At 35.5% G+C, this 101,874-nt stretch carries 90 protein-coding genes, 3 pseudogenes and 1 other annotated feature; of the genes and pseudogenes, 9 read left to right on the top strand and 84 right to left on the bottom strand.

From position 1 onward, the window contains the following. The 11 genes and pseudogenes from HMPREF1135_RS02185 to HMPREF1135_RS02140 all read right to left on the bottom strand — a co-directional run. Positions 1–1,027, bottom strand: a 1,027-nt coding sequence (locus HMPREF1135_RS02185; protein WP_007591483.1) for an ISNCY family transposase, incomplete at its 3' end; no start/stop codon positions are given. 522 nt (positions 1,028–1,549) lie between these two features. After that, a complete protein-coding gene (locus HMPREF1135_RS02180) occupies positions 1,550–2,053 on the bottom strand; it encodes a hypothetical protein (RefSeq protein WP_007591482.1) in 504 nt (167 codons plus the stop codon). Between the two features lie 18 nt (positions 2,054–2,071). Then, a complete protein-coding gene (locus HMPREF1135_RS02175; RefSeq protein WP_007591481.1) occupies positions 2,072–2,407 on the bottom strand; it encodes a hypothetical protein in 336 nt (111 codons plus the stop codon). A gap of 15 nt (positions 2,408–2,422) precedes the next feature. Then, positions 2,423–3,139, bottom strand: a complete 717-nt coding sequence (locus HMPREF1135_RS02170) for a DUF6339 family protein (protein WP_007591480.1) — start codon at positions 3,137–3,139, stop codon at positions 2,423–2,425. Beyond that, entirely contained in the window at positions 3,140–4,024 is an 885-nt protein-coding gene (locus tag HMPREF1135_RS02165; protein WP_007591479.1) for a hypothetical protein, read from the bottom strand. Next, positions 4,011–5,924 carry a hypothetical protein gene (locus tag HMPREF1135_RS02160; protein WP_007591478.1) on the bottom strand — a complete coding sequence of 638 codons (1,914 nt, stop codon included), beginning with the start codon at positions 5,922–5,924 and terminating at the stop codon, positions 4,011–4,013. Before HMPREF1135_RS02160 ends, HMPREF1135_RS02165 begins: the two co-directional genes overlap by 14 nt. 5 nt (positions 5,925–5,929) lie before the next feature. Further along, positions 5,930–6,154 carry a hypothetical protein gene (locus HMPREF1135_RS02155; RefSeq protein WP_007591476.1) on the bottom strand — a complete coding sequence of 75 codons (225 nt, stop codon included), beginning with the start codon at positions 6,152–6,154 and terminating at the stop codon, positions 5,930–5,932. A 157-nt stretch (positions 6,155–6,311) separates the two neighbouring features. Further along, positions 6,312–6,494, bottom strand: coding sequence for a hypothetical protein (locus tag HMPREF1135_RS13515; RefSeq protein ID WP_051007194.1), 183 nt, complete (start codon positions 6,492–6,494; stop codon positions 6,312–6,314). Between the two features lie 3 nt (positions 6,495–6,497). Continuing rightward, the gene (locus tag HMPREF1135_RS13510; RefSeq protein ID WP_255347315.1) at positions 6,498–6,887 is read right to left on the bottom strand and encodes a recombinase zinc beta ribbon domain-containing protein; all 390 of its coding nucleotides are present in this window, start codon (positions 6,885–6,887) and stop codon (positions 6,498–6,500) included. Positions 6,888–6,971: 84 nt separating this feature from the next. Continuing rightward, complete coding sequence (locus HMPREF1135_RS02145; RefSeq protein WP_007591474.1) at positions 6,972–7,658, bottom strand: alpha/beta hydrolase; 687 nt, start codon at positions 7,656–7,658, stop codon at positions 6,972–6,974. 32 nt (positions 7,659–7,690) lie between these two features. Next, positions 7,691–8,227 (bottom strand): annotated as a pseudogene (locus HMPREF1135_RS02140) (DUF3841 domain-containing protein). Positions 8,228–8,441: 214 nt separating this feature from the next. Here HMPREF1135_RS02140 and HMPREF1135_RS02135 point away from each other — a divergent pair. Continuing rightward, a complete protein-coding gene (locus tag HMPREF1135_RS02135; RefSeq protein ID WP_007591468.1) occupies positions 8,442–9,158 on the top strand; it encodes an alpha/beta fold hydrolase in 717 nt (238 codons plus the stop codon). A gap of 25 nt (positions 9,159–9,183) precedes the next feature. After that, entirely contained in the window at positions 9,184–11,769 is a 2,586-nt protein-coding gene (mprF, locus tag HMPREF1135_RS02130; protein WP_007591467.1) for a bifunctional lysylphosphatidylglycerol flippase/synthetase MprF, read from the top strand. Positions 11,770–11,800: 31 nt separating this feature from the next. Here mprF and HMPREF1135_RS02125 read toward each other — a convergent pair whose 3' ends face one another. The 24 genes from HMPREF1135_RS02125 to HMPREF1135_RS02010 all read right to left on the bottom strand — a co-directional run bounded on the left by HMPREF1135_RS02125 (position 11,801) and on the right by HMPREF1135_RS02010 (position 40,880). Then, positions 11,801–12,712 carry a carbohydrate ABC transporter permease gene (locus tag HMPREF1135_RS02125; protein ID WP_007591466.1) on the bottom strand — a complete coding sequence of 304 codons (912 nt, stop codon included), beginning with the start codon at positions 12,710–12,712 and terminating at the stop codon, positions 11,801–11,803. 9 nt (positions 12,713–12,721) lie between these two features. Continuing rightward, positions 12,722–13,636 (bottom strand): ABC transporter permease, encoded by a 915-nt coding sequence (locus HMPREF1135_RS02120; RefSeq protein ID WP_007591465.1) that lies wholly within the window; start codon positions 13,634–13,636, stop codon positions 12,722–12,724. 19 nt (positions 13,637–13,655) lie between these two features. Next, positions 13,656–15,407, bottom strand: coding sequence for a hypothetical protein (locus HMPREF1135_RS02115; RefSeq protein ID WP_007591464.1), 1,752 nt, complete (start codon positions 15,405–15,407; stop codon positions 13,656–13,658). A 331-nt stretch (positions 15,408–15,738) separates the two neighbouring features. After that, positions 15,739–17,496 (bottom strand): sensor histidine kinase, encoded by a 1,758-nt coding sequence (locus tag HMPREF1135_RS02110; RefSeq protein WP_007591462.1) that lies wholly within the window; start codon positions 17,494–17,496, stop codon positions 15,739–15,741. Beyond that, a complete protein-coding gene (locus HMPREF1135_RS02105) occupies positions 17,475–18,611 on the bottom strand; it encodes a response regulator transcription factor (protein ID WP_007591455.1) in 1,137 nt (378 codons plus the stop codon). Before HMPREF1135_RS02105 ends, HMPREF1135_RS02110 begins: the two co-directional genes overlap by 22 nt. Before the next feature lie 40 nt (positions 18,612–18,651). Next, positions 18,652–20,538 (bottom strand): beta-N-acetylhexosaminidase, encoded by a 1,887-nt coding sequence (locus tag HMPREF1135_RS02100; RefSeq protein WP_007591454.1) that lies wholly within the window; start codon positions 20,536–20,538, stop codon positions 18,652–18,654. Positions 20,539–20,562: 24 nt separating this feature from the next. Next, complete coding sequence (locus HMPREF1135_RS02095) at positions 20,563–21,999, bottom strand: alpha-L-fucosidase (protein WP_007591453.1); 1,437 nt, start codon at positions 21,997–21,999, stop codon at positions 20,563–20,565. Between the two features lie 215 nt (positions 22,000–22,214). After that, positions 22,215–23,711 carry a carboxypeptidase M32 gene (locus HMPREF1135_RS02090; RefSeq protein ID WP_007591452.1) on the bottom strand — a complete coding sequence of 499 codons (1,497 nt, stop codon included), beginning with the start codon at positions 23,709–23,711 and terminating at the stop codon, positions 22,215–22,217. Positions 23,712–23,935: 224 nt separating this feature from the next. Further along, positions 23,936–24,235, bottom strand: a complete 300-nt coding sequence (locus HMPREF1135_RS02085) for a DUF3800 domain-containing protein (RefSeq protein WP_242824834.1) — start codon at positions 24,233–24,235, stop codon at positions 23,936–23,938. Between the two features lie 78 nt (positions 24,236–24,313). Next, complete coding sequence (locus tag HMPREF1135_RS02080) at positions 24,314–25,591, bottom strand: O-acetylhomoserine aminocarboxypropyltransferase/cysteine synthase family protein (RefSeq protein ID WP_007591450.1); 1,278 nt, start codon at positions 25,589–25,591, stop codon at positions 24,314–24,316. Positions 25,592–25,771: 180 nt separating this feature from the next. Then, complete coding sequence (locus HMPREF1135_RS02075; protein WP_007591449.1) at positions 25,772–26,881, bottom strand: Mbeg1-like protein; 1,110 nt, start codon at positions 26,879–26,881, stop codon at positions 25,772–25,774. Positions 26,882–27,021: 140 nt separating this feature from the next. Beyond that, positions 27,022–27,810 carry a hypothetical protein gene (locus HMPREF1135_RS02070; RefSeq protein WP_007591448.1) on the bottom strand — a complete coding sequence of 263 codons (789 nt, stop codon included), beginning with the start codon at positions 27,808–27,810 and terminating at the stop codon, positions 27,022–27,024. 34 nt (positions 27,811–27,844) lie between these two features. Continuing rightward, complete coding sequence (locus HMPREF1135_RS02065; protein ID WP_007591447.1) at positions 27,845–29,050, bottom strand: glycoside hydrolase family 88 protein; 1,206 nt, start codon at positions 29,048–29,050, stop codon at positions 27,845–27,847. A gap of 21 nt (positions 29,051–29,071) precedes the next feature. Continuing rightward, complete coding sequence (locus HMPREF1135_RS02060; RefSeq protein WP_007591445.1) at positions 29,072–31,078, bottom strand: heparinase II/III family protein; 2,007 nt, start codon at positions 31,076–31,078, stop codon at positions 29,072–29,074. Continuing rightward, positions 31,075–32,478, bottom strand: a complete 1,404-nt coding sequence (locus HMPREF1135_RS02055; protein ID WP_007591443.1) for a sulfatase family protein — start codon at positions 32,476–32,478, stop codon at positions 31,075–31,077. The genes HMPREF1135_RS02060 and HMPREF1135_RS02055 overlap by 4 nt, the downstream gene beginning before the upstream one ends. A 13-nt stretch (positions 32,479–32,491) precedes the next feature. Next, positions 32,492–33,376, bottom strand: coding sequence for a carbohydrate ABC transporter permease (locus tag HMPREF1135_RS02050; protein ID WP_007591442.1), 885 nt, complete (start codon positions 33,374–33,376; stop codon positions 32,492–32,494). A 13-nt stretch (positions 33,377–33,389) separates the two neighbouring features. Beyond that, entirely contained in the window at positions 33,390–34,298 is a 909-nt protein-coding gene (locus tag HMPREF1135_RS02045) for a carbohydrate ABC transporter permease (RefSeq protein WP_007591440.1), read from the bottom strand. Positions 34,299–34,428: 130 nt separating this feature from the next. Further along, positions 34,429–35,757: an ABC transporter substrate-binding protein gene (locus tag HMPREF1135_RS02040; protein ID WP_007591439.1), complete on the bottom strand. Its 1,329-nt coding sequence runs from the start codon at positions 35,755–35,757 to the stop codon at positions 34,429–34,431. 84 nt (positions 35,758–35,841) lie between these two features. Next, positions 35,842–36,915 carry a LacI family DNA-binding transcriptional regulator gene (locus HMPREF1135_RS02035; protein ID WP_007591438.1) on the bottom strand — a complete coding sequence of 358 codons (1,074 nt, stop codon included), beginning with the start codon at positions 36,913–36,915 and terminating at the stop codon, positions 35,842–35,844. 186 nt (positions 36,916–37,101) lie between these two features. Beyond that, the gene (locus tag HMPREF1135_RS02030; RefSeq protein WP_007591436.1) at positions 37,102–38,214 is read right to left on the bottom strand and encodes an anaerobic sulfatase maturase; all 1,113 of its coding nucleotides are present in this window, start codon (positions 38,212–38,214) and stop codon (positions 37,102–37,104) included. Further along, on the bottom strand, positions 38,189–38,392 hold the full coding sequence (locus HMPREF1135_RS02025) for a hypothetical protein (protein WP_007591434.1): 204 nt from the start codon (positions 38,390–38,392) through the stop codon (positions 38,189–38,191). The genes HMPREF1135_RS02030 and HMPREF1135_RS02025 overlap by 26 nt, the downstream gene beginning before the upstream one ends. Before the next feature lie 38 nt (positions 38,393–38,430). Further along, positions 38,431–38,967, bottom strand: a complete 537-nt coding sequence (locus HMPREF1135_RS02020) for a hypothetical protein (RefSeq protein ID WP_007591433.1) — start codon at positions 38,965–38,967, stop codon at positions 38,431–38,433. Positions 38,968–39,333: 366 nt separating this feature from the next. Further along, complete coding sequence (locus tag HMPREF1135_RS14105; RefSeq protein WP_007591432.1) at positions 39,334–40,200, bottom strand: hypothetical protein; 867 nt, start codon at positions 40,198–40,200, stop codon at positions 39,334–39,336. A gap of 80 nt (positions 40,201–40,280) precedes the next feature. Next, entirely contained in the window at positions 40,281–40,880 is a 600-nt protein-coding gene (locus HMPREF1135_RS02010) for a type IV toxin-antitoxin system AbiEi family antitoxin domain-containing protein (protein ID WP_007591430.1), read from the bottom strand. A 209-nt stretch (positions 40,881–41,089) separates the two neighbouring features. Between HMPREF1135_RS02010 and HMPREF1135_RS02005 the strand changes: the two genes are divergently transcribed. Next, positions 41,090–41,362, top strand: a complete 273-nt coding sequence (locus tag HMPREF1135_RS02005) for a type II toxin-antitoxin system Phd/YefM family antitoxin (protein ID WP_007591429.1) — start codon at positions 41,090–41,092, stop codon at positions 41,360–41,362. Then, the gene (locus HMPREF1135_RS02000; RefSeq protein ID WP_007591427.1) at positions 41,343–41,660 is read left to right on the top strand and encodes a type II toxin-antitoxin system RelE/ParE family toxin; all 318 of its coding nucleotides are present in this window, start codon (positions 41,343–41,345) and stop codon (positions 41,658–41,660) included. Before HMPREF1135_RS02005 ends, HMPREF1135_RS02000 begins: the two co-directional genes overlap by 20 nt. A gap of 210 nt (positions 41,661–41,870) precedes the next feature. Here the strand turns inward: HMPREF1135_RS02000 and HMPREF1135_RS13895 are convergent, their stop codons facing one another. From HMPREF1135_RS13895 to ileS, 16 genes and pseudogenes are all read right to left on the bottom strand, one after another. Then, entirely contained in the window at positions 41,871–42,029 is a 159-nt protein-coding gene (locus HMPREF1135_RS13895; RefSeq protein WP_156804095.1) for a hypothetical protein, read from the bottom strand. Further along, positions 42,020–42,238 (bottom strand): hypothetical protein, encoded by a 219-nt coding sequence (locus HMPREF1135_RS01995; protein WP_007591422.1) that lies wholly within the window; start codon positions 42,236–42,238, stop codon positions 42,020–42,022. Before HMPREF1135_RS01995 ends, HMPREF1135_RS13895 begins: the two co-directional genes overlap by 10 nt. Positions 42,239–42,481: 243 nt before the next feature. Then, on the bottom strand, positions 42,482–42,616 hold the full coding sequence (locus HMPREF1135_RS14240) for a hypothetical protein (RefSeq protein WP_255347310.1): 135 nt from the start codon (positions 42,614–42,616) through the stop codon (positions 42,482–42,484). Between the two features lie 443 nt (positions 42,617–43,059). Then, entirely contained in the window at positions 43,060–43,644 is a 585-nt protein-coding gene (locus HMPREF1135_RS01990) for an MptD family putative ECF transporter S component (protein WP_007591417.1), read from the bottom strand. A 69-nt stretch (positions 43,645–43,713) separates the two neighbouring features. Further along, positions 43,714–44,418 carry an energy-coupling factor transporter transmembrane component T gene (locus tag HMPREF1135_RS01985; protein WP_007591414.1) on the bottom strand — a complete coding sequence of 235 codons (705 nt, stop codon included), beginning with the start codon at positions 44,416–44,418 and terminating at the stop codon, positions 43,714–43,716. Then, positions 44,408–45,925 (bottom strand): ABC transporter ATP-binding protein, encoded by a 1,518-nt coding sequence (locus HMPREF1135_RS01980; protein ID WP_007591412.1) that lies wholly within the window; start codon positions 45,923–45,925, stop codon positions 44,408–44,410. Before HMPREF1135_RS01980 ends, HMPREF1135_RS01985 begins: the two co-directional genes overlap by 11 nt. A gap of 2 nt (positions 45,926–45,927) precedes the next feature. After that, positions 45,928–47,637, bottom strand: a complete 1,710-nt coding sequence (locus HMPREF1135_RS01975; RefSeq protein WP_007591411.1) for an ABC transporter ATP-binding protein — start codon at positions 47,635–47,637, stop codon at positions 45,928–45,930. Next, positions 47,630–49,417 carry an ABC transporter ATP-binding protein gene (locus HMPREF1135_RS01970; protein WP_007591402.1) on the bottom strand — a complete coding sequence of 596 codons (1,788 nt, stop codon included), beginning with the start codon at positions 49,415–49,417 and terminating at the stop codon, positions 47,630–47,632. The genes HMPREF1135_RS01975 and HMPREF1135_RS01970 overlap by 8 nt, the downstream gene beginning before the upstream one ends. Before the next feature lie 103 nt (positions 49,418–49,520). Then, complete coding sequence (locus HMPREF1135_RS01965; protein WP_007591401.1) at positions 49,521–50,093, bottom strand: TetR/AcrR family transcriptional regulator; 573 nt, start codon at positions 50,091–50,093, stop codon at positions 49,521–49,523. 264 nt (positions 50,094–50,357) lie between these two features. After that, positions 50,358–50,894 (bottom strand): annotated as a pseudogene (locus tag HMPREF1135_RS01960) (ATP-binding protein); the annotation flags it as partial. 141 nt (positions 50,895–51,035) lie between these two features. Next, positions 51,036–51,479 carry an SMI1/KNR4 family protein gene (locus HMPREF1135_RS01955; protein WP_007591398.1) on the bottom strand — a complete coding sequence of 148 codons (444 nt, stop codon included), beginning with the start codon at positions 51,477–51,479 and terminating at the stop codon, positions 51,036–51,038. 112 nt (positions 51,480–51,591) lie between these two features. Beyond that, positions 51,592–52,770 (bottom strand): 23S rRNA (uracil(1939)-C(5))-methyltransferase RlmD, encoded by a 1,179-nt coding sequence (gene rlmD, locus HMPREF1135_RS01950; protein ID WP_007591396.1) that lies wholly within the window; start codon positions 52,768–52,770, stop codon positions 51,592–51,594. Next, positions 52,740–54,518 carry an aminopeptidase P family protein gene (locus HMPREF1135_RS01945; RefSeq protein ID WP_007591394.1) on the bottom strand — a complete coding sequence of 593 codons (1,779 nt, stop codon included), beginning with the start codon at positions 54,516–54,518 and terminating at the stop codon, positions 52,740–52,742. Before HMPREF1135_RS01945 ends, rlmD begins: the two co-directional genes overlap by 31 nt. Positions 54,519–54,532: 14 nt before the next feature. Next, entirely contained in the window at positions 54,533–55,327 is a 795-nt protein-coding gene (locus HMPREF1135_RS01940) for an HAD family hydrolase (RefSeq protein ID WP_007591392.1), read from the bottom strand. Beyond that, positions 55,317–57,773, bottom strand: a complete 2,457-nt coding sequence (locus tag HMPREF1135_RS01935) for a glycogen/starch/alpha-glucan phosphorylase (protein ID WP_007591391.1) — start codon at positions 57,771–57,773, stop codon at positions 55,317–55,319. The genes HMPREF1135_RS01940 and HMPREF1135_RS01935 overlap by 11 nt, the downstream gene beginning before the upstream one ends. An 11-nt stretch (positions 57,774–57,784) precedes the next feature. Further along, positions 57,785–60,898, bottom strand: a complete 3,114-nt coding sequence (gene ileS, locus HMPREF1135_RS01930; protein ID WP_007591390.1) for an isoleucine--tRNA ligase — start codon at positions 60,896–60,898, stop codon at positions 57,785–57,787. A gap of 445 nt (positions 60,899–61,343) precedes the next feature. On the opposite strand from ileS, the gene HMPREF1135_RS01925 reads away from it, so the two are divergent. Further along, complete coding sequence (locus tag HMPREF1135_RS01925) at positions 61,344–62,732, top strand: ISNCY family transposase (protein WP_007591389.1); 1,389 nt, start codon at positions 61,344–61,346, stop codon at positions 62,730–62,732. 615 nt (positions 62,733–63,347) lie between these two features. On the opposite strand, the gene HMPREF1135_RS01920 is transcribed toward HMPREF1135_RS01925, so the two are convergent. The 23 genes and pseudogenes from HMPREF1135_RS01920 to HMPREF1135_RS01810 form a co-directional block, all read right to left on the bottom strand. Beyond that, the gene (locus HMPREF1135_RS01920) at positions 63,348–64,163 is read right to left on the bottom strand and encodes an RnfABCDGE type electron transport complex subunit B (RefSeq protein ID WP_007591388.1); all 816 of its coding nucleotides are present in this window, start codon (positions 64,161–64,163) and stop codon (positions 63,348–63,350) included. 11 nt (positions 64,164–64,174) lie between these two features. Continuing rightward, a complete protein-coding gene (rsxA, locus tag HMPREF1135_RS01915) occupies positions 64,175–64,750 on the bottom strand; it encodes an electron transport complex subunit RsxA (protein ID WP_007591387.1) in 576 nt (191 codons plus the stop codon). Beyond that, a complete protein-coding gene (rsxE, locus tag HMPREF1135_RS01910) occupies positions 64,750–65,565 on the bottom strand; it encodes an electron transport complex subunit RsxE (RefSeq protein ID WP_007591386.1) in 816 nt (271 codons plus the stop codon). Before rsxE ends, rsxA begins: the two co-directional genes overlap by 1 nt. A 9-nt stretch (positions 65,566–65,574) precedes the next feature. After that, positions 65,575–66,186: an RnfABCDGE type electron transport complex subunit G gene (locus HMPREF1135_RS01905; protein WP_007591385.1), complete on the bottom strand. Its 612-nt coding sequence runs from the start codon at positions 66,184–66,186 to the stop codon at positions 65,575–65,577. Further along, entirely contained in the window at positions 66,183–67,142 is a 960-nt protein-coding gene (locus HMPREF1135_RS01900) for an RnfABCDGE type electron transport complex subunit D (protein ID WP_007591384.1), read from the bottom strand. Before HMPREF1135_RS01900 ends, HMPREF1135_RS01905 begins: the two co-directional genes overlap by 4 nt. Further along, positions 67,142–68,488 carry an electron transport complex subunit RsxC gene (gene rsxC / locus HMPREF1135_RS01895; RefSeq protein WP_007591382.1) on the bottom strand — a complete coding sequence of 449 codons (1,347 nt, stop codon included), beginning with the start codon at positions 68,486–68,488 and terminating at the stop codon, positions 67,142–67,144. The genes HMPREF1135_RS01900 and rsxC overlap by 1 nt, the downstream gene beginning before the upstream one ends. Positions 68,489–68,958: 470 nt before the next feature. After that, positions 68,959–70,728, bottom strand: coding sequence for an arginine--tRNA ligase (argS, locus tag HMPREF1135_RS01890; RefSeq protein ID WP_007591381.1), 1,770 nt, complete (start codon positions 70,726–70,728; stop codon positions 68,959–68,961). Positions 70,729–70,822: 94 nt separating this feature from the next. Continuing rightward, the gene (gene efp / locus HMPREF1135_RS01885) at positions 70,823–71,383 is read right to left on the bottom strand and encodes an elongation factor P (protein ID WP_007591379.1); all 561 of its coding nucleotides are present in this window, start codon (positions 71,381–71,383) and stop codon (positions 70,823–70,825) included. Between the two features lie 65 nt (positions 71,384–71,448). After that, positions 71,449–71,886 (bottom strand): type II 3-dehydroquinate dehydratase, encoded by a 438-nt coding sequence (gene aroQ, locus HMPREF1135_RS01880; RefSeq protein ID WP_007591376.1) that lies wholly within the window; start codon positions 71,884–71,886, stop codon positions 71,449–71,451. Further along, the gene (gene aroE, locus HMPREF1135_RS01875; RefSeq protein WP_007591375.1) at positions 71,883–72,752 is read right to left on the bottom strand and encodes a shikimate dehydrogenase; all 870 of its coding nucleotides are present in this window, start codon (positions 72,750–72,752) and stop codon (positions 71,883–71,885) included. The genes aroQ and aroE overlap by 4 nt, the downstream gene beginning before the upstream one ends. Next, complete coding sequence (locus tag HMPREF1135_RS01870; protein ID WP_007591374.1) at positions 72,745–73,266, bottom strand: YqeG family HAD IIIA-type phosphatase; 522 nt, start codon at positions 73,264–73,266, stop codon at positions 72,745–72,747. Before HMPREF1135_RS01870 ends, aroE begins: the two co-directional genes overlap by 8 nt. Continuing rightward, positions 73,263–73,715: a transcriptional regulator NrdR gene (nrdR, locus tag HMPREF1135_RS01865; protein ID WP_007591373.1), complete on the bottom strand. Its 453-nt coding sequence runs from the start codon at positions 73,713–73,715 to the stop codon at positions 73,263–73,265. The genes HMPREF1135_RS01870 and nrdR overlap by 4 nt, the downstream gene beginning before the upstream one ends. A 21-nt stretch (positions 73,716–73,736) precedes the next feature. Then, on the bottom strand, positions 73,737–74,132 hold the full coding sequence (locus HMPREF1135_RS01860; RefSeq protein ID WP_007591372.1) for a hypothetical protein: 396 nt from the start codon (positions 74,130–74,132) through the stop codon (positions 73,737–73,739). Between the two features lie 10 nt (positions 74,133–74,142). Then, a complete protein-coding gene (locus tag HMPREF1135_RS01855) occupies positions 74,143–75,429 on the bottom strand; it encodes a galactokinase (RefSeq protein ID WP_007591370.1) in 1,287 nt (428 codons plus the stop codon). 129 nt (positions 75,430–75,558) lie between these two features. Then, positions 75,559–76,401: a DegV family protein gene (locus tag HMPREF1135_RS01850; protein WP_007591368.1), complete on the bottom strand. Its 843-nt coding sequence runs from the start codon at positions 76,399–76,401 to the stop codon at positions 75,559–75,561. A gap of 115 nt (positions 76,402–76,516) precedes the next feature. Then, positions 76,517–77,041: a hypothetical protein gene (locus HMPREF1135_RS01845; protein ID WP_034243291.1), complete on the bottom strand. Its 525-nt coding sequence runs from the start codon at positions 77,039–77,041 to the stop codon at positions 76,517–76,519. 161 nt (positions 77,042–77,202) lie between these two features. Next, on the bottom strand, positions 77,203–77,865 hold the full coding sequence (locus tag HMPREF1135_RS01840; protein ID WP_007591363.1) for a hypothetical protein: 663 nt from the start codon (positions 77,863–77,865) through the stop codon (positions 77,203–77,205). A 52-nt stretch (positions 77,866–77,917) separates the two neighbouring features. Beyond that, positions 77,918–78,589 (bottom strand): hypothetical protein, encoded by a 672-nt coding sequence (locus HMPREF1135_RS01835; protein ID WP_007591361.1) that lies wholly within the window; start codon positions 78,587–78,589, stop codon positions 77,918–77,920. Positions 78,590–78,780: 191 nt separating this feature from the next. Then, positions 78,781–79,461: a hypothetical protein gene (locus HMPREF1135_RS01830; RefSeq protein WP_007591357.1), complete on the bottom strand. Its 681-nt coding sequence runs from the start codon at positions 79,459–79,461 to the stop codon at positions 78,781–78,783. A gap of 71 nt (positions 79,462–79,532) precedes the next feature. Beyond that, positions 79,533–80,387, bottom strand: coding sequence for a hypothetical protein (locus HMPREF1135_RS01825; protein WP_007591355.1), 855 nt, complete (start codon positions 80,385–80,387; stop codon positions 79,533–79,535). A 251-nt stretch (positions 80,388–80,638) separates the two neighbouring features. Further along, positions 80,639–81,307 carry a hypothetical protein gene (locus HMPREF1135_RS01820; RefSeq protein WP_007591351.1) on the bottom strand — a complete coding sequence of 223 codons (669 nt, stop codon included), beginning with the start codon at positions 81,305–81,307 and terminating at the stop codon, positions 80,639–80,641. 10 nt (positions 81,308–81,317) lie between these two features. Further along, positions 81,318–81,512: pseudogene (locus HMPREF1135_RS01815) on the bottom strand (hypothetical protein); the annotation flags it as partial. Positions 81,513–81,601: 89 nt separating this feature from the next. Then, on the bottom strand, positions 81,602–83,167 hold the full coding sequence (locus HMPREF1135_RS01810; protein WP_007591347.1) for a leucine-rich repeat domain-containing protein: 1,566 nt from the start codon (positions 83,165–83,167) through the stop codon (positions 81,602–81,604). A 344-nt stretch (positions 83,168–83,511) separates the two neighbouring features. Here HMPREF1135_RS01810 and HMPREF1135_RS01805 point away from each other — a divergent pair, with 344 nt between their 5' ends. Beyond that, positions 83,512–83,925, top strand: a complete 414-nt coding sequence (locus tag HMPREF1135_RS01805; RefSeq protein WP_007591344.1) for a TOBE domain-containing protein — start codon at positions 83,512–83,514, stop codon at positions 83,923–83,925. A 68-nt stretch (positions 83,926–83,993) separates the two neighbouring features. Here HMPREF1135_RS01805 and htpG read toward each other — a convergent pair whose 3' ends face one another. From htpG to HMPREF1135_RS01785, 4 genes are all read right to left on the bottom strand, one after another. Further along, positions 83,994–86,042 carry a molecular chaperone HtpG gene (gene htpG / locus HMPREF1135_RS01800; protein ID WP_007591342.1) on the bottom strand — a complete coding sequence of 683 codons (2,049 nt, stop codon included), beginning with the start codon at positions 86,040–86,042 and terminating at the stop codon, positions 83,994–83,996. A 133-nt stretch (positions 86,043–86,175) separates the two neighbouring features. Beyond that, positions 86,176–87,699: a 4Fe-4S dicluster domain-containing protein gene (locus tag HMPREF1135_RS01795; RefSeq protein WP_007591340.1), complete on the bottom strand. Its 1,524-nt coding sequence runs from the start codon at positions 87,697–87,699 to the stop codon at positions 86,176–86,178. Positions 87,700–87,941: 242 nt separating this feature from the next. Then, a complete protein-coding gene (locus HMPREF1135_RS01790; protein WP_007591338.1) occupies positions 87,942–88,553 on the bottom strand; it encodes a sortase B protein-sorting domain-containing protein in 612 nt (203 codons plus the stop codon). A 144-nt stretch (positions 88,554–88,697) separates the two neighbouring features. After that, a complete protein-coding gene (locus HMPREF1135_RS01785; RefSeq protein ID WP_007591336.1) occupies positions 88,698–90,800 on the bottom strand; it encodes an elongation factor G in 2,103 nt (700 codons plus the stop codon). A gap of 304 nt (positions 90,801–91,104) precedes the next feature. On the opposite strand from HMPREF1135_RS01785, the gene HMPREF1135_RS01780 reads away from it, so the two are divergent. Together HMPREF1135_RS01780 and aroA are read left to right on the top strand one after the other, a co-directional pair. Then, the gene (locus tag HMPREF1135_RS01780) at positions 91,105–92,196 is read left to right on the top strand and encodes a prephenate dehydrogenase (protein ID WP_007591335.1); all 1,092 of its coding nucleotides are present in this window, start codon (positions 91,105–91,107) and stop codon (positions 92,194–92,196) included. Between the two features lie 10 nt (positions 92,197–92,206). Continuing rightward, positions 92,207–93,457 carry a 3-phosphoshikimate 1-carboxyvinyltransferase gene (gene aroA, locus HMPREF1135_RS01775; protein WP_007591334.1) on the top strand — a complete coding sequence of 417 codons (1,251 nt, stop codon included), beginning with the start codon at positions 92,207–92,209 and terminating at the stop codon, positions 93,455–93,457. A gap of 53 nt (positions 93,458–93,510) precedes the next feature. Here aroA and HMPREF1135_RS01770 read toward each other — a convergent pair whose 3' ends face one another. Then, entirely contained in the window at positions 93,511–94,317 is an 807-nt protein-coding gene (locus HMPREF1135_RS01770; protein WP_007591333.1) for a CAP domain-containing protein, read from the bottom strand. A gap of 221 nt (positions 94,318–94,538) precedes the next feature. Here HMPREF1135_RS01770 and HMPREF1135_RS01765 point away from each other — a divergent pair, with 221 nt between their 5' ends. Further along, the gene (locus HMPREF1135_RS01765; protein ID WP_007591332.1) at positions 94,539–95,021 is read left to right on the top strand and encodes an RNHCP domain-containing protein; all 483 of its coding nucleotides are present in this window, start codon (positions 94,539–94,541) and stop codon (positions 95,019–95,021) included. 51 nt (positions 95,022–95,072) lie between these two features. On the opposite strand, the gene thrS is transcribed toward HMPREF1135_RS01765, so the two are convergent. From thrS to HMPREF1135_RS01740, 5 genes are all read right to left on the bottom strand, one after another. Then, positions 95,073–97,028, bottom strand: coding sequence for a threonine--tRNA ligase (thrS, locus tag HMPREF1135_RS01760; RefSeq protein ID WP_007591330.1), 1,956 nt, complete (start codon positions 97,026–97,028; stop codon positions 95,073–95,075). 42 nt (positions 97,029–97,070) lie between these two features. Beyond that, positions 97,071–97,263, bottom strand: a binding site (T-box leader). 52 nt (positions 97,264–97,315) lie between these two features. Next, positions 97,316–98,533 carry an FAD-dependent oxidoreductase gene (locus HMPREF1135_RS01755; RefSeq protein ID WP_007591327.1) on the bottom strand — a complete coding sequence of 406 codons (1,218 nt, stop codon included), beginning with the start codon at positions 98,531–98,533 and terminating at the stop codon, positions 97,316–97,318. A gap of 156 nt (positions 98,534–98,689) precedes the next feature. Next, entirely contained in the window at positions 98,690–99,055 is a 366-nt protein-coding gene (locus HMPREF1135_RS01750; RefSeq protein WP_007591325.1) for a metal-dependent transcriptional regulator, read from the bottom strand. Between the two features lie 152 nt (positions 99,056–99,207). Next, entirely contained in the window at positions 99,208–101,244 is a 2,037-nt protein-coding gene (locus HMPREF1135_RS01745) for a heavy metal translocating P-type ATPase (protein WP_051007193.1), read from the bottom strand. A gap of 134 nt (positions 101,245–101,378) precedes the next feature. Beyond that, positions 101,379–101,645, bottom strand: coding sequence for a DUF6110 family protein (locus HMPREF1135_RS01740; protein WP_007591321.1), 267 nt, complete (start codon positions 101,643–101,645; stop codon positions 101,379–101,381). Positions 101,646–101,874: the final 229 nt, after the last annotated feature.

Genomic DNA, 101,874 nt, shown 5'->3' with positions numbered 1-101,874 from the left:
TAAGATTTATTTTTTCTTTAGACGGTTGCGTTTCAAAGACAGATTTGATACCATGAAGTGGAAGTGAGAACTTCTCATTGAATTCCTTTATGTAGGAGTGAAGGAATTCATTGGCATTATTGATGTCGGTTACGCCTGCGAGTCTAAACTCAATAGGCAGGCGTGACTGTAAGGTTTGATTCAATCGTTCTATGCGTCCTTTAGCCTGTGGTACGCTGCTTGATTCAAGTTGTGTACCAAGTTGCTTGCAGGCGTAAGCGAACTGTGTATAGGTGTCATTGTCGTCAGATAAGGCACCTTTTTTCTTGTAAGTAAATACAGTACGTTTATCGGTAAGAAACTTATAGGGGATACCATAATCGGTAAGAATCTGTTCAAACACATGGTAGTAGCCGTTAAGGGTCTCCTGAGTATCAAACCATGCACCGGTAACAGCACCTGAGGCATCATCAATGGCTAAATGTAGATGCCATATCTGTCCCGGTACCCATTCATAAGGGGTTGCATCCATCTGAAGCAATTCACCGAAATAAGCACATCTTGGACGACGACTGTGAGCATCTTCAACTGCTACTAAGTTAGCCTGTATCTGTGATAATTCCTTTTTTGACGTTGCAGCTTCCTTCTTGGCTCTTAGTGTTTGCCTAATGCGTCTACGTTTGGCTTTTGTAGCCTTTGGAGATAGAATGTACTCAGACTCCAAAATACTCATTACAGAGGAAGAAGAGATGCTTATGCCCTCATGCTTTTTTAGAAGCTCTGTATAGTGTTCAAAGTTAGCCTCGTAGTATTTAGTTCTGTATAGATCAAGAACCTGACTTCTGATATCAGGGTGGATGGTGGTAGCCGGCTTCTTACCTCTGTTACCATGAATAAAGAATGCTTTACCATCTTTAATATAGCCTTGTATCATACGGTTTATATGCCTCTTGGTGCATCCTAGGATAAGAGCAGCTCTATCCTTATTAGCTGTATCTGGGTGATCTACCAGACCTTTAATAACCTCGTACTTTCTTTGTTCATCCATTGATAAAATAACCTTTCTGATAAGTCAGTCCCTCCTAGTGTTAGAATATACAAAATAGTATTCTACCATAAGTGGGACATTTTTATTTGTGGTATAATGGGACTTTATCATATATGGCTTATAAATTATTAAAATACTGTTTTTTAATTGTTGACAAAATTCTATTGCCACATATTCTAAGAATGCCCCAAAATAATAGTAATATTATTTTGTCAAGTAAAAAAGTAGTTCTACCTCCACAACCACCAATTTCCAGTAGTCAATACCATTATCAATCGCTCTAAAATAATAGAGTAAACCAATTTTACAAACTTCTGTATTTTTTATCTAAGCCCTTTACTCTCAAGACTTTTCTACGCTTTTTCTTATTACTTTCTTGTCATCAATCCCCCTCCAAATGAAAGTACAGCTCCCTATAAATTTCAGATTTTACCTTAGTATTTAAGGACATATTCATGAACCCTTTTAAGATTGGCCTAAGCTATCATTAAAAAGTGTAAACGTTAGGTTGTTTTTATTTTCTTATTTTTTAAGTTTAGGCAGATTAATACCCTTTACATTTACTCCTAGTATTACTGCTCCCAATAAAAGTGCACCTGCAGTTAACTGAGTTCCGTATTTGACAAGATTATCTATAAACTGTTTATTTTCAGTATCTTTTGCAGATATTCTATCTGCTACCTCAAGCATTTGCTCAGTTATACGACTTCTTTCCAAAGGCGTAACTTCCTCTTTCTTTAAAACTTCGCCCAAGTCATCAAGGATTTTTTTGTATGCCATGATTGCATCCTTCTGACTATCTTTATTATTTTCCAGAGCCTTATCACATACATTCTTAAACTGTTCCAACAATTTTCTGCTAGACTCGGCATATGCCGGAAACTGATTGATGATACTTATTGCAACATCTTTATCCATATTAGGTATTAAAGAAGCAAACTCAATGATTTTTTCTTTTGATAAATTTCTAAATGAATCAATTTGCAGAGCATCTTTTACTTGTTGCTCAGTTAGCATTTTAGACATTTTGTATTCTTACCCCCTTTACTTTTGAATCGTTTCGATAACATAAGTCTTTCCCTGGAAGGAAACCTCATCGCCAATTCGGCAACCTAAAAGACTTTTTGCCAATTGAGGAATCTTTGTGGAGTTCTGAAGATAATTTACCAGTATCTTTTTTGGTTCATCAGTTTCCTTAATACGAACATTCACTTTTTGACCAATAACTATATACTCATCTTCAGCGCTGTCTTCCGTACTTTCATCTTCTGGCACTTCATTGCCATCAAGATCCATATCTTTGTACTCTTCTGGTTCATCCTCGATCTCTACCACTTGCTCATCACCTTGTAAGATGCCATAAATATTATCAATGAGCATGTCTGCAATCTCGCCCTAATCGAGACAATCGAGAACTACTCCTCCACCTACTGCGTTCAAAAATTGCAATGATGATCTTATATGCTCCTTGAGTGAAAGCTGTGTATTTTCCTCTTTAAAGTTCTTGAACGCCTTAACAATGCCATTCAAAATAATCGGATTCGCAGAAAAATTATTACTGTAAAAAATGTCCGAAATCTTACTACTAATATCGTTGCTGCCTATAATATCCAGTTTTTCAAATGGATTTGTTACATTACTTGGATCATAAGTATTTCTTCCAACCCACCAACACTTGGCTACTGAATTTCTAAATAATCCGGCTCTTGTACCACCTGAAAAGAAGAATCTCGATTTTATATTTGATACAGCCTCTTTCTGCGTTTTAGGTGATTTTTCATTATAATCCCATCTTTTTCTAAGGTAACCATAATAAACCGAATGACATAGTCCCGCCCACAACCTTTCGTCACAAGCCTGCGACTCTGTCAAAAATGACAAGTGCTGATAAATAATCTTGCAATTTGCGAACTCAACTTCACCTTTTGACAAGTCAGAATCAATTGGAGCCAACTGGAAATCTTGTATCTCCTTAAATTCGATAAACGGATCTCCTCCACAGACTTTCCAAAGCCATTTATTATCCTTTTCCGTGAAATACATGTTGTAAACAATATCAAGGTTGGATTTAAGGATGTCCAATGCTTCTTTTTTCATAAAATATAATTTCATTTAAGCATCCTCCTCTTCCTCACCAGCTTCGAACAGATCTGCGAATTTTCTCAATGCAACATTCAACGGTAATTCCATTGCTTCTTGTGCTAACTGCACAGAAGTCTTATCAGAATATAACAGTTCATTTTCCAAGTCTACTCCACGTTTCTCATAGGCCTTTGATAAAGAAATATACCAATTTCTACCTGCGTAGTTATCAATTCCATTCTCTTGTTTTAACTCTTCAAAAACGTATACCAATGCAGGGAATACCATCATAGAGTTCAATATCGGTTGGAATTCTTCTTTAGCACAGAAACGAGAATAAATCTCATATTCTTCCAATCCCAAGCCGATACCAATTTGCGGAGTCGAAAGTTCCACTTCCATTGGCTTTGGTTCAGTTGTTAATCTCTTATACACCTTAAAAATAGAACTTGTGTTGTTAAATTCCTCGTAATTCTTTACAATCTCAATTGCTGGTATATTTTTATACGCAAGAATACTTCCTTTCGACAGTTCAAATGACAGCCCCTGGTAATCATCGTTCCAATTAGAATTCACAAAATGATTAACATGTTTTTTTATCACTATTAAAACGATAATTTCTATTCTTCCATTGATTCTTTCAATCGGAATTTCTTTGCTTACGTGATTGAAAATACCATGAATCGTAGTTCTATATGATGTGTTTGCACATTCAATATGAATCACATATTCAGCTTTACCTTCCAGAATCATTTTATGAAGTTCTTTGTTATCCATTTCTATATCGAAATCAAACAACAGATTATTAACACCATTCATTTTATACTGCACATCTGCATCAAAGACAGAATCCATGTAATCATCTCTTTCTTCACTTAGAACCGGATATGTATATAATCTTTTAGTTATGTTCATATACATTTACCTCCATCGCATAATCCCGGTTATCCAACAAAGCAATTTCAAACTGGACTTTTTCATTTCCCTTCATACTGGAAAAACTTACGCCTTCGGAACTCTTTTTTATTCCTGTGCATCCCATCAACTCAGATGCAGAATCGATTGCAAGTCGATTTGATTTATCATTTTCACCGACTGTAACAATCTCAACATGTCCTGTACGAATATCGCGTGGCAAAATAAAGGAAACTCTATAGGTATTTCTCGATGTCTTAATAACTCTGACATTTTTAAGTTCCTGATTTATATCTCCACCATACCTTTTATGTACGGTATCATGTCCACCTGCAGTAACTCTGCCTTTATGAGTATCCTTTTTGCTTCGATGCCTAGTACCGCCTAAATTACGTGTTGTTGGATCACCACCATCGACTCCAATGGTTCCTTCTGTATCCATCTTCTTCGACTTTCCATTCCCTTCACTTCCGTAAAACAACCCTTTTAGCTTCGTTTTTGATGTTCGAGATTGAATTGTAATGGATCCAATTGTATCCTGGAGACTTTCCTTATTGCTGTCATCTCCTCGCTGATCAGTCTTATCTGATTCCTTCTGAAGAACACCTGCCAAACCTGCGACTTCAATTTCATCATCACTAGAATGCTCACCCAACGTTTGAACACATTCTCTTATCCAATCTTTTAATTCATTGTTATATTCTTTTGCTAGGGGCACGTTAGTTGAGTGTCTGCTTGGCAACCATTTATCATGTGCCGGAGTTTCCATTTCTCTAAAGAACTCATTAAGCTCTTTACCTTCCATTTCAAGCACACCGGAAAATGAAATAATTCTCAACATATTACCTAATGCAAATAATTTCATCCCCGAAGATCTCGTAATCAGAATTTTTCTATTCAACTTCTCCGAAGGATCGACTAAAACGCTAAGTTTTAGAGTCCCCATCCCATAAAAGTCTCTTTTGAATACTTTTGTTTCAGGTCGAACAAGCACTTGGTAGTACCAATATGCATTTTTTATTTTTACATTATATGTACTGAGATAACTTGCAAGTGTAGAACTATTGATTGCTTTATTGGCAACCGTTACGCTTAATAAATTTTTGTGAATAGACATTAAGAAGTTTTCCAGAACCTCGTTAATTACATCGATATTCCATTCATATCCCGCATTAAATCCATACACAAAAACATCTGTACCAATCTCAGATCTCTGATATAGTTTTTCCAACTCACTGATAGAATCAACAGGTAAGTTGCCTTCTGGATTTCCATAGTAACCAATTCCGGTTGTCATTGTATTCATACTATTGCTTAAATCCTCCGGAAAAGATATAAAGCGTGACATTCCCTGTGCAGCAGTCTCTTGATCTTCATTCAGAGTTCTATAAAAGACCAGTCTATAATCCGAATTTGTAAATGGTGCATTCTTTCCTATCCCAAAGGCTCCAGCTTTATCACCAGTTTTTGTCGCACCACCATCAAGTTTTGTCAATGCATTCCAGCCTTCGTCACTATCCTCATATGGATGACTAAGTCCAGTTGTGTTAAAATCGCTAATTCGCAAAACAACTGTAGTAGGCATCTTAATTGCATTTAATGCCTTTTTCAGTACCTTAATAGTCTTTTCGCTATTCTTTTTCGACCAATAATTATAAGCTTTCTGAATTTTAGAAACATACTGCTCATATCCAGGAATATCAGAAGAGGGAATTCTATACTGTTCAAAATCAACTTTAATGGTTGCATTACTGCCTTCCACCGTTGCATCTAATGAGTTCTGACAAATTTCTCTTGCCAATGACTGAATCTCTGTTCCTGTAAATGTTTCAATACCTGCATCCGACACTCCACGCACTTGTCCAAACCCATTATGCGGAAACTTCCACTCTATAGTCATCTAAATCACCTCAAAGTAAATTTATTTTCCTTATTGCTAATATCTTGATACTTACTTTTGCAAGCTTTTAATTCTGATTCTAATGCAGAGAAAATCTTTTTTACGTCTTCATCTGTGTATTCGTATGTTGCTGTATTAGAGCAGTTACTTAAAAGTCGAATCATATCGATGATTTTATTTGTTCTAGACTCAGCAACTCTAATAAATTTATCATGTTTTGATTCAGTCATATTTTTCTCCTCATCTTATATTTTTATTTTATTTTATATATTTTTACTTTATGTGTCAATACATTGTATTTATTTCGATATTATTTTTTATATATTATAATTATTTGCAAATTAATACGCCCAGACTTTCCTCTGGACGCTACTGATTCTTTGAATTTTACCTTAAAACATTGGTTTCAATCTTTGCTTTAAAACAGACCATAAACTTATCATAATAGATCTGTATCTGCTCGATATATTTTCTAACTAGCTTATCATCATACTCTATTATCTGAGTATCATTCATTTTAACATAGGCTGCAAGTTCATTGATTCGTTGTCTAGTGCCTTCTCTGAGCATGCTTTACCAAAAGTAACTGCTTGTGCTGTCTAAGATCTCCCCTTTCATCAGACCATTTAGAATAGTCTTTTTGCCGTATGCCAAATCCAAGAGTTTCTTCTGTTTTTCTGCAATAGTATTATTAATTTCCTCTATTTCAACAGAATTATCTTGTCTGATAACTTCCAGAATATTCTCTTCCAGGATATCTATCATATCTTGGGAGTTTTCCAAAACAGCATTCATGGCATCGATAACTGCATGTTTAAGTTCTTCCTCCTGCACTATCGGTGCAAAACAATATGATGCTCCCCTTTTCTCCCTTGTGCAGCATCTCCACACAATTGATTTCTTTCCTTGATTATTCCAAGCTATTCGTATGTAAATATTCCCACATTTCATGCAGGTACAAATACTTGAGCGTAAATACTAATATGCAATAATATTAGTATAATTTAATACAACTCTTGAATAATTTTTTTGTTCTTTTAATAAAAACTATAAAATTGCCTTTATTCCCTTTGCAATGCGAAGAATTGTATCTGTGAAATGATTACCCGGATTCAATTCAAATATCACCTCGCTCCCAAGTTTCTTAAAATACTCTGAAAGCTCTCTTGTATTATCTTCCACAATTTTTAATACAGGATTGCGTGTATTTGCCTCTTTATCCCCCAGAGAAAAATATATTTTATCAGGTAACTTCCTACAATCATTTCTTTTGCAGTATTCAATAAAGTCATGAAACCAAAGTGAGCCTGACATACTTGCCACTCTGTCAAATGCATCGGTTTTATACATAGCATAAACAGCAAAAAGACCTGCAAGTGAATATCCTGTTATTCCTGTAAATCCGGGTTCGCCATCTATCATCTCCTTTGCCTTTGGCAAAATGTCATCTATAAGCAATCTAAGATACTCATCTGCACCGCCGCTAAAAGATTTTTCTTTAGAATAGATTGAAGGCATATACCATGGTGACATATCATGATTCCAATCAATATTTCCAATCACAAGTAAATTTATGGAAGTGCAGCCCATATTCTGCAATGCTTGATATAAATCTTCGCCATCACCTTCAAAAATATTAAAAACAATCAAAGGAGCATTTGTATCAGGTGACTTGAATAGAGTGATTACTTTATCTTTTATATTAAACTTTACTTTATTATTATCTGTTATCACCTATACCTCCTACCACAGGCCTTAAATTATATTTATCTGGCTAAAACAAAATGCTCCGCCTTCAAAACCCATTCCTTTTTTAACTCCCAAAATGTTGCTTGAGTAGATTTCGGTACATACCAACAGTCGGTTACTTCATCTATACAAAAAACATTTTCCCAGCTTTTCAATTTTTCATCTTCACTTGGATCTTCAATATCATCTTTATCATATAGTGGTAAATATCCGTCATTCAATACAACATGCCACATATCAAAGTCTGACAGTAAAACCATATTGTCAGGTATATCTATAGTTAGCAAAACTACAGGTGTTCCCTTCTTACCTCCATATCTATGAATCCTCATATCAGGACGTTTTCTTACACCTTCCCATTGATACTACGCCCATACAGGGTATTTTACATCATTTGGTGGCCTTCCAATACGTTTTTTCATCTGTTCGGCAATCCATTCATAATAACAACGTAATCCACCATCAAACAATAAATATTTTTCATTTGCTATAAGTCTACCTGTCTCAAGAAAAATATCATAGGCAGCCTTATGTTGAATAGTCCATAAAAGCATTCTAAACTCCATAAAATCAATTAATAATATTACTAATTATACATTATCTATTTTACAATTTATACTTTCACCTCTCTGTCTATAATAATAGCATTTTCTCACATATAATTAAATCTCAATTTGAAATTCCCATACTTCATCCAAACTTAATTTGACATTCCACTTTCATTGTGCTAGAACATGATACGAAATAAAGCATAGAAAGTGTGATGAAATGGAATTTTATCGTAGTAACGGAGAAAGAATCCATTATGAAATCATAGGAAAAGGCTTTCCGATTGTATTCTTGCACGGAAACAATTTGGAAAGCAGTTATTTTAAAAAGCAAATGGTTTTGGGCAGATACTATAAGCTTATTTTTGTAGACAGCTTGGGACATGGTAAATCGGGAGATATTTTGGGGAAAATAAGCTTTTCTTATCTGGCTGACAGTCTTGATGAGCTGCTTTCATATCTAAATATAGAAAAATGTCTTCTGGTAGGACATAGCGACGGTGCAAATCTTGCCATAAAGTATGCTGCACTTCACCAAGAGAGAGTCGCAGGTATCTTGGCAAACAGCGGCAATATCAGTTTTAAGGGTCTGAAATTTCTCCCCGGATACGCTTGTTATCTTGAAGAAGTCTTATATAAAACTCTGGGTATAATCTTCCCCTGTTTTAAAAGAAGATCAAAGGTCTCTCCACTCTTACGTGAAGATCTGAATATTCCCCAAAAAACTTTCTCCAAATCAAACTATCCTGTCATAGTTTTGGTTGGAGACCATGATATGATCAAAAGGGAGCACAGCATATCTATTGCAGAACTTTTCCCTAGGGGTAAGTTTATAAAGAGGAAAAACCAAGGACACAATATCCCCAAAAAGGACAGTAACTACTTTAACCGGACTGTTTCCAAAATGGTAAGCTATATACAAAGTTGTACTCAGTGATTTTTAATTCTTTACGGAGGTAAACATGCAAAAGATCATCTCTTTTTTTAAAAAATATAAAAATGTTTTAAAAGGCATTTTGTTTGTAAGTATACTTATCTTGGTTCTGATAGAATTTTCTCATATGAGAAAGACTGTTTCTTTCAGTGCCGTAAAGGATATACTTCGTCATTTGTCTGTATTACAGATTTTTAGCCTTTTTATTTTCGGTATTCTTGCAGTTTCTCCTATGATGCTGTATGACTATATACTGACAAAAGAACTTGGCAAGAAAATATCTATATTTAAGCTTATTGAAAACAGCTGGACTATAAACAGCTTAAATAATCTTATAGGCTTTGCGGGACTTGTGGATGTCGGACTTAGATACAGCTATTTTTCCGATGAAGAACAGGAAGGTAAAACAATGAAAGGCATATCAAAGGTAATGCCGTATTTTATGTCGGGACTTTCTTTATTGTCGTTTATATCATTGTTATTGCTGTTTTCTCATGATAAGAATAGTACTTTAAAGACATATAGTTTTGTACTTGTACTTGCCTCTCTTATACTTCCGGCACTACTTTTCCTATCTACAAGAAAAAGGCTTGACTACTTCGGAAATTTGAGCAAGAAGAAAATACTTGCTCTCATATGCACCTCACTTTTGGATTGGCTGTTTGTATCCGGATTTTTCTTCTATGTAGGAAGAGTACTTGGTTACAATATTTCATTTGTAAATATACTTCCTTTATATTGTATTTCCATTTGTATAGGTATTGTTTCAATGATACCGGGAAGTCTTGGAAGTTTTGATCTGATAATGATAGGAGGCCTGCTCCATCTTTCATTAAACCATAATGAAGCTGCAAGTTGGCTTTTGCTTTTCCGTATTTTTTATTATTTTATTCCGTTCTTTATAGGACTGATTTTATTTATAAAAAGTATGGCAGGCCAAATAAATGACAAGTTTCTTGGTTTACCCGGGAAACTCTCAAACATAGTACGCCGTGGAATACTTCATTTCATGGCAAATTTCTTCGGCTTTTTCCTTATGGCAAGTGCAATACTTCCCGATGAAATTCATAACATACCTTTTATAGGGAAAATGGATCCAATCCGAGGTCAACTGCTCTTTCAATTTCCAAGTTTTCTTCTTGGAAGCCTTTTCTTCCTGCTTGGAAGATTGATAAAAAGACATTCTGCATTTGCAAAACCTTTTTGTGTTGTACTATGCCTCATAAGCCTTATTTATATCAATCTGGGCGGTTACTCTGTTTTTGGCAGTCTTTATATACTTGTATTTTTAATGCTTTTATATACTGAGAGAAACAGCTTAAACAGAAAGTCATTTTTCTATCCTTTAGAGGACAGAATAAAAGATATAGGATATATAGTTTCCAGCTTTGTAATCACTGTATTTCTTTTGTATGTATCAAGGGGAAATACAGGTGGAAACAGTTTGGGCTTTCTTCTCTTCCACCATAACGGTTTCCTCTCAAAGACTTCTATGGGAACACATTTTTTTAACGGATTTTTCATTCACTTTTTACATCTTTTTGCATACTTACTGATTATTGCATTCTTTTATATTGCAGTGGAATCTATGGCAAAGGATAAACATTTTTCCTTTGGAGAAAAATTTGAAAAATCTCGTTATAAAGAGTTTTTAGAAAGTTTTGATAATACCGACTTAAATGCTTCTCTTGCATTTTTGGGAGATAAACTTATCTATTATTACACTGAAGATGAAAAAGATCTCGTAGCTTTTCAATTTGCCTTAGAAGACGGTAAGGCTGTTGTTATGGGGGATCCTATAGGTAGAAGTGAATATTTTAATAAAGCTGTATCTTCATTTATAAAAGATGCTGAAGACAAAAATCTTATACCTCTTTTTTATGAAATAAGTCAGGATACCACTTTACTCCTGCACAATTTCGGCTATGATTTTATGAAATTTGGTGAAACTGCAAAAGTTAATCTGGATGAATTCGATCTGACCGGAAAAGCCGGAAGAAAGTTTCGTGCTATTACAAATCGTGGAGAAAACAGCGGATATTCCTTTAAAGTAGAGTTTCCGCCTTTTTCAAATGATTTTTTGGATGAATTAAAAAATATTTCAGATGACTGGCTTTCTGGCAGGCAGGAAAAGGGCTTTTCTTTAGGGTATTTTGACAGAGATTATCTTTCACTTGCACCCATAGCCTGTGTGCTTGATGGTTCCGGAAATATTCAGGCATTTGCAAACTTTTTGGTATGTAATGATGATAATGAGTCAAGTATAGACCTTATGCGCTACGATCCTAAAACGGAAAGAAACGGTATTATGGACTATCTCTTTGTACGAATTTTTCTTTATATGAAGGAAAATAATGTAAGATACTTTGACCTTGGAATGGCTCCTCTTTCAAATGTCGGTCAGTATGATCACAGCTTTTTAAATGAGAAACTTGCATTTTTAGTTTACAGTTTCACAAGTCGTTTCTATTCCTTCGGCGGCCTGAGAAAGTATAAGGAAAAGTTCGGTCCTGCTTGGGAGGCAAGATATTTATCCTACCCGAAAGACAGTAATCTGCTCTTTGATTTACTTACTATATATAAGATCGATAACAGGCAGGTAAAAAAGGTATAAAAAACGGGTTGAAAAATCAACCCGCCTTTCTTTATCCTTTAACCGCTCCTACCATTATTCCTTTTGAAAAGTATTTTTGCATAAACGGATATAGTGCAAAAATCGGTAGTGATGCCAATACTGTAATTGTCATTCTGATTCCCTTTGGTGAGATACTTGCCATTGCCTTTGTCATATCAGCTCCACTTGAAGCTGTTTTTAATTGCTCTGCAAGTCTCTGTGCCTCGTTCAGATAATTATATAATAAATACTGTAATGTTGTCAGGGATTCATTTGCTCTTGTATAGATATGATTATCAAACCATGAATTCCACTGTCCAACTGCTACAAACACTACAACAGTCGCTATTATAGGTTTGCAAAGCGGAAATATTATCTTGAAAAAACATGTAATATACCCTGCTCCGTCCAAACTTGCAGATTCTTCAAGTTCAGGCGGCAGCTGCTCTATATATGTTTTTATCAAAATCATATTGTAGGCGGAAATCATTGAAGGTAATATATATACCCAAAATGAGTTCAATAATCCATATGACTTCATTACAATATATGTGGCAATCATACCGCCACTGATATACATGGTAAACACTACAAAGCGATACAGTATCTTTCTCCCCGGCATCTTGTCCTTAGTAAAAAGGTATGCCAGAAAAGAGCAACAAAATACAGATGTTATAGTTCCGACCACAGTTCTTAACAAAGACATTAAAAGTGCCGGAAAGAATCCTTTTAAGGTTAGAATTTCTTTGTAGTTACTAAGTGTAAAACCACTTGGTAAAAATACCGGTGTATTCACCGATGCTGCCGTTGTATCGCTTAATGAGTAACAAAGTACATACCAGAACGGATAAATACATATAAGTGCAAGCAGTATCATCAGACAATAGTCAAACACTAAAAATACTTTTCTTGATGTTGAAACTTTCATTTTATTCTTATTCATAATGCCCCCTTAGATAACTGCCTTACCTCTTATTTTCTTTGCAACCATATTTGCCGCTAAAACCAATGTTATACTTACAATTGATTTCACAACACTGATTGCAACACCATAGGAGTAGTCCATATTTTGAAGACCGATTCTATATGTATATAAATCAAGTACTTCAATATTAGGTGCTGTTAATGAGTTCTTAAATAGAAGGTATTGCTCATAACCGGTATTTAGAAAATTACCGATATTTAATATAAACAACACAACAAAAGTCTCCATCATCGCAGGCAATGTAACATGAATTGCACATTTAAAATGTCCTGCACCGTCAACTCTCGCCGCTTCATATTGCTCCTGGTCAATTCCGGCAATAGCCGCCATATAAATGATTGAATTCCATCCCAAAGTCTTCCACTGTACAAGGAATGACTGAAACCAATATACTGCTTCGTTTGATCCCAGTAATGAATTTGAAGCATCTCCAAGTCCAAGTTTTACTGCAAGCATAGTTATAATTCCGTCTGATGCAAAAAGTGCCGTTGCAAGAGAGAAAATAATTACCCAGCTTATAAAGTTTGGAAGTGTTGTAAATGTCTGTACAAATTTCTTTACAGGACCGTTTCTGAGCTCATTTAATAAAATCGCCAGGAGCATAGGTAGCGGTGTTAAACATATATTTATAATTGCAAAAACAAATGTGTTCTTTAAAGCTCTTAAAACATTGTTATCTTTTAAAATCAGTTTGAAGTACTCAAGTCCTACAAAGTCACAATCAAAAATACTGACTCCGGGTACATAATCAAAGAATGAATATATCCAGCCAAATATCGGAACATAACTAAACAAAAAGACTATTGTGATAAAAGGTATTGCCATCCAAAGCAATTTATAATCTTTTGATCCGCTTTTCACAAATCCCCTTTTTCTGTTCATACACATGCTCCTTTCGTATTTATTTGCTCTCTAAACTCTCTATTGCACTCTTGGAATCCTCCCATGCCTTCTGCCACCAATCAATAGACTCTTTTACGCTTGCATCGGAAAGCTGCTGTAATAATGCTTCCTTAGCTGCGGCAAATGCCTCATCTGAATCCGCCTGTATAAGTCCTGGAAGTGCATTCTTTGTGATTTCAATACAGTTGCTGTCAATACGTACTATATTCTTTGGAATTGTTTCAAGGCACATACGAATTGTTGAATCCGATTTGCTAAGATCCATGTTGTCACCCTTTTCAACTCCGTTCTTTAAAAGATCGCTTGGTAATGAAATACCGAAATGTTCACAAAGTTCCAGCTCAGCTGTTGTAAGGCTGTCTTTCATTACATCTTCATCGTTCCAAAGACTAACTCTTCCACCGTCCGCTAAAACATTGTTGTAATCCCATCCGATAAGATTATCTACTCTTGAGTCGCTGATTCCGCTCATCTTCCACTCTTCGGCACGACTTCCGTCAACCTTCATATTGATGGTATCTTCAGTTAAATGTGGCTTTCCGTCTGAGCCCTTCTCCCAACGTCCTTCAACACCTGAATCTGAGCTTCTTGCAAATTCTCCACTCTGTAAATAATCAAGCACCATAACAGCACGCTCAACATTTGGTGAATGAGAAGATACAAATAAGTACTTTCCTGTCCATCCTGCTCTGTTTTGCTCATTTACCCATCCTAATTTTGAAGGTAAAACAACATACTCTTTATCAGTTCCCTTATTGTTGCTGTTATATGTTCCGAAGTACCAGTTTACAGTACCGCCGATGTACTGTCCTTTTGTATACTTTTCTGTAAGATCCTCACCCTTTGTAATAAAGTTATCAGGATCTAATAATCCGGCTTTGTAAAGCTTGTTATAGAATTCTACACCCGACCAGAAAGGTGTTTTAACATTCTCATCCTTATCATACACATCAACTACAAGTGCATTTGTCTGTGCATCCTGAACATAAAGTCCGTCTTCAAGGTTTAAATATCCCTCCCCAAGACATCCTTTAAAGAAATAAGTATGAAGGTCCGCATCATTATATGCACTCATTGCATATGTTTCTGCACCGTCTTCTGTCTTAGGATAAATCTCCTTCATTTTTTTCAATGCTTCGATATATTCATCATCATTAGTGATTGTCGGTGCTCCAATCTGCTTGTATAAATCCCATCGTACAACATAACCGTACTGAACTACAGAACCGTAGCTTTTTGCATAATCTTTAGAAACAACTCTAGGTGTAACAAAGTACTGTGCCTCACCATTGTCACCTTTAAATTTCTGCATGATTTTATTTCTGTAATCCATTCCGTCGGAGAATATATTTGGTGCGATATTCTTATAATCCACAAGGTTTACCGCATGTTTTCCTTTTAACACACCTTCGATATTTCCATCCGATATCTGCACTATATCACAAGTATTTCCACCTGATAAATCAAGGTTTAAGCTTTCCTGATCATAGGCCTTTGTTGTAATTGTACAGTTAAACTTTTCCTCAACCGCCTTGATTACTTCTGTAGGCCAAGCTCCTGTAGAAGAATCCGATAAAGATAATCCACCTATAGTAATATCCACATGATCTGCTGTGCTTACTTCCTCAGGACTGCTTGCTGCAGTTTTACTTCCCGATGCGGAATCGGCTTTTCCTCCGCCACATCCTGCCAAACATGACGCTGTTAATGCAACAGCACCTAAAATTGCTGTCAATTTCCTTGTTTTCATGTACTTTTCCCTCCTTGTAGCTTCTATGAAGCATTCAATGTTGAATCTACATCAATTCACGTTCAATTTGTTCGTTTTGATTTCGATTATTATTTTGTACCGGCCGTTAAAAATATTTCTTATTGAGCAAAATATTTTCTCTATCTAAGATAGAATTATATTATCATTTTAGACAGTTTCTTAAAATGTTTTATATTATTTGTCGATTGACTATTTTATCGTTTTTTTATTCTAAAAAACAAAACTTGACATATTTTATGATTATTGCACTTTATACCATAAAATATGTCAAGTCTTAGACTTCATTATTATTTTTAATAATTTTATATGACTAAACTCTTTCTTTATTTGTCATTTCGACATATTGATTAAATCGTATATGTACGATCAAGCCTAATTTAGGATCTGTTTCAACAGACATGTTACCCTTATCTCCATACAGCAACCCTAAGCGTTTTGATACATTTGCAAGTCCTATATGCTCTGATGTTTTTAGAGGTGATTTTATCTTGTTTCTTATTTGACTAAGCTCTTCTTCATTTAAGAATATCCCGCTGTTTATCACCTTTACATCCATATAATCATTACATTCTATCACAACTTCTATTGTACGTATCTCTTCCTGACTGCTTCCGTGTACAAAGCAATTTTCAATCAAGGGTTGTAATATGAATCTTGGGAATTCCAACTCATATAATTCTTTTTTACAACTCATTTTATATTCCATATCATGCCCATATCTAAGTTGCATCATAGCTGCATAATTCTCCAAGAATTCCACTTCATTTTTAACTTTCCATGTTAGGCTTGGATTCCTTAGTACAGGTGTAATTATTTTTCCAAGCCTTACCAAAGTATCCGCAACTATTGTATTATTGGTCATCATTGCCATCCAACGTATAGAGTTAAGAGAATTTAATAGAAAGTGAGGGTTCATCTGATATTGAAGAGCCATAAGCTCTTCTCTTCTTTTTTCATCTTCTACCTGTTTTAATCTTTCAATATACGCTTTTATACTTTGTGCTGTGGAATATAATTCCTCATTTAACCTATCCAGCTCTTCCCAGCCAAGTTTTTTCGGTTTATCAATATTAAACTCCTGATTTTTAATACGATGCATATTTTTCATAAGCAGTTCTATCGGCTGAGTATATTTTCTGCTCCAAATTACAGCGACAGTGACTGTCGCTACTATAGCCAGTATAATTACAATAATACCGAAATCTCTGATTTCATTGGCATCTTTTAAATATTCTTCTTTGGGAATCATATCACATAATTTCCATCCGTAAAAATCAAGCGGATATTCAATATTTTGTGTATCCGTACTTGTATAATATTCCTTGCCCAGCATACTCTTATCGACATCTGAAATTATTTGACCTTTTTTATCTACCAATATAGCCCTGCTGTCATTAAAGGCAACCGCCCTATATGTACTTTGAATATCTATTTCATTTATTGCAACAAAAATAAAGCTCTCTTCTTCAAGATTTATATTTACGCCTACCGCCTTTATACCTACCAAAGAAGGTGTCTGTGACATTATTTTAAAAGGGCTTGTGTCATTTATATCCAGCTCCCAGCTTGGTACCCAAGTAGTATAGGGATAATTTTCTTTTACCTTTTGTAAAACATTTAAAATTTCTCCGGATATTTCAGTATCACCGGTACGGTTTTTACCAAGTGCGGAAGAAACAATTCCAACTCCGTCTCCTTTTAATATTCCCAAAGCTGAAATTTCTCTGTTTACAAGCATTTCGTAGTGAAAACTCTCGGAAATCTTCATTTTCAATCTGCTTTCGTCTATATTGCTGTTTGGATATTCATATCCGAACTCCCAGACAAGATCCGATATTACATATTTATTCAAACACAGTTCCGCATTTTTTAAAATATTTTCCAGATCCTTTTCAGCCTGTTCAAAGTTTAATAAAACAAGCCTTTCATTTCCGGCTTCCACCTTTTCCACAAAGTAGTGGTATGTGATGTAGAACATAAAGCTGATTATAATTATAAAGCTTCCGAGAATAGACAATAAAACCTTTTGTCTCCAATTCATACGATTTAACGGTTTAATTTTCTCCATCTTGCCGGTGACTCTCCTGTCTGTTTTTTAAAGTATCTTGAGAAATACTCCAAGTTCTGAAATCCGTTCTTTTGTGCAACCACAACTACCTTCTCATCAGTATTCATCAAGTCTTTCATGGTTGCAAGTAGCCTTATTTCATTTAGATACTCAATATAATTTTTTCCGGTTTCCTGTTTAAACAGATACGAAAAATAGCTTACAGAAAGTCCTATAGTACGTGAAATATCTGTTAAGGTCAAACTTTCTCTGAAATGTTCCTGCATATACTCGATTGACTTTTGAATCAATGCCTTACCGCTGTTTTCATCAATATTTATCTCATACTGCTGTACATAGGCTCTATCAAACCAGTCTTTTAAATTCTCAGCTTTTCTACGACTGCTGTGTGTGATTTTAAAACGAACTCCCAAAAAATCACCTATGGAATTATTGATTCTCTTTATTCTCTCATCCATCTTTTTTTCTGTACTTCTATAAAAAACACAGAATTCCTTGTCCTTTAGAGGAACCAACATTTCTCCCGGTATCTGACGGTTAACCAGTTCATATATAAAATCCATTGCAAGCTTATTTATCTTATCTTTATTTTCCTCCTCCAGACTAAACATCAATAAATGTTCGAATATTTCAAAATCATCCTCTAAACTGATTACGGCATCTCCCAAAAGATATTTTGATATAATATCCTCAGGTTTTTCTAAATCAGGTATCACCTTTTTAGCTGTCCTTCCGATACTTATAAGATATTCTTTTGTCTGTTCCAGTACATTACATACTTCATCTATACTTATACTTGCCTTCAGTACATATGCATTGATATTATATGGTATCAATTTCCTTAGGGTTTCAAAATCATTCAGGCAGGAAATTACTACGATCGCACATTCCTTATCTATTTCTCTGACTCTTTTAACAAGTTCAAGACCGTCCATTCCTTCCATTCTAAGGTCCGTTATCAATATGTCAGGATGTATCTCTTCAAAGAGCCTGTATGCTTCCATACCGTTGTCTGCCAATGCTGCAACTTCCATTTCATATTTACTCCATGGAATTGAATTTTGTAAACCCAATCTTACTAATAATTCATCCTCAGCAAATAAAACCTTATACATTTCTACCCCCTTTATTTGCTCTCTAACTTGTTATCGTATTTTATATTGTATCCACTAAATCCGATCCGCTGATTATTTGGCTCCAGCGATTTTCTCGTTTATCTGCTTTATCCCCAAAATACGGTAATCTTTTCTCTTCAAGTTCTTCAAGGCAAGGTATTTTCCCATCCAAATAATTTAAAACTCTTCTTTTTGTACTTTCTAATCTTGTGATGACTCCGCCAAGCTTTACATCCATAAGCTCATATCCCCATGGCTTTGCATCGCTCATCCATAAATCTTCTCTGAGAGTTTTCATAACTTTAAGATTTTCTATTGCATCAGGAATTTCTTTTTCACAGATAGTTTTTAATGTATACAAATCACTTGCTTCATATGAAGTTTTTATGCGTACCCCTAAATCCGCTTTTATGCTCAAAACCTCTGCCAGTTTTTCATAATATGAAAACAGTTCCAAGTATTTTTTAGAGTACTTTTCACTTTCCATAACATTTAATCTTAAGCTGTCATAATAAGCCTTGGTATCTACAGCGGATTCCTTTACATGATAATCAAATATCCCTGTCAGAGGATCTTGATAAAGTAGATACTTAGAAGGATTTTCTGCAGCTTGATTTGACTCTTCTTTTTGGAAAAGCGAATCAAATCTGTCAAGTACCATAAAGTCATCTAAATATCCGCTACAACAATTTTTGAATTCTTCTTTAAACTCATTACTGTCATAGTTTTTATGAAAGCCCAAATATCCAAATAAAGCAACTCCCGGCAAAACCGCATCTATAGGTGTCTCTGCACCGTTATCAAGCCAGGCAGTACATAGTACTTCATCCAGTTTAAACTCCTTACATGTTTGGAGTGCCGATATTGTACATTCAAAAGTTTTTGAGTAGTTTGGAGCTATTCCGTTCCATACCCATGACCCTCCCGCAAAAATTACATTATTTGATATTTGCATATGAACTTTCAACATCTTTTCATATATCTTTTCGTCATTGTGATAATAGTCCCAATATACAAGTCCAACTTCTTTTTCAGGCTTTTCCCAAAGGCTACAATCAACATTGTCATCAATGTCATAATATCCCTTACCTGTGTTTGCTGTTATATACATATCGCTCCACATCATAGGGTTTAAGTCCAACTTTTTGCATATATCAAGGACCTTTTTACAATGTCTCTTTATTAATATGGAACTCTTTTCATATCCGTTATTTTTAAGATAATTTCCAAGACCCAGAGAAACAGCCTCATCCATTCCAAGATGTACACGCTTTGTAGAAAAACTCTCCTTTACAGAACGAAGCAATTTTTCAATAAAAATATATGTTTCTTCTTTTCCTACTTCCAGGATATCCACTGAATCCTTGATGTTCTCTTTCCCCGGCCATTTTAGGGCATTATGTAAATGTGCCAATGTCTGAATACATGGCACAAGTTCAATCCCGAATACAGAAGCATATGAATCTATCTCTTTAATTTCCTCTTTTGTGTATCTTCCTCGATATATTCCAAAATAAGGCTCATCAGCTACCTCATATGTGTCCTCAGTATAGAGCATAAGCACATTCATTCCAAGTTTTGCCAGAACTCGAATAATGCTTTTCACTTTTTCTACTCTAAATACAGCATTTCTTGAACAGTCAAGCATAACACCGTTTTTTTCAAAATATGCCTTCTCCGTATTTTCATATGTGTTTTTATCTAAATTACAAAGTATCTTTGTCAGCCCTCTGTAATAATGAGACAGTTCTTTACATATAATACTTATATCATTTCCTTCTTTTTTTACCGAAAGTTCATCGCTTTCACAAAATTCTACATTAATATCCAACTGCTCGGTACTTTGTTTATATTCATCTATAAGTATTCTTGTACCGGTCTTTAATTTTTCTTCTAAAAGTCCGGAATTTTTACATATGATTTTCATTACTCATACTCCTCGTTTATTTTATCAGTATACTCCAACAAAAGACATTACCGGTGCCACCCTGGAATCTTCAATTTCTATAGTAAGATTATCAGTCTTAGTACCTTTTAAATCAATAATTCTCTTATATCCTATAGTTGTTCCTTCGAAAATTTTTATTTTTTTTCCTGACTCATCGTTAAAATACACATTGAATTTTTCAACTCTTTGACTGAAGGTTATTGCTTCTTTTAAAACTAAATAATTCAGTTTCTTACACTCATCAAATTTTATTTCAATCAGTAATTTATTATCACCTTCTTTATTCATAAAATATGTATTATAATCATCTGTTCGCATCATGTCAGGCGAATTACCTCTGCAATCATGCTCAGGAACAGTCTTAATCAATGCATTTTTTAAAAGGTTATTTTTAAATGTATCATTTATAAACTCACCCAATCTCTTTAAGATGGCCATATCTTTTTCATGAATTTTTCCGTTCTTCATAGGTGGAATATTCAATAAAAGAGCTGTATTTCCACCAACTGATTTTAAATATATGTCTTTCAGATTCTCAAATGAACGAACTTTATTATCCTCTTCTTCATGATAAAACCAGCCCGGACGAATGGATACATCTGTTTCTGCCGGATACCACACCAGTTCTTTTTCATTTTTGAGACGCTCTCTGCTTCCAAGATCTGACTGAGTCTCATCCAAAGGTCTGTCTCTAAATTCTTCATTATCTTCATGCTGGCTTAATTCGGCTGTAATTGACGGATCTGTCATATCTTTTGCAACAACACTCCATTCACTTTCTCTGACTTCACCTGCCTCATTTCCACACCATCTTACATCAGGTCCGGAAATAGAAATAACTGCATTAGGCTGTAGTTCACGCATTACTTTGTAATATCTGTTCCAATCATACTTTTGAATCTTACCGTTAGCCCCTTCACCACAAGCACCGTCCAGCCAGATAGTGTAGAGTTCACCATACTCTGTCAAGAGTTCTGTAAGCTGATTTACATAGTAATCATCATACTCCTTTCCTTTTCCATAGCTACTGTTATTTCTATCCCATGGTGAAAGATAAATACCGAATTTTAGTCCAAACTCTTTACATGCTTCCGACACTTCTCTAACTATATCACCTTTTCCGTTTTTGTATGGTGAATTCTTTACGCTATGTTCCGTATATTTTGACGGCCAAAGGCAGAAACCGTCATGATGTTTGCAGGTAAGAATCAATCCCTTCATACCGGCATCTTTAGCAGTCTTTACCCATAGCCTTGCATCAAGTTCTGTAGGATTAAAAATGGATACGTCTTCTTTACCGTCACCCCATTCACTTCCTGTAAAAGTATTTACTGTAAAATGAATAAAACAAAAAAACTCCATTTTTTCATATGTAAGCTGTCTCTCACTTGGAACTGCCTTGATCAGTCTTATATCTTCTTCTATTCCGATATAGCTCATTATCTCTCTCCTTGTACTTTATATAAATTTTTCTTTATTAAAGCTATCTGTCTATAAATTTTATCATATTATAGACGATAATATCATTTTTAAACATTAATTTAAATCATTTTTTATTTATATTTTTATAAAAGCTTTATCTTTTGTGAGATTATTTTATATGAGCCCACTAAAAAAGACATACCCGTTTATACTGATATGTCTTTAATACTTTTCTATAAATTATATAACTTTGTATACTTCTCTTCTATATAATCAAGGAAATAATTTACATTAAATTCTTCACCGGTTACCATCTTCATAAGCTCAGGCGCCTCATAACGGAAACCGTATGTATGAATATTTTCCTTTAACCAATTCATTACTACATCAAATTTATTATTTTCCAGTAAATTGTCTACATCCAGATCTTTTTTCATTGCATGTACATACTGTGCCGCAAATGCTGTTCCAAGTGCATAGGTTGGGAAATAACCGAAACTTCCGTCTGACCAGTGTACATCCTGTAAGATACCGAGCTTGTCATTTGGTACATCTACTCCAAGATACTCTTTATACTTTGCATTCCATGTCTTATCAAGTCCTTCTGTAGAAATAGTACCGTTAAATAATCCCTTTTCTATCTCATAACGAATCAAAACATGCAAAGGATATGTAAGTTCATCCGCTTCCGTACGAACAAATGACGGTTTTGAAACATTGATTGCCTTATAAAAATCTTCAAGTCTTACATCTCCAAGTTGCTTAGGGAAATATGCCTGTAACTTAGGATAATTATATTTCCAAAAAGCCATAGTACGTCCAAGGTAGTTCTCACATAGACGTGACTGTGACTCATGCATTCCTGATGATACACCCTCTGACAAAATCATTCCGTCATACTTCGGGTCTATATTGTGCTCGTAGTATGCATGTCCGACCTCGTGTACCGTTGAAAGTATTGCGGAAGCTACATTATTTTCTATATATTTTGTAGTTGTACGGCAATCATTCTCACAAGTCCAGGAAGTAAACGGGTGCTCAGATTCATTTTGATAACCCCAAGAAGGATCAAAATGTACATACTTCAGTAAATCATCCATAAACTTTTTCTGATCTTCAATAGGAAAGCTTTGATGTAGAAAATCCTCGTTAATCTGCTTTGCCTTTGTTACCTTACCGATAAGCGGAACTAATCTCTCTTTTAAAGCATTAAAGAACGCATCATATTTTTCTTCGTCCATACCCGGCTCATAATCATCAAGCATCTGATTATAAATGCTCTTATCGCTGCTTCTGTAACCGTATAACTTTTTTTGGCTCTCTATTACTTTCTTCAAATAAGGCTCGAATATAGAATAGTCGGCCTTTGATTTTGCAAGTATCCACGCATCAAATGACTCGTCACAAAGCTTTTTAAAAGCCACAAACTCTTCCTTAGGTATGCAAACTGTATCCAATGCCTTCTTATAATAGAGCTTTATAGCACGTCTGTCTTCATCACTTACCTCAGGATCATCTTTTAAGTCCTTTAATATATCTATGATCTGAGGATCTGTTTCCAAGCTGAAGAGTTCTCCTGCCAAATAAGCAGATCTCTCATCTCTATAAGCAGCTCCTGCACTTGGTGCAACTGTCTGCTTATCAATTCCTATAATATTTAATGCCATTTGGTATGCAGAACATTTAAATAACCAGTCCTGATATTTTTTTAATTTTTCTTTTGTAGTCATAGTTTCCTTTCTTTAAAAACATTTACAAATTTTACAATTGCTACACTATTTATAAAATAAAAAGACCAGCCTCTTTAGCTGATCTTAAGTCTTAAAAATAATCAATAGCCTAATAGTGACGCCAACACATGACGTTTACCTAGAAAACGGCACTCAAAGAGGACTTACTGTTGATGTTACTATGTTAGCATAAGCAATCAACCATGTCAATATAATACCTTTATTTATACCGGAAATTTAAATAAACACTTTAATATTTTTGCATCTTTTAATTTTTGAATATCCTCTTTATAACCACCTGTTTTCATATGAGAATAATATAAATTCGCAAAAACATCTGCTATTTGAATTATATTATTATTTGCAGAATCAAAATATTGGACAGCAAACTTTCCACTTGTTGTACCGTTCATTGACAATTCTGTGTTTAAGTAATTTTCTAAAAAATACTTAGATTCTGTTTTTTCATTTCTCTCATCCAGTTGAAGAATACAATCTTCACTCTGTAAATATCCAAACAGCATTCCTCCTTTCACAGTATTCATATATGAAATATTATATCAAAATTTTTATACAACATTTTGGAGATTAATCTCTTAAATTTATTTCTCCAAAGCCTGCTCTATATCAGCTATTAAGTCTCTGACATCTTCTATACCAACAGACATTCTGATAAGGTCAGGTGATACTCCTGCCGCTTTCAGTTCATCATCATTCATCTGTCTATGTGTTGTAGATGCAGGATGAAGTACACAGGTTCTTGCATCCGCCACATGAGTAACGATTGCAATAAGCTCCAAAGAGTCCATAAACTTAACTGCCGCTTCTCTGCCTCCTGCTATTCCGAATGATATAACTCCACATGAGCCGTTTGGAAGATATTTTTTAGCCAACTCATGCTGACTGTCATTTTCAAGTCCTGAGAATGATACCCATGATATCTTAGGATGTTTTTCAAGGTGCTTTGCAATAGCAAGTGCATTCTCAAAATGTCTCGGCATTCTTAAATGCAATGTTTCAAGTCCAACTCCAAGATAGAATGAGTTTTGAGGTGAAGGAATCGCTCCGAGGTCACGCATAAGATTTGTTGTCATCTTTGTAATGTATGCCCCCTTACCGAAACTTTCTGTATACACTATTCCATGATAAGTTTCATCAGGAGTTGTAAGACCTTTATATTTATCTTTATACTTAGTCCAATCAAAGTTTCCGGAGTCTACCACAACACCGCCGAGTGCATTGGCAGTACCGTTCATATACTTTGATGTTGAATGTGTTACGATATCAACGCCCCATTCAAAAGGTCTGCAAAATATCGGTGTAGGGAATGTATTGTCAACTATAAGCGGTACACCATGCTCATGTGCAGCTTTTGCAAACTTTTCAATATCCAAAATTCTAAGTGCCGGATTTGCTATGGTCTCGCCAAATACAAGCTTTGTATTCGGTTTAAATTTAGTAGCAAGTTCCTCCGCTGAAATATCAGGATCCACGAATGTAGACTCGATACCCATATTTTTCATTGTGTTGGCTATAAGATTATATGTTCCTCCGTATATTGCTGAAGAAGCTATAACATGATCCCCCGCACCTGCTATATTAAGTATGGCATAAAAGTTTGCCGCCTGACCTGATGATGTAAGTATGGCCGCTACACCGCCCTCAAGTTGACAAATCTTTCTTGCCACGGCATCATTTGTAGGATTTGCAAGTCTTGAATAAAAATATCCTGTATCCTTTAAGTCAAACAAATCTCCCATCTGCTGTGAAGACTCATATTTAAAGGTTGTAGATTGAACTATCGGAACCACTCTGGGTTCTCCATTTTTAGGCTCATAACCGCCCTGTACACAGATTGTATTTATATTGTATTTTGACATTAGTTTATTCTCCTTTATATACACATATTTCGTAGTATTTTATGCAGGTACGCATCCCTTACTCCGTACAAAAATGAGTATACTTTATTATCGTGATAATATCAAATATAATGTTTCTATCTGTGTACAATATTCAATATTTTAATGCAAGTAAGAGAGCTCAAATTTATAATACTTGTTTTATTCTTTGTTTTTACTTATAGATATATTATCAATAACCGTTTCCCCACCTGCCTGCAATGCACTGCTAAATGCACTTATCAATTCATCCCTCTTTTCCTTTGGAAGTTTTGCCAGACTCTTTATAATTATCCCTGCATTCTTAAATAAGTTTACTCCAAATTCTTTAAACGTATTCGCTTCCGTCTCTTCAATAAGGGCAAACACTGTAGTAACCAAAGACTCTCTTGTTTCATCATCTGTTTTTTCAAGCCATGATCCCAATGCTATTTTTACAAAATTACTTAGGCTATCAAGTTTTGATTCAACAAACTCATCTCTCATTACCTCCCATGTCATAGCATCATGCTGGAAAATACCGTTTGCACTGCTTTTTACAACTCTTTGCTTACTGTTGTTTGAAAGTAATTGTCCTATTATGGAGGTTTGCGGAACTATACTGTATATTTTATTAACAATCTGCTTATATTCCTCCGTATTAATGATCTCCTCCCTAAATCCCGGGCCGTCATTATTATATATTTTAGTAATGCACTTCTTTACTTCATCATTACAAAAAGCTGCCGCATACATTGCAAAATTTCCACCTTTTGAATGTCCGCCAAGCATAAAATCACCTTTAATCAGCTTTGATATATCATTTAAATAATCAAGTGCTTCCTTTGCTCCCTCCGTTTCAGACATACAACTCATCATAAAATCTTCTTTCCAGCCTGTTATTGTACTGTCGGTTCCACGAAAGGCTATATAATTTGTTCCGTTAGGCAGAAAGAATGTAACTGCTGAAAATTGCTTGACCTTTTCTTTATCAAAAATATCTCTGTGATATCCGATCCTTGTTTCTCTAAATCGCTCCCCCGCTACCATCTGTTCAAGTAAAAGAGGCGCTCTCTCTGTAAATTGTCCTTTATCTCTTATTTCATCCAAAGAATATTTCTCACAAAATATCTTCAGTACTTCTTCAATACCGTATATACCTTCAGTATCAGAAAACAACTCATCAAAATTCATATAAGATATATATGACAGTATTACATTATCTATATCATTAAAAGGTGATACCGATAAGCTTATATCATTTCTCCATTTTAAATAGTCCAATAATTCCATATTTATATTATCCTCTTTGATTATATGATTAAACTTTTATTTTATATAATACAATGATACAACTTATTGTTATTATTTACAAATAAGAGTGGGTTAAAATCAACCCACTCTTACATTTAAAAAGTTTTAAATTTCTACAATCAAGCCTCAACTCCCCGGACTTCAATTTGCGTAAGTGCCGGGAACGGAGATTCTCCCTCCGCCTTTATAAGCTTTTCAAGCACAAGGCTTTTTATTTTTCTTTCCTTTATCAAAAAACACTGTGGCTTTTCAGATTTCTCAAGTTTTAGAGTTTCACTGCTGCCGTCATCAAAATTAATATCTGCACTTACCCAGTAATTATCATGGGGATAATCGGCTCTCAGTGTAAGTCTTATTTCATTTACAAGTACTTCTCTTCCAAAATCTAAGGTAAGAGCCGCTTTAGGATCTCTGTTAATACCCCAACTCTGATAAGGATATTTACCGTGAGAGGAGTTTGCATACATTCCGTCTATCGCATTTCTTGCCGCAAATACCGCCTCACCTCTGGTTTCCACATTAGCTGATGCATGAGGATAAAATGTATTATTCTCGTGTTGGTCATAAACATTTAACGCAAGGTTTTTTACTTTACTTATCTCCTCATCGGTAGCATATCTTGCCTCAATATAATGGATCATTCCTGTAAAGCTCTTCGGTGAATAATTCGGTCTGTTATTTGCAGGAGGAATAAAAAATTCAATGCTCCTGCCCGGAATATAGATAAATGCCTCTCTCATACTGTCCTCAAAACGTACGACACAATACCTCCCGGCTTTATCCGTATCAAGTACTATTCTGTCTCCATCCATGTATTCACTGCAATACACAAGCTCCGCTTTATTATCTCCCTCAAAGCCGCAGGCTCTTTCTATCTCTCCCCTACCTACTATTTTCAGTTTAATCATATCTACTCCTATTAAAGTACAAAAGTTGCTGCTACTACCAATACATTTTCCAATCAGGTCTTGAAAGTCTTGTAAGAGCCTCCATAAAGAAATAATCTCCCCAAATTACACACTCGTCTACTCCGCTGTTTTTACAGGTATTATAAGGTGTTTTCTTTGCATATGTTCCATGTAAAAGCTGACCGTTTGATATACTCTTATCTTTAACCTGATAGTTCTTTATAAGAGAATACATAATTTTCTTTGCAACTGAAGTATAGTAAGCTTTGCTTTCTTCATCCAGATATTTACTCATTTCCAAAAATCCGCATACAGCTATTGCAGCTGATGATGAGTCTCTTGGCTGTTCATTTTCATCTCCGTCACCGAAACTTAGATCCCAATATGGACAAAGATCTTTCGGCAGATGTTTTAAAAAATACTTTGATACTCTCTCAAAATATTTTATATATTCCTTATCTCCCGTATTCTTATATGCAATGGCGGTTCCATAAATTCCCCATGCCTGTCCTCTGGCCCATGCGCTGGCATCCTTATACCCCTGACAGGTAGCACCATGAGAAAATTCTCCGGTATCCGGATCAAAGAATATCGTATGCCAGGTAGAATCATCATCTCTTATTATATGCTTCATCGTAGTAAGGATATGGTTTTTAGCTATCTTCGCATAATGCTCATCCTTTGTCACTTCACTAGCCCAATAGAGTAGCGGCACATTCAGCATACAGTCTATTATAAGTCTGGCATTATCTCTTGCCCACATTTCTCCCCACGCCTGTATATACTTACCTTCAGGACGATATCTGCTGCAAAGCTGATCTGCCGCCTTTATTGCCGCCTCCTTTGCATTTTCATAGGAAATCAGGCTGTAAGCTGCCACACAGGACGGTATATAAAGAAATCCCATATCGTGATGGTCTATATAATGTCTTATATTTATTCTCTCCAAAAAAGAATCTACCTGTTTTTTCCCTGCTGTTTCAAAAATTTTTTTGTCCTTCTCAGTTTTGGCATTTTCATATGAAAGCCATACTTCACCTGTCCAAAATCCGCTTGTCCAGTCGGTATTAATACCCGGTGTATAAAAATTTCCCTCACTGTTTGCCGCCGGAAAATGCTCTTCAAATGCAGGTAAATTATTCTTCACCTGTTCCATACACATATCCAGAGCCTCATTAATCATACTGTCGGTGGCTTCCGGGTATTTATCCAATAAATTAATATCAATCCATTTATCCACTTAATTAATCTCCTTTTAATACTACCATTTGAGTACTGTCATATATCCGGGATTTTTATGTAATTCGGCAACCATAGTTTGTCCGAGTCCATATACTCCTCTTATACCGTTTAAGTCACTATGATTCCCGACATCATTTTTAATAAGAACTACCCCGTATTTTTCTTCATTTCTTGTAATCACATATCCTTGAGCTGTATCATTTGAAAGCATAAGTTCATAGGCAAAATTGTATACATCTTCTTTTACGATCTCTATTTTCCGGTTTTCCACGCTTTTTACAATCACTGTAGTTAAAAAGTAAGAGCCTTTTGTATTTACTTTAAGAGCAGCGGTTTCTTCTATTTGATTATAATGTCTTGAAAGTGGCGAAGTAGTAATTTCAGGTAATACCTCACCTCTTTCATCAAAGCTAATTATACTGAATTCACACTTTTCTCCTTGCCCTATTATCACATTATTTTCTGCTTTTAAACTAATATTATTTCCGAATGCAAAATGCTGTAATAAGTCATTTTCTTTATTTCCTATAATTTCATCACTTATGATAATGATATCTGATGTCGGTGCTACAATACGCCTTCTAAGAAGCACATTCAAATCCATATATCCGCAGTGAAAGCCTTCAAATAACAGATGGTTTTCCTTAAAAACAAAAGTATTTCCCATGGAAGGAGGTAAACTTTTATAAATCCATGAATCCTTGCACTCTGCATATTCACTGTTATTTATAATGGGTACATTGTGAACCTTACTCCCCTTAAGTCTGTATCTTTCCTCTACATCTTTGTATGTAAAACGTCCGCTGTCCCTAAGTATTGCCTTACCGTCAAACCAAAGTTCCATATGAAGTTTATCCTGATGTCCGTGCCCTCCACCAAGGCTTGTGTTTCTAAAATAAATAAAGTCTGAACTCTCATTGTAAGAGTCTCTCCATATCGCTTCACCGCTTTCATGGCATGCTACAAGGCCTCCGGAAAGTCTTTTTCTTTCTAATTTTCCATAGAATACTATTCCCTCAGTTCCAAAAAGCCATGCACTTTCAAAGTCAAGCTCCTTATATCCTGCAAATTTAAGCGAACTGTCTTTAAACAATAATGCCGCCCTGCTTAACAGATCTCTTACATCGGTATCGTCCGAATCTCCTGTCAAGATTTGATGACGATTTGGATAAGTATGATATAAAGTAGCAAAGGCCATATTTTTTATAATATTTTTTTCATCTTCCGAAAAAACTTCGTCATTATAAAGCTTAGCAACTCTTAAAACCTCAAAATATGCATCCAAGACTTCATTATGATACATTGGAGATGCTTCCCATTGCATTCCGTCATCATGTATCTGTGTATGAAGCGCCATCTTCAGAAAATAAATAGCTTTCTTTTTATAATCATCGTTTTTGAGCACCTGTGAAAGTACATATAAACCTGCATACTCCATTACTCCCCAGTTGCTTTTTATTGAAAATCCCTCTTTAGGATTTGTGGCCAAATGATTTGCATGTACAGATAATGCCATGAAAAACTTTTCTTTTATTTCATCCGTAATAAGAGGATGAGATGTGAAAAAGGACATTGCCCTTACCCAGTAGTCTGTACGAAGACCTGTCTCAAGTGTCCTCCAAACTTTTGAGTCGGCATTTTCAATATCGATATTTTCATTTATCCAATTAAGCAGCTGATTTAGAAAGGTTTTTACATATATATCATTTTGTTTGATCCAAAACGCCTGCCCCAGACATATCCAATACCTGTGTCTGTTTAATTGAAAAATAAATTCTTCATCTTCATTAAAGGAGTAATTCCACTTTATTTTTTCACCAAAATTTACCGGTTCATTTGTAGCTTCCATATCCCAGGGTAATCTGAAAAGAAATGTATTCTCTGTAAGTTCATCTGCGGTTTGAAGAACAATATCTCTCATATCTTTGCAGTTACTGTTACAAAAATCCGCAATTTTTTTATACTCATCTTTTTTGAATGCAAAATGTTCTTTAAAATCATCCCACAACAAATCTATATTATTCATAGTTCACTGTTCCAGTTTTTACAAAAACCGTCATTTTGACGCTTCAGCCATTTAATAACTTCTTCTTCAAGGTTCACTGCAAGCTGTTTATTTTCTTCGAGTTCTAAATCAATAGTTGTTTTCTGCAACGGATCATTTTGTATATCATAAAGATATCTTTTTGGATTAGAGATAACATCATAACCCAGCTCCATAACATAGGTATATTTTCTTGTTCTAACACCACGCCATCCATACTCGGCAGGATTCTTACCCGCTTTTTTAAATTTTTCTACAAAATCCGCTCTGCCGGGGCATGCCATAATAAAGCTTACCCTATCCTCATTCTCATCACCTTTAATAAATTTGGCACAGTCCTCGCCTTCAACTGTTTCCGGTATATCACAACCTAAAAGTCCCAAAACCGTAGGCATCATATCCTGACTTCCCATACATGTAGAACATCTCTTATTATTGTTTCCCGGTACATGTACTACAAAAGGAATTTTTATTGATTCCTCGTACCAGACATGCTTGCCCATCAGTCCATGTGAGCCCATCATATCCCCATGATCCGCCGACAAGATTACAAGAGTATCTTCATACAGATTATTTTCTTTCAGATAGTCAATCAATCTTCCAAACTGCTTGTCAAGACCGCTTATAGCAGCATAATACTGCTTTGTAGTGAGCCTTAATTCTTCTTCACTCATTGCGGCATTTTCACCGGTATGATGATGAATATTTTCAAAGATAACATTTCCCTTTAACTCCACATCATTGTACAGTTTTAAGTATTCATCCGGAACTTCACTGTATACACTATGTGGAGGATTCCAAGATATATACATGGCAAAAGGCTTTGATTTGTCTCTTATTTTTGACAGATATTCTATCGCCTTATCAGTTTCGTGCTCAGGTGACCATTTGTTTACCTTAATCATCTCATCACTGTCATGCCAATAATGTGGAGATAAATGCATATCATAAGTACCGTATGAGTACCAATAGTCAAACCCATGCCTTCTTACTCCCGGAGGAGTATATGCGTCCCAATCTCTTGCACCTGACTTTGGAAATTCACAGATATTTTGCTCAGGTTCATCTAAATGCCATTTCCCTATATATGCGGTTTCATAACCCGATTTTTTCAGTACCTGACCTACACAAATCTCTTCATCTTTTAATCTTAAAGATAATCCCTTCTTACAGTTTGTAAAAAATCCCGATGACAGCGGATATTTTCCGGTCATAAGACCGGCTCTATGAGGAGAGCAAACCGGAAAAGTGCTGAAAGTATGGTCGCAATAGGTTGACTCTTTGCAAAAATTATCCATATTCGGAGTTTTAACCGGATCTTCCTTTGCATATCCCATCGCTCCGGCTCTCCATTGATCTGCAAAAACAAACAATAAATTCATATTGCTATCCTTCCTATCCCTTCACTCCTCCGGTTATTCCACCGATAATCTTCTTTGAAAGTCCGATGTAGAGTATAAATGTAGGAATAAATACAATTATTACTGAAGCAAATAAACCTGACCAGTCACCGCTGTATTTCATTCCGTTTATCATTGAGAATAATCCAAGGGCTACAGGTCTTAGTTTCTCTGAATTTACAAATAAAAGTGAAAGGAAATATTCATTCCATATTGCTATGAAATTAAAAATTGTTACCGTTACAACTCCACCCTGAGCCAGTGGGAACACAATCATCCAAAAAGCTTTTATCGGATGACATCCGTCTATAGCCGCCGCCTCTTCATAGGCACTTGAAATATTGGCAAAGTATGCCATAAGAAATGTAGTTGTATAAGGTACCTTTATAGCTACAAACAAAACTATAAGTACAATCCTGTTTGAAAAAGCATTACCAAGTAAACCTGCTCCTGCCACCAATGTATACAAAGGTATTATTACCATTATAAGAGGAACACCCATAGTTCCTGCCAATGCGGAGGTAAGAAATTTTCTTCCCTTAAATTCAAATCTTTGCAAAACATAGGCATATGGAGCACATACAAGAATAATAAATACACAGGATAAAACCGCATAAATGAGTGAGTTTACAAAAAATACGGAAACATTTGATGATACCCATGCTTTAACATAGTTCTCAAAATGAAGTCCTGTTTTAAATCCTAAAATATCTCCTGAAAATATATCTGCAGTAGTAGACAAACTTGCAGCCACTACCCAACCTAAAAGCACCGCAGTAAAAGCAACCCAAAGTATCAGTATTATATATCCGGGTAACAGTTTAATCTCTTTTGACAAGTTAAAAGGTGCGGATTTTTCTTTGTTTTTCAGCATTTTCATAATCTAACCTTTCTTAAAATTCCAAATCATCATCTTTAAGAACTCTATTGGCAACTCTAAATATAATTATTACCAAAGCGCAAAGAATTATACCTATTGCCGCACCTGCACCGGCATCACGAGAAATCATATCGGCAGTTTCAGCTCCAAATACTTTGGTATACATATAAACCATAGGAACCACTGTTGATGTATCTGCGGTTAAAGGTGAGAAAAGCTGTGACCATATAAAGAATCCTGCAATACTTATTGACCACATAATAATATTTGTTCTTAAAATTCCTCTTAAAAGAGGCAGTGTTATATGAAAAAACTGTTGGACCTTATTTGCACCGTCTATGCCTGATGCTTCATAGTATTCCTTACTTATTCTTTCAATTCCGCTAATCCATATAAGCATATGATGTCCTATCATTCCGAAGCAGTAAGAAAATAAAAGTGCATAGAATTTATGCTCAGCATCCAGCCACTGTATTTTTGCCAGACTCTCCAAACCGATCATTTTAAAAAATGTTGTAAAAAATCCATAGGAGGAATTAAAGGCATATTGAATCCACATTGTAGCCATAGCTACCGCACTGATTACATTCGGCAAATATATTGCCGCCTGAAAAAATCCCTTTCCCCTTATTCCGCTTGTCAAAATGATAGCTATCAATAAAGAGATTGAAAGTGTAACTATACCTCCAATCGTCCATATCTTCGCTATATTGATAAGCGACTGTATAAACAATGGGGCATTAAACAAATCTACGTAATTTCCTAAGCCTCTAAATTCCCATTTGTTTATCGGATCCGTAATTTCCACTATCGTAAAAAAGCTCATAATTACGGTTCTTATTATCGGGTAAATAAATACTCCAAGAAACAATATTGTTCCGGGAATAGTAAATGCCCAAATCATACTTTTATTGCGTTTCATAAATATTTTCCCTTCTGAAACAGGCAAGAGCCCGGCTTTTAGCTTATTATCTTAAATTCAGTAATTATTTAAAAAGGCAGGTCAAATAACGACCTCGTTACCCACCTGCCCTCTTTCATTCATTTAGAATTTATTTTCCTGCCGCCTTTTTCATATTTTCAACAAATTCAGCACCTGTAATCTTACCTGAGTAAAGCTTAATTAAGTTCTCCTTTAATGCCGGTGTGATCTCCGGATTGCTTTCCGCACCACCCATGATCTCTGTGCAGTTCTCAAAGTATGGCTTTACATCAGCCAACTGCTCAGGCCATGAAGGATTCTGTGAATCCGCGGGAAGACTTATACTTTCCTTAGCAAGCTTCTCGTCATATTCGCCTCTTGTCATCTTCTCAATAAATCCGAATGCAGCTTCTTTATTCTTACATACTGAAGTAATAGCAAAGCTCTGTCCACCGATCATCATAGCTTCTGTGCCGTTAATTCCGTTATTAACTTCAGGATATCCGAAAAATCCCCATTCAAAATCAGGTCCTGTAATATTTTTAACTTCGTTAACAACATATGTTCCTACAGCATACATTGCAACCTTACCTGTAGCAAATTCTGTATTCTGTCCTGTAGGGAATACATTTGAAGCCACAAGTTCTGAGAAATAACCCTTTGAGGCAAGCTCTGCCAAGTCATTAGCTGTTTGTAAAACTTCAGGTCTGTCCCACTCATTGTTGTTAATTGTTTCCTTTAAACCTTGACTTCCTACAAGTCTTCCAAGATGCATACCGAAAGCCTGTGGTACATATGCATCATCAGTTGTAATCGGAGTTATTCCGGCATCTTTAAGCTTTTGACATACTGCAAGGAACTCATCCCAGTTTGTAGGTACCTTCTCAATACCTGCCTCTTTGAACAGCTTTTTATTGTAAAAATAAGCGTTTGCCTTGAACTGATATGGAATCTCTTTAAGCACACCTTCATTATAGCTTCTGAAAAGCTTCATCATTGTAGGGTTTGAACGAGACTCATAATCACTTTCTTTAACCAGATCCTCAAGACTTATAATACGATCACCGTAATTGCTCTTATTTCCCTGTCCGTCAAAGAAGTCAACCTGCTGTTTTGCATCAAGTGCCGGAATCAAACCTTCTTTAATTCCCTTACGTCCTTTAAACTCTACCTCAATTTCTACACCGGTTTCTTTTTCATAAGCTTTTATAGCCTCGGCGATAACAATTCCCTGCGGCTCTGTAGCTTCCCAGTTTGACCAGTATACGAGCTTAACTCCGCTGTAATCAGGTCCTTTAGCTTCACCATCCTTTGACTCACCGCTTGTGCCCTCGCTTGATGCTTGAGCTGCTGTAGTACTTTCCTTGGCTGAATTGTTACCACAACCTGCCAGTACCGACATAATCATTGCGCCGGAAATTACTGCAACTCCAACCTTTTGTAAAAACTTTCTCTTCATATAATCCTCCTTGAATATGTATATTCACATATTTTATTAAACTGTATTCCCCTTTGGAAAACAGCAAATATAGTTCTAAAAAATTCAATCCGCACAGAGATCCGCATTATTTTCAAGAGCGATATCAATTCTGCATGGTATAACATCAGGTACAGACATGTTTTTTATTAAGCAATCCACCATAATCTTAAAAGCCATATATCCTTTATCATAAGGATTTTGGTCTATAACCGCCGACATCCTCTTCTCTTTTAAAAATTCCAAGGTTTCTTCATTTAAGTCGGTACCGATTATAGGTACTTTTTTATTCTTACCATGTTTTTCAAGTGCTTCAACAAATGCCCTGTTATCATGAGAGGTAAGTGCATATATAAGACATATATCACTGTACTTATCAAGCGCCTCACAGGCATTTTTATAAAGTTCGCCTCTATGATCCATATTTCTTGTATATCCTGTTACAAGTTCTATTATCAATTCCGGTTTGTTTTCTTTTATATAATTACAAAAGCTTTCCAAACGTCCCTCATGTATCTTTGAATCTTTACGTCCACAAGAAACAAGTATTCTTCCGTTACCTTGAGTAATAAGCCCTGCAAGCTCGGCTGCCACTTTACCCACCTGTATTTCTCTTGGCGGAATGCTGATGAGACCTTCAGGAATTTCGATATGATCGTCTATAACAAGCACTCTCATATCCTTTGCCAACATCCTTTGAAACTGCATGAGTACCTCAGATGCTCTTGTGAAAGAAATTGTAATAACGCCGCCATATTCATTTGGTCCCTTATCGGCAATCTCTTTTAACTGCGCAAGTTGCTCTTCTTCGTTATCACATACAAAAGGACTTATTTCTATATTCAGTCCTTTAAGCTCCTGTGCACCTTTGTTAATGCCAAGCCATAAATAATCAAAATAAATCTTTTTCTCCCATTTGTCCTTTGGAAGCACTACAGCAACTTTACTTGTTTTTCTTTTTATTGAGGCTGCAGCATAATTTTCCACATACCCCATTTCTTTTGCCGTTTCCAAAATCTTAGAACGAAGTTCGTTGCTTATCCCTTCTTTTCCTCTAAGTGCTCTGTGAACCGAAACAGCCGATATACCCAATTCTTTTGATATATCCTTTATGGTTACCTTTTCTGAAGCTTTTTTCATAAATAATCTTTCTCCAATCTTTTAAAATCAAAGCCGGATATTGAGTTAAATTATCGTTTGCGTAACCGTTTACTTATGTGGTAAGTATATACCCAAATCACTTTAATGTCAATATTTTTATTTATATTGTATAAAATGATTTTTACTTTAGAATATGCCTTATTTGCATCCGGAATATAATCATATTTATCTTAAACTATCGGATATTTCAAGTATTTTATCATAATGAGCATCAAAAAATATCTTATATGCTTCACAGAAATAATTACTGTATAATCTTGTATCAAGATTTAAATCTCTATTGCGCTGACATCCGCCTCTGCATACTTTGTAATATTTACAATCTTTGCAAGTATTATCCAACTTAAGAGACTTTTCTATAAAGCCGATTTCCGACCTCTTTTTATTGATATCATCCATATTATTTTCATTGAAATTCCCAAGGAGATATTCATCCATAGCATAAAAATCACATGGATAAACACTTCCGTCAGCTTCCACTACCGTCTGAATACCACATACTCCATTCTGCTCACAGGATTCCGCCATATATCCTCCTGCGAGATTTATATAATTTATAAACTGCCTGTTGTATGGATCTTTTCCATTTTTATAATCTTTGTACCACAGCTCAAATAAATCAATTAAAAACTTTCCATAAACTTTTGGTCTTAAGGAATAAAGCTTTTCTCCACGTACTTCATTTATCGGATCAAGACATGCTATGTACTGTTGGTACTTCCATCCCTGCTTATTATACAATCTGTAGATATCTGAAATATTCTTTGCCAACTTAGATGTAACCACTGTAAGAATATTATAATCCACCTTATGCTTATCAAGCAGATTTGCCGAATTTATTATTCTGTCAAAAGTATCGTCTCCTGTTTTCGTATGTCTATAAGAATCGTGTATTTCTCTTGTACCGTCTACCGACAAACCTATTAAAAAATTGTTTTCCTTAAAAAAAGAACACCATTCATCTGTAAGGGCAAAACCGTTTGTCTGAAGGGCATTAGTTACTTCTATATTATTTTTATTGTACTGTTTTTGATAAGCTAATGCCTTTTTGAAAAAATCAATACCACATAAGGTCGGCTCACCTCCCTGGAAAGCATAATGTATACTCCCCTCCGCCCTAAGCATGGTTTTTCTGATTGTATTTTTCAAAGTCTTTTCAGACATAAATCCATAGGAATTTTGCAAACGCTTACTTGCCTCATCACAGTAAAAACAATATTCACAAGACATATTGCATAGACCTGATGCAGGCTTAATTAAAACAGTTATTGGGGGCATGTAGTCTCCTTTTTGTTGGTGTGAGTTTCAGGTCAAACTCTTTTTCAAGTAATTTATCAACTTCATCTGCAGAATATATTTTTCCTGCTTTTATAGAAGCATAACCTTTCTTAAGCTCTGCATCAAGTTGCTCTCTTGTCATTGTAGCAACAGATAACGGTATAGATTTATCTGTCATAGTAGCACCTCCATTTTCTCATAAAACTATTGTAATAATTATTTCTCTACCACAACATAACTTCCGGTTTTATAATGTATATTTGACTTTTCATACCTAAAACCCTCATCCTTAAAGGCATTCAATAAAGTATGCATAAAAAATCCATGTGTTATGATTATAGCGTCTTCCCCATCCCTACAAAGTATATTTACAAAATTTTTTGCACGTTTTTTTGTAATCAATCTTCCTTCAATCTGTCTTCCAATGTTAAAAAGCCACTGAATCCGTCCTGCAAAATTCCAAAACCACAGAGGTAATTTAATTTTTGAATCAAAAGCTGACCTTAAAGGCACCTCATCTATCAATCCTGTTTGTCTAAGGTGGGTTTGTCCGAATATACTTATAGCAGTCTCTCTACTTCTGGGCAATGTACTTATATAAATATTTTTATGATTAAAATACGGTAAATCTTGCTCAGTGTATTCGACAAAAGAGCTATCGTATTCTTTGCAGGCTTTATTAAATTCATCTGAGGTATACCATTTTTTCCATATATATTTTACTCTTGAATGACGCATAATAATTACTTTCATGATACCTCCCGAGTAAGTTATAAGTACATTATTATTTAATAGCTAAATCCGGCAGTTTTAAATATATTATAAATAGCTTTAGTTTATCACATCTACACCAGTATACTTATATGATATCAATAAAACCTAATATAATGCAGGCTGATCCGCTACAGAATATAAAATTATTATATCCTCTTTTTTAATGAAAGTATGTAACTTTACCTACTGAAATTCCGGTATTTTATAACTTCCAATTTTAATACCTATACTACTATACACCTCTTTTTTAAAGCTGAATATACGTCTAATACCTGATTTTTATTCGGTGCTTGTCAATCCGAGTATATAAAGACTATAAACTTTCCGGCATTCTTTTAGATTACTTTAGACTATATCGATTGGAAAACCTTGCTTAAATCTGCTTTCTATCAATTTAATAGCCTTTTCAATATATATTACCAAATTATTTAACTTTTTATCATCATGGCCATAGTATTCCGATATCGGGTATGGCGGATCCAACTCATACATTTCCCTTATTCTATATTTATCCATTACTCCATCAAGCCATTGTTTCATTTCTTCAGCATTATAAATTTGTGAATTTTTATCTTTTAGATTTTGATAATAAAGTGATGGATAATCATTATTTAGACCCCATGTACCTTTACCTTTTTTATAGGCACTTCCATTAAAATATTTCGGTACAGGCATTAAATTCGAAAAAGAATACATTAAATCAAAAAACCTGTCAAACAATGCTTTCAAATCACCATAACCATAAAATATGTATTTTAAATTTAATAGAATCAATGCAAGCTCATCTTTTTTTGATTTACCTTTTTTATAAATTCCCAATTTAAATTCCCTTGAACGGCAGAAATCTAAAAAGGGAATAAAAGCATTAAATATAGTATCTGCTGATTTTGGTATATCATTTCCATAATAATGCCTATGCAACTTTCTAACCGTTTCACATGAGTCGATTTCAGAGCTTGGAGAAATTCTATATAAAATAGCCGCTCTAATTCCACTCTCTCCACTCAAACCCGGATTTATTATCGGAATCAAATTGGTAAGTTTATTATACCTCATATCTAATATGCCAAACTCTGTTGCAAGTAAGGTATCAACTTCATCTGCAGAATATACTTTTCCTTCTTTTATAGAAGCATAACCTTTCCTAAGCTCTGCATCAAGTTGTTCTTTAGTCATTGTAGCAACAGTTAACGGTATAGATTTATCTGTCATAGTCTCACTTCCTTTTTCTTATATACACCATTCTTAAATTTATCATTTTCTTTAAAATTATTCAGTATCGTCATTTGTTTTCATAACAGCACCTCCGTATACCGTTTTAAAGCTTGTTCCATATTCATCTTAACAGCATATTTTGAAAGTTTTAATAAATTTTTCTCCTTACTTGCAAAGTAAGATTTTATTGCTTCGCTAAATACTTGTGCATCTATTCTGCCCTTGTCTTTGATAATATCAAGTATAGTTCTTTCTTTGTCATACACTGATATTTCTCTGTCAAAAGTATCGGCTATGGTTATTTTACCAACATCATAATAATCTATTTTTACATACTTAAAAATAATATTATCTCTTGCCGACTTAACTCTGCTGACATTATCTCCTACCTTTACAGTCATCACATAAACAAGAGGCATTCTTGTTGATAATCCTTGTAAATACGCTGCTGTTTCGTGAGAAAAAATACCTTTGGGTATTCTGTATGAGAAATAAAGACACTCATCGATATTCTCACCCGGAAGTGCATAAAGTCCGTTGGCTATTTTTTCAAGTTCTTCTTTTATGGTTAATTCTTTTAGCATATCCTTATGAATACCAATATTTAAGGCTTCTTTTGTAGTTATAATCCCATTATTTTCTTTTATTTTTCTTAACAGGAGCTCCCGTTTACTCATTTCCATTACCACCTTTTTGTTCTTAAATTATAGTTTTTATAAGAACAAAAGTCAATTTTACAAAATCACCTGCACTGTCTGATGTTGACTATTTAGCACACGTGACCTCACAGCGTTTTACTCTGAAATCATTGGTAGTAAATTCCATCGTTCTATATTGTTTGCATGATAAAATTATGATAAAATAATGATATAAAGGAGGTGGCATTATGATTAATATTCGCCCTATATCTGATCTTAGAAATAAGTTTTCGGAAATTGAAGAGACCGTTGTTAATTCGAACGCACCTGTTTTCCTTACTAAAAACGGTTATGGAACGATGGTTATCATGAGTGTTGAACAATATTCTGCACTCACAGACGGCATCGAGCATAAACTGGATGAAGCAGATGAAGTCGCAAAAAAATCTGACGTCCGTTATTCTGCTTCCAAGGTCTTTGGAAAAGTAAGGAGCAGGATCAATGAGCATGAAAAAGTATAAGCTGTCATTTCTTCCTCTCTTTGAAGCTGACCTGATAGAGATTACAGACTACATCTCAAATAACCTGAATAATCCGGAAGTAGCGCTTCGATTAGTGGATGATATAGAAATAGAAATCAACCGTAGGTTAGAAACACCTCTTGCGTTTGCTCCGTATCCAACCTCAAAGAACAGACCATATCCGTATTACCGTATCAATATAAGAAACTTTTCTGTCTTTTATGTGGTTATAGACGACACCATGGAAGTCCGCAGAGTGCTGTACGCAAAACGCAATATTGATAATCTGCTGAGATAATTTTAAGCAGCTGTCCTCATCCGGGTAGCTGCTTTTATCTATCTTCATGTCTGTGATATGTCTTTTCTTATGCTTTATTTCAGGACAACACATTTGTATATCATTTTAATATTAGCTCCATATTCATCTTAACTCGGACGCCTTCAGAACCTCCTATTTCAGCTATCGGTTGATTGTGTAGAATAATAGTCTGTTCTTTTGAGAGAATGATCATTTGGCAAGCACCTCATACGCCTCTCGGTTTTTTTCAATAATAAGCTTTGACAGCACAATAATATCTTCATCAGATGCAGAATGAGCTACACAAGAAAAGTTCCTGTTTGCTTCCGTAATGGAAAACGAATTTTCAGTATTCACATTCATTTCCACACCCCTCCTGTCCAAAAACCGCTTGTCCAGTCGGTATTAATACCCTGTGTATAAAAATCCCCCTCACTGTTTGCAGCAGGAAAATATTCTTCAAATGCAGGTAAATTATTCTTCACCTGTTCCATACACATATCCAGAGCCTCATTAATCATACTGTCTGTGGCTTCCGGGTATTTATCCAATAAATTAATATCAATCCATTTATCCACTTAATTAATCTCATTTTAATACTACCATTTGAGTACTGTCATATATTCGGGATTTTTATGTAATTCGGCAACCGGGAGTTGCAGTACTGTTAATAATCAACTAAGTTTACAGCTCTGTTTTTGCATTGCTCAGAGGCGCATTGTGAAGCAGCTGAGTCTATGAGCAATGAAAAAAGGCAGGATATTATTCTTTTAAAATCATATCATAAATACGCATTTTTATTAAATCTAACGACACTAATTCTATAAATCCAGCTTTGTTTCATCCAATAGAAAATCCTCTACTCCAGTATATAAAATTCCACCATCATCAAATCTAGGTACTATATTATTTCTAACTATAACAACTTCCTCAAATGAATCTCCTGTTCTTCTCAAGGATTCCGTTTCTTATACTTGTTTTTCTCTTGTATCAACATTAAGTGCAGATTGAATATAGTATCTATTACTTCCTCTATTGATAATAAAGTCTACTTCTAAATTTTTTCTGATTGTTTTCTTATTCTCATCTTTACAGTTATATTCCACAACACCAACATCTACATTCTCAATTTAAGATTCCAAGGTACACTTTTAAAATAAATGCGTATTTACTACTTTTATTAAAATGTGTGTTAGAACTTATCAAATTCAGCTTGACATGCTACTTTACTGTATTTCACACCATCATTTAACTAAAATCATATCCCCTCCATACGATACAGCATCTTCCCATCCGCATAAAACACACAAATTATAAGCGGATGAATAACAGACCCTAAATAATACATAGCAATTACCTCCACTATTTAATCCATTTTTCCCTCACAAACAAAGATTGATTAAATCACTCCTGCTTTTTCAAAATGTTTTTTAAGTATCCTTGTTGCACCAAATGCTCCTATGCAAGCAAGAACAAAAGTTATCAAGCCAAATCCTACTGCCCACGAAACTTTGAAATAAGATAATGCTTCATTTATTTGTACTTCGCTCATTTTCCATTTTGATGCTCTTTCCACAAAGGAAGCTGTTCCGAATAAAATTACAGGAATTACTGTTCCTAAAAAATCTGCTAATGCAAATGTCCCATATCCAATAATCATTCGTCCCTTGCTCTCATAATTTCCTATAATCAAATCACATATCATTCCACCGATTACAGCAAAGACTGCATGAGGCAAATGTCCTCCTGACAATGCAATTAAACCAAGAAGCGTTCCTGATATTGTAAATACACCCTTCTTTTTAACTTTTACAGCCATAAGAATATAAACGGTAGCAGCTATCATAAAGCTAACTCCTGAAGCAATAAATCCTCCTATAACTGTTGTTGCCATAGCAAAGCTGGCTACCATGTATATGACAATTCCAATTGCATTAAAAATTCCGATTGTAATAAAATCACGACCATTTAATTTGTTTTTCATAAAAATCTCCATTCCGCCGCCAAGTTGCGGCACAAATAGTGATGAAAAGTATTTTTCACACTAGTCCTCCTAATAAATTCTCTGTATTACTATCATAAGAGCAATTATAAAAGCTCCTAATAGTCCAATCAATAAATCCGTTGTTCTAAACCGCAATTCTGTTAATGTTACCCTCTTCTCATCACTATCAAGTCCTCTGATAAGTGCCGAAGCTGACAATTCATCTGAAATCTTAATCATTCTCATTAAAAGTGGAACAAGCGTATATTCCATATATTTAATTGGATGTAGCAACGGGAAAAATCTGCTTGTTATGATTCCTCGAATCTTCATATTCTCTTTTAATGCCTTGAGTTCTATTTTTATAGTTGGTACAAACCTAAGCAAAACACTAAAAGGTATACCAATGCTTCTTGGTACTTTCATTCTATTTAACGCTTCCAGCATTTCACTTACACTTGTAGTCTTTGTTATATATCCACCAAATATAGCGATTAAGGTCATTCTTGATGCAAAGTAAATAAACATATATATTGCAAATACGATGCTTGCTTCGCAAAACTTTCCAAGTCCTAACTCTATGCAGTATAAAAGCACAAAAAACAAGATAAAGCGTAATGCTCTTTTCCACATTCCACTGTATACATACAGAAAAAAGGCGAAGACAAGCAGTCCGAAAAGTAGAATTGTATCGCTTATAAAAAAGCTCGTAAAGGAGGCAATTGGAAGTAGAGTAAGTTTTATTCTCGGATCTATAGTTTTTCTATCCGACAAGCTCTCTACCTCCTCTCATCTTGTCTAATATGAGAAATTTATTACTTTCGCTCATATTCAAAACAGTTTCTATTTTTCCATCTCCCATTACCCACAGCTTGCTCACTGTGTTTGCTAAAAACTCAAAATCGTGACTTATTACCAAAACTGTTGTTCCATTTTTTAATTGTTCTTCAATCAGTTTTGTGACAGAAAGCATTGAGTCTTTATCACAACCTGATGTTGGTTCATCATAGATGAAAATCTTTGCTTGTTTCATCATTCCACAAGCTATTGTCAGTCTTTGTTTTTCTCCTCTTGATAAAGCAAACGGATGCTTATCTATATATTTATCTAAGCCAAGTACATTCAAAATAAAATGTGCCTTTTGGGTATTTTCTTTTTTATCTTTACTTGAAATACCAAGTAGCATTTCATCAAGTACACTTTCCGAAAACAACTGATAGTCTGAATCTTGAAATACAAAATATGACATATCCATTAAATCTTTACGATTCAACTCTTTATCTTTTTCCGCCCATATTTTTCCCTCTTCTATCTTCTCAAGTCCTGAAATTACCCTTGCAAAGGTAGTTTTTCCGGTACCATTTAAGCCGATAAGACCAATGGCTTTTCCGCACTCCATGTTGAAATCAAGATGATTTAAGATGTACTGTTTTTGCTTATTTCCAACCTTAGTTGTACTTGGGTAACAAAATTTCAAGCCTTTTCCACTAATACTTTCATTATTTAATTGATATGAATCTTTCTTCTCACTTATCCTGTATTCTTCTAATTCAAGAGTTCTTAGTCCATTTTCATCCCAAAACGCCCTTTCAAGATAGATAACTTCTTCCCGACTCAAGTCTTTCGTAATTTCTCCGTCTTTCATCAAAAGAAAACGGTCAAATAAAGACTTTACATAGTACAAACGATGTTCAATTAGAACAACCGTTGTTCCTTTTTTCTTTAATTTCTCCAAAATTAAAAACATGTCAAATGTTGCTTTCATATCCAAATTTGCTGAAGGTTCATCTAAAATTAAAACTTTCGGATTCATCGCATATATGCTTGCAATAGCTATCTTTTGTTTCTGTCCGCTTGATAATTCAAAAACAGATTTTCCTTTAAGTTCCTCAATATCCAACTCTGCATATACTTCTTCTACTCTCTGTTTGATTTCATCTCTTGATTTGCAGATAGTTTGAAGCCCAAAAGCTATTTCTTCATCTGTCGTTGTCGTGAAAAACTGACTTCTTGGATCTTGAAATACAGTCCCTACAATATGCCCTACTTCATGAAGTAATAATTTGCTTATATCTTTTCTGGACACAAAGGCTTCTCCTTTCATTTTGCCTTTGTAATAATGCGGAATAAGACCATTCATCACACTTCCAAGAGTGCTTTTCCCACTTCCACTTTTCCCTGAAATTAAAATAAATTCACCTTTTTTAATTTCAAGATTGATATTTTTTAAAGCAGTTCGTCCATCTTCCCATTCATAAGAAACATCTTTTAATAAAATCATGATTATACCTCGTACTGAGCTTTCCATAATTTTGTGTAGTAACCATTTTTATCAAGAAGTTCCCCATGCTTTCCTTTTTCAAGTAAATTGCCTTTTTGAAATACGAGAATTTGGTCAGCTTTTTGAATGGTTTTTAAATGATGAGCCACTACAAGTACAGTTCTATTCTTTGCAAGTTCTGTAATTGCATCTTGTATCAAAGATTCATTTACAGGATCAACATTACTTGTCATTTCATCAAGAATTAAAATCGGTGCATCTTTTAGAAACGCTCTTGCAATAGATATTCTTTGTCTTTGTCCACCTGAAAGAAGCCCACCATTTTCTCCAATATCAGTTTCATAGCCTTTCGGTAAACTCATAATGAAATCATGTATCCTTGCCTTCTTTGCAGCTTTAATGATTTCCTCTTTTGTAGCTCCTTTTTTACCTAGTCTGATATTTTCTTCAATCGTGTTATCAAACAGTTGAACATTCTGCATGACAATACTGATACGATCTAAAAGCTCATCATAAGGAATATCCCTTATATCAATTCCTCCGAGTGTAATTTTTCCTTTATGCACATCATAAAATCTTAAAAGCAAGTTGGTTACCGTAGTCTTTCCACTACCTGATTCTCCAACTAAGGCTGTCATTGTTTTTTCAGCAATAGAAAAGCTCAATTTTTCCATTTTAAATTCATCTTTTTCATAGGAAAAATCTATGTTTTCAAAAGCTATATCATTATCTTTCGGAACAATTCCATTCACTTTATCCGGGATTACATCTGCATATAAAATCCTTGAAAGTCTTTCATAACTATCTACCGCCGAAACATAGTACATATAGTGTTGTTCCATAGAAGCAAATGGCTTATAAAACTCTTTTGAAATTACTGCAAAGATAATAAAATTAAGTACATCAAGACTTCCCTTTATAACAAGTATTGCTCCTGCAATTAAAAGAACTAAATATCCAATATCCAGTAAAAAACCAAATATAGATAGCTGTTTTGCCTTGAATCTTGAAGCTGCTTTGCTTGTTTCTCCAAACTTTTTTGTCTTATTCATAAGCTCATTGTCCAAGCTCTTATTGTTTGAAAAACTCTTTATTACAGGTATTCCTCTAACATATTCAACAAATAAGCTAACCATATCAAGAAGTGCTGAATTATTCTGATTCTCTATTTTTTCAGATTGCTTAATTGTCAGATATAGAAAGATAAGTGCAATCGGAACAGATACAGCCATTAGAATAGCAAGTTTTAAATCAATACTTGCAAGACCAACAAATACAACTGCACCTATCAAAAAATCACCAAACATTCTCGACCACATGTGTCCTACAACAAGGGACATATTATCAACATCTTTGTGTAAAATTGTATTGATCTCTCCCAGTCTTTCATTGGTATAAAATCCCAAACTGAATTTCTTTAATTTGATAATCATGCGTTCTCTTATTTGCTGAACAATATCAAAACCTGCACTATGCTTTTTCATATCTGCGACCATATTACAAATACCTTTGAAGACTACAAGTAATCCTATCGCAATAAAATATTTATAAAGTCTATCTAAACTTGTACCATCAAATATCTGAAACAGTATAGAAAATACGATAACAATCATGGCTATGGAGCTTAGTCCATAAAGGGCAAAGAATACACTTGATATAATCAAATCTCTCTTGCCGGTTTTTGTAAGTAGTTTTAACATTTCTCTAAACATTTTCTGTTACCACCTCCGTACACTCGCAATCCACTCCGTTCCTTGCTCGTGAAAGACTATTATCTTTCAAATTCCATCTATCAACTTTGTTCTGTGCATCAACCATATCCTTATAAAACTCACATCTTTTCATCAACTCTTCATGGCTTCCTGCATCAAGAACAACACCCTTATCCATAACTATAATTTGGTCTGAATCTCTAATCGTATTTAGATGATGAGCAATTGTAATGATGGTTTTATCCTTACTTAAATCATCAATCGCTTCACCGATTAGTCTTTCATTTTCACTATCAACAGCTGCCATTGCCTCATCTAATATTAAAATCGGTGCATTTTTAAGTATCATTCTTGCTATGGAGATTCTTTGTTTTTCTCCACCGGATAACTTAACTCCCATTTCACCTACTCGTGTTTCATATCCATTTGGCAATGCTGAAATAAAATCATGGCATCTTGCTTTTTTAGCTGCTTCTATGACTTCTTCTTTTGTTGCATTTAGTTTTCCGATTGCTATATTTTCAAAAATACTTAAATCAAAAAGGATAATCTCTTGTTGCACACTACCAATCAGCATTGAGATATTTTCTTGACTATATTCTTTTATATCTTTTCCATTTATCAGTATTTGTCCTTCGTCTACATCCCAAAATCCCATAAGCAAATTAGATACAGTGCTTTTCCCACAACCACTTGCTCCTACAAAGGCATTCAAACTATTTTTCTTAAAAGTTAAATTGATATTTTTTAGCTCAAAGCTATCTTTTCCGTATGCAAAATTCACATCTTTAAATTCTATATTTCCAAAGTCTAAACCTTGTTCTGTCTTTTTCTTTGGAAGCGAAACTGTTAAAACTTTTCCAATCGCCCTTAGAGCTTCCTTAAACACAATAGAAAAATGTTGCAATGTAGCTGTCTTACTTATAGATGCAGTAAAAGCAGACGATAAAATAATGGCAAGTATAAAATTAGGTGTTGTAATATTTCCATAGTAAAGAAATATACTTCCCAAAATCATGACAATAACTACTCCAATTTCCATAAATATGTCAATGAGTCCCATTGGAATTGTAATTGCTCCCATGCTCTTTTTAACCCAGTAAATATATTCCCTTGCCGTTTTTAATGTTCTTTCACTAATCTCCTCTTCTTTAGCAAAAGCCTTAATAACAGAAATATTTTTTATATATTCCATTAGCTCTTCTCTCATCTTGTTTTCATGGTTAAAGTAAATAGCAAAGTTTTTATCCATTGTTTTCTGTGAAAGAACTTTTACCAAATACATAAGTGGAACTCCCGCAATCATACCAAGTGCAAGACGCCAATCTACAAAAATCATAGCTACAAAAATAATGGTAGGCAGAAGTGTAACTGACATTATTTCCGGAAGACCATGAGCAAGATATACTTCCACTTGTTCCACATCATGCTGAACGATATTGGTAAGCTCCCCGGTATTATGTTCTTTGAAAAATCCTAAACTTAGTTTTTTCAGATGCCCGATAATATCTAACCTAAGTTCTGTCAATTTTTCGTAGGCTTTTTCATGGGCAACTTTTGTTGCAAAATAATAAAACACACCTTTTAATGCAAACGATATAAAGATTCCTAAGAAAATATACTTTAAATTCCCTTCGTTAATATTGTTTGTAATTAAAGAACTAATCAAATATACAAGTAAGATTTGTGGTATCAAATCAAATACTATTTTTAAAGCAAGAAGTAAACCCGCTAAGCTATTTTTCCCAATCACTTTTTTTCTTAATTCTTTTTCCGGCATGAACAACTCTCCTTTCAAAATTGAATAATATTGAATTATAATTCAATATTAAGGTTTAAAGTAAGACTTTGCTGATTACGCAAAGTCTATTTTTTAGTGCTGATTATAGGGATTCCACTCCCTTGTAATAACACCTTGCAATAAGTTTTAACATGTCTTTTGCCCACTTTTCACTTTGATAGTGCCTTGCTATTTCAAGAAGCCCCTCTGTAAAGTTACTGGCTAAAATATGAGCAAGCATTGGATCATATACCTGTTTCGATTGTCTTTTTAAACTTACTTCAATATGAACCTGCATTTGTGATATGAGTTTTTGTTTTGCTTCTGTATGTTTCGTTCCTGAGCTTTTATCCATCAAAATAATTAACTTCTTACGCTCTTTTAAAAGTTCATGAATGTAGTTTTCTCCAGCTTCATCAAACCTTTCAGAAGCAGAACCTTTTTCCAAAGATTCTTCCTCATTAAAGGCTGACTCGAAATTTATATAAACTGAACTTACTACTGCATCAAACAAAACTTCCTTATTTTTAAAATAGGTATAAATGAGTGCCACAGGAATATCTGCTTCTTTTGCAATTTCTGTTAATTTGGCACCTCTATAGTCCTTTTTATAAAACACTTTTTCTGCTGCTTCAAGTATTCTATTTCTAACTTCTTCTTTTAATACTTGTGCCATAGCACACCTCTTTCTATGTTAATACTGAATTTATATTTAATAATAAATTATAATTCAATATTTGTCAAGATGCCTATAGAAAACATATCGACAACCTTTAAGAGCTTTAGATATTCTGCTTCACTACGCAAACTATCTCGTTTTGCAAGCTACATAATGTTATGAAAATCATTTATTTGCATTTTTATCTTCTTCTTTTCTCCAAACAAAAAAGGCGGTTAGATTTTACTCTAATCACCTTTTGATTCTATAACCTTGTTTATTCTATTTCATTACAACCCATTTGCCTGATTTGGTAGAGCCTTCTCTTTTAATCTTACCGTCTGCTCTTAATTTTTTTATGTGATAACGAACTCCGTCAAAAGAAACATTTAAATGTTCCGCAATTTGTTTTGCTGTAATATTTGGCTCCATCATCATCAATTCAATAATTCTATTCGATACGGATTTCTCAATTTTTATTTCTTGGGTAGTTTCTTGGGTAATACTACCATTAAACACCTTTAAAAACTCTGAATTTGTACCCATAACTGCGTTAGTATAGTTATCTTCTTCATTGTCCGGATAAAACTTAAGTTCAGGAGAACCATTTTCTAATAGTGCATCTTTTGCTCGCCTTATTCCTGATCCGTAAGACTCTATCAAATTTAATGAAAAGAACATATCTTTAAGTTCTTTATTAAGATACTGCCGTCTATCAAAACTTCTATCCCTATTAAGAGCTTCGATAGTTACAGGAGGAAGTGGTCTGTTATGGTTTACAAAAGAAATTCTATCCTTGTAAATATATATTCCTACAAATGGACGCTCTTTATAATTCACTTAATAAGTGAATTATAATATTTAGCAAAAACATAGTAATAATGGACGCTTTCATCCACTATCATGGTGTTACCACGAATAATTTAGGTTAAATATATACCAATTATAGTAGCTCTTATATCAAGAATAGCTTTTCACCTGTTCTACAAAATCTAAAATAAGCTCGGAAAAGCTATCTGCAATTTCCTCAAGGTCAGTATAGTCATTATTATATCCGCGTATCTTACCACTTTCCAAGTCTATAAATACAATGCTTCCGTCACCTAAGCCTCCGATAGGAAATGCTTTCCCGTGTTCACATTCACTCATATACTCCTCGTATGCTTCTTCAAAGAATGTATAGTTTTCTTCAAGCTCCTTCAAGTCAAAAATCCACGGTTCCGCCAAATAGCAACCTCCCAGGTTAAGAAGTAGCCAACGATACTCTGAGGGTATGGAAACATAATTTAATTCAAACTTTTTTATATTATCCTCAGACTCCGGCAGGATACCTTTTGTGAACACGCTTGCTTCGTAAGCCGCCTTAATCCTGTCAAAGTGTTTTTCTAAAATAATATTACACATTTTATCTCCTTAATGAAATTATAGATGCTTTATTTATTTAGATACTGACATTCCCTTAATCACTAGCTTATCCCTTAAAATGTAGTATTTTTTAGGAGATAAAAATAATATATCATTGCCTCTCCAACAATGCCACCGTCTCCGCATGCTTCGTATGACAAAAGCAATCAAACACCATCCCCTTTTCAAATCTATACCTTTGCTTCTTGAAAACCTCCAAATCCCTTGCCAGTGTCTCGGGATTGCAGGACACATATACCACTTTCTTCGGTTTCAGCCTACCTACTGCGGCTATGAACTCCTCTGTAGATCCTGTTCTTGGTGGATCTAGAATCACCACATCTATCTTTTCATTAGCTGCTGCCAAATCGTTTATAAATGCGGTTGCATCGGCATTATAAAATTTCACATTCTTTATATTGTTTATCTTGGCATTCGTGATGGCATCTTTGTGGGCATCCTTATTCAGCTCCACAGATATTACTTCCTTTACGGACTTTGACGCAATCAGCCCGATAGTACCTATTCCCGAATAGGCATCCAAAAGCAATTCATCCCCTTGCAAACCTGCATACTCTATTGCCTGAGAGTAAAGCTTTTCGGTTTGATCTCTGTTTACCTGATAGAATGACTTCGGTGAGATTTTGAATGTAAGTCCACAGAGTTCATCTGTGATATAGCCCTTGCCATACATCACTATTTCTCTGTCACCAAGCACCATACTGGTGTTTTTGTTGTTTATATTTTGAACTATTGTAGTTATTTCGGGATGTTCTCCTCTCAGTACCTTTATAAAGGCATTCTTATTTGGGAATATTACATTTGAGGTCACCAAAACCACCATGATCTGACCGCTTTTCTTTCCTACACGTATCAGTACATGGCGCAAGAAGCCGAATCCGCTGTCCTCGTCATATGCCTTTATTTTAAATGAAACACACATTTTCTTGATGGTCTGTATGATACTTCCCGCCTTCTCATCTTCAATCAGACAGTTTTTTGTATCCACCACTTTATGTGAGTTCTTTTCATAAGTTCCTGCAATGATTTTCTTGTTTTCAAAGCCGAAAACCGCACTTACTTTGTTCCTATAATGATAGGGATTGCTCATGGAGACAATCCCGTCAAATTTGCCGTATTTTTTTATCAATGAATTTGCTGTGTCAAGTTTCTCCTTGACATGCTTATTGTATGAACTGTTTATATAATCGCAGCCGCCACATTTTTTGGCGACTGCACATTTTAGCTCTTTTGAAGCTTTTATATTTCTTTTGTTAATTCCTTCAGCCATGCTTTCTCTTCTTCACTAAGTCCATAGGATATGGAATCATAGACCTGTTTTTGATATTTATTATAAATCTCTATATCTTTCTTTGTCATTACATCTACCAATAGCGGTTCACTGTCTATAGGCGCCATGGTAAGGCTTTCAAATCCGAGGAAACCTTCCTGCTTTTCAATAACATTCATCAAAATTTCCATTCTGATACCATGCTTACCGCTTATATATACTCCCGGCTCATCACTCATTATCATTCCCGGCTCAAACTCAAGATTTCTGAATACATCTTTGTTTATCTTGTTTCTGATAGATGTAGGTGCTTCATGGACCGTATTTACAAATCCAACACCATGTCCGGTACCGTGATTATAATCAAGTCCATGCTCCCAAAGTGCCTCTCTTGCCTTTATATCAAGGCAAACACCTATTGCTCCTCTCTTAAATGTAGTATTTAAAAGTCTGAGCATACCGATGGTTACCAAGGTATAATGAAGCTTCTCTTCATAGGTATTTTCTCCAAGAGAAATTGTTCTTGTTACATCTGTGGTACCGTCCTTATATGTAGCACCTGAATCAAACAGGTATAATCCTCTAGCTTCCAGCTCTTTTGCAGTCTCATATTCAGCCTCATAGTGAACTATTGCACCGTTTTCGGCATAACCTGATATAGTCGGGAAGCTTAAATCAAGGAAAAGATCATCCCCTCTTCTTAAATTATCAAGATAGTCTGATGCTGTCTTTTCTGTAAGCTTGGCACCGTTTTTTACCTGCTGCTTTATCCAATACATATATTTAGCCATATATACGCCGTCTCTGATATGAGATTTTTTCATATTTGAAACCTCAACATCATTTTTTATATTCTTCAGATAGGTTACAGGGCTTAATACACTGTAAAGTTTGTTTGCATTTTCTTTTTTACTTATAGAAATAAATGTCTTGTAGCTGACATCCGCCTCATCAAACATTATCTGTTTGTTTTTAATACCTGCCACAGTTTCATCAAAACTCTCATATGACTTTATATCTATTCCGTTCTCATCCAAATATGCCCTTACTTCATCACTTAGCGCCTCATCCTGAATAAATAATGTCGCCTTGTCACTCTCAAGTATAAAATAAGACAGGAAAAGCGGATTGCATTTTATATCAAAGGCTCTAAGATTAGTTAGCCATGCGATATCGGATAATGAAGATACTATCAAAAGATCTCTACCCTTCATTCTTTCTCTTACTTCACTTATCTTTTTTGCCGCCGACTTTCCTGCATACTTCTCTTCTAAAATAAACACTTTTGTATGTGGTCTCTCCGGTCTGTCAGTCCAAACCTCATCAGTAATTTCTTTACCGATTGCAAGCTTTACACCTTTTTTTACAACTTTGCCTGCAATTACTTTTCCTTCCGAGAAGCTTAGAAGTGAACCGTTAAATCCGAGTACTTCATCTTTTTTCATCTTTTCTTCCAGGAGTTCATCAAGATTAGGTACTCCGGGCTCTCCCATTTTCATAAGAGTTATTCCGCTGTCTTTAAGCTCGCTTTCCGCCTGTAAAAAGTATCTTCCGTCTGTCCAAAGATATGCTTCTTCCTTCATTACAAGGAGTGTACCCGCACTTCCTGTAAAACCGCTTAAAAATCTCCTGCATTTGTCATATTCTGTAGGATATTCACTTTGATGTGCATCAGAAGAAGGGGATATCCATGCGTCTATCCCCTCTCTTTGCATTACTTTTCTTAAATCAACAATTGTCTGTTTCATAATGCTCCTTTATATTAAACATTTATAAAGCCAAATTTTACCAATGCATTAAAAACTCCGTCATCCGCTATATTTTCGGTGACATAGTCCGCATATTGTTTTAGTTCCTCTATTGAATTGCCCATGGCTATACCAAGTCCCGATTCCTCCAAGATTTCCTTATCATTCATAGAATCTCCGAATGAAACCGTATCTTTTAAATCGACACCGAAGTAATTACATAGGCGTTTTAGTCCTTCCGCCTTGCTTGCAACCTTTTCTACAACATCGGCTCCGAACATTCCGGCAAAGAGCGGCAGTTTCAAAGTTGGAAATTTCTTTTCTATATCCTTTGCACCTTCAACCGGTCCTATATAAGTCAATGTTCTTATGGGCAGGTCAAATAATTCTTCAGCCGGATAAAACTTTCTAAAATGTTGTCCCCACCTTTTAAAATCATATGCATCAATTATATGCGGATTGAAAAAATAATCCTTATCTTCAAGGGTAAGGCCAATAGAGCATTCCTTGCCCTCTACATACTTTGCCAGACCTCTTAAAACATCCTTATCAAAGAAATGTTCAAAGATTTTTTCTTCTCCCACCTTTACCAATGTACCGTTAAGACCTATTACAGCATCAGGCTTTACTATATCAACGAATTGCTTACTGTCGCTGTTTTCAGGATTTCTACCTGTAGCAAGGACTATGATATGCCCCTGCTCTCTTAGCTTTTCTATAGCCAAAAGAGCTGAAGGGGTTATCTTATAATCTTCATGATTAAGCAATGTCATATCAATATCAAAACTGAAAATCTTTTTATTTTGCATTATCCAACCTTAATTTACTCAAATGCCAAATATCTCTTACATATTCTTCAATGGTTCTGTCGGATGAGAACTTACCTACATTTGCAGTCTGTGTAAGTGCCATCTTTGCCCATCTCTTCCTATCTCTGTAAGCCTTATCAACTTCTTCATGAGCCTTGGCATAACTTCTGAAATCCTTCAATATAAAATATGTATCAGCTCTGTCATGACCGCTATTCTTTAAGAGTGAATCATAGATTTCTCTAAACTCCTCAGTATTATTTGGAGAATAGAATCCGTTTACAAGCTGCATAAGTACAGTTCTGATCTCACTGTCACTGTTAAAAATAACCATCGGATCATATTCATGATTCTTCTCATATGCAATAACTTCATCTGAAGAAAGACCGAAGATAAATGCATTCTCCTGACCTACTTCTTCAACTATCTCGACATTTGCACCGTCCATAGTTCCTATAGTAGGTGCACCGTTGAGCATAAACTTCATATTTCCGGTACCTGAAGCCTCTTTACTTGCAGTAGAAATCTGTTCACTGACATCAGCTGCGGCAAAAATTATCTCGGCATTTGATACTTTGTAATCCTCTATGAATACAACCTTTATCTTATCATTTATACTCTTGTCATTATTAATAACATCAGCAACGGAGTTTATAAGCTTAATTGTCTGCTTTGCTCGTCTGTATCCTGCCGCCGCCTTGGCACCGAATATAAAGGTTCTCGGATACATATCGAAGTTATCATCATTTTTAAGCTTATTATAAAGATACATTACATGTAAAATATTTAAAAGCTGACGCTTATACTCATGTAATCTCTTTACCTGTACATCAAAGATAGAATCCGGATTTATATCTACCCCGTTATGTTCCTTAATATACTTCACAAGTCTTAATTTATTTTGATACTTTATCTCCATAAACTCAGCCAAAGCTGTTTCATCATCCAAATAGTCCTTAAGACCTGCCAAAAGCGGTAAATCAGTAATAAACTTATCGCTTCCAAGCTTCTTTGTAATCCAATCTGTCAAGAGCGGATTTGCATGAGCAAGGAATCTTCTTTGAGTAATACCGTTAGTCTTATTGTTAAACTTATCAGGCATCATCTCGTAGAAGTCTTTCAACTCCTGATTTTTTAAGATTTCTGTATGAAGTCTTGCAACACCGTTTACGGAAAATCCTGCTACAATAGCCATATAAGCCATTCTTACCTGTCCGTTATAAAGTATTGCCATGTTCTTTTCTTTTTCTGCAAAGTTGTGCGGATATCTTGCTCTTATCTGCTCTACAAATCTTCTGTTTATCTCATCTACTATTTGATAAACTCTTGGAAGCAGTGATTTAAACAAGTCTATAGGCCACTTTTCAAGTGCTTCCGCCATTATTGTATGGTTTGTATATGCCATACACTCTGTAGTAATCTTCCATGCCCCATCCCAGCTTAATCCTTCCTCATCCAAAAGAAGTCTCATAAGCTCAGGTATTGCTACTGTAGGGTGAGTATCATTTAACTGGAATACCACTTTCTTCGGCAAATCATGTATATCGCTGTGATTTTCTTTAAACTTGTCAAGTGCTCTTTGAAGGCTGGCTGAGATAAAGAAATACTGCTGCTTTAACCTAAGTTCCTTACCTGCATAGTGATTATCATTCGGATAAAGTACCTCTACCAATGTCTTTGCAAGATTCTCCTGCTCAAGCGCCTTTTGATAATCTCCCTTATCAAACTGCTCAAGGCTGAAGTTTGTAATAGCCTCGGCATCCCAGATACGAAGTGTGTTTACCATTCCGTTCTCATATCCAAGTACAGGCATATCATAAGGAATAGCTCTTACAGAACCGTAGTTCTCCTGTATAAACTTCTCCTTACCGTCTACATTTTCAACTCTTACATTTCCACCGAATTTTACTATATAAGAATATTCACTTCTCTTTATTTCAAAAGGATATCCGTTTTTGATCCAGTTATCCGGAACTTCCTTTTGATATCCGTTTTCTATTTTTTGCTTAAACATACCGTAGCGGTATCTAATGCCGCAACCGTATGCAGGGTAATTAAGAGTTGCAAGAGAATCAAGGAAGCATGCGGCAAGTCTTCCAAGACCGCCGTTTCCAAGTGCCGGATCGCTCTCCTGATCTTCTATATCTGTCAGATCAAAACCAAGCTCATCTAAAACTTGGGCAACTTCTTTTCTTGCACCGAGATTTATTATATTATTGCCGAGGGCCCTGCCTATCAAAAACTCCATTGACAGATAGTATAGAATTTTTGCATCCTGAGCGTCATAAGCCTTATGTGTAGCTATCCACTCATCTATAATGGTATCTTTTATGGCGTAGGAAAGAGCATAGAAAACCTGCTCTTTACTCGCCTCATCTATAGTTTTTCTGTATAATACCTTTACATTATCCTCTATAGCTTTTTTTAATTCCTTAGCGTTCATCATCGTAAGTATATCTAACCTTTCTTACTTACTCCAAGGGATGTATTTTCTCCGTTCAAGTTCCAATCCTTAGTGTATCCCTCTACATTGTTATATACTATCTCATCTGCCAATGTGTCGTTCTTGATTACTGCTTCATTTTTCTTTATTATTTCAGCAATTCTCTCATTTCCTGTCTGTGAAAGCACGATATGATCAACTACCTCAAATCCCGCTTCCTTTCTCATTGTCTGAATTTTTGAAATAAGCTCTCTTACAAAACCTTCTTCAATAAGTGCTTCATCAAGTCTTATATCAAGTACAACTGTAGTCTTATTGTCTGCCTCAGTTACAAAGTCATCATTCTTTGCAGTTTCGATAAGCAAATCTTCTCTTCCAAGGCTTACCTTTTCACCGTCAAAATCAAAGTCTACACTTCCGGTTTCATTCAAAGACTTCATAGCCGCATGTCCGTCAAGTGAAGCAAGTGCCTCTTTTATCTTACCTAAGAGTTTACCGTACTTAGGACCTACTGTCTTTAACTGTGGCTTAAATGAGTAGCTAACAAATTCTTCAACATCATCCTTAAACTCTACAGCCTTGACATTTAACTCATCCTCTATAATCTCTACATAGAACGGATCAAGTACAGTCTCAGCCTTAACATACATATTTCCGATAGGCTGACGGTTCTTTATATTAGCCGAGTTTCTTGCAGCTCTACCAAGTACTACTATATCAAGTACCTCGTCCATGCTTACCTCAAGGTCCTTGTCGATAAAATCTTCATTGACAGCCGGGAAGTCTGTTAAGTGGATACTTTCAGGAGCATTCTTATCTACGCTTCTTACAAGATTTTGATATATTTCCTCTGTCATAAAAGGTATCATAGGTGCAGCTATCTTTGAAAGAGTTATAAGAGCTGTGTAAAGTGTCATATAGGCATTTATCTTATCCTGCTCCATTCCCTTTGCCCAGAATCTCTCTCTACATCTTCTTACATACCAGTTACTCATATCATCTGTAAAGCTCTGTAGTGCTCTTGCAGTCTCTGTTATCTTATAGTTATTTAAATAGTCATCAACAGTCTTTACCAATGTATTAAGCTTTGATAAAAGCCACTTATCCATTACGCTAAGTTTGTCATACTCCAAGCTGTACTTTGTAGGATCAAAGCTGTCGATATCCGCATAAAGTACATAAAATGCATAAGTATTCCAAAGAGTACCCAGGAACTTTCTCTGTCCTTCCTCAACAGCCTTGTCATGAAATCTGTTTGGAAGCCATGGTGCCGAATTCACATAGAAATACCATCTGATAGCATCTGCACCGAACTTGTTAAGTGCATCCATAGGATCTACGGCATTTCCCTTTGACTTACTCATCTTTTGACCGTCTTCATCCTGTACATGTCCCATAACAATAACATTCTTGTACGGAGCCTTATTAAATATAAGTGTAGATATGGCAAGAAGTGAATAGAACCAACCTCTTGTCTGGTCTACAGCCTCTGAAATAAAGTCGGCCGGGAACTGCGCCTCAAACTTCTCATGATTTTCAAAAGGATAATGATGCTGTGCAAAAGGCATAGAACCTGAATCAAACCATGCATCAAGCACTTCAGGAGTTCTTTTCATTTCCTTACCGCACTCAGGACAGGTGATTGTCACAGCGTCAATATAAGGTCTGTGAAGTTCTATATTCTCAGGACAATTTTTTGACATTGACTTTAACTCTTCAATACTTCCGATACTGTGCATATGTCCACATTCACAAATCCATACGTTAAGAGGTGTACCCCAATATCTGTTTCTTGATACTGCCCAGTCCTGAATATTCTCAAGCCAGTCACCAAATCTTCCCTTTCCGATACTCTCAGGGATCCAGTTAATTGTATTATTATTTCTTATTATGTCTTCTTTAACCGCAGTCATCTTGATATACCAAGACTCTCTTGCATAGTAAATAAGAGGTGTATTACATCTCCAGCAGTGTGGGTAGCTGTGCTCAAATACAGGTGCATCAAAGAGTTTTCCGTTCTCTTCAAGATCTTTTAATACCAGTTTATCGGCATCCTTTACGAATACGCCTTCCCACTTTGTTTCCTTAGTGAGATTACCCTGTGCATCTACAAGCTGAACAAAAGGAAGATCATAGTTTCTACCTATTCTTGAGTCGTCCTCACCGAATGCAGGTGCGATATGTACTATACCTGTACCGTCTGTAAGAGTTACATAGCTGTCACATACTACAAACCATGCTTTACCCTTTACATTAAGTCCGCCCCAAAGCGGCTCATACTCAATGCCTTCAAGCTCCTTACCCTTATAAGTCTCAAGTACAGTATAGTCTTCTTTTAAAACAGTTTCAACCAATGCACTTGCAAGAATATAGGTATAATCACCATGTTTTACCTTAACATAATCTTCGTCCGGATTTACACAAAGAGCCACATTACTTGGTAAAGTCCAAGGTGTTGTAGTCCAAGCCAGGAAGTAAACATCCTCATCCTTTTTCTTGAATCTGACTATTGCCGATCTTTCTTTTACATCCTTATACCCCTGAGCTACCTCATGGCTGGAAAGCGGTGTTCCACACCTTGGACAGTACGGCACTACTTTAAATCCCTTATAAAGGAGTCCCTTATCCCAAATCTGCTTTAGAGCCCACCACTCAGACTCTATATATGAGTCATGATATGTAACATATGGATCATTCATATCAGCCCAGAAACCTATAACATCTGAGAATTCCTCCCACATGCCCTTATATTTCCAAACCGACTCTTTACACTTCTCTATAAAAGGTGCAACACCGTAGTTTTCTATCTGCTCTTTTCCGTTAATTCCAAGTTCTTTTTCAACTTCTATCTCTACCGGAAGTCCGTGGGTATCCCAACCTGCTTTTCTTGGAACCTTATAGCCCTTCATAGTTCTGTATCTTGGAATCATATCCTTGATAACTCTGGTTAAGGCATGACCGATATGCGGCTTTCCGTTTGCTGTCGGCGGTCCGTCATAGAACATATATGTAGGAGCATCTTTTCTGTCTTCGATACTCTTCTCAAAAATATGGTTTTCACGCCAAAACTTTTCAACTTCTCTTTCTCTCTCTACAAATTTAAGGTCTGTAGGCACTTTCTTATACATAAAAATCCTTTCCTTGTAAGATGATTATAAAAAAAGCCTGCCCTGTAACAGGACAAGCCAAAACTTATATACCACCTTTACAACATACTATCATATGTGTTCCTATAACGGGGAAACCGGCATATCCTACTCTTAATTCAGATTGCAACTCGGGAGTGATTTTCATCCATCGCTCCGTATCGGTCTTACACCGTCACCGACTCGCTGAAACTTCTGCCAAGGATTACTCTCTCCGTCTTTGTTTTTATTTTATAACCGGTTAATATTATAATCATTTGTAGATATTATGTCAATGGCACAAAGGCTTAAATCCCCCTAATATATAAGCCATATATGATAAAGTCCCATTATACCACAAATAAAAATGTCCCACTTATGGTAGAATACTATTTTGTATATTCTAACACTAGGAGGGACATGACTTATCAGAAAGGCTATTTTATCAATGGATGAACAAAGAAAGTACGAGGTTATTAAAGGTCTGGTAGATCACCCAGATACAGCTAATAAGGATAGAGCTGCTCTTATCCTAGGATGCACCAAGAGGCATATAAACCGTATGATACAAGGCTATATTAAAGATGGTAAAGCATTCTTTATTCATGGTAACAGAGGTAAGAAGCCGGCTACCACCATCCACCCTGATATCAGAAGTCAGGTTCTTGATCTATACAGAACTAAATACTACGAGGCTAACTTTGAACACTATACAGAGCTTCTAAAAAAGCATGAGGGCATAAGCATCTCTTCTTCCTCTGTAATGAGTATTTTGGAGTCTGAGTACATTCTATCTCCAAAGGCTACAAAAGCCAAACGTAGACGCATTAGGCAAACACTAAGAGCCAAGAAGGAAGCTGCAACGTCAAAAAAGGAATTATCACAGATACAGGCTAACTTAGTAGCAGTTGAAGATGCTCACAGTCGTCGTCCAAGATGTGCTTATTTCGGTGAATTGCTTCAGATGGATGCAACCCCTTATGAATGGGTACCGGGACAGATATGGCATCTACATTTAGCCATTGATGATGCCTCAGGTGCTGTTACCGGTGCATGGTTTGATACTCAGGAGACCCTTAACGGCTACTACCATGTGTTTGAACAGATTCTTACTGATTATGGTATCCCCTATAAGTTTCTTACCGATAAACGTACTGTATTTACTTACAAGAAAAAAGGTGCCTTATCTGACGACAATGACACCTATACACAGTTCGCTTACGCCTGCAAGCAACTTGGTACACAACTTGAATCAAGCAGCGTACCACAGGCTAAAGGACGCATAGAACGATTGAATCAAACCTTACAGTCACGCCTGCCTATTGAGTTTAGACTCGCAGGCGTAACCGACATCAATAATGCCAATGAATTCCTTCACTCCTACATAAAGGAATTCAATGAGAAGTTCTCACTTCCACTTCATGGTATCAAATCTGTCTTTGAAACGCAACCGTCTAAAGAAAAAATAAATCTTACTTTAGCGGTTTTGACTGAGAGAACTGTTGATGCCGGACATGCGATTCAATTTAAAAAGAAATTTTATAAGATGATAGATCATAAGGGAGTGCAAATCCATTATCGAAAAGGTACCAAGGTTATGCTTATCAAGGCATTTGATAGGTCTATGTTTGCGTGCGTAAATGACAAGGATATTTATGCACTGGAAGAAATACCGGCTCATGAACACAAATCTAAGGACTTGGACGCTGACTACAAACAACCTAAACCTAGAAAGCCTTATATTCCTCCAATGAACCATCCTTGGAGATTAGAGGCCTTTAATAAATTTGCACATTCACAGCCACACAGAATTGAAGACGACTTAAAAAGCGCATAATAAAAGCCCCTTTGTGGGGGCTTATAAATTAATTATTTTGGGACATAATCATTTATGCTTGACATGGCACAAAGGCTTAAATCCCCCTAATACTTTCCTATCATAATCTATATATCAATGTATGTCTAATTCATTTCTAAGACCTTTCTAAAACTCCGGTATGCATATTTGTTATAGCCCCTATTCCATTTTTTCTGAATAATAAACAGAAATTTTTGTCTAAAATCCGTGTTTTTGTAACCTAAATTTTTTATAAATACATAAGCTTTGTTTTTTATTTATTATTTTCTTTCTTTATATTTTTTTTATATTTTTTCCATAATATATACACAATTATTTTTTATATTATAAGAGCATTAGCGATGGCTAGTGCAGGTTTCAGAATTACTGGAACTACAAAGCTTTTTCATACTCATACCGGACAGTTTAACTGTCCGGCCCCCCTAAAAATGTTAAAACCACCTATTCCCAAGGTGGTTTTTTTGTGTCTGAAATACTAAATAAAGTTTTATACTTATAAGTTTTATACGAAAGTATTGAAACATTTTTCATACTTCTATTCTTCTAATAAAAAAGAGAAGCTTAGATATCTAAACTCCCCTTTTTAAATCAATATTATGCAGTCATTGCTATTTTTCCGTCAACAACTTGTATAACCTTAGTTGGGCACTTTGCCGCACATTTTCCACAGTTTATACATTTTGAATAATCTATGAGTGCAACATTTCCGTTCATATGGATTGCATCATCCTCACAAGCCTTTACACACATGGTACATGCAATACAACCAACCTCACATACCTCTTTGACAGCTTTACCCTTATCCTGTGAATTACACTGTACAAAAGTAAATGTCTCATAAGGTACCAAGTCTATAAGTTTCTTAGGACAGGCATCAACACATTTTCCACATGCTACACATGTCTCTCTGTCCACCAATGCAATGCCGTCTACTATATGTATAGAATCAAACTCACAAGCTCTTACACATGATCCGAATCCCATACATCCGTAGCTACAGGCTTTACCACCCTGTCCGGGAACATTCATAGCTGAATTACAATCTGTGATACCGAAATATGTAAAGTTTTGTTTTGTTTTATCACAAGTTCCCTTACATTTTACAAATGCAACCTGCTTTATGGCCTCACCTGCACTTACTCCCATTATCTCACCGATAATTTCAGCTACAGGCGCTCCACCTACAGGACATTTATTTACAGGTGCTTCACCTGCCGCAATAGCCTTTGCAAGACCGTCACAACCCGGATATCCGCAACCACCGCAGTTGTTTCCGGGTAATGCATCTCTTACAGCTATTTCTTTTTCATCCACTTCCACTTTAAACTTCTCACTGGCAACTCCAAGTAGGAGACCAATAAGAATACCGACTACACCAACTACTGCCGCCGCAATAATTACTCCATTCATATTCTTTCCTCCTAAATAAGTCCTGAGAATCCGGTAAAGGCAATTGCCATAAGACCTGCTGTTATAAGTACAATAGGCATACCTGATACTACATGAGGTATATCATTATTTTCAATTTTCTCTCTGACACCTGAAAGCAATACTATAGCCAAAGCAAATCCGCTTGCAGTACCCACTCCGTATACAAGGCTTTGTGCAAAATTGTATTCCTTTGCAACATTGTCAAGAGCAACACCCAAAACAGCACAGTTGGTTGTAATAAGAGGAAGGTATACACCCAGAGCCTCATAAAGTGAAGGCATATTTTTCTTTAATACCATCTCAACAAACTGTACCAAAGCCGCTATAACAAGAATAAATACAATAGTCTGCAAATACTCAAGTTTAAGCGGAATCAAAATATGTGTATAAATAAGGCTGGCCGCCATACTTGAAAGAGTGATAACGAATATAACCGCAGCACCCATACCTACAGAAGTTTCAGTCTTTTTTGATACACCGAGGAAAGGACAAAGTCCCAAAAATCTGCTAAGCACTACATTGTTTACCAGTGCCGCACTAATCAAAAGTAAAATCAGTTGAGTCATTATTTACCCTCCCCTGCATTAGCTGCATTTTCCTTCTCAGCCTTTGCCTTAGCAAGAGCCTCTTCTTTCTTTCTCTTTGCCTCAAGTTCCTTTTCTTCTATATCCTTATCAATAGCATTGTGATTGTGTGCCTTACTTTCACCAAAGCATGCCGAACAGTTTCCGCCACAAGCTATATCAGATGACATACCTGTATTTGTAGCACTTGGAGCCTTAAAGTAATTTTGTAAAGCCGACAAAAGTGCAAGTACAAAGAATGCACCCGGAGCAAGTACAAGTATTGAAATAGTAAAATCGGTAGGTATTATCTGATTGTTGTTAGGTAAAGCAATAAGTCCTTTAAATATAGTTCCGGCACCGATAAGCTCTCTTACAAAAGCTATGCAGGAAAGTGAAAGCGTAAATCCGATTCCCATTCCAATTCCGTCAAAGAAAGACGGAATTGCAGGATTCTTTGAAGCATAACTCTCCGCTCTACCAAGAATAATACAGTTAACAACTATAAGCGGTATATAAATACCAAGTGATTTATAAAGTTCAGGTGTGTAGCCCTGCATCAAAAGCTGTACCACCGTAACCAAAGATGCAACGATAACTATAAATGCAGGGATTCTCACTCTGTCAGGTATTATATTTCTCATTGCAGAAATAATTAAATTTGAAAACATCAAAACGGCTGTAGTAGAAAGTCCCATACCTATAGCATTTACTACAGATGTTGTAACCGCAAGTGTAGGACACATACCTAACATCAGAACAAAGGTAGGATTTTCTCTGAATATACCGTTATATAAACGCTCTAAACTCTTGTTCATATTTCCTCCTTATTCCAATATTGAATTAAAGTAAAGCGCTGCATTGACAGCATTGGTAACAGCTGTACTTGTGATGGTAGATCCGCTTATAGCCGATATCTCATCATCTGCACCTGCAGCACCCTTTACAAGCTTGAATTCTTTTGTATTTTTATTTGCATACTGACCGTAGAAAGACGCTTCCGCCGCTCTCATACCAAGACCCGGTGTCTCTTCAAGTGTAAGGAATGTTATTCCGACCACAGTACCGTCAGACTTTATACCTACGGATATTTGTACCGTACCGTTATATCCGTCTTTTGATGTTGATGTTATAACTCTGCCTATATTATTTCCGGACCCATCCTTTGCGGTAACAACTTCATCAATATTTGAATGCCCGAAGCCCTTACCTGCAATTTCGTCTGCAGTCTCCGCTATCTTTGCCGTATCGGCTTCATTCTCCTCAAAATCCTTAGCCTCCGGGAAAACAACAGCATAAGCCTCATTCTTTGCCGCCTTTGCCGCAGCCGCTATAGGAGCCTTAGTTATATCGTATACAAATCCCAATACAAGGCCTGAAATAAGGGTTATAGCAAATAAAATAATCGCATCTTTTACAAATCCTGATTGTTTTTTCATGCCTTCTTTGCCTCCCTTCCAAATGCCTTCGGCAATGTTGCCTTCTCTATAAGCGGAGCCACTACATTACCAATAATGATAGCATAGGAAACTCCCTCAGCATTGCCGCCGAATAATCTGAATAAACCTGTAAGTATACCGATAAATATTGCAAAATACACCTGTCCCATTTTTGTAACAGGACTGCTTACATAATCTGTTGCCATAAAGAACGCACCGAATATAAGACCGCCGCTGAGCACATGGTATAAAACAGTTGTAGGATTGTGATCACCGAATAAGAATACAAATACAGCCACTGTAGCAATATATATAAGCGGTATTCTAAGAGAAATAACCTTTCTTACCACAAGATAAATTGCACCGATAAGTAAAGCAATAGTTGAAACCTCTCCTATTGTTCCCGGTATCCTACCGAGGAAAATATTTACAAGATCATACTGCTCAAGTGCATCTGCAATTCCCTTTGCCTTTAAGAAAGCAAGAGGCGTAGGTGTAGATGATGAATCATAGTTCATAGCCACAGAGCTGAAATTTGTCATACTTCCGGCAAATGATATAAGCATAAAGCATCTTGCAGCCAAAGCCGGATTCATAAAGTTCTGACCAAGTCCGCCGTAAAGCTGTTTTACAACAATTATTGCAAATACACCGCCGAGTATAGGCATCCAAACAGGAATCTGAGGCGGCATATTAAGAGCCAATATAAGTCCGGTAACCACAGCAGAAAAATCTCCGATAGTTACAGGCTTATTCATTACTTTTTCGTATAAATATTCAGCAAGTACACATGCAAGAACTGTACATATAACCACTATAAGCGCAGATAAACCGAACTGAAAGCAACCGAATGCCAAAGTAGGTATCATTGCAATACAAACATCCTTCATGATATTTGCTGTGGATGAATTATCCCTTACATGAGGAGATGATGAAACATTAAATTTGCCTGCCATTATTTCCCCTCCTTCTTTGCCGCTTCAGCTCTTCTCTTTGCTGCAACAGCCTGACGCATATATTTAAATCCTTGAGTAAGTGGTCTCTTTGCAGGACATACATAAGCACATGAGCCACATTCAACACATTCCATACCGTTTAACTTTTCGAATCCTTCAGTGTCATCCTTCAACGCCTTATCCATCATAAGAACAGGTACAAGAAAACTTGGACACACATCAATACATCTTCCGCATTTGATACATGGTGTTTCAGGATTTTCCTCAACTTCATCTTCCACAAAAGTTGTAATTGAAGATGATGACTTGGTAACAGGAATATCAAGAGTAAACAAAGCCTGTCCCATCATAGGTCCGCCTGAAAGCACCTTTTTAGGCTCAGTCTTGAAACCGCCTGCCGCTTCAATAAGTTCCTGATAATTGGTTCCCGTTCTTACTTTAAAGTTTTGCGGAGTAGTAACGGCATCACCTGTTATAGTTACAATCCTTCTGATAAGAGGTGTAGACTCGGCTACCGCATTATATATTGAAATGACCGTATCCGTATTGTCAACAATACAGCCTACATCTGCAGGCAAAAGACTTGAGTTTAACTTTCTTCCTGTGCAAGCAAAAATCAGCGAACGCTCACCACCCTGAGGATACTTTGTATACAGCTCCACAACCTCTATTTTTGATTCGCTTTGTACAAGTTTTTTAATTTTCGCAATAGCTTCAGGTTTGTTATTTTCAATACCTATAATACCTTTTGCATTCGGGAAAAGCTCGAGTATAATCTTTAAGCCTTCCACCAGCTTTTCAGGTTCTTCCATCATAAGTCTGTAATCACTTGTAAGATAAGGCTCACATTCCGCACCGTTTACAATGATATAATCAATCTCATTTTCGTTCTTTGGTGAAAGCTTCACATGTGTCGGGAAAGCAGCTCCTCCGAGTCCGACAATACCTGCGTCTTTCACTATTTTTCTGATATCATCTTTAGAAAGTTTTGTATAATCTCTTTTTTCTCCAAAACCTTCTACGGCACGATATTCCTTATCATTCTCAATGATAATAGAATTCACCATTGAACCGTTTGCCACTCTTCTGGGTTCGATCTTTTTCACTTTTCCGGACACCGAGCTTACCACATTGGCTGATATGAATCCCCCCGCCTCTGCGATGATTTGTCCGACCAGCACTTCATCTCCGACAGCCACCAAGGGTTTTGCAGGTGCACCGATATGTTGGCTTAACGGGAACACCATTTCAACTCCATTTGGTTGTAGTACCGTTATCGGATGTTCCATTGAGAGTTCCTTGCCCTCATATGGATGTACACCACCAATAAATGTAGCTAATCCCATATTTTTCTCCTCTTCTATCCGGGTAAACAAATGTAAGAAATCAGGCAGTAATTTGTGTAAAACAAGTCAAATCAATTGTCAATTTTCAGATTATTTTAAAGCGATACATAATCTCCTGACGCACAAATAAACCAAGAAACCAAAGCAATTCTTAGTCTTTCGGTATACTGCCGTTTGAAGCATTTTTCCACCCTTATTTTCTTTTATTATACCATATTTGTACAAAGTTACAGACGATTTTCAAGAATTTATATTGTATTTTTTTGTATACATTCTTTTGTGATACAGAAAGCAAGGATTTTTTACAAATATTTATTAATAAAATTCTCTCTATCTCTGCATTAATATGTTACCTCCAGTCTATAATTTTATACAGAAAAATTCAATCTAAATAAAAATAATATAGCAAAAATATTTTTTTGCCAAACAAAAAAACTCCCACCAAATTCAGAATTCGGTAGGAGCAAATGTTACATTTTATCCGGTGCTTCTATTCCAAGCAAATTTATAGCGGACTCCAACAATTCTTTTGTAAGAAGAATTGTTGCAAGGTATCCTTTTTTCTTTTTCTCATCAGCTTCAGAAAGTATCTTTATTTCATGATAGAATGAGTTGAATGTATTTGAAACCGCATAAATATACTGACATATTTTATGTGGTGCAAGTTCATTCCATGCAGATTTCATAACTTCATTAAACTGTGACAATTCCATATAAAGCTTTTTATGTATATCTTCTACAGGAACTGTTAAATCACTCAAACTCACCTTTTGTGAGCTGCTCTCATAGTATTTTTCAAGTATAGACTTTATTCTTACTATTGTATACAGAATATAAGGTCCTGTATTTCCCTCAAATGATATAAATCTGTCAATATCAAATATATAATCCTTTGCAGCCTGATTGCTTAAATCACCATATTTAATAGCCGCAAGTCCTACAATCTTTGCAGTATTTCTTGCTTCCTCATCGGATACATCTCTTGATTCCTTTATCTTTGCAAATACGGCATCCTCAATATCCTTAATAACAGTCTCAAGACGAACCACGCCGCCGTCTCTGGTCTTTAAAGGCTTTCCGTCTTTACCGTTTATTGTACCGAATCCAATATATTTAAGTTCATGATTTGGAGGAACTATTCCTGCAATTCTTGATACTCTGAAAAACTGTGTATAGTGAAGTTCCTGTCTCTTATCCGCAATGTAGATATATTCATCAGGTGAATAAAGCTTTTCTCTTTCTACCAAAGTACCGAGATCCGATGTGGCATAAAGTGCCGCACCGTCAGATTTTCTTATTATACAAGGAGGCAATTCCTTCTTATCGCCTTCCATAGCTATATCCACTACCAAGGCACCTTCAGAAACTCTTGCAATTTTTCTGTCTTCCAAATCTTTAATCAAATCCGGTATATAAGGATCGGCATCGGACTCACCCTTCCAGAGATCAAAGTCTACCAAAAGTGAGCTGTAGTTTTTCTTTAAGTCCTCCACGGATACGTTAATTATATGCTTCCAAATCTCTCTGTACGGCCTGTAACCTTTTTGAAGTTCCAAAGTGGCTTCCTGTGCTCTTTGCTTAAAACTCTCATCAACCTTTGACTTTTTTGAAGCTGCAGGATATATTTCTTCCAAATCATTTAAACTGAAAGGCGCTTCCTTTGGGTACTCTCCGTCATAGTTTTCCTTAAAATAAACAAGCTCAGGTTTTCTCTCTCTAAGCTCTTCTATTATAAGCCCCATCTGAAGACCCCAGTCACCAAGGTGCACATCCGCAATCACCTCATTACCGAAGAATCTTCCCATTCTTTTTAAACTCTCTCCGATGATCGCAGAACGTAAATGTCCGATATGAAGAGGCTTTGCAACATTTGCACCGCCGTAATCGATTATTATTTTCTTTGCAGGATTATCAAGCTCTATGCCATACTTCTGTGAGTTTGACATGTCTCTCACATATTTCTCTATAAAAGTATTGCTTATATTTATATTGATAAATCCGGGCATAATAGCTTCGATTTTTTCAAAGCTCTCACTTTCTTTTAGGATTTCAACAACCTCATTTGCTATATCAATAGGTTTTTTCTTATATTCCTTAGCTGCCGCCATTGCGCCGTTGCATTGATACTCACATAGGTCAGGTCTGTTTGAAATATTGGCCTTTCCGTACTTTTCATCATATGACAATTTTGCAAATGCGCACTTAAGCTCATCTGAAATCAATTCAATAATTGTCTTCATATATCTCCAGTCTGTATAATTTATTTTTATGCACTATACTGTGCAACTCAACTACAAAAAAGACGGTCAAGATGACCGTCAAACATTGAAAATTTTAAACTCTTGATAAATACTCACCTGTTCTTGTATCAATCTTAATCTTATCACCAAGATTTACAAACAATGGAACATAAACAACTGCACCTGTCTCCACTGTTGCCGGCTTTGTAGCACCCTGTGCTGTATTTCCTGCAAATCCCGGCTCTGTATCTGTAACTTCCAACTCTACAAATAAAGGTGGCTCTACAGAGAATACATTACCGTTGAATGAACATATCTTAACCATCTCATTCTCTTTTACAAACTTAAGTGCATCTCCAACCTTGTCTGCATTAAGTGCGATCTGATCATATGTCTCAACATTCATAAAGTTGAACATATCTCCGTCTGCATATAAATACTGCATATCAGCTCTGTCTATTCTTGCCTGTGGGAATTTCTCAGTAGGTCGGAAAGTTCTTTCAACAACGCTACCTGTAATTACATTCCTAATTTTTGTACGAACGAATGCAGCTCCCTTTCCCGGCTTAACATGCTGGAATTCAAGAATCTGAAAAACCTGTCCTTCCTCAATCTCCAATGTCAAACCATTTTTAAAATCACCTGCTGAAACCATTAATATTTCCTCCTAAAAACTTTCATGCGATACTTGAACTATTTTATAACAATTTTGATGTCAAATCAAGACTTAGTTTGCTCTATTATGTACTCCATTGCAAGAGTATATCCGCTTAACCCGAGTCCTGCTATCTGTCCTGTACATACAGGCTGCGTAAGTGACTTATGTCTGAACTCTTCTCTGTCTGAAATATTTGATATATGTACCTCTACCTTAATACAATCAAGACTCTCAAGGGCATCTCTTATAGCTACACTTGTATGTGTAAATGCTGCCGGATTTATGACTATTCCTGCCGGCTTTTCAAAATATGCCTCCTGAAGCTTATCCACTATGGCACCCTCGTGATTACTCTGAAAGCATTCCACATCCACGCCAAGCTCTTTTGCCTTTTTATCAATCATTTCCAAAAGATAGCTGTAGTCCTTGTTTCCATAAACTTCCTTATTTCTTATTCCGAGGAAATTCATATTCACACCGTTTATCACCAAAATTTTCATTGCATTCTCTCTCTAAGTTTCTCTGTCAACAATACTTTTACTTTTTCTATAGTATCTTTTTTCACTTTAATATTATTCCATATCTCAAAGCTTGCAACGCCTTGAAGAATAAGCATATCCAGACCGTTTATACAAATCTTTCCTTTTGATTTCATCTTCTTAATAAATGAAGTCTCAAAAGGCGTATAGATAAGATCGATACCCGAGTTGCATTTTTCATAAAATGCCTCTTCTTCTATTATACAATCTTCAACATTCGGATGCATACCTACATTCGTGGTCTGAAATACAAAATAATTATCCTTATCCAAAAGATTTATATTTGACTTCAAATCATCCAAAGAAATAACGGAAATATCTTTAATACCGACCTCCGCCTTCAGTTCCTTTGCCTTTGAAATATTTCTGTTTACAAGAGTAATTGATTTTACGCCCTCTTCTATTGCCAGATAAAGTACAGCCTTTGCGGCACCTCCCGCACCCAAAATAATTATGTCCTTACCCTTTATACTAAGACTATTATTATAAAGGCTCATTCCAAGCCCGATAATATCCGTATTGTATCCCTTATAACCGTTTTCAGTCTTTATAAGAGTATTTATTGCACCTATTTTTTTAGCCCTGTCATCAATATCGCTAACTATATCAAGCATGTCCTTTTTATATGGAATAGTTACATTAAAACCTTTAATATCCAATGCAAAAGCGCCTTTTATGGCCTCTTTGATATTTTCAGTCACATGAAATGCCGAATAGCTCATATCTATATTCATTTCTTTAGCCAAAGTATTTTGTAAAATCGGAGAAAGGCTGTGTGAAACGGGATTTCCTATGATACCGTAAACTTTTGTATCAGCACTAATCATTCTTTTTCACCTTATCTATCTTAATTTTATAAAAGAAAAGTACAATTCTTTCAAAGAATCTTTTTAAGACTATCTGTATCTCTTCCTTAGGACTTATAGGATCCACTAAAACAGCGTATATTCCTGCATTATTCGCCCCCCATATATCCGTAAAAATCTGATCTCCAACAAAAAAAGTCTGTTCTTTTTTTACATTCAAAGTATTTATCGCCTTTATATAGCCCTTTTTTGAAGGTTTGTCAGCCTTATATATATAAGGCGATCCGACCGCCTTTGCAAACGGCGAAACTCTTTTTTCTTTATTATTTGAAATAAGACAGGTCTTAAATCCTATTTCTCTGAGAGATTTAAAAAACTCAATATTTGACCTGTCAGCCTTTGTTCCATGAGTGGTCAAGGTATTGTCTATATCAAAAAGAACAGCTCTGAATCCCTTATTATAAAGCCCCCTATAGTCTATCTCATATATATCTTTCTTGTGTAAATCCGGAAAAAGTTTATTCATAAAAATCATTTCTTTAAAAGCTTTGATATCTCATCTACAAAAGTATTTACATCCTTAAACTCCCTGTATACAGATGCAAATCTTACATATGCAACCTCGTCCAGTTCCTTTAATTTTTCCATCACAAGCTCACCTATCTTTCTGGTAGGTATCTCACTGACTTCCATAGAATAGATTTGGTTTTCTATATCATCCACCGTTTTTCTTATTACAACAGTGGAGACCGGTCTCTTATGACAACTTTGGATGATGCCATACTCTATCTTTGACCTGTCAAAGTTTTCTCTGCTGTCATCCTTTTTAATTACCATAAGAGGAATAGTCTCAAGTTTTTCATATGTGGTAAATCTCTTATTGCAGCTCTCACACTGCCTTCTTCTTCTTATTGAAGAATTGTCATCCGCAGGACGAGAATCAATAACCTTTGTATCCTGCGCCTGGCAAAAAGGGCATTTCATAAGTTTATTCCTTATCCATAATTATAATTCATTTATTTTTGCATCTTCATTTTCATCAAAATAGTATGGAAGATTCTGATAGTCATCAATGTCATCATAATCCAATGAGTCGCCATACTCTTCAATAAAAGATTCAAACGGATTGCTGTTATCACGATAGCTGCTGTAACCGCTATCATCTGAGGATAACCATCCTATTATTATTATAAATACCATAACAATTGAAAGTATAAAGCCCAGAATAGATAAAGCAAGTCCTATACCTGCCTTTGCATCTATTCCATGTCCGTTTCTTGTGGACAAAACAAAAAGTACTATACCAACTATTCCAAGCGGAAGCCCGAAACACATGCAACATAATACACAGCTCAGTATTCCGACAATAAGACATGCTACCGAATATTGTTCTTCGTTCATTTATCCTCCTTTAAATCATTTCATCCAAACATATAGACCCGTAAGGTCTGATTTTCATCTTATAACTTGACCCTTTTCCAAGGAATTTATCCATATATGAAACATACTCATCACTGTAATTTTCAGGAACCATCGCCATAATAACTCCTGCAAATCCTCCACCGTGAACCCTGGTTGCCCCCACATTCTTTTCTTTAAGGAATCTCTCGGATAAAGCCAGTGCCACTGTAATCCCCTGTTCATTCGGTGCGGCATTTGTATATACGTTTTGAAGATATTTCCATGATGAATTTCCGCTTTCTGTTATATTCTTTAAGAAAGAATCAAAATCATTGCTCTTTAATGCTTTTATTTCATTGTCAACTCTCTTATTCTCATCAAAGAAATGAATACTTCTAAGTACGGCTCTGTCACCTGCAAAATCTCTTATTTTTGAAAGATTATTATAAAATTCATCTTCATTTACTTCAGATAATGTAGACTTTCCGAAAAACTCAGCCACCTTTTTCATCTCCGCAGGTATGGAAGAATAGTCGGCTGAAAGATCCGCATGTCCTCTTCCCGTCTGTACAATTATAAGATCATGCTTTGCCCCTGCAAAGTCAAAATTCATCTCTTCAACCTTCGGTGAATCAGGATTTGCAAAATCTATGCTTATAAGCCCTCCATAGGCACAACACATCTGATCAAGCAGTCCGCTTGCCTTATCCCAATAGTTGTTCTCGGCATATTTTCCGATATATGCGTAATCTGTTTTTGAAAGCTTTCCTTCATTAAATAAAGTATTTATTATCTGGCAGATCAAAGTTTCAAATGCGGCCGAAGAGCTTACCCCGGCACTTGAAATTACATTGCTTGTAATATAGGCATCGAAACCGCCTATACTCGCACCCCTTTGTTCAAATCCTGCCAGTATTCCCTTCAAAAGTTCTATTGTACCTATCTTATCTGTTCCCGGCTCAATATCCTTTATATTTACTCTAAACTTCTGTGAAAACGACTCACTTATTATATTAACAAAGTCCGAGTCGTTTTTTGCGGCAACCGCAACACAGTCAAGATTTATGCTTCCTCCAAGTACCTTACCGTTGTTATGGTCCGTATGGTTTCCTGAAATCTCTGTTCTTCCCGGAGATGAAAACAGTTTAACATCCTTTTCTCCAAATTCCTTTAAGAAACCCTTTAAAACAGCTTCATATCTCTTTAAATTATCGTCAACTCCGAATTTTCCGTAAAGCTCCTCTAATAACTTTTGACCTCTTGTCTCCAATATATCCCTTGCCTCAAGTAAATTCATATACCCCTCGCTTAATATTTTAATTAAAGCATAAATACAATTCTAATATCTATACATTCTAAAGTAAGTTTATCATAAATCCAAAAAAAGTACACAATTTATTATTGTGTACTTCAGTTTATTTTTGATCTATCCGATTGCAAGAACTATTCCGCCGTCACCTGCGTACAAAGTGGCAACTCCTGCACCGTTTACAACCTTAACATCCTTAAATTTATTGCTGTCACGGAAAAGCTTAGCTACATTCTCGCCTCTTTCTTCATTATTTATATGAGTAATACATACAATCTTTTCGGATGCATTTTCTCCCGCTTCAGATATAGCAAGTTCTACCATTTTCGCCAGTGCTTTCTGCATGCCCCTTTGCTGGTCTTTCTTTACTATCACACCGTCTACGGCACCCATAATAGGCTTGATATTTAAAGCTGATGCTATAAATGCACTCACCGCCGAAAGCCTTCCGTTCTTTCTAAGTGTATCAAGAGACTCCAAAACAAAATATGTCTTCATCTCATCTCTAAGCTTAATTATTCTCTTTGAAATCTCTTCAAAGCCAAGACCTTCTTTACATAATTTATCAAGCTCAAGCATAAGTCTATACTGCCCTGCAGATGCCGACCTTGACGAAAGCACTAAAATATCCTTTTTTTCATAGTCCTCTTCGTAAAGTTTCTTTCCGATCTCGGCACTCTGATAACTTCCGCTAAGATGCTCTGAAAGAGTAACGATAAATGCCATATCCGTATCACATTCCAAAGCCTCTTTAAAAGCATCCGGTGACGGGCAGGCACTTTTTGGTCCTATTTTCGATTCGGCCATTCTCTTTATAAAGTCTTTTTGATCAAACTTTTCGTCATCTATAACCTGATAATCTCCGATTTCAAGTGTAAGCGGAACAATTTTTATATTATCATCTTTTTTTAGATTCTCATCCAAATCCGTACAACTATCCCCAATTAATCTATATGTCATATTTTTCAACTCCGTTTAATGTAGTTTTTAAAACTACATCCATTATAGTAATATACTTATTATAAGTCAAGTATACTGACATACTGATTATGAAGTTATTGATACTTTTCTCATCTCACTCACCTATCGCTTCATTTATCTCCTGTAATGATGTATAAGGCATTTTTATATCTTCTATATTTTTTTTGATAAATTCTCCATTTACAAGCTTATAAATCATGCTATCATAAATAACTACCTCATCAAATGTTCTGTACATTATATCTATCGGTCTGTTATATGAATAATATATAGGATATGCATAGTATTCCTTTAATATTGTTACATATGTATAACCATCTATAAAATAATATTCTGAAGTTGATTTTTCATCTTCTCCGTAAATTATTACAGTACATCTTGACACTTTATTATTTGCATCTATATATTTTACTACTTCCCCATCCCAGCCTATTATGTCTTTATTAACAACTGTAATCTCTTCATTTAAATAATCAGTTGAGAATTTTTTATAAAATCCATTTATATCACTTTCTATATTATTAATATTTATTTTTTTGTTAAATGAGGAGTCCATACATCCTGTTATTAATATACATAATACTAAAAATAACCCCGGAAATTTAATATTACTCTTCATATCGATCTCTATCCTTTTATTAATTCCATATTTTTTCAAATTCATCGTATTCCAAAAACTTTATCCCTTTATGTGCTTTTGCAAGAAGATTACTAAGGAAAATAAGTCAAGAAATCCACCTAAACTTTAATCTACTCTTTATTCTAACCATAAGCTTCTCTTTATGACCAATCTTTATACTTGTCTTTAAATAATTCAAATAAGCTAATTGCACTCTCTGATATTTCTTTACTTTCTCCATTCCCATAATCATATATAAACTTTCCGGATTGACCTGTTCTATCATACCCAATTATGTCAAGTTCATTTATATATACAACTCCTTCATCATTTCGCTTATTCATATATTCCCACAGTTCTTCAAAACTATTTATATTTTTAAACTCTTCCAATCCCTCATTTTCAGCAATTGATATATACCTGTTCTTATGTGCACCCCATATCTTTACATGTTTCATATTATCATTAAAGGTTTGTATAAATTCTGATGTTCTTTTACCCTCAGTTATCCGAAAAGAGCCGAGGGAAGGTGTCTTACCTAAAATATATGGTTTTATTGCTTCATCAAATACATCTAGAAGCACAGGCTCTGTTTCTATTACTCTGATATTTCCTTTACTATCGGTATACTCCATATTTGCACCTGCAAACTGCATCATTCTGTATTTCTTCCAGCCATCATCCATAAAATCGACTGCCTCTGCTCTTCTCATGTCTGCCATTTTTTTAGCTCTTTCCTTAAATAAATGATTCCCATATATCAATAATACTAAGGAAAATATTATGAAGCATAAAACCCACCTAAACTTTAATTTGCTCCCCATTACAATATCCCTCTTAAATCTATTTCTTTTTCTGCTACTTCAATATAAAAAATTAATAATCATCTGTACTATAATCATTTTTAAATAATTGATTCAAGGTAATTGACCCATATTCTGTTATTACCTTTTCATAGCCTTTCCCTGTATCATATGTAATTTTTCCTTCAAAGCTTGAACCGTCCAATCCTATAGTATCCAGTTCGTCAATATAATATCCTCCATCTTTATTTATTTTCTTCATATATTCAATCAGATCCTTCAGATTTTTACACTCTGTAAAACTATCCAACCTTTCACCCTCCGATATTGTTTTAGGATATATTGTATTTCCTACACCATCTATTCCGGAAATTCGTATGTTTCTCATATTAGAATTAAAGTTTTTAATATATATGTTTGTATTCTTATTTTCAATAATCCTATATCTAACCAAAGAACTAATTTTCCCATGTATATAATCTAATGTGTATTCATATACAATGTTCTCCATATTTCCACCGGCTTTTATAATCCATTTATTTCCTTTCTCATCATTGCATTCAATGTCTGTCCCTAAAATATGTGATAATTTAATTACCGGAATTATTTCATAGTAATATCTCATAGCTCTTTCTTCTCTCTTTTCAGCACTGTACTCAAAATATAACAATATGAAAATGGCTAATATAACTAAAGAAAATAATAAAATAAATATAGTAAGTCTTCTATTTTTATGTACTCCCATCAACAGCTCCTCTTTGTTTAAAATTTAAATCTAAATCATGTATACTTAGAAAGTTTTCCAAACTTATCCGGCACTTTACAGTAAAGATATTACTATCACTTGCTATACATAACACTTATCTAAACTACCTTGTACTGCTGTCAAATATAAACAAGTCTTTTAGTGTAATGCTTCCATACCAATAATATTATCTACCTCAAAGAGTTATCTTTAAACAACTCTAATATTCCAATAACATCTTTCTTTGCTAAAATCTTCTCTTCTCCATTTCCATAATCATATATTATTTTTGTTGGTTGTTCCGTACCATCATATCCTATCGTATCTAATGCTCCCATATTAGATATACCTTCAACCTTTTCATGACTTAAATATTCCCATAATTCATTTATATTTTTCACATCAGTGAATTCTGTTATTCTTTCAGTTTCAGTTATTTTCTTGTATTCTTCTTCAGAATAATCCCATAACCTTATATGTTTCATATTATCATTAAAGTTATTTATTCTTTCCTGTGTGTATTCTCCTTCTATAAAACGATAACTGCCAAATTTATCCGTTTTCTCGGCAATATATTCTTCCGCCTCTGTATCTATACTTTTCATATCATTGTCATCTTCTATTATAAATACTTCGCCTTTATAATTTGTAAACTCTAATTTTGCATACGCAAATTTTGAAAGTCTATAACGCAAAAAACCTTCAGTCCTAAAATTATAAGCCTTTTGCCATCTCTCAAATCTTACTTGTTCAATATATGCTTTTAATTTCTGCACTCCCAATATCAAAATGCCTGTAAAAATAAAAAATAAATATATACATATTATATTTCTTAATTTTCTTTTTGCCTCACTACTCATTTTTATTCTCATTTGTCGATGCCCCCAAAGCCCCTTTTTTTCTTACCTAATGCTTCATATATGGTCAGGAAACTATATCAATATTATCCCTCCCATGATATTTCCTCTCCATCAAAATAATCAACCAATCTTTCTTCCTCTATATAAAATTCACCTGCGATACTTTCATAATCATCTTTAGTTACATTAATATATCCTCTATCCCCATTCTCAGTTTTAAAATATATTAAGTGTTGCATATCTGTTTCGTATAAATGAAGCACCTCTCCTTTTTGATATACAGTCGTTTCATAACAGGCAGCTTTATCATTGTACTTATATGCCTTAAGTTCCTTCACTAATGTATGCTTGGAATCATTTATAAGATAATTGCCTTCTGAAATAAGGTTCAAATCAGAATTAATTAAATATATGCTCATTGTAGTTTGAAAGCCTATAATATATTTTCTATCTTCCACATACAAGCCCAAGTCCTGATATGCAGATTTTATATATCCGTCCACAGTTGACATGTATACTATATTGTCTTTATTCAATCTGTAGAATTCACTTATACGTGTGTCATTATCATCATGAATTGCAATGCCAATACAATAATTCCCATTGTTATCACTTATAATTGTACTTTTTACTCCTTCTTCACCGTAGCCTATTGCATTTTTTTGATTATTTACCATCACCCATGTACATCCCTCTTCATCAATAAATACTTTTACTGAATCCGTCTTACCATTATTATCAATATCAATTGCGTATTTCTTATTATATTCTATAAATTTTATAGCATATTCAACTTTATTTGCATAAGTTCCTTTTTTAAAAATACTACAACCGTTTAATACAAGTAAAAAAAATATGCTTACAGATATAAATCGGATTTTATTCATAAACGCTTTCTCACCATAATACTCTTTTATTCCTGTTTCCAAGCCGGTCATCACAATCTTTATTCAACATTTATTGACTTATTATTTCAAAAGCCGCTATAAAATGGCGAATTTATGATATATTTAGCACTTTTTCTCACTAAAGTTCCTCCAAATCCTAAAAAATACATTGTTTATAATCATCTTTTTTCAGATGAAACTCTTTTAAAAGCTCTTCACTTCTTTCCAAAAATAACTTATTTTTCATACTTTCAATATACATGATCACCCTACCCCTCTATAAAACCCGAAAATTCTCCTTATTACCAATCTTTATAATTTTCGCTAAACAAACTTAATAATTCGACTATATTAATTGAAAGTTTTTTACTCTCTCCATTCCCATAATCATATATAAACCTTGCGTCTTGTGCTGTTCTGTCATATCCAACTATGTCAAGTTCATTAATATATACAACTCCTTCATCATTTCGCTTATTCATATATGCCCACAGTTCTTCAAAGCTATTTATATCTTTAAACTCTTCCAATCCCTCATTTTCAGCAATTGATATATACCTGTTCTTATGTGCACCCCATATCTTTACATGTTTCATATTATCATTGAAGTTTTGTATAAATTCTGATGTTCTTTTACCTTCAGTTATCCGAAAAGAGCCTAGGGAAGGTGTCTTACCTAAAATATAGGGTTTTATAGCTTCATCAAATACATCTAGAAGCACAGGTTCTGTTTCTATTACTCTGATGTTTCCTTCGCTATCTGTATACTCCATATTTGCACCGGCATACAGCATCATTCTGTATTTCTTCCAGCCATCATCCATAAATTCGACCGCCTCTGTTCTTCTCATGTCTTCCAATTTTTTAGCTCTTTCTTTAAGTAAATGATTTCCATATATCAATAATGCTAAAGAAAATATTATGAAGCATAAAACCCACCTAAACTTTAATTTACCATTTTCCCCTATCATCAATGTCTCCTTAAAACTTATCTTTATATTTTTTTCTAAATAGATATAATAAACTAATCACATTCTCTGATACTTCTTTGCTTTCTCCATTCCCATAATCATATATAAACTTTCCGGGTCGACCTGTTCTGTCATGTCCAACTATGTCAAGTTCATTTATATATATAACTCCTTCATCATTTCGCTTATTCATATATTCCCACACAGCTCTTTCATTTTTCATATCTCTTCTTTTAATAATATATAATTTTCGGGTTCACCCTTTATATTATTGTAGAACTTGTACATAGTTTTCTAGTAAAATACAAGTTTAGGTGTCTTTATTCCATCGGTCTCAATCCAGTGATATTCTCCCTTCAATCTCTCAGGCAATTCAATCTCCTTTAATGAATAGCATTCTCTGATAGCGAATGAATCCAGATATTCTACATTTTCAGGTATTTTTATTTTAGTGAAAGAACAATCTCCAAACGAGTATGCATATATTGCTGTTAAACTGTTAGGTAAATCAATATTTTCCATCTTTACACACCCGACAAATGTAAAATAATGAATTTCTCTTAATTTAATACCATCTTCAAAATCTACTTTTCTTAAATTTGAGCATTGAAAAAATGCCTCTGCACATATTGTCTCTACACTTTTAGGGATATAGACTTCTTCAATATCTTTTCTATTTCTAAAAGCCTGTGCCCCAATTAACCTGGTTCCTGCTTTAATACGGATTATTGAACTTTCATTATTTTCAGAAGTTAAAAGTATATTATCTACATACTTACATCCGTATTCATCCGGTTTTATATTATTTAAATACTTAGTATTTTCAAGACTATACCCGGCAATGCTTTCTATCTCTGAGGGTAAATTAATATCATACAAGTCCTTGCAATTATTAAATGCTCCATTGCCAATTTCAATTATACTTTCAGGCAATTTAACTTCTTCCAAACCTGAATGAGCAAAGGCATTTATTCCGATTCTTTTCAGCCCTTCTTTAATATTTATCTTTTTCAATGCCGTACAATTCTCAAAACAATTATCTCCAATTTCAATTATTCCTTCAGGAAGTTCAATCTCTCTTAACCTGGAATTATTTATAAATACAGCACTTGCAATTACCTTTGTAGAATCTTTAACTATGACAGTACTATTTAAACCTTTATTATATAAAAGCACTTTTCCAAGGTATACAGATCCATATTCATCAGCCATTCCGCTTTTTAAGAATTCTGTTCCCCAAAACGCATTTTCTTCTACTCTTTCAATTCCTTCTGACATTCTCACTGTAGATAAACTGCTGCAATTATAAAAGGCAGAGGCACCTACAATCTTTAAACTATCCGGTAAATATATGCTCTTAAGATTTATACAATCACTAAATGTTTTTTCTTTTATTTCAGTTATAGTATTGGGTAGCTGTACGTTTGTCAGAGAACTACATTCTGAAAATGCACCTTCCTCTATTACTCTAACATCACCGGGAATATCTATTTCTGTTAATGATTTACATTTTAAAAATGCACCATTTCGTATAACTTCTAATCTTTCAGGTAATTTGATATCTTTTAAATTTGGGCAATTATAAAAAGCTCCCATTTCAATTTCTTTAATTCCGTCGGATAATGTAACCATCTCTAAATTCATGCAGTCTGCAAAAGCAAAAATTCCAATTTCATTTACTCCATCCGGTATTTCCACTACTTTTAAATCTTCTTTTTTTTCAGTAATTCCACTTTTTATACCTATAAAAACATTGTCTTTAATTATTATCCTACACTTCCAATTAATAAACGTAAGATAAACAATCCAAAGCACTAAAAAAAACAGTAATATGACTAAGTATTTTTTAATATTCTTCATTTTTTATCCCAATTTAAACTCTTTTATTCAGTTGCAACTTAAAATTAACCACGATTATATACTATAAATATTTTCTAAAATTTTTATTTAAATGTCAATATAAAAATACATATTTTTATATTTGGTATAATTGTAACAGCTGTCCTTTAGTGTTTTTTATAGAACAAGTGATTATTTTCATTTAATAAATATTATTATTGAAAATCAAATCAACTACACACCATCAAGTCTATTCCAACCCCACCTCTATAAATACCGCTTGCTATATTTTAAATTTATGCTAGAATCTGTAGTATTGCTTAATCTATTTAAGCAAAATATTTTTGACGAGAGGTTTTTACACAATGAAATTAAGTGCAAGAAATCAATTCAAAGGAATTGTAAAGAATGTAAATGAAGGTGCTGTTAACGGCATCGTTACTATTGAAGTAAACGGAGAGGCTGTTTCAGCTACTATTTCTGTTAATGCTATCAAGGAGCTCGGATTAAAGGACGGAGCTGCCGCAATCGCTGTTATCAAGGCTACAGAGGTTATGGTTGCTACAGAGCTTCCAAAAATTTCTGCAAGAAACAAGTTCAAAGGTGTTGTAAAGAGCATTGAGGAAGGTGCTGTTAATGATATCGTAGCTGTCGAGACAAAGCTTGGTGTAGTTTCCGCTACAATCTCAAAGAATGCTGTAAAAGAGCTTGAACTTGCCGTAGGTAAAGAAGCTTATGCCGTTATCAAGGCTACTTCGGTAATGGTAGGTATCGAATAATATTTTTAAATCAAAAAAGACTGCCCTTAAGATTTCTCAATCTTTAAGTAGCAGTCTTTTTTATTTTATTATTTTAACTTAAGCATAAGCTCATTGCTTCTCTTTATAAATGCACTCATTCTCTCAGGTGAAAGCGGACTGTGTGATATTGAAGCCAGATCATACAACTGTTCACAGATCATGTCAAACAACTCTTCATGATTGTTTTCAAGAAGTTCCTTTACAAGCGGATGATTTGCATTGAGAACCAAAGTCTCTCCCTCTCCTCCAAACATTGAAGGATCCATACCCATCATTCCGTACTGCTTCATCATCTCCTGCATTCTTCTGCTCTCTTCAGATATTGTGATTACTGAAGAAATATCATCGCTCTTTAAAAGCTGTACAGAAACTTTCAATCTGTCATTGTGAAGAGCGGTCTTTACCTTTTCAGATAATGCATCATATGAAGCCTTTGTATCTTCAGCTACCTCCTCACTTCTCATATCATCCGTCATATCGGAATCTATTCTAAGGAATTTTACATTATCTCTTTTCATCTCAAGAGTTGAGATAAAAGGTACATCAATGCTGTGTGGCAATACTACAGCATCCTTTCCGGCAGACTTAAAGATATTTACATACTGGCTCTGCTCTTTTACATCATTTACATAGAATATCTGAGTTTTTTCAACCTCTTTTTTCTCTTCGGAGTTCTCAATATTCTCATCTACAGAAGTTTCAACCTTATCTTCGGAATTTTTACTTTCATCAACAAGCTCGTTTAATGTAAGGTATTTATCATTTATATTTTTAAATAATATATAATCTTCTACCTTTTTACCGAACTTCTCGTCTTTAAGATAACCGTACTTTATAAACGGTGCGATATCATCCCAGTATTTCTCATACTTATCTCTCTCTGTCTTGCACATACCTGAAAGCTTATCTGCAACTTTCTTTGCAATATATTCAGAGATTTTTCTTACAGAACCGTCATTTTGCAATGCAGATCTTGAAACATTAAGCGGAATGTCCGCACTGTCTATTACACCTTTTAACAGTAATAAGAACTCCGGAATAACCTCTTTTATATTATCTGCTATAAATACCTGATTATTGTAAAGTTTTATAGTTCCCTCTATAGAATCATACTCCGTGTTTATCTTAGGGAAGTATAAAATTCCTTTTAAGTTAAAAGGATAATCCATATTTAAATGAATCCAGAAAAGCGGCTCCTTATAATCCATAAAGACTTTTCTGTAAAACTCGATATATTCCTCATCACTACACTCATTCGGATGCTTTGTCCAAAGCGGATGTATATCATTTAGCGCTACAGGACGCTTTCTAATCTTTATCTTTTCCTTTGCAGGCTCTATTTCAACCTCTTCCTTAGTACCGTCTTCTTTTTCTTTTTCCTCTGTCTTTGCAGGCTCAATTATAGTCTCTATTACGGTATCGCTTTCTAAAAGCTCATCCTTTTCTATAATTTCAGTAGCTTCCTCGGCATCGATATCCTTTAAGAATATCTCTACAGGCATAAATGAACAGTACTTGTTAAGTATCTCTCTTACTCTGAACTCGTTTGCAAACTCATGGCAGTTATCATTAAGGTATAATGTAATAGCAGTTCCTCTCGAAGCTCTGTTGCCTTCTCCCATCTCAAACTCAAGACCGCCGTCACTTACCCAATGTATAGGCTTTGCGCCTTCTTTGTATGAAAGAGTATCAATGCTTACTTTATCCGCTACCATGAATGCGGAGTAAAATCCAAGACCGAAATGACCTATTATCTGCTCTTCATTTGTCTTATCCTTATATTTTTCTATAAAATCCACAGCACCTGAAAAGGCAATCTGATTTATATACTTTTCCACCTCTTCTTCAGTCATACCTATACCGTTATCTATAAAACGAATAAGTTTTTGTTTAGGGCTGACTTCTACATTTATCTTATATTCATCTCCTTCAGGCTTTGTAAACTCTCCTGCAAGGCTTAATTTTTTCAACTTTGTTATAGCATCTGTTGCATTTGAAATCAATTCTCTTACAAATATATCATGATCTGAATACAACCATTTCTTTATAATCGGAAATATGTTTTCACTGTTTATTGATAAGTTTCCCTTTTTCATTTCATCACCTCTCTAATAAATTTGCAAATATATTATTTGCTTTGCTATAACTATTATAACCATGAAAATATAAAAGTCAATAAAAAATTGGCACTCACCTAATATGAGTGCCAATAATTTTTATTATATTTAATTATTTAACCAACTTATCAAGCTCTTTTACAGATTCAGTCTCAATAGCAATACCATGTGTTGCCTTAGCCGCATACTGATTTACCGCACCTTGAGATTTCTTGATATTCTGCATTGTTCCCGGTCCTGCCACGCAGCCTCCCGGACATGCCATTCCTTCAAGAAGATATCCCGGATACTTTCCTGCTTTGGCCATTGTCATCATCTTTTTGCAATCTGCAAGGCCTTCCGCATTCATTACATTTACTTCTCTGTCAGGATACTGACTCTTAATAACTCCTACAACCGCCTTTGCAACTCCTCCGGATACCGCAAAGTTTCTTCCGTCTGTAGATGCATCGTTGACACCGTTCGGATCTTCTTCAAGATTTTCAATATCTATATGTTTTGCATCAAATATTCCGGCCATCTCTTCAAATGTAAGCACAAAGTCCACTTCACTTCTTACCTCTGTCCACATAGCCTCAAGCTTCTTTGCGGAACATGGTCCGATAAATACCACTTTTCCGTCCGGATGCTGTTTCTTTATAAGTCTTGCCGTAAGTGTCATAGGTGTAAGTGCCATTGATATACATTCAGCCTGATCCGGGAACACTTTCTTTGCCATCAATGACCACGAAGGACAACATGATGTACCCATAAAAGGTAATTTCTCAGGCACTTCATCAAGGAAGTCAAATGCCTCTTGTGTGGCACAAAGATCGGCACCGATAGCAACCTCAAATACATCGGCAAATCCGAGCGCTTTCATTGCCGCACGAAGTTTTCCGGGAGTAACCTTCGGACCGAACTGGCCTACGAAAGCAGGAGCAATAGCCGCATATACTCTGTCTCCCGACTGAATAGCTCTGATAGTCTGGAAAATCTGTGATTTATCTGAAATTGCGCCGAAAGGACAATTTACAAGGCACTGTCCACATGATACACATTTATCGTAGTCAATATCGGCTTTACCGTTTTCATCTGAAGATATTGCATCCATACCGCATGAAGCCGCACAAGGTCTTGTCTGAATAATGATTGCATTATATGCGCAAACATTTGCACATCTTCCGCATTTGATACACTTTTCCTGATTGATACTTGAGAAGCCGCTCTCTTTGTCTATCTTTACGGCACCTGTAGGACAAACCTCCGAACATGGATGTGCCAAGCATCCCTGACAACCGTTAGTTACATATACTCTCTTTTCAACACAACCATGACATGCAAATTTAATTATATTAATTAACGGTGGTGTATAATATGTCTCCGCCTTATCCGCAAGCTCTATACCCTCAGACAAAGGAGCATGATTAGCCGCACTTCTGTAAGGCAATCCCATAGCAAGTCTGAGCCTCTCACCTACTATAGCTCTTTCCAGGAAAACATTATTTCTAAAATTTCCCACTTCACCGGGAATAATCTTATAAGGAAGCTCCTCTATTCTTTTATCTACCGGCCACTCTGTGTGATAAGCCATTCTGGCAACTTCTCTAAAGATTCTATGTCTTATTTCCTGAATTCTTGTTTCAACACCTCTCACAATTTTCCTCCACTAAAAAAATTTTCCGTTTATAGTAACAATAGTTTCAGTATTTCTAAAACCGTCTTCTATACTGAGCAATGATATAATACTATATTTAAAAAATAAAATAAAGGTATATTGTTATTTTTTTATCAATTTCTTGTTTTTTATAAGAAACATACAAAATTGCATTAAAAAAAACGCAAAAACGGCAGACTGTACAGCCTGCCGTAAAATGTCTTATTTAATTTAACTTAAGATTAGTTCTCTTTCTTCTTTGTTGCGATTACAAATGCACCTGCTACAGTTGAAAGACCGAGTAATGCTGCATAAAGTCCCATTGCTGAAGCATCAGCTGTCTTAGGTACATTTAATTTTCCTCGCTTAGCTGCTGTCACATCACCCTTAGTAGAAACATTTGTGTTTCCTGCTGCAGGACCTACATTAGTTGCAGGAGCAGATGTGTTTGAAGGTGCAGGACCGTAGTTTTGAGCAGGAGTGTTTGTAGGTGCTGTTGTTGCAGTAACAGCTCTTGAGCTTCCGCTTCTTGATGAGCTTGATGAACCGCCTCTGCTGCTTGATGCTGTAGAGTTTGAACGTGTAGCTGTAGAAGGTGTCGCATTAGAAGCTGTTGATCTTACTACAACTGTAGAAGTACCGGGTATAATAATCTCTGAAGGTGCCTTCTCTCCCTCTATTCCTATAATACGAGTTATCTTTCCTTCATTAATAACCTGTGCGCTTGCAGCGTCTGCAGACTTTCCCGGAACAATTATCTGTGAAGGTGCGGCAAAAGCAACTACACTACCTGAAACTAAACCTAAAGCTAATGTTAATGATAAAACTGTTTTTTTGATTATTGGTAAATGCATGATATGATATCTCCTTTTTTCATATAAGTTTTTTGATGAAGCTAATATATAACCTTATGAAAACATTTTCAAGCACTTTATTCAATATGTAAATTTATAGTAAGATTTCTTACGAATAAACACATTTTCTTATAAATATATCTATTATTCCGTATCATTTTCAAGTTTAGAAGCTCTTGCCTCAACTTCCTTCTTCTGGATATCTCCCGGTGTCTGCTCATATCTTGCAAATTCATAGCTGAATACACCCATACCTCCGGTCATTGAACGAAGTTCTGTATTGTATCCGAAAAGCTCCAACATAGGAACATCTGCTCTTATAAGCTGTTTTCCGTGATTTATTGACTCCATACCGAGCACTCTACCACGTCTCTTATTGAGATCTCCCATAACATCACCTGTGAATTTATCCGGAACTATTACACTTACTGTATAAATAGGCTCCAAAAGTACAGGTGCGGCCTTCATAAATCCGTCCTTGAATGCGATTGTGGCAGCCATCTTAAATGCCATTTCAGAAGAATCAACAGGGTGATATGAACCGTCCAAAAGCACAGCCTTTACACCTACTACAGGATATGCGGCCAAAGGTCCCTTAATACAGCACTCAGCCACTCCCTTTTCAACTGCAGGGAAATAGTTCTTAGGTACCGAACCTCCGAATACGGTCTCCTCAAATACATATGGCTTCTCAAGATCTCCTGAAGGTTCAAAGCTCATCTTTACATCACCGAACTGTCCGTGTCCGCCTGATTGCTTCTTATATCTTCCTGCAGCCTCAACCTTTTGTCTGATCGTCTCTTTGAAAGCCACCTTAGGTCTTGAAAGTTCTATCTTTACTTTATATCTATCTAAAAGTTTGCTAACTACGATTTCAAGTTGTTGATCACCTATACCGTAAAGAAGAGTCTGTCTGTTTAAAGTATCGTTCATATGCTTTAATGTCAAATCTTCTTCCATAAGTTTTGACAGACCTGATGAGAGTTTATCCTCTTCGCCCTTGTTTACGATCTTATATCTCATACATGTATATGGTGATGAGATCTTTGGTCCGTGATAAAGGATAGGTGCATTCTTTAATGCAATAGTATCACCTGTAGTTGTTACACTAAGCTTAGCCATAGCGCCGATATCACCGGCAACAAGCTCAGGTACTTCTATAGCGTTCTTTCCTCTCAGTACATATATCTTTCCGGATTTCTCCTCTGTTTCCTTACCTACATTGTAGATTGCAGTGTCAGGCTTTAGTGTACCTGTACAAACCTTGACCAAAGAGTATTTTCCTATGAAAGGATCCACGATTGTCTTAAATACTCTTGCAGATAATGAAACCTCTTTATTATATTTTGCTGTGAAATGCTCACCGTTACTTACATCCACTCCCACACACTCTTTATAATCAGGTGACGGGAAATACTTTTCAATCGCCATCATAAGTGCCTTAAATCCCTGTGCGTCCACTCCTGAACCCATCATTACAGGCACGATATCTCCGTTGCAAATATTTTCTTTGAGTGCTGTTGAGATTTCATCATCACTGAATTCCTCACCTGAAAGATATCTTTCCATGTATTCTTCGCTTGTCTCGGCAACGGCCTCCATCAAGGCCTCTCTTGCAATCTTTAGGTTGGCTTCAACATAATCAGGTATCTCACACTCTACATAATCTGAAAGGTTTGTAAATCTTCTGCCCTTCATCTTTACGACATTTACAAATCCCACGAACTTTTCATTTTCTCTGATTGGAAGATGGAAAGGTGCCACTTTTCTTCCGAAGCGTGTTTCAAGCTTCAAAAGCAGTTCACGATAGCTTGCCTTGTCATCGTCCATATTTGTTACAAAGAATATTCTCGGTAAACCGTATTCTTCGCACAACTCCCATGCTTTTACTGTACCTACTTCAATTCCGGCCTTACAATTGACTACAATAATGGCAGCGTCTGCAGCTGATACGGCTTCTTCCACCTCGCCTACGAAGTCGAAATATCCCGGAGTATCCAAAAGATTTATCTTTACACTTCCGGTATCTCCTTCATATTCTACCGGAACCAAAGATGTACTGATGGAAAAACCTCTTTTAATTTCTTCTTTGTCATAGTCGCTGATGGTATTTCCGCTTGAAATACTTCCCATCTTTGAAATATTTCCTGCAACAAAGCTCATAGCCTCTGCCACTATAGTCTTACCCGAGCCTCCATGGCCAAGTAGTACGACGTTACGAATCTGTTTAGTTTCATAAACCTTCATAAGAGTATCCCTCCTTTTTAGTCAATAGACTTTTCTGATAAAGATATTTTACTAAACATACGATAAAATTTCAAGTTTTATATTCAATTTAGACAATGTAATTTACACTTTTATTATAGTTAAATCGTAATATATTTTTATAAAGTTTTTGTATAAATAGACTGTTTTAGTAAAGATAAATAGTCCGAATAAAGCCATATTACTATATCACTTTAAATTATTAAAGTAAAAGTAATTGACTAATGACTCCAAATGTACTAGACTTTTTATATTTAAAATTGACGCAATGTCGGGACGGAGGATTATGCAATATAATAATATAGCTTTTATAGGCTTTGGACTTATAGCGGGATCTATTGCCAAAGCAATAAGAAAATACAGACCCGAATCAATAATATATGCCTATACAAACAACCGTTCCGAGCTGTTAAAAGGTAAAAGCGACGGGATTATCGACATTATTCTTGAAGGTATAGACAGCACTCTTTCAGACTGTGATATAGTATTTTTATGTACTCCGGTAGAGTTCAATGATAAATATCTCAAAGATATAAAGCCTTATATAAGAAAGGATGCAATCATAACGGATGTGGGGTCCACAAAGTCCTCAATTCACAGTCTTGCAAAAGAACTTGAACTTGAGGATGTCTTTATAGGCGGACATCCGATGGCAGGTTCTGAAAAAACAGGGTATGACGCTTCGGATGCACTCCTTTTGGAAAACGCTTATTATATGATTACTCCTTCCTCAAAAATAAATGCCGAAAAATTAAAAGTATTTTCAGGAATAATCGAATCAATAAAGGCTATTCCCTTTGTAATAGATTATCAAAAGCATGACAAAGTTGTTGCCACTATAAGCCATTTGCCTCATATTATTGCGGCTACACTTGTAAATCTGGTAAGTGAAAATGACTATGATGACGGAGTAATGAAAAGAGTTGCCGCAGGAGGATTTAAAGATATTACAAGGATAGCCTCGGCTTCTCCAATTATGTGGGAACAGATATGTATGCTTAATTGTGAACCTATAAATATGATGCTTAGAAAATATATAGATACTTTAGAGGATGTATACTCACATTTGTCTTCCAAGTCAAGCACATATATCAACAATATGTTTGCAAAATCCGGTGAGTACAGAAATTCTCTTGATACAAACTCTCAGGGACTTATTATTTCAAAACATGATTTAAGCGTGCATATACAGGATAAACCGGGAGCAATTTCCGTTATCTCAGCCATATTGGCCGCAAATTCTATAAGTATTAAAAATATCGGTATCAATCACAACAGAGAAAAGGGCGAAGGTGCTTTAAATATTTCTTTCTATGATGCCGATTCCTGTGAAATGGCAGGCAAATTATTGAAGGAATATAATTATAAAATTATTTAACGGAGGAAATATGATAAAAGGTAGATTAAGGGTTCCCGGCGATAAATCAATATCTCACAGAGCTGTTATGTTCGGCGCCATATCAAAGGGTATTACAAATATAAAAGGTTTTTTAACAGGTGCCGACTGCATCTCAACAATATCAATTTTCAAAAAAATGGGTATTGATATAGAAATAAATAATACTGATGTTACAGTAAAGGGAAAGGGACTTTACGGCCTCAGTAAACCGGGAGAAATACTTGACTGCGGAAACAGCGGTACTACAACCAGACTTGTAAGCGGTATTTTATCCGCACAAAACTTCACTTCTGTCCTCACAGGTGACAAGTCTATACAAAAAAGGCCTATGAACAGAATTATAGTTCCTCTCACATTGATGGGCGCCAATATTAAAAGTAATAACGGTTTTGCACCTCTTACCATTACAGGAAGCTCGCTTCACGGTATTGAATATAACTCTCCCGTTGCCAGTGCGCAGGTAAAATCTGCAATACTTCTTGCAGGATTATATTCAGATTCTCCGACTACTGTGATTGAGCCTGCAAAATCAAGAGACCATACCGAATTGATGTTAAAAAAATTTGGTGCAAATTTAAATACGACAAAAACCTCCGCAACAATAAATCCATGTAAGGAACTTTTTGCAACCGGTATAGACGTTCCTTCCGATATATCATCAGCTGCTTTTTTTATGGCTGCCGCAGTTTTGGTCCCGGGTTCAGAACTTATACTTGAAAATGTAGGTATAAACCCTACAAGGGACGGCGTAATAAAAGTTTTAAAAGATATGGGTGCAAATATAGAAATAATCAATTCAAATGATGAGTTTGAGCCTGTTGCCGATATAAAAGTATCCTATTCAAAGCTTCATGCAACTACTATAGGAGGAGACATTATACCGACTCTTATAGATGAACTGCCTTTACTTGCCGCCATAGCTTCATTGGCTGAAGGTAAAACAATTATAAAGGATGCTGCAGAACTTAAGGTAAAAGAATCCAACAGAATAAAGGTAATGTGTGAGGAACTTTCAAAACTCGGTGTAAATGTAGTAGAAACCGAGGACGGTATGGAGATTGAGGGAACAAACAAACTTTTTGGAAATGTTACCATATCTACTCATGACGATCACAGAATCGCAATGACATTTGCTATTCTCGGACTCATTTCAGAAGGTGAAATAAAACTTGATAATAAAGCTTGTGTTGAAATATCATATCCTGAATTTTTTGACGATTTAAGAAAAGTAAATATTTGAAAAAAGCCGCCGTCAATATAATACTGTAAGTATATACCGATGGCGGCAAATTTTTATTTTTGATGTCCGAACAGCATTGCTACATAATAAAATCCGTTGCTGTAATAATATCCGACTCCAGCATATATTGTGGATGCCGGAACATTCTCTATAAATCCCTCACTTTGAAGCATAAGTTCATTATGCTTTGGAGAGTTCTTAAAAGATGTAATCTTTATATCTGTAGATGATGAATTGTCCATTGTCAATATCTCAGATACTCCGATATAATTATTCGTTATATTGTTCACGGTATAAAAAGCCTGTCCGTCAGGTCTGGTATGTTCAAATGACACCGCACTCTCCTTTGCTCTTTGCTGTGCCGCCGCCATAAGTTCACTACTTATCACCATCTCAGGCAATCCCTTGCTTTTTCTGTACTCGTTTAACTTAATGAAAAGCTCCGCTCTTTCACCTGTGTTCTCTCCTGTGATATGCATTGCCACATCAAGTCCCGCCTGTCCGGATTTTGTCATTACAATTCCGTTCTGTGTCCAGGCACCCTCTCCGTTTAAATCATATCCGTCAGGTGATTTGGTATTCCTTAGCATTGCACTTTGCGGAAAGGCGCTGTTTCTTCCGTCATTAAAGAAATAAGCTTTACCGTCCACCCACTGCCAGCCTGTCAAGGTATATCCCTTTGTATTGAAATAATACCAGTTTCCGTCGATATTTTTCCACTGCGATACGGGATATTTGTAATCATCCGTCAAATACCATGTCCCCTTTGAATCATGCTGCCAACTTCCTGCATACGAGAACATGGAAAGTCCCATACTCATTGACAAAGCCGCCGCCAAAACAACTAATCTCTTCTTCATTTTTTCTCCTACAACTCATCCGAAATCCATTAAAATATATAGTAATCAACACTGTAAAAATATATTTTACATATGTAAATTTCTTGGGTATAATACAAAAACAAGTATCTATATAACTTTTATACAATATAATTATATCAGACACATTAGGCAATTCAAAGTGCCTGTTTGATTAAACCAAATGAAGTATATTGTAAGAAATAGACAATGGAGAAGAAAATATGAGTCAAGATAAATTTGATTTGGAAGAGGCTCTAAAAAACCTTAACAGCGCCCCTTCCTCACAGAAGAAAGCCGGTACAGTCAAAAAGAAAAATGCCGTAAAGATAGAACCTGACTACAGATATGAAGCATGCAATGAATCTTTCCCCTGTGCCAATTGCGGAAAGATGATAAATCCTGAAGGTGCAGGCACACATCACAGAAACCATTGCCCCTACTGCCTGTCTTCCATTCATGTGGACAATGAACCCGGGGATAGGAAAAGTGATTGCAAAGGCATTATGGAGCCTATTTCCATCTGGGTTAAAGATAAGGGTGAATGGGCAATAGTTCACAGATGTAAAAAATGCGGTAAGCTTAACACAAACAGAAGCGCCGCGGACGACAATCCTGTACTTTTGATGTCGATTGCCGTAAAGCCTTTGGCCTCACCGCCTTTCCCGCTTCATTTACTGGAAAATGCACTTGATAAACAAAAATAAAGAGATGGCAAAGATTTTTTAAAGATCTTTGCCATCTTTTAAATTCACATTTTATTCAGTTACTTCTTCTTTTCTGATTTCCTTTGTTCTTATCTCTTTGCAGATCATATCGACGAAATCTGAAAGCTTTTTGCTTCCCTCATCTCCTGCAAATCTGCTTCTTACAGATACGCTTCCTTCAGCTTCTTCCTTCTCTCCTACTACAAGCATATATGGAAGTCTTGAAAGTCTTGCATCTCTTATCTTAAATCCTATCTTCTCAGTTCTTGTATCAACAGTAGCGTCAACACCGTTTTTCTTAAGTTCTTTCAAAACGGAGTTTGCATAGTCTGCATACTTGTCTGATATAGGAAGAATTCTTACCTGCTCAGGGCATAACCATGTAGGGAACTTTCCTGCATATTTTTCTATAAGCCATGCAAGTGTTCTCTCATAGCATCCAAGAGATGTTCTGTGTACAATATAAGGTCTTACCTTTGCACCGTTTTGATCGATATAATAAAGGTCGAAGTTTTCCGCAATAGCGGCATCAAGCTGAATTGTAATCATTGTATCCTCTTTGCCGTAAACATTCTTTGCCTGAATATCAATCTTAGGACCGTAGAATGCAGCCTCACCGTCAGCCTCTGTAAAAGGAAGTCCCTTTTCTACCAGTATATTTCTAAGTGCCGCCTGTGTACCTTCCCAATATGCCTCATCTCCAAGGTATTTTTCCTTATTATCCTTATCCCACTTTGAAAGTCTGAATGTTACATCATCTCTGAGACCCAGTGTTTCAAGTACATATATTGCAAGGTTAAGACAGCTTTGAAGCTCTTCTTCAGCCTGATCCGGTCTTATTACATTGTGGCCTTCGGAAATAGTAAACTGTCTTACTCTTGTAAGTCCGTGCATCTCTCCCGAATCTTCATTTCTGAAAAGTGTTGAAGTCTCACCCATACGATATGGAAGATCTCTGTATGACTTTTGAGTATTCTTGTATACATAATACTGGAACGGACATGTCATTGGTCTTAGTGCAAGAATCTCTCCGTCATGCTGAGGATCTCCCAAAATAAACATACCGTCCTGATAGTGATCCCAGTGTCCTGAAATCTTATAAAGATCCGACTTTGCCATAAGGGGAGTCTTTGTTCTTACATAGCCCCACTCATTATCCTCAAGATCCTCAATCCATCTTTGGAGTTTCTGAATCATCTTTGTACCCTTCGGTAACATAAGAGGAAGTCCCTGACCCACTACATCTACAGTTGTAAAGAGTTCCATTTCTCTTCCAAGCTTGTTATGATCTCTAAGCTTAATATCTTCAAGATGTTTTAAATGTGCCTCAAGCTCCTCTTTTGAATTATAGGCTGTACCGTATATTCTTTGAAGCTTTGCCTTGTTTGAATCACCTCTCCAATATGCCATTGATGATGATATAAGCTTAAAAGCCTTTATATCCTTTGTTCTTTGAAGATGAGGTCCTGCACAAAGATCTGTGAAATCTCCCTGCTTATAGAAAGATATCTTCTCACCCTCAGGCAAATCTTTTATAAGTTCTACCTTATATGGCTCTTGTCTTTCTTCCATAAACTTGATGGCTTCTTCTCTTGGAAGCTCAAATTTCTCTATATGAGCACCTTCTTTTATAACCTTCTTCATTTCGGCCTCAAGCTTGTCAAGATCTTCTCTTGAGAAAGGCTCATGGTCAAAATCATAGTAAAATCCTTCCGCAATGCTTGGTCCGATAGCAAGCTTGGCATCCGGGAAAACTCTTTTTACAGCTTCAGCAAGTACATGTGATGCTGAATGTCTTATAACGGAGAGTGCCTCCCTATCCTTTAATGTAATAAGATTGAGCTCACAATCACTATCAATTTCATCTCTTAAATCATGCATAACACCGTTTACTTCACCGGCAACAACATTTCTTGCCAAACCCTCACTGATGTCCTTGGCAATATCAATAATACTTTTTTTGCTCTCATATTCTTTTACTGAGCCGTCTTTTAATGTTATCTTCATATTTCCTCCATTTCCAATAAAAAAATCGCCCCTAAACTTTCGTTTAAGGGCGATTGACGCGGTTCCACCTTAATTCAGATATATAAATATATCCCTCATTTGATTATAACGTAATCAACGTGCTGTATTAAAGCCACTCCGAGACGGTCTTCACATATACTTCCATAAGTTGCTCTCAGCCTCCAACTCTCTCTGTAATTTCCACATATGCTACTTTTCTCTTCTTCGTTTATGCACAATATAATATTACTTGATTTTACCTTTGTCAAGGTCTCAGTTTATTTTATTTATAAATTTTCCAAATAATTGAGCATACCTTCTACAGCAACCTTTGCCTGAGCGACTGCATCAACTACTGTTTTTGAGCCGTGAACCACATCACCTGCCGCAAAAACACCTTCAACCGTTGTCATGCAGTTTTCATCAACTATCAAAAGCCCCTTATCCGATGCTCTAAGTCCGTCTGTTGTAAGAACAAGTTTATTCTTAGGTCCGTTACTTACAGATATGATTGTAGAATCTGCATCTACATAGTCGAGTTCTTTTTCATAGCCGATAACATTATCTTCTTCATCAAATATTGCAGTCTTAAATACAGGACCGTCATATGTAATGGCTTCAATAGCCTTACCGAATATAAACTCGGCTCCTTCATATTTGGCCGCCTCCACCTCTACGGAGTTTGCTGCAACTCTCTTGCTTCTGGCATAGAGCTTTACCGTTCTTGAACCTCTTCTAAGTGCCGTTCTTGCCACATCCATTGCGGCATTTCCCATTCCGATTATCGCAACGCTGTCTCCAAGCTTATGTCCGTCAGGATTTGCCAAGTAATCTACACTGAAATGTACATTCGGCATACTCTCACCTGCAATACCCAAAGTCTTTGCTCTCCACACTCCAGTACCTACAAATACAGCCTTGTAGCCGTCTCTGAAAAGATCCTTTATCTCCAAGGCTCCGCCTACTGCGGTATTGTTTCTTATCTTTATTCCCATTTTTTCCATCTTGTCATAGTATCTTTGCATTAAAGACTTCGGCAATCTGAAATCAGGAATACCGTACTGAAGCACTCCGCCTATTGTATTCTTTTCATCAAAAATAGTTACATCATAGCCTTCTTTTATCATCTTAATCGCTACAGTCATGCCTGCAGGACCGCCGCCTATGACTGCGACCATCACATTCTTTCTCGGCTTTTTTACAAATTCCATTCTGTCCAGATAAAAGTCCGATATAAACTTTTCTATATCACAAAACCTTACCGGATTATTTTTTCTGTTCATTATACAATTACCGAGGCATTGAGCTTCATGGTCACAAACTATTGAGCAAACCAAAGATAAAGGATTGTTATCAAAGAGAATTTCTCCGGCCTCCATTATCTTTCCTTCTTTAAAAAGTGATATAACCTGCGGTATTGATGTTGTTATAGGACAATGACTGCTGCAAAGCGGCTTTTTACATTGCAGACATTTATTGGCCTCATTTACTATATGTAATCCCATATTTTACCTCTTACTTCCAACTAACTTAATATAAATCGGGTTAAGTTTACAGTGTAAATAAATATTTTTCAATAAAGTATCTGATAAAATACATTTAGATATTTTTTTGACAAAAGCCCATAAATCCGTCACGGATCTATAGGCTTTTTCTTTAGACTATTTATTCTTAAAATATTCCTTAAAACATTCAAATGTCTCTTCACTGATATAGTGTTCTATTCTGCAGGCATCTTCTATCGCTGTTTCCTTGCTTACACCCATCTTTTGTAAAATTTCACCTAATGTGATATGTCTTTCAAGTGTAGATTCAGCAATCTCCAAGCCCTTTTCAGTCAATGTGATATGTCCTTCATTGTCAACTTCAACATAGCCGTTTTCTCTGAACTTTTTCATCTGCTCACTTATAGTCGGCTTTGAATATCCCATTTCTCTTGCAATGTCAACTGCCCTTACAACTCCCGTCTTTTTCTTTAAACTGAGTATTGTCTCCAGATACATCTCGGCAGCTTCCTGTATAACCATAATTACCTCCTTCTTTAATAAATTCCTGCTTACTGTTTATGCTGATATTATACCTAAAGATGTCGCAATTATCAAATGCTTGCGACTCTTTTGGTTATCTTTGTAAAAATCGGACATCAAAAGATGTCCGAATATATTAAATTTGGTTTTTATTAATTCTCCGGCAAAAGATTTGTCATACTTGAAAGTGATATACCTACAGTTGACAAATTGTGAAGCAGTGATGATGTTCCCGGAGCAAGTATTCCCAAAATGCCCAGACCTATTAATGAACCGTTAAATCCCATAATAAATCTGAAGTTTGAGCGAACTCTTCTTGTAAGCTTATTTGAAAGTTCTTTTAATCTTACAAGATCGTTTAAATCATCGGCAGATATACATACATCCGCTATCTCTCTGGCAATTGCGGCACCTTCACTTATGGCAATACCGCAGTCTGCAGCCGATAATGCAGGTGAATCGTTTATACCGTCACCGATCATTATTACGGTTCTTCCCTTTGCCTTTTCTTTTTCCACGTAGCTTGCCTTATCCTCAGGCAATACTTCAGCGTAGAATTTATCTACTCCTACCTCTTTTGCAATAGCTTCGGCCGTATGGATATTATCTCCTGTCATCATAACTGTCTTTTTGATTCCAAGAGCCTTTAATTTCTTTAAAACATCCTTTGCTTCGGCTCTTAGAGGATCTGCAATCTCAATAATGGCTGCAAGTCTTCCTGCAATAGCCATAAACAGATGCGAATATCTGTGGTCAAGCTCTGCAAGCTTCTTCTTTGCATCTTCACTAAGCTGTGCCTTCTCATCTTCAATTACAAAATGATAGCTTCCTATTACAACCTTGTCACCTTCTATTTTACTTGCAATACCGTGTGCAACTACATACTGCACCTCGGAATGCATCTCTTTATGACGAATCTTTCTGTCTTTAGCCTCTTTTACTACAGCATTTGCTATTGAGTGAGGATAATGCTCCTCAAGGCATGCGGCAATCTTTAAGAGCTGATTCTCATCATCTCCGTCAATGCCGATAATTCTTTGTACCTTAGGGCATGCATATGTAAGTGTACCTGTCTTATCAAATACTATAGTATCTGCATTGGCAATTGCCTCCATAAACTTTCCGCCCTTTACGGTAATCTTGTCATTTCCGGCCTCTCTCATTGCCGAAAGTACTGCAAGAGGCATAGAAAGCTTCAATGCACATGAGAAATCCACCATAAGAACAGACAATGCTCTTGTTACATTTCTTGTGAACAGATATGTAAGTCCTGTTGCAAGCAATGAATATGGTACAAGTCTGTCTGCAAGTCTGTTTGCCATATTTTCGGTATTTGATTTAAGCTTTTCGCTCTCCTCAATCATTGATACAATCTTATCGTATCTGCTCTGTCCTGTAGTTGCGGCCACCTTTAAGAGACATTCTCCCTCTTCTACAACAGTTCCTGCATATACTCTTGATCCGGCTCTCTTTTCTACCGGTACGGATTCACCTGTAAGAGATGCCTGATTTAACATAGCCTCTCCACTTACCATCTCTCCGTCAACAGGCACTATATTTCCTGTATGAACTCTGATGGTATCACCTGATTGAATCTGTGAAATAGGAACGGAAACTTCACCGTCATCTGTTACAAGCCATACCTTATCTACATTTAATGACATACTTCTTGCAAGATCGTCTACAGACTTCTTATGTGTCCAATCTTCAAGCTCATTACCTACACCAAGCAAAAGCATAAGTGATCCGGCTGTTGAGAAATTGCCCTGTGCAATAGATATTCCTATAGACAATGCATCAAGCAAATCAACCTCAAATTTTAACTTAAACAAACATTTAAGGCCTTTATAAATATATGGAACAGCCTTAACAATTGTATAAATATTGTTGATGATGTTTGGGAAGAACATTTTTCTCACGCCTGTGAACATGAGCATTCCCACCATCTTCTCCTGAAAATCTCTTGTTATCTGTCTGCCTGAAGTACTTGGCATACTCTCAAGCAAGGCTGTATTATTATAATCAAATTTCTTAAGTTTATTTATAACTGCGTCTCTTTTATTTTCCTTATAATAAATAGCGACATCGCAGGTTCTTTCATATACAACGGCTTTTCTGATAAATTCAAAGCCTTCCAAATAATATTGAAGCATATCAGCTTCTTTTACCGACATTCTTTTTTGAGCCATGCGCACACGCATTCTTCTTTTTGACTCGTGTAAAATTTTACAATTCACTTTTTATCCCTCTACATCTTTTTATAACTTAAGGAAGAGTCAGACTCTTCCTTATACTAAAAACTATATATTACTGATAAGAGAAATTACTCTTCGATGTTTCCTTCAGCTTCCTTTGCTGCACGCTCCTCGTTGATATCCTTAGCTTCTGCTAAAATATCACTTGCATTCTCCTGTACACATGAAACTGTATCCATTACACACTCCTTCATACGAAGTACTGCCGCTGTTCCCTGTGCATAAGCTTTCTTAGCATCCTTGCTTGAAAGCAACTTAATTCCTGCTGTACCGAAAAGTGTACCTGCTGCAAATAAACCGAACTTCTTCCATCCAAAACCATTAAGTAAAAACATATTAACCTCCTTAAGTTAGCGTCAACTAATTTTAACAATTATATTTTATAAAATTTATTACGGTAATAATATATCATAAACTTAAATCCTTGTAAATAGAAAATTTGCTCCAAAATAGGCCTTTTACTCGTGAATATTGTATTTTTTTTAATACTTTTTAGTTAGTTTTTACTAATAATCAGTAAATTCAGTAAGTAAGCTCTAACTTTTTCTTAAAAAAATCTTGCAT

The sequence above is a fragment of the Lachnoanaerobaculum sp. OBRC5-5 genome (genome assembly GCF_000296385.1).
Lineage (GTDB): Bacteria > Bacillota > Clostridia > Lachnospirales > Lachnospiraceae > Lachnoanaerobaculum.
The sequence above is the reverse complement of the archived record's forward strand: the minus strand, read 5'-3'. Positions and strand labels throughout refer to the sequence as shown.

Bases quoted from the DNA above. Each gene is read 5' to 3' on its own strand.
- HMPREF1135_RS02180 (WP_007591482.1), bottom strand. From the start codon at position 2,053: ATGTCTAAAATGCTAACTGAGCAACAAGTAAAAGATGCTCTGCAAATT.
- HMPREF1135_RS02175 (WP_007591481.1), bottom strand. From the start codon at position 2,407: ATGCTCATTGATAATATTTATGGCATCTTACAAGGTGATGAGCAAGTG.
- HMPREF1135_RS02170 (WP_007591480.1), bottom strand. From the start codon at position 3,139: ATGAAATTATATTTTATGAAAAAAGAAGCATTGGACATCCTTAAATCC.
- HMPREF1135_RS02165 (WP_007591479.1), bottom strand. From the start codon at position 4,024: ATGAACATAACTAAAAGATTATATACATATCCGGTTCTAAGTGAAGAA.
- HMPREF1135_RS02160 (WP_007591478.1), bottom strand. From the start codon at position 5,924: ATGACTATAGAGTGGAAGTTTCCGCATAATGGGTTTGGACAAGTGCGT.
- HMPREF1135_RS02155 (WP_007591476.1), bottom strand. From the start codon at position 6,154: ATGACTGAATCAAAACATGATAAATTTATTAGAGTTGCTGAGTCTAGA.
- HMPREF1135_RS13515 (WP_051007194.1), bottom strand. From the start codon at position 6,494: ATGCTCAGAGAAGGCACTAGACAACGAATCAATGAACTTGCAGCCTAT.
- HMPREF1135_RS02135 (WP_007591468.1), top strand. From the start codon at position 8,442: ATGGAATTTTATCGTAGTAACGGAGAAAGAATCCATTATGAAATCATA.
- mprF (WP_007591467.1), top strand. From the start codon at position 9,184: ATGCAAAAGATCATCTCTTTTTTTAAAAAATATAAAAATGTTTTAAAA.
- HMPREF1135_RS02125 (WP_007591466.1), bottom strand. From the start codon at position 12,712: ATGAATAAGAATAAAATGAAAGTTTCAACATCAAGAAAAGTATTTTTA.
- HMPREF1135_RS02120 (WP_007591465.1), bottom strand. From the start codon at position 13,636: ATGAACAGAAAAAGGGGATTTGTGAAAAGCGGATCAAAAGATTATAAA.
- HMPREF1135_RS02115 (WP_007591464.1), bottom strand. From the start codon at position 15,407: ATGAAAACAAGGAAATTGACAGCAATTTTAGGTGCTGTTGCATTAACA.
- HMPREF1135_RS02110 (WP_007591462.1), bottom strand. From the start codon at position 17,496: ATGGAGAAAATTAAACCGTTAAATCGTATGAATTGGAGACAAAAGGTT.
- HMPREF1135_RS02105 (WP_007591455.1), bottom strand. From the start codon at position 18,611: ATGTATAAGGTTTTATTTGCTGAGGATGAATTATTAGTAAGATTGGGT.
- HMPREF1135_RS02100 (WP_007591454.1), bottom strand. From the start codon at position 20,538: ATGAAAATCATATGTAAAAATTCCGGACTTTTAGAAGAAAAATTAAAG.
- HMPREF1135_RS02095 (WP_007591453.1), bottom strand. From the start codon at position 21,999: ATGAGCTATATCGGAATAGAAGAAGATATAAGACTGATCAAGGCAGTT.
- HMPREF1135_RS02090 (WP_007591452.1), bottom strand. From the start codon at position 23,711: ATGACTACAAAAGAAAAATTAAAAAAATATCAGGACTGGTTATTTAAA.
- HMPREF1135_RS02085 (WP_242824834.1), bottom strand. From the start codon at position 24,235: ATGCTGTTTGGATATTTACAGAGTGAAGATTGTATTCTTCAACTGGAT.
- HMPREF1135_RS02080 (WP_007591450.1), bottom strand. From the start codon at position 25,591: ATGTCAAAATACAATATAAATACAATCTGTGTACAGGGCGGTTATGAG.
- HMPREF1135_RS02075 (WP_007591449.1), bottom strand. From the start codon at position 26,881: ATGGAATTATTGGACTATTTAAAATGGAGAAATGATATAAGCTTATCG.
- HMPREF1135_RS02070 (WP_007591448.1), bottom strand. From the start codon at position 27,810: ATGATTAAACTGAAAATAGTAGGTAGGGGAGAGATAGAAAGAGCCTGC.
- HMPREF1135_RS02060 (WP_007591445.1), bottom strand. From the start codon at position 31,078: ATGAATAATATAGATTTGTTGTGGGATGATTTTAAAGAACATTTTGCA.
- HMPREF1135_RS02055 (WP_007591443.1), bottom strand. From the start codon at position 32,478: ATGAATTTATTGTTTGTTTTTGCAGATCAATGGAGAGCCGGAGCGATG.
- HMPREF1135_RS02050 (WP_007591442.1), bottom strand. From the start codon at position 33,376: ATGAAAATGCTGAAAAACAAAGAAAAATCCGCACCTTTTAACTTGTCA.
- HMPREF1135_RS02045 (WP_007591440.1), bottom strand. From the start codon at position 34,298: ATGAAACGCAATAAAAGTATGATTTGGGCATTTACTATTCCCGGAACA.
- HMPREF1135_RS02040 (WP_007591439.1), bottom strand. From the start codon at position 35,757: ATGAAGAGAAAGTTTTTACAAAAGGTTGGAGTTGCAGTAATTTCCGGC.
- HMPREF1135_RS02035 (WP_007591438.1), bottom strand. From the start codon at position 36,915: ATGAAAAAAGCTTCAGAAAAGGTAACCATAAAGGATATATCAAAAGAA.
- HMPREF1135_RS02030 (WP_007591436.1), bottom strand. From the start codon at position 38,214: ATGCCCCCAATAACTGTTTTAATTAAGCCTGCATCAGGTCTATGCAAT.
- HMPREF1135_RS02025 (WP_007591434.1), bottom strand. From the start codon at position 38,392: ATGACAGATAAATCTATACCGTTATCTGTTGCTACAATGACAAGAGAG.
- HMPREF1135_RS02020 (WP_007591433.1), bottom strand. From the start codon at position 38,967: ATGAAAGTAATTATTATGCGTCATTCAAGAGTAAAATATATATGGAAA.
- HMPREF1135_RS14105 (WP_007591432.1), bottom strand. From the start codon at position 40,200: ATGACAGATAAATCTATACCGTTAACTGTTGCTACAATGACTAAAGAA.
- HMPREF1135_RS02010 (WP_007591430.1), bottom strand. From the start codon at position 40,880: ATGAGTAAACGGGAGCTCCTGTTAAGAAAAATAAAAGAAAATAATGGG.
- HMPREF1135_RS02005 (WP_007591429.1), top strand. From the start codon at position 41,090: ATGATTAATATTCGCCCTATATCTGATCTTAGAAATAAGTTTTCGGAA.
- HMPREF1135_RS02000 (WP_007591427.1), top strand. From the start codon at position 41,343: ATGAGCATGAAAAAGTATAAGCTGTCATTTCTTCCTCTCTTTGAAGCT.
- HMPREF1135_RS01990 (WP_007591417.1), bottom strand. From the start codon at position 43,644: ATGAAAAACAAATTAAATGGTCGTGATTTTATTACAATCGGAATTTTT.
- HMPREF1135_RS01980 (WP_007591412.1), bottom strand. From the start codon at position 45,925: ATGATTTTATTAAAAGATGTTTCTTATGAATGGGAAGATGGACGAACT.
- HMPREF1135_RS01975 (WP_007591411.1), bottom strand. From the start codon at position 47,637: ATGTTTAGAGAAATGTTAAAACTACTTACAAAAACCGGCAAGAGAGAT.
- HMPREF1135_RS01970 (WP_007591402.1), bottom strand. From the start codon at position 49,417: ATGCCGGAAAAAGAATTAAGAAAAAAAGTGATTGGGAAAAATAGCTTA.
- HMPREF1135_RS01965 (WP_007591401.1), bottom strand. From the start codon at position 50,093: ATGGCACAAGTATTAAAAGAAGAAGTTAGAAATAGAATACTTGAAGCA.
- HMPREF1135_RS01955 (WP_007591398.1), bottom strand. From the start codon at position 51,479: ATGTGTAATATTATTTTAGAAAAACACTTTGACAGGATTAAGGCGGCT.
- rlmD (WP_007591396.1), bottom strand. From the start codon at position 52,770: ATGGCTGAAGGAATTAACAAAAGAAATATAAAAGCTTCAAAAGAGCTA.
- HMPREF1135_RS01945 (WP_007591394.1), bottom strand. From the start codon at position 54,518: ATGAAACAGACAATTGTTGATTTAAGAAAAGTAATGCAAAGAGAGGGG.
- HMPREF1135_RS01940 (WP_007591392.1), bottom strand. From the start codon at position 55,327: ATGCAAAATAAAAAGATTTTCAGTTTTGATATTGATATGACATTGCTT.
- HMPREF1135_RS01935 (WP_007591391.1), bottom strand. From the start codon at position 57,773: ATGATGAACGCTAAGGAATTAAAAAAAGCTATAGAGGATAATGTAAAG.
- ileS (WP_007591390.1), bottom strand. From the start codon at position 60,898: ATGTATAAGAAAGTGCCTACAGACCTTAAATTTGTAGAGAGAGAAAGA.
- HMPREF1135_RS01925 (WP_007591389.1), top strand. From the start codon at position 61,344: ATGGATGAACAAAGAAAGTACGAGGTTATTAAAGGTCTGGTAGATCAC.
- HMPREF1135_RS01920 (WP_007591388.1), bottom strand. From the start codon at position 64,163: ATGAATGGAGTAATTATTGCGGCGGCAGTAGTTGGTGTAGTCGGTATT.
- rsxA (WP_007591387.1), bottom strand. From the start codon at position 64,750: ATGACTCAACTGATTTTACTTTTGATTAGTGCGGCACTGGTAAACAAT.
- rsxE (WP_007591386.1), bottom strand. From the start codon at position 65,565: ATGAACAAGAGTTTAGAGCGTTTATATAACGGTATATTCAGAGAAAAT.
- HMPREF1135_RS01905 (WP_007591385.1), bottom strand. From the start codon at position 66,186: ATGAAAAAACAATCAGGATTTGTAAAAGATGCGATTATTTTATTTGCT.
- HMPREF1135_RS01900 (WP_007591384.1), bottom strand. From the start codon at position 67,142: ATGGCAGGCAAATTTAATGTTTCATCATCTCCTCATGTAAGGGATAAT.
- rsxC (WP_007591382.1), bottom strand. From the start codon at position 68,488: ATGGGATTAGCTACATTTATTGGTGGTGTACATCCATATGAGGGCAAG.
- argS (WP_007591381.1), bottom strand. From the start codon at position 70,728: ATGAAGACAATTATTGAATTGATTTCAGATGAGCTTAAGTGCGCATTT.
- efp (WP_007591379.1), bottom strand. From the start codon at position 71,383: ATGGTTTCAGCAGGTGATTTTAAAAATGGTTTGACATTGGAGATTGAG.
- aroQ (WP_007591376.1), bottom strand. From the start codon at position 71,886: ATGAAAATTTTGGTGATAAACGGTGTGAATATGAATTTCCTCGGAATA.
- aroE (WP_007591375.1), bottom strand. From the start codon at position 72,752: ATGATTAGTGCTGATACAAAAGTTTACGGTATCATAGGAAATCCCGTT.
- HMPREF1135_RS01870 (WP_007591374.1), bottom strand. From the start codon at position 73,266: ATGATTTTTATGAATAAACTTTTTCCGGATTTACACAAGAAAGATATA.
- nrdR (WP_007591373.1), bottom strand. From the start codon at position 73,715: ATGAAATGCCCTTTTTGCCAGGCGCAGGATACAAAGGTTATTGATTCT.
- HMPREF1135_RS01860 (WP_007591372.1), bottom strand. From the start codon at position 74,132: ATGAACGAAGAACAATATTCGGTAGCATGTCTTATTGTCGGAATACTG.
- HMPREF1135_RS01855 (WP_007591370.1), bottom strand. From the start codon at position 75,429: ATGAATTTACTTGAGGCAAGGGATATATTGGAGACAAGAGGTCAAAAG.
- HMPREF1135_RS01850 (WP_007591368.1), bottom strand. From the start codon at position 76,401: ATGACATATAGATTAATTGGGGATAGTTGTACGGATTTGGATGAGAAT.
- HMPREF1135_RS01845 (WP_034243291.1), bottom strand. From the start codon at position 77,041: ATGAAGAGTAATATTAAATTTCCGGGGTTATTTTTAGTATTATGTATA.
- HMPREF1135_RS01840 (WP_007591363.1), bottom strand. From the start codon at position 77,865: ATGGGGAGCAAATTAAAGTTTAGGTGGGTTTTATGCTTCATAATATTT.
- HMPREF1135_RS01835 (WP_007591361.1), bottom strand. From the start codon at position 78,589: ATGGGAGTACATAAAAATAGAAGACTTACTATATTTATTTTATTATTT.
- HMPREF1135_RS01830 (WP_007591357.1), bottom strand. From the start codon at position 79,461: ATGAGAATAAAAATGAGTAGTGAGGCAAAAAGAAAATTAAGAAATATA.
- HMPREF1135_RS01825 (WP_007591355.1), bottom strand. From the start codon at position 80,387: ATGACCGGCTTGGAAACAGGAATAAAAGAGTATTATGGTGAGAAAGCG.
- HMPREF1135_RS01820 (WP_007591351.1), bottom strand. From the start codon at position 81,307: ATGATAGGGGAAAATGGTAAATTAAAGTTTAGGTGGGTTTTATGCTTC.
- HMPREF1135_RS01810 (WP_007591347.1), bottom strand. From the start codon at position 83,167: ATGAAGAATATTAAAAAATACTTAGTCATATTACTGTTTTTTTTAGTG.
- HMPREF1135_RS01805 (WP_007591344.1), top strand. From the start codon at position 83,512: ATGAAATTAAGTGCAAGAAATCAATTCAAAGGAATTGTAAAGAATGTA.
- htpG (WP_007591342.1), bottom strand. From the start codon at position 86,042: ATGAAAAAGGGAAACTTATCAATAAACAGTGAAAACATATTTCCGATT.
- HMPREF1135_RS01790 (WP_007591338.1), bottom strand. From the start codon at position 88,553: ATGCATTTACCAATAATCAAAAAAACAGTTTTATCATTAACATTAGCT.
- HMPREF1135_RS01785 (WP_007591336.1), bottom strand. From the start codon at position 90,800: ATGAAGGTTTATGAAACTAAACAGATTCGTAACGTCGTACTACTTGGC.
- HMPREF1135_RS01780 (WP_007591335.1), top strand. From the start codon at position 91,105: ATGCAATATAATAATATAGCTTTTATAGGCTTTGGACTTATAGCGGGA.
- aroA (WP_007591334.1), top strand. From the start codon at position 92,207: ATGATAAAAGGTAGATTAAGGGTTCCCGGCGATAAATCAATATCTCAC.
- HMPREF1135_RS01770 (WP_007591333.1), bottom strand. From the start codon at position 94,317: ATGAAGAAGAGATTAGTTGTTTTGGCGGCGGCTTTGTCAATGAGTATG.
- HMPREF1135_RS01765 (WP_007591332.1), top strand. From the start codon at position 94,539: ATGAGTCAAGATAAATTTGATTTGGAAGAGGCTCTAAAAAACCTTAAC.
- thrS (WP_007591330.1), bottom strand. From the start codon at position 97,028: ATGAAGATAACATTAAAAGACGGCTCAGTAAAAGAATATGAGAGCAAA.
- HMPREF1135_RS01755 (WP_007591327.1), bottom strand. From the start codon at position 98,533: ATGGGATTACATATAGTAAATGAGGCCAATAAATGTCTGCAATGTAAA.
- HMPREF1135_RS01750 (WP_007591325.1), bottom strand. From the start codon at position 99,055: ATGGTTATACAGGAAGCTGCCGAGATGTATCTGGAGACAATACTCAGT.
- HMPREF1135_RS01745 (WP_051007193.1), bottom strand. From the start codon at position 101,244: ATGGCTCAAAAAAGAATGTCGGTAAAAGAAGCTGATATGCTTCAATAT.
- HMPREF1135_RS01740 (WP_007591321.1), bottom strand. From the start codon at position 101,645: ATGTTTTTACTTAATGGTTTTGGATGGAAGAAGTTCGGTTTATTTGCA.